Genomic DNA, 109,229 nt, shown 5'->3' on the forward strand with positions numbered 1-109,229 from the left:
CGGATGCCGATCAGCCGGAAGGCCCCGGCGGCGCCCGGCGGCGCGGGCCGCGCAAGCCGGGCTGAGGACAGCGGGTGCGGATCATCGCCGGCCGGCATCGGGGCCGCCGCCTGGAGGCGCCGCCCGGCGCCGCCACCCGCCCCACGGCCGACCGGGTGCGGCAGGCGCTGTTCGACATGCTCTGGCACGCGCCCTGGGCCGGGCGCGGCGCCATCGAGGAGGCCGTCGTGCTGGATGCCTTCGCCGGCACCGGGGCGCTGGGGCTGGAGGCGCTCTCGCGCGGCGCGGCGGCGGCGCATTTCATCGAGCGGGACCGTGTGGCGCTGGGCGTGCTGCGGGCGAACATCACCGCCTGCCGCGAGGCGGAGCGGGCCCGCATCCTGCCCGGCGACGCCACCCGCCCGCCGCGCGCGCCCTGCGCCTGCGGCCTGGTCTTCCTCGACCCGCCCTATGGCCAGGCGCTGGTGCCGCGCGCCCTGGCGGCGCTGGGCGCGGCCGGCTGGATCGCACCCGGGGCGCTGGTCGTCGCCGAGACCGGGCGGGAGGAGGCGCCGGAGCCGCCCGGCTTCACGGTGCTGGCGGAGCGGGAGCACGGCGCGGCGCGGCTGCTGTGCCTGCGGGCGGCGTAGCCGCGACGGCCGGGCACGGAGCAGGCGGGTGATGGACGCCCTGGCCGGGATCCTCGTCGGCACAAGCCCACTTGAACCGTTATAACGTTTCATGCACAAGGCTGCGTCATGACAGCCGCTCCGCTTTCCCGCCGTTCCCTCGGCCTGCTCACCGCAGCGGGCCTGCCGCTGCTGGCGCGCCCGCTCCGCGCCCAGCCCGCCGCCGATCTCTTCCCGGTCGTCACCTCGAACGAGATCAACGGGCTGGAGCCGGCACGCTCCGGCTATGTCTTCCAGCGCATGCAGGTGGTGGAGACGCTGGTCGGCGCCGACGACGGCGGCCTGCCGGTGCCGGGCCTGGCGCGGGGCTGGGATCTGTCGCAGGACCGGCTCATCTGGCGCTTCCGGCTGCGGCCGGGCGCCCGCTTCCATGACGGCACGCCGGTGGACGCCGCCGCGGTGGCCGCCGCCCTGCGCCGCGCCCGGGAGCAGGGCGGGCTGCTGGGCAATCTGCCGATCGCGGCGATCGAGCCGGGCGAGCCGGGCGAGGTGGTCCTCCGCACCACCCGGCCCTTCTCCCCGCTGCTCGCCTTCCTGGCGCATTACAGCGCCGGCATCCTGGCCCCCGCCGCCTTCGAGGGCGGCGCGGTGCGCGCCGTGATCGGCAGCGGCCCCTACCAGGTGACGCGCCTGCTGCTGCCGCAACGCCTGGAGGCCGGGCGCTCGGCGCACTGGGACGGAGCGGCGCCGGCCATCGCGCGGGTCTCCTACCTGGCGGCGGGTCGGGGCGAGACCAGGGCGGCCATGGCCGAGGGCGGGCAGGCCGAGCTGGTGGCGCAGCTCGCCCCCGAGACGGTGGAGCGGCTGCGCCGCAACCCGCGGCTCGCCATCGACAGCCGCGCCATTCCGCGCACCCGGCTGATCAAGCTCAACTGCGGCCTGCCGCTGTTTCGCGACGTCCGCGCCCGCCGCGCCCTCTCCCTGGCGCTGGACCGCCAGGGGATGGCGGCGGCGCTGCTGCGCTCGCCCGCCTCGATGGCGACCCAGCTCTTTCCCCCGGCCCTGGCGGAGTGGCATGTGCCCGGCCTGCCGCCGCTGCGGCGGGACCTGCCGGAGGCGCGGCGGCTGCTGGCGGAGCTGGGCTGGCAGCCCGGCGCTGAGGGGCTGCTGGTGCGGGAGGGTAAGCCCTTCTCCTTCACGCTCCGCACCTTCTCGGATCGGCCGGAGCTGCCGGGGCTCGCCACCGCCATGCAGGCGCAGCTGCGGGAGATCGGCGTCGAGATGAAGGTCGCCATCGTCAACAGCGGCGAGATCCCGGCCGGGCACCGGGACGGCACGCTGGAGGCGGCGCTGATGGCGCGCAACTTCTCGCTGGTGCCGGACCCGCTAGGCACCATGCTGCAGGATTACGGGCCGCGGGGCGGCGACTGGGGCGCCATGGGCTGGTCCAGCGAGGCGCTGAACGGCGTGCTGGAGCGGCTCGGCGAGACGGCCGACCCGGCCGAGCGCACCGCGCTGCGCGGCCGCGCCTCGGCCATCCTGCAGGAGGAGATGCCGGTCATCCCGGTCAGCTGGTTCGACCTGGCCACCGCCGTCTCGCGGCAGGTGCGCGGCCTCTCGATCGACCCCCTGGAGCTGTCCTACCGCGTGGCGGGCGCGACATGGGCGCGCTGATCCGGCTGCTCGCCGGGCGCGCCGCCCAGGCCGTGCTGGTGGCGCTGCTGGTCGGCACCGCCTGCTTCCTGATGGTGCGGCTGCTGCCGGGCGACATGGCCTACCGCATCGCCGCCAGCCGCTACGGCTACGACCTGGTGGACAGCGCCGCGGCCGAGGCGGTGCGGCGGGAGCTGGGGCTGGAGCGGCCCTGGATCGCGCAGCTCGGCGCCTGGTTCACCGATCTGGCGCGCCTCGACCTCGGGACCTCGCTGGCCTCGGGCGAGGCGGTGACGGACGCGCTCGCCGTCCAGCTTGGCCATACCCTGCTGCTCTCGGTCGCGGCGCTGCTGCTCTCGCTGCTGATCGGGCCGCCGCTCGGCGCGCTGGCCGGGCTGCGTGCCGGCGGCGGGTGGGATGGCGCGCTGCTGGCCGCCTCGGCGGCGCTGCGCGCCCTGCCGGCCTTTGTCATCGGCATCGGGCTGATGCTCTGGCTGGGCGTGTCCTGGGATTGGCTGCCGGTGGCGGGCGTGGGCGGCTGGCGCGAGGTGGTGCTGCCGGCCCTGACCCTGGCGCTCGGCCTGGCCGCCGCCTCGTCCCGTGTGACGCGGGACGCGGTGGCGGGGGTGGTGGCCTCGCCCTTCTTCGGCTTCGCGCGGATGAAGGGCCTGTCCGACGCCGCCGCCTTCCGCCGGCACGGCGCGCGCAACGCCGCCATTCCGGTGGTGGCCTATCTCGGATTGCAGCTGGTGGTGCTGATCGAAGGGGTGGTGGTGGTGGAGTCTCTCTTTGCCTGGCCCGGCATCGGCCATGCGCTGGTGCATGCCGTGCTGGGGCGCGACATCCCGATGGTGCAGGGCACGGCGCTGGCCATGGGGCTGCTCTTCGTGACGCTGAACGCGCTGACCGACCTCGCCTGCTGGGCGCTGGACCCGCGGCGGCGCCACGCATGAGGCTCTCCCGCAAGAGGCTGGCGGGCGGGCTGATGCTCGCGGCCGTCGCCGCCTTCGCCCTGCTCGGTCCGCTGCACGGCGCCGATCCGCTGCGCCAGAACCTCTCCGACGCGCTGCTGCCGCCCGGGGGCGCCCATCCCCTCGGCACCGATCATCTGGGGCGGGATCTGCTGGCGCGGCTGGCCGCCGGGGCGCGGCTCTCCTTCGGCTTCGCGCTGCTGGCGGCGCTGGCCGCCGCCGTGCCGGGCACGCTGCTCGGCCTGCTGGCGGCGCTCAGCGGCGGCTGGACGGAGCGGCTGCTCCTGGGCCTCGCCGACGCCGTGCAGGCCTTGCCGGCGCTGCTGCTGGTGGTGCTGGTCACGGCCTTCGCCCCCGGCGCGTTCCTGCCGCTCTATCTCGGCCTCGCGCTCGCCCTCTGGGTGGAGTTCTTCCGCATCAGCCGCAACACGGCGGCGGGCGTGCTGGCGCGGCCGCAGGTGGAGGCGGCGCGGCTGCTCGGCTTCGGCCGCTGGCACATCCTGCGCCGGCATCTCTGGCCCGAGGTGGCGCCGCTGGCCGCCACGCTCTTCGCCTTCGCCGCCGGCACCGCCGTCACCACCATCGCCGCGCTGGCCTTCATCGGCGTCGCCGCCCGGCCGCCGGTGCCGGAATGGGGCAGCATGATGACCGAGCTGCTGCCCTACCATGCCGAGGCGCCGCTCGCCCTGCTGCTGCCGGGGATGCTGATCTTCCTGACGGTGCTCGGCCTGCACCTGCTGGCCGGGCGCGAACGGGCATGACCGCGCCGATGGGACTGATCGTCGAGGACCTCCGGATCACCGGCCCCGAGGGGGTGCTGATGCGCGGGGCCGGCTTCACGCTGCGCCCGGGTGAGCCGCTGGTGCTGCTGGGCGAGACCGGCTCGGGCAAGTCGCTGCTGGCCCAGGCGGTGATGGGCGCGCTGCCGCCCGGCCTCCGCGCGGAGGGGCGGATCGTGCTGGCGGGGCGGGACCTCCTGCCGCTGCCGCCGCGCGAGCGCCGGGCGCTCTGGGGGCGGTGCATCGCCATGCTGCCGCAGGAGCCCTGGGCGGCGCTCGATCCCGCCATGCGCGCCGCGCCGCAGGTCGAGGAGGTGGACCGGCTGGTGCATGGCCGCCCCGCCGCCGAGGCCCGGCGACGGACCGCCGCGCGCTTCCGCCATCTCGGGCTGGAGGGGGCCGGCGGGCGCTACCCCTTCCAGCTCTCGGGCGGCATGAACCAGCGCGTGGCGCTGGCGGCGACCGAGGCGGCCGGGGCCGATCTGCTGATCGCCGACGAGCCGACCAAGGGGCTGGACGCCGACCTGCGCGACACCGCCGGGCGCCTGCTGCGGGGCGAGGCGGAGGCCGGGCGGATGCTGCTGGTCATCACGCATGACGTGGCGCTGGCCCGCCTGCTGGGGGGGCGGGCGATGGTGATGCTGGCGGGCGAGGTCATCGAGGAGGGCCCCCTGCCGGACCTGCTGGAGGCGCCGCGCCACGACTACACCCGGCGGCTGGTCGGCGCCGAGCCGTCGCGCTGGGCGCCCTGGCCGCGCCGCGCCGCGGGACGGATGGTGGTGGAGGCGCGCGGTCTCGGCAAGCGGCTGGGCGGCCGGGAGCTGTTCGGCGGGCTGGACCTGACGGTGGGCGAGGGCGAGGTGGTGGCCATCGCCGGGCGCAGCGGCTGCGGCAAGACCACGCTGGGCAACCTGCTGCTCGGCCTGGCGCGGCCCGATGCCGGGATGGTGCGGCAGGGCGGCCAGGTGGGGCCGCTCGGTCTGCAGAAGCTCTACCAGGACCCGCTGGCGGCCTTCGCGCCAAGCCAGCCGCTGGGCCAGGGCCTGGCGGAGCTGTGCCGCCGGCATGGGCTGGCGGCGGGCGGGGTGGCGGCGCTGCTGCCCCGGCTGCGGCTGGCGCCCGCGCTGCTGGCGCGGCGCCCTTCGGAGGTCTCGGGCGGCGAGTTGCAGCGCTTCGGCCTGTTGCGGGCGCTGCTGCTGGAGCCCGCCCTGCTCTTCGCCGACGAGGCCACCTCGCGCCTCGACCCGCTGATGCAGCAGGAGGTGATGGCGCTGCTCGGCGAGGCCGCGGCCGAGCGCGGCACCGCCCTGCTGGTGGTGACGCATGAGGCGGCCCTGGCGGAGAAGGTGGCGGGGCGGGTGGTGCGCCTGGGGGCCGGAGGGGAGGCGGGAGCGGAGGGGGCGCGGCCCGCTCCGGAGCTCGCCGGCCAGGGGATCTAGATCCGCGGGAAGCGGCCGGCGCGGCTCACTCCGCCGCCACGGCCTCCGCCTCGGCCTCCGGTGCCCGGACCGGCGGCGCGGGAGGCCGGTCGAGCTTCACCCCCATCCGCGCATAGACCTCGGCCAGGCGCCGCTCATAGGCCTCGTTGCTGAACACCGCCGCGCGCCTCGGCCCGGCCTGCTCCAGCCAGCCGCGCAGGTCGGCGTCGCGGTCCAGCGCGCGGATCGCCTCGACCATGGCCCGCACGTCATAGGGATCGACGGTGATCGCCGCCTCGCCCACCACTTCGGGGAGCGAGGAGGTGTTGGAGGTCATCACCGGCGTGCCGAGCTTCATCGCCTCCAGCGCCGGCAGGCCGAAGCCCTCGTAGAGCGAGGGGAACAGCGCCGCCTTGGCGCCGCGCACCAGCGAGACCAGCAGGCGGAAGGGCGCGTAGTCGAGCAGCACGATCTTGCGCTTCGTGCGCAGGATGCTGCCCTCCTGCACCTGGTAGCGGATGTGGTCGTCGAACAGGAGGCGCAGCTCCTCCTCGCTCTTCCAGGCCTGCTTGCCGACGATGACCAGCGGCAGGTCGGTGTCGGCGGCGAGGAAGGCCTCGATCATCCGGCCCACATTCTTCTTCGGCTCGATGGCGCCGAAGAACAGGAAGTAGTTCTTCCACTCCAGTCCGAAGCTGCCGCGGATCTCGTCCTGCGCCTCGGACAGCGGCTTCTCGGCGAACTTGCGGGGGATCTCGACCGACTGGTAGGTGTTGGTCACCTTCTCCGGCCTGGCGCCCAGCAGGGTGATGATGTCGCGCCGGCTGGCCTCGCTGACGGTGATGATATGGTCGGCCTTCTTCACCAGCAGGCGGTTCAGCCGGAAGTAGCGGCGCTTGTTGTCCAGCGTGGTGAAGGGCAGGCGCAGCGGCACCAGGTCGTGCAGGGTGTAGATGTTGCGGGCGCCCGGGATCCGCATCGGGATCGGGTAGGTCCAGTGCATCACCTGCGGGCTGCGCGGCATCCAGACCTTGAGCCGGCGCTTGTACCACTTGTAGTAGTTGGCGGCCATGGTGAAGCCGTTCTCGACATTCCACAGCCGGTCGAAATGCGGCATCCGCGCCTCGAAGGTGTTGGATACCACCCGGCCGGTGATCGGCACGCGGGTGGCCACCTCGCCGAAGGGGCCCATCAGGGTGCGGCGGGTGGCGCGGACCCAGCGCAGCCAGCGCTCGGTGTCCCCGACCCGGTCATCGAAGAAGGCGATCTCGCGGATCAGCTCGTTGCGGCTCGGGCTGGCGCGGGTGCCATAGAGCACGTCCACCTCGGCGCCCAGCGCGCCCAGGCGAAAGCTGAGGTTTCGCGCATAGGTCGCGACACCCGTGCCCTTATCGAGAGCGAGGTTGTATCCATCGATGGCGATGCGAGCGGTCATAGCAAAACCCTAACGGTTTATTGCTCATAGGCGAAGAGTTATGCTGCATCGCAAGCGCGTTTTCATGAGGGCAGCATGATCCAGGATCCGGCGGAGGCTTTGCGGCGCGAGGCGGACGGTCTGCGCGACCGCCGCGACTGGCTGCGCGCCGCCGCGGCCTATGCCGCCTTCCTGGAGCTGCGCCCGGAGGATGCCGGCATGCGGGTGCAGCAGGCGCATTGCCTGAAGGAGGCCGGGCGCGTCGGGGAGGCCCTGGCGTTCTACCGCGCGGCGGCGGCGCAGCGCCCCGGCGAGGCCGACATCGCGCTGCAGATCGGCCATGCCGAGAAGCTGCGCGGCGAGGCCGCCGCCGCGCTGGAGGCCTACGGCCGGGCCGTGCTGCTGGATCCCGCCGCCGCCGCGCCCTGGGCGGAGTGGCGGGCCCTGGCGGAGACGGCGCGGCGCCCGGCGCCCGCGGCCGGCGGCGTGGTGCTGGACCTGACCGACCTGGTCGCCTGGGTCCGCGGCGGGCGGCGCGCCCCGAGCGGCATCCAGCGCGTGCAGCTCGGCATCGCCGATGCCGCCCTGGCCCATCCCGCCTTGGCCGCAGCCGCCTCGGCGGGCGCCGCGCCGCCCCGCCTCTGTGCCATGCCGGCCGAGGGCGGCGGCTGGCGCGACCTGCCGGCGCCGTTGTTCCGCCGGCTCGACCACCTCATGACCCAGGGGGCAGGGATGGAGGCGCCGGACTGGCACGAGGCCGTGGCGGTGCTGAACCAGCGGATGCAGGCGCCGCCGCTGCGCTTCGCCCGCGACGAGGCGGGCGAGGCCGCCGTGCTGGTCACGCTTGGCGGCACCTGGGGGGTGGAGGACTACCTCGACCAGCTGCGCCTGGCCCGCCAGCGCGACGGGCTGCGCCATGTGCCGCTGCTGCACGATTGCGTGCCGCTGCTGCTGCCCGAGCACTGCACCGAGGGCACGGTGCGCGGCTATGCCCACTGGTTCTCCAACCTGGCGCTGCATGCCGATGGCGTGCTCGCCGTCTCCCGCTCCACCGCCGCGGACCTCGGGCGCCTGCACGCGGCGCTGCTGCCGGAGATCCCGGCGCCGCCGGTCGCGGTGGTGCCGCTCGACGCGGCGCCGCGGCCGGTGGCGGGGGCGGCGCCGGACCATCCGCTGCTGCGCGGCGGCCGGCCTTTCGTCCTCTTCGTCTCGACCATCGAGGGGCGCAAGAACCACCTGATGGTCTTCCAGGCCTGGCTGACCCTGGCGCGCCGCCTGGGCGCGGCGGCGGTGCCGCAGCTGGTCTGCGTCGGCCGGCCGGGCTGGCGGGCCGAGGCGGCGCTCGACCTGCTGGCCCATGCGCCGGAGCTGCGCGACAAGGTCCGCATCCTGTCCGATGTGCCGGACCCGCTGCTGGCGGCGCTGTACCGGGCCTGCCTCTTCACCCTCTACAACAGCCATCACGAGGGCTGGGGCCTGCCGGTGACGGAGAGCCTCGCCGCCGGCAAGGTCGCGCTGGTGCCGGCCCATTCCGGGCTGCTGGAGGCCGGGGAGGGCGGCGCCGTCTTCTTCGCGCCGGGCCACGAGTCGGACCTGCTCGACAAGCTGACCCGGCTGATCACCGATCCGGCCTGCCGCGCCGCGGCCGAGGCCGCCATCGCCGCCGCCCCGCCCCGGCGCGGCTGGGCGGCGCTGGCCGGGCAGCTCCTGGCCGAGGCGCGGCGGCTGGCGGCGGAAGCGGAGGAGCGGGTGCCGCTGGCGCTGCTGCCGCTGGAGACGGGGCGGCGCCATCCGCTGCGGAACGGCGCCCCCCGGCCCGGGCTGGAGGCTGCGGTGGCCGAGGCGGTGCGCGACGGCGGGGGCTGGCGTGGGCTCGAGCCGTGGGGCGCCTGGACGCGGCCCGGTACCGCCGGCTTGACCCTTCCGCTGGCGCCGGAGGTGGGCGGCGCGGCGCTGCGGCTGGAGCTGGATCTGCGCGCGCCGGGGGAGGCCCCGCGCGAGGTGGAGATTCTGGCCTGGCGCGGTGCGCGGGCCGCCGCCCCCGTGCGGCTGAGCCTGGCCGCCGGCGCCGAGGCGGTGGTCGCGCTGCGCCTGCCGTCCGGCGAGGGGGCCGAGGAGGCGGCACTGCGCGTCGAGATCACCGCGGCGGGGCCGGCGATCGAGGGCGCGCGGCCGATCGGCATCGGCGTCACCGGCTTCGCCCTGGCGCGCGAGGATGATCCGGCCGGGCGGCTGGCGCTGCTGGAGGGCCGCCGCTTCCGCCGGGCGCTGCCCATCCCGGCCTGATGCCGCCGCCTGAGTTCGGCGCGGCGTTCCGCGAGTCGTTGCGCGCGCTGTTCCTGTGGCGCCGCGACGTGCGGCGCTTCCGGCCCGACCCGGTGCCGGAGGCGCGCATCGCCGCGCTGCTGGAGCTGGCCGGCACGGCCCCCTCGGTCGGGCTCAGCCAGCCCTGGCGCTTCGTGCGCGTCGAATCGCCGGGGCGGCGGGCGGCGATCCGCGCCCTCTTCGCCCGCAGCAATGCCGAGGCCCTGGCCGGGCAGGCGCCGGAGCGCGCCGCGCTCTATGCCCGGCTGAAGCTGGAGGGGCTGGACCGCGCGCCCTGCCAGCTGGCGCTGTTCTGCCTGCCCGACCCGGAGCAGGGCCACGGCCTCGGCCGCCGCACCATGCCGGAGACCCTGGCCTATTCGGCGGTGATGGCGCTGCACACGCTCTGGCTCGCGGCGCGGGCCGAGGGGCTGGGCCTCGGCTGGGTCTCCATCCTGGAGCCGGAGGCGGTGACGGCGGCGCTCGACGTGCCGGCGGCCTGGCGCTTCATCGGCTATGCCTGCCTGGGCTGGCCGGAGGCGGAGAGCGATCGGCCGGAGCTGGAGGCGGAAGGCTGGGAGAGGCGCCAGGCGGTGGTCTGCCTGCGGCGCTGAGGGCCGGAAAGAGAAAACCCCCGCCGGCGGGGCGGGGGTTTCGCAGCCGGGGCTCGCGGGGCCGGTTTCCCGGTCCCGCCGCGTCAGCGCCCCGCCCTCAGTTGAACACCCGCACCGACAGCGCCGACTGGTAGATCAGCTGCAGCAGGTCGCGGGCGATCTGGAAGCTCTTGGCGCCGAGCTGCGGCAGGATGATCAGCTCATCCCCCGGGCGCGGCCCCTCGCGCGGGTCGAGGATGATCTGCCCGCTGGCGCGGCGGATCATCACCCCGCCGCTGTCGCCGCGCTGGGTGTAGCCGCCGGCGGCCTTGATGTAGTCGTCGATGGTCATGTCCGGCCGCCACAGGATGGCCTGCGGCGTCGTCACCTCGCCGGCCACCAGCACCGTGTCGGAGCGCTCGGGAATGACGATGGTGTCGCCGTCCTCGAGCCGCACCGCCGAGCAGCGGCCGCCATTGTCCATCACCACGAGGCGCCCCTCGGGCTGCAGCCGCCGGCCGCGCTGGATGTAGTTGGAGACGAGCTGCGCCTCCTGGCTGCGGATCTCGGCGACGCCCGTGGTGGCGGAGGTGGCGGTGAAGAGCTGCCGCTCCAGCCGGTCCAGCGCCTCGTTGATGGCGCGGCGCTGCTGCGCGGCGATGCGCGGCCGCAGCAGGAAGACCGACCGGGTGTCGGCCAGCGCCGCGTCCACCGCGACATGGTCGAGCAGCTGGCAGAGGTTCATGTCGCGGTCGGCGACCAGCACCGAGGGACCGATGCGGCTGCCCTCGACGAAGACGCGCACGGTGGGCGCCGGGGCGTCGGTGATGAAGGTGACGACGTCCTGGTCGAGCAGGGTCTGCTGCCGCAGCGCCGCCATGTCCACGTAGCGCGACCAGGGCTGGCCGCGCCGCGTGCCGCGGATCACCGCGTTGGTCACCGCCGGCAGGGCGCCGGCGAGGTCGAGCAGCTCGCTGCCCGCCATGCCGCCGCCGGCCACCTCGAAGAGGTAGTTGTTGCGCACCGCGCCATCGGCCGAGACGGTGGAGCCCTGCTTGGCGACGACGATGGTGTCGCCGTCCTGCAGCGTCAGGCGCGGCAGCTTGCCCTGCAGCAGGAAGGGGTAGAGGTCGATCCGCACCAGCGGCCGGCCGCCACGGTTGATGGTGATGTCGCGGTAGGAGCCGCGCACCGGATCGACGCCGCCGGCGCGCATCAGGAAGTCCAGCACGGTCTCGGAGCCCGAGCCGAGGTGCCGGCCCGGCAGCTTGACGAAGCCGGTGACGTAGACGCCGATCTGGCTGGCCGAGAGCAGCACGGCATAGACCTGCACCTGCTGGGTATAGATCCGCCGCACCTCCGCCTCGACGGTGCGCTGCAGGTCGCCGGCGCGGGTGCCGGCCAGGCGCAGCGGGCCGATCGAGGGCAGGAAGAGGTTGCCGTCCGGGTCGATGGCGCCCATCACCTCCGATTCCACCGGCCCCCAGACGCGGACGCTGATCCGGTCCCCGGCGGAGAGGCGGTAGTTCGGGTTCGAGGTCTCGGAGGGCGTGGGCGCGCCGCGCGCGAAGAGGGCGGCGCCGAAGACGGTGCGGCTCGGCCCGGGCGGGCGATAGGGCTCGGCGAGCGGCCCCTCGGCGGTGGCGCTGGCCTCCGCCTCGGTGGTGCTGCCGGCGCGGTTGATCATCGTCTCCTCGGGCAGCAGCTGCGGCACCGCCTGCGGCTGAGAGGCGCCGCCGCGCGACATCAGCCCCGGGCTCGGCGCGTTCAGCAGCGGGTTCTGCTGCGCCAGGACAGGGGCGGCACCGGCCAGGAGGGCGAGGAGGGCGGCCAGGAGCGCGCGGCTAGAAGGCATGTTCTCGGATTCCTGCGAGCATCATCCAGCCGATGCCGTAGAGCACCGAGAGGACGATGAAGATGCTGAGCAGCGTGACGGCGGCGCGGGGGTAGAGGGGGTAGTCGGCCAGGTTGGGCTCCACCACGCGGGCGAGGAAGATCTGCTGGCGCTGCGCGTCGAGCCGCGCCGTCTCCAGCGACAGCGTGGCGGAGGCGAGCTGCTTGTTGGCGAACTCCCGCTCCAGCGCCAGCCGCTCATAGGTCGCGAGCTGGCCGGGCAGGGCGCCGTCATGGGTCATGCGGCGCCGCTGCTCGGCGATCTCGCGCTGCAGCGAGGCGATGCGGTTGCGGATGGTCACGATCTGCGGGTTGTCCGGCCGCATGAAGCTCGACTTCTCCTGCAACTCGGCGCGGGCGCCGGTCAGCGCGCCCTCCAGCGCGCCGAGGCCCTCCATGCCGATCTGCGCGTTGCCGGTGGGATCGACCGACTGCTCGCGCAGCCGCCACTCGGTGATCGCGGCCTGGGAGGCCAGCACGCGCTGTTCGGCCCGCTCCAGCTCGTCGCGCGCGCTGCGCAGCGACTCCTCCCGCGAGCGCGCGGAGAGATGGTTGACGAAGAGCTCCGCCAGGCGGAGCTGCTCCTCGGCGATGCGCTGCGCGTCCTCCGGCCGGAAGGCGCGGGCGCGCAGCGTGGTGATGCCGGAGGTGGAATCGTTCACCACGGTGTTCATCATGCCGTGGTACATCTTCAGGATCTCGTCCGGCGGGTCGGCGAACCACAGCCGGCCCAGCAGGTCCGCCTCCGGCCGCCGGTAGAGCCCGACGATGTCGATGCCCTCCTTCAGCGCGTGCAGCGCGTCGTGCGATTGCAGGTAGTCGCGCACGCTGAGCGATTCCTCGCTGACCTGCTTGAAGCCGGCGGCGCCCATCATCTCGGTGAGCGAGCTGGCGCCGCGGCTGTCCTGCCGTCCGCGCACCAGGTAGCGCGCCTCCGAGACATACTGGCCGGCGGCGAAGCCGTAGAAGTAGATGCCGGCGATCAGCGTCGGCAGCACGACCAGCAGCAGGTAGAAGCGCTTGCGCCAGAGGCTGCGCAGCAGCGGCGAGGGGCGGCGAGGAGCGGCGTGGCTCTGCGCCGCGCCGGAGATGGCGGGGTCAGAGACCCTGGTAGGCGGCGATAGCTTCATCGACATCCTCATAGAATTCCAGCATGCCGTTCCGCAGGATCGCCGCTGTCTTGCAGTACTTCTTCACATGCAGGGCGTTGTGCGAGACGATGATCATCGCGGCGTGGGCACGGCGGGTGTCGAGCACCTCGCGGCACTTGTTGGCGAAGCGCGCATCGCCGGTGGAGAGCGCCTCGTCCACCAGGTAGCAGTCGAAGTTGACGGCGAAGGAGAGCGCCATCAGCAGGCGCGAGGACATGCCGGAGGAATAGGTCCGCACCGGCTCGCGGAAATAGGGTCCGAGCTCGGCGAAGTCCTCGACGAACTCCTCAGTGCGCTTCAGCGGCGTGCCATAGAGGCGGGCGATGAAGCGGGCGTTGGCGGCGCCGGTCAGGCTCGACTGGATGCCGTAATTGCCGCCGATCGGCCAGGACATCGACAGGTCGCGCCGCACCCGGCCGCGCGTCGGCCGCTCGACCCCGGCCAGGATGCGCAGCAGCGTGGACTTGCCGGCGCCGTTGCGGCCCAGGATGCCGACATGATCGCCCGGCGTGATGCGGGCATTGACGCCGCGCAGCACGTGGCGGCGCGCCGTGCCCTGCCGCACCTCGAAGCTCTTCCAGACGTTCTCCAGCTCGATCGCGCCCGCCATGCTCACTCGCCCATGATGGAGAGGCGGGATCGGGCGGCGCGCAGCCCGGCCAGGCCCAGGATGTTCAGCGCCAGGATCCAGGTCAGGACATAGGGGATGTCGTAATGCGGCACGGTGCGGTCGCCGAACTGCGCCCATCGGTTCAGCTCGTGCACATGCACCAGCGGGTTCCAGAGCAGGAACTCGCGCGTTTCGCTCGGCATCATGTCGACCATGTAGAAGGTCGCCGAGATCGGCATCAGGATATAGGTGAACGGGTGCACGATCCGCTCGACCGGCTCGTAGAAGACCTGCAGCGCCGCCAGCAGCATGCCGAAGCCGTGCCCGAGCAGGGCGCTCATCAGCAGGCCAGCGATGAAGACGGCGGGCTGATGCGGATACTCCCCGAAGAAGACCATCGCCACCGTGATGAAGATCGTGATGACGGCGGCGCAGATCATCATCTCCAGCACACTGCGCGCCACCATCACGTCGGTCAGCGAGATGCTGCGGTGGAAGAGTAGGGAGATGTTGGCCTGGATGCCGTTCGCGCTGCGGTTGACGATGGTGCGAAACATCATGAAGGGCAAATAGCTCAGGGCGTAGAACAGAAAGGTGGGCAGCCCGTTCGGCAGCGATTCGCGGCGCGCCCAGTGGATTGAGGAAATCATGAGAGCGAGCAGCATGGGCTCGCCGAACAGCCAGATATAACCGGCACGTCCACTGCCGAACCGGGTCAGCATCTCGCGCGTGAACAGCGCGCCGATGACCCGGATCTGCGCCGAGAGCGCGCTGCTCGGGAGGCGGCGCGGGATGTCCTCGATCACGGCCGCGCCACGGCGCCGCCGCGCAGCAGCGGCCGCGCCGCGGCCCAGCCGGAGGAGGCGTCCTCGCAATAGAGCGCCGCCCGGCCGCCGCCCATCGCCAACTCACGGCAGTTGCGGCCGCTGCCGGCGAAGTAGCTGCGCGCCACCCGCACCAGCGCCGGCGGCGCGCCGGGGGCGGGGGGGAGCATCGCCTGCTGGCCCTCCCGCGCGGTGGCGGCGAAGGCGGCGAGAGGGTCCTCGGGCCGCGGCGGCGGCAGGGTGGCCTGGGCGGGAGGAACGGGCTCCCGGGCCGTCCCGAGTCCCGGCAGGCTGCCGCATCCCCCCAGGGCGGCCGCGATCAGGAGCAGAGGAAACAACCTGGAGATGCTGACGGGAATGGTCTTCAGCACGTTGATATCCTTGACTCCGGTGGCATACACGCCTGATTGCATGATAAAAACTTACCGCAGTGCAGTGCGCATGGCAAAACCTACCTATGGTTTTAACATTAATATCCGATTCATCTCAGATTGTGCGAGGGCGGCGCTGAACCACCTGAAGTCCGGTATCGCCTTTCCGGATCTGGCCCCGGCCGAAGCCCGGCATCTCGCCGCCTTCTGGCCGGAGCACGATCTCCGCCCAGCCAGCGAGGCCGGCCTCTGGGCCGTGCCGGCCGACAGGGCCGTGCCCTGCCCGCCGCGCGGAACCGGGCTGCTGCGCTATGCCACCGGCCTGCTGCCCTCTCCCCGCTTCGCCGGGCGCGGCCGTGCGGTCGCCCTCCTGCCGGTGGAGGGCGCCGCGGCCTGCCTGCTCGCCACTCCCCTGGCCGCGCCGCCGGAACTGGCGCCGGAGGCCGCGGCCCGCGCGGCCGCGGCGGCGGCGCTGATGGCGGAGGCGCGGATCGGCGGCGCGGCGGGCCTGCCCGACCCCGGCGCCGCGGCGCTGCGCCTGCCGCCCCGCGCCGCCCTGCTGGTGCTCGACCCCTGCCGGCCGGAGCGCGCCGCCGCCGCCCGCGCCGACCTGGCGCAGGCCCAGGCGCGGTCCCAGGGGCGGGGGGGCGGGCGGCCGCTGATCCTGGCGCGCGACCCCGCCGCGCCGCCGGGCGCCCGTCCGGTCCTGGCGCCGCCGGCCGGCGCGCACTGGCTGGACCGGCCGCTGGCGCCCTGGACCCTGCTCGACCTCGCGGAGGATCTCTATGGCGCCGATGCCGGCATGGCGCTGCTGGCGGCCATTGCCGGCGTCGCGGTGGCCGGGTACCGCCTGGCGCCGCTGCCGCGGCTGGCCGCGCTGATCGCCGCCACGCGCTGCGCCGACCCCTTCCTCTCCCGCCCCTGGCGCTTCGAGCAGGCCTTGGCGCAACTGGCCGAGTGGCGGGCGCGGCAGGAGGAGAACCGGCGCGTCGCCGTCTGCCTCGGCATGGCCTTCTGGAAGCGGCGGCGCATCGCCGCGCTCTTCGCCCATGCCAGCGGCGGGCCGGGCTTCGCCGCCACCCCGGCGGGCGCCCTGCGGCGGGCGAAGCGGCAGGGCGGGGCCGTCGCCGCCTGGGCCGCCGCCATCCCGCCCGGCTTCCGCGAGGCCTGCGCCGCCCAGGGCGTGGCGCTGCTCGCGGTGGAGGACGGCTTCGTCCGCTCGCGCGGGCTCGGCGCGCGCTTCCTGCCCGGCGCCGCCTATGCGGTGGATGCGCGCGGCATCTATTACGACCCCGCGCGCCCGAGCCAGCTGGAGGTCCTGCTGGCCGAGGCCGACTTCCCGCCGGCCCTGCTGGCCCGCGCCGCGGCGCTGCGCCGGGCGATCGTGGCGCGCGGCGTCACCAAGTACAATCTGGGCGGCGCCACGCCGGCGATCGCCGCGCCGCCCGGCCGGCAGCGCCTTCTGGTGCCGGGGCAGGTGGAGGGGGATGCCTCGGTGCGACTCGGCGGCGGGCCGATCCAAGGCAACCTGGCCCTGCTGCGCGCCGTCCGCGCCGCGCATCCGGAGGCCTTCCTGATCTACAAGCCGCACCCCGATCTGGAAGCGGGCTTCCGCCGCGGGCGGCTGGAGGCCGGGGAACTCGCCGCCCTGGCCGACCAGGTGGTGACCGGCGCGCCGCTCGCGGCACTTTTCCCGCAGATCGACGCGCTGCACACGCTGACCTCCCTCTCCGGCTTCGAGGCCCTGTTGCGCGGCCTGCCCGTCACCACCTGGGGGCAGCCCTTCTATGCCGGCTGGGGCCTGACGGAGGACCGCAACCCGCCGCCCCGGCGCGGGCGCCCCCTCAGCCTCGATGCCCTTGTCGCCGGCGCGCTGATCCTCTTTCCTCGCCAGGTGGACCCCGTGACCGAACTGCCCTGCCCGCCCGAGACCGTGCTGGAGCGCCTGGACGACCCCGGCGCCTGGACCCTCTCCCCCTGGACGCTGCACCGCGGGCTGGAGGGCCGCATCCGCGCCGCGCTGGCCCGGATCGGGCGGCTGCGGTGAGGTTCCGCCACGTCGTCATCACCGGCGCCTCGCGCGGGCTGGGCGCGGCCCTGGCGCGGCGCTTCGCCGCGCCGGGCGTGCGGCTCGGCCTGATCGCCCGGGACGAGGCGGCCCTGGCCGGGGTGGCCGCCGACTGCGCCGCCCGTGGCGCCCTGCCGCAGGTGGCGCGCTGCGATGTGCGCGAGGCGGAGGCGCTGGCGCGGATCGTCGCCGGCTGGGAGGCCGAGGCGCCGGTGGACCTGGCCATCGCCAATGCCGGGATCAGCGCCGGCACGCGGCCGGATGGCCGCGCCGAGGGGCTGGCCGCGCTGCGGGCGCAGATCGAGGTGAACCTGCTGGGCGCCGTGCATCTGGTGGAGGCGGTGCTGCCGGGGATGCAGGCGCGGCGCCAGGGCAGCCTCGGGCTGGTCGCCTCGCTCGCCGCGTTCCGGGGCCTGCCGGACAGTCCCGGCTATTGCGCCAGCAAGGCCGGGCTCTGGGCCTATGGCGAGGCGCTGCGGGCCGGGCTCGGGCCGCGCGGCCTGCGCGTCACGCTGATCGCACCCGGCTTCTTCGAGAGCGCCATGGGGGAGCGCTGGGTCGGCCCGCGCCCGCTCTCCCTCACCGCCGGGGCGGCCGCCGACCGCATCGCCCGCGCCCTGCAGCAGGGCGACGCGCAGCTCGCCTTCCCCTGGCCCCTGGCCTGGGCGCTGCGCCTCGCGCCGCTGCTGCCGGCGGCGGCGGTGGACGCCCTGGTGCGGCGCATGGCCTTCCAGGTGCGGGAGGGGTGAGCGGCGGGGCCGGGGCGACCGCCACCCGGCCTCAGGCCTCCCGCGGCCGCAGCAGCCAGCAGGCCAGCCCGCAGCCCGCCAGCTGCGCCGCCACCAGCAGGAAGGCCAGGTCGTAACGGCCGGTCCAGCCCACCAGCAGGGTGAAGGCGAGCGGCCCGCCGATCGAGCCGAGGAAGCCGAAGAGGCTGGCGGCGGAGGTGACGTCGCTGACCAGGGCGGCGGGCGCGACCCGGGCCAGCTCGGCGATATGCACGCCGTTCCAGCCGATGGCGGTGAAGCCCACCAGCATGGCGCAGCCCTGCAGCAGCCAGCCGCCCTGTCCGCCCAGCGTGACGAGCAGGCCCACCGCCAGGGCCGAGACGGCGGCTTGCAGCACCAGGTGGCGCATCGCCTGGCCCATGCGGTCGGCCAGCCAGCCCATGGCGATGCGCCCCAGCATGCTGGCGCCCTGCATCGCCGCCATGGTCCGCCCCGCCTCGGCCAGCGAGGCGCCGTGGCGGGTGACGAGATAGGTGGCGGTGAAGGCCATCAGGCAGGCCTGCATCACCGAGAAGGAGGCGCCCAGCGCCGTCAGCAGCGGCAGGGTGGGGTGGCTGCGCAGGATGCTGGCGGAGCGGAGCAGCGCCGCGGGGGAGAGGAAGGCGCGGGCCCAGCCCGGCCGGGCCTCGCCGCGCTCGCCGTCCAGGCGGCGCCGGAAGGGCTGCACCACCAGGATGGTGAGGAGGCTGACGGCGATCAGCATCCAGAGCGCGGCGGAAAGCCCCTGGCCGGCCACCAGCGGCGCCACGATCAGGCCGGCCAGCGCGCCGCCCAGCGGCACGCCCGCCTGCTTGATCGAGAAGATCAGCGTGCGGTGCCGGCGCGGCGCGGCGCGCATCAGGATCTGGCTGCCCGCCGGGGTGTTCGGCGCGGCGCCGAAGCCGATGGCCAGCGCGCCGAGCAGGGCCGGGAGCCCGAGCGGCTGCGACAGGACGAACAGGCCGAGGGCGGTGCAGGCCAGGCCGATCTGCAGGGTCCGCACCGGCCCGTGATGGCCGAGCATCGGCCCGCCGCAGGCCAGGCACCAGCAGATGCCGGCCGAGGTCATGGCGGAGACGAGGCCGATCCCCTCCGGCGGCAGGCCGGCGCGGGCCATCAGCGGCGGCCCGAGCAGCGGGATGGCGATGGTGGCGAAGGAGCTGATGGTCTGGACGATCAGGGTCGCGACAAGGGCGCTGGCCCATAGAGGCAGTGTCAATTCCGGCTTCCACCCTTCCCGTCGCCCGGTCCTGCGGGCCGGGTCTTGCGGACAGTGTGCCGGAAGGGGGGAGGCGCGCCAAGGGACGCCCCCCCGCCGGGCGCCTCAGTCGAGCAGGGTCTTCAGCACCGCGTGGAGGGCGTTCTTGCGCTCGAAGCCGATGCCCGGGCTGTCGTGCAGGTGGATGCGGCTGTCCCGCACCGGCGTGTCGTCGGCGAAGCCGCCGAAGGGGGCGAAGACCTCCGGATAGCTCTCGTTGCCGCCAAGGCCGAGGCCCACCGCGATGTTGAGCGCGAACTGGTGGCCGCCATGCGGCACGCAGCGGCGCGGGCTCCAGCCGTGCTGCGCCAGCATCTCCAGCGTGCGGAGGTATTCCACCAGGCCATAGGACAGGGCCGGGTCGAACTGCAGGATGTCGCGGTCCGGCCGCAGGCCGCCATGGCGGATCAGGTTGCGGGCATCCTGCATGGAGAAGAGGTTCTCGCCGGTGGCCAGCGGGCCGCCGTACTGCTCGGCCAGGGCGGCGTGGTTGCTGTAGTCCAGCGGGTCCAGGGGCTCCTCGTACCAGCGCAGCCGGTAGGGGGCGAGGGCGGCGCCGTAGGCCAGGGCGGCATGCAGGCCGAAGCGGCCGTTGACGTCGACGCAGAGCCGCGAGCCGTCGCCGCCGAGCAGCGCCAGCACCGCCTCGATGCGCTTCACGTCCTCGGGCAGCGCCTCCTTGATCGGCACGCCGGGGGCGCCGCCGATCTTCATCTTCACCACCGAATAGCCCATGCCGAGGTAGCGCCGCATCTCCTCGACCAGCGCGGAGACGTCCTTGCCGGGGTAGTAGTAGCCGCCGGCGGCGTAGATCCAGGCGGTCTCGTCCGCCTGGCCCTGGCGGAAGCGCTCGGCCAGCAGCTTCCAGAGCGGCACCCCCTCCAGCTTGGCCGCCGCGTCCCACAGCGCCATGTCGAGCACGCCGACGGCGACCGAGCGCTCGCCATGGCCGCCCGGCTTCTCGTTGCGCATCATGGCGGACCAGGCGCCGGCGGGATCGAGCCCGCCCTCCGGCGTCGCCAGCAGCGCCTCCGGCGCCTCCTGGAGGCGGGGGATGAAGCGCTCGGCCAGCAGGCCCGGCTGGGCGTAGCGGCCGTTGGAGTTGAAGCCGAAGCCGGTGGCGCTGCGGCCCTGCCCGTCCTCCACTGTCACGGCGACGATGCTCGCCGTCATCTTCGAGAAGTCGATATAGGCGTTGGCGATCTCGCTGCTGATGGGCGCGACGCCCTGGCGGATGGCGGTGATGCGCATGGGCCTGCGGTTCCTCCGGTTGCGCGCGCAGAGTAGCGCGGGCGCACCGGAAGCCCAGTCCCGGCCCTGCCGATGGGCCCCGCCGGCCCGGTCCTCAGCCCAGGGGGTTGTCGGACAGCCGGGCGAAGGGGCCGTAGAGGTCGCAGAGATCGGTCTTCGCGCTCAGCCGGCGGTAGCGCAGCTTGCCGTGCGGCTCCTGCGGCTGCACCGCCAGCATCTGCTGGCCCAGCCGGTCGAGGTAGAGCGCATGGCGGTAGCTCTCGCCGCGATAGATCACGTAGACCTCGCGGCTCTCGGCCACCTGGTCGTTCAGGTCGTCGAGCGCCCAGCGGCGCCAGGCGACCGACCAGCCCTCCCGCGTGCGGCTGAGGGCGCGGGGGTCCATCTCGGCATGCAGGGTGAAGAAGGCGCGGTGCCTCTCGACCAGCTCGCCCAGCTCATCCCGCAGCCGGCCGATCACCGGGTTGACCGGGCCGGCGGGCGGCTTGGCGGTCTGGTGGACATCCTCCCCGCCATAGCCGGTGAAGCGGGCCTTGTTGTAGTCGGCCAGGGGCGAGGGGCTGCGCCGTTCCCCCTGCAGGGGCCCCGGCAGGCTCGGTTGTTTCGGATTCTTCCAAAGGTCGCTCATCCCGCGCTCTCCGCTGAGGTGCGCGAGTTCTGCCACGGCAGGATGAACGAAAGGTGGATGCGGCGGAACCTCAGAGGGCCTCGTAGCCTTCCGCCGCGATCAGCGCGGCGACCCGCGCGCGCGGCAGGCGGGTGCGCGCGGTGACCTGGCCGGCCTCCAGCGACACCGCGACCTCGGCCGCCGGGTCCTCCGCGCGGATCGCCTCGGTCACGGCGCGGACGCAATGGGCGCAGCTCATGCCGCGCACGGCCAGGGTGATGGTCTCGCTCATGGGGTCTTCTCCAGCTCGTCCAGGATGGGGCAGTCGGGGCGGCCGTCGCCATGGCAGTGCGCGGCCAGGTGGCGCAGGCTCCGCGCCATGGCCTGCATCGCCTCGGCCTTGGCCTCCAGCGCCGCGACATGGTCCAGCGCGATGCGCCGCACATCGGCGCTGGCGCGGTTGCGGTCGCGCCAGAGCGCCAGCAGGCGGCGCACATCCTCAAGCGGGAAGGCGAGCGCGCGGGCATGGCGGATGAAGCGCAGCACGGCGACATCGGCGGGGGTGTAGTCGCGGTAGCCATTGGCCAGCCGGGCCGGGACCAGCAGCCCCTCGGCCTCGTAGTGGCGGATCATCCGGGCGCTCAGCCCGGCGCGCCCGGCGGCCTCGCCGATGTTCATCGTCCGGGCCTCCAGCGCGAGAGCAGCAGCGCGTTGGACAGCACCGCGACCGAGGAGAAGGCCATGGCCGCCCCGGCCAGCGCCGGGGAGAGCAGGCCGAGCGCCGCCAGCGGGATGCCGAGCGCGTTGAAGCCGAAGGCCCAGGCCAGGTTCTGCCGGATCCTGGCCAGGGTGGCGCGGGTGACGGCCAGCGTCGCCGGCACCAGGGCGGGATCGGGGCGCAGCAGGGTGACATGGGCGGCCGCGATGGCGGCGTCGGTGCCGCTGCCCATGGCGATGCCGAGATCGGCGGTGGCCAGCGCGGCGGCGTCGTTCACCCCGTCCCCCACCATGGCGACGCGCCGCCCCTCCTTCCGCCAGGCGGCGATCCGCGCCGCCTTCTGCTCCGGCAGCACCTCGGCCGCGACCTCGCGGAGGCCGAGCTGCCGCGCCACGGCCTGGGCGGCGGCGGCGCCGTCGCCGCTCAGCATGGCCACCGCCACGCCCTGCTCCCGCAGCGCCCGCACCGCCTCCGCGGCGCCCGCGCGCGGCGTGTCGGCGAAGGCGAAGAGGGCGAGGACGCGGGGCGGCCCGGCTTCGATCGATCCGACCTCGATCAGCCAGGACAGACTCGCGCCCTTGCCGGCCTCGGTGGCAGCGGCGCCTTCCAGCGGGCCGGGCGCGGCGCCGCTCTCGGCCAGCAGGCGCGGGCTGCCGAGGCGCAGGCGGCGGCCATCGACCACCCCCTCGACGCCACGGCCGGGCAGGGCGCGGAAGGCCTCCGCCACCACTCCGCCGCCGCTGCCCTCCGCCTCGGCCTCGGCCAGCACGGCGCGGGCCAGGGGGTGCTCGCTGCCGGCCTGCAGCCGGGCGGCGGCGGCCAGCACCTCCGCCCGCGTCACGCCGGGCGCCGTGTGCAGGGCGGCCAGGTGCGGCCGGCCCTCGGTCAGCGTGCCGGTCTTGTCGAAGGCGACCAGGGTGATGTGCCCGGCGCGCTCCAGCGCCTCGGCGTCGCGGATCAGGATGCCGGCGCGGGCGGCGGCGCCGGTGCCGGCCATGATGGCGGCCGGGGTGGCGAGGCCGAGGGCGCAGGGGCAGGCGATGACCAGCACCGCGACGGCATGCAGGATGGCCGCCGGCAGCCCGGCGCCGGCCAGCAGCCAGCCGAGCAGGGTCAGCGCCGCCACGCCCAGCACCACCGGCACGAAGACGGCGCTGACGCGATCCACCAGCTTCTGCACCGGGGCGCGGCTGGCCTGGGCCGCCTGCACCAGCGCCGCCACCCGGGCCAGCCGGGTCTCGCCGCCGACGGCGGTGGCGCGGACCACCAGCCGCCCGTCCAGCGCCACGGTGCCGGTGGCGGCGGTGTCGCCGGGATGCTTCTCCACGGCGCGGCTCTCGCCGGTCAGCGCGCTCTCATCCACGCCCGAGGCGCCTTCCTCCACCAGCCCGTCGGCCGGGATGCGCTCGCCGGGGCGGATCACGACGCGGTCGCCGACCCGGAGCGTGGCGGCGGGCACCTCCTCCTCCCGCCCGGCCTCGTCCAGACGGCGGGCGGTGCGCGGGCGCAGCGCCAGCAGGGCGGCGATGGCGGCGCCGGTGGCGCGCCGCGCGCGGCCCTCCAGGAAGCGGCCCAGCAGCACGAAGGCGATGATGATGGCCGAGGCCTCGAAGTAGAGATGCGCCTCGCCCCGCGCCAGCAGGACCACGGAGAGGCCGAAGGCCGCCGAGGTGCCGAGGGCGACCAGCAGGTCCATGTTGCCGGTGCCGGCGCGCAGCGCGCGCCAGCCGGCGCGGTAGAAGCGCCAGCCCAGGCCGAACTGCAGCGGCGCGGCGAGGGCGAGCTGGAGCCAGCCCGGCGGCATCCAGTGCCGGCCGAGGGCCATGCCGAGCATGCCGGCCAGGAAGGGGGCGGCCAGGAGGAAGGCCAGCGCCAGCTCGGCCCTGTCGCGCCAGGGGCCGCGCCAGGGGCCGCGCCCGCCTTCCGCCTCCGCCGTGGTGGTCCCGGCCGTGGTGACGCGATAGCCCGCCCCGGCCACCGCCGCCGCCAGCGCGGCCTCGTCCAGCCCCGCCAGCAGGCGCAGATGCACCCGCTCGGTGGCCAGGTTGACCGAGGCCTCCAGCACGCCGGGGACGGCCTTCAGCGCCCGCTCCACGCGCCCCGCGCAGCTGGCGCAGGTCATGCCGCCGATGCCGAGGTCGCGTTCCTCGATTGCGAGCCCGTAGCCGGCCTGGCCGACCGCTTCGGAGAGCGCCCGCAGCTCGGCCGTGCCGCGCACCTCGGCGGTCTCGCCGGCCAGGTTGACCCGCGCCTCCGCCACGCCCGGCACCCGCCGCAGCGCGCGCTCGACCCGTCCGGCGCAGCTGGCGCAGGTCATGCCGGTGATGGGCAGGGTGATCCGTTCGGAGGGGGGGCTGGCGTCGGGCATGGGAAGGAGATGGGGCTTTCCATTGTGGGAAGGTCAAGAGCGCCATTGACCGGCGCCGCGGGGCAGGGTTGATCCCCGCGCATCATGCGCCTCCTCCCCCTTCTCCGCTCCCTCGCCGGCCTCGCGGCCCTCCTCGCCGCTTCCGGCCCCGCCGCCGCGCAGGCCCCCGACGCCGCGCAAGCCCCCGACGCCGCTCCGGGCGGGAGCCACCGCATCCAGCTCGCGAACCGCACCGGCCAGGTGGCGACCGGCTTCTACGCCCTGCGCGAGGGGCGGGCGGCGCAGGGCGGAGCGGAGGGCTGGGGGCGCAACACGCTGCCCGCGCCGATGCCCAGCGGCAAGCTGTTCACCCTGGCGACGCGGCCCGAGGCCGGCTGCCGCTTCGACCTGCGGCTGGTGGTGCAGGACGGCCGCGAGGCCATCCTGCGCGGCCGCGACATCTGCGCCGAGCCCCGCATCGCCGTCACCGAGGCCGATCTTCGCCCCGCGTCCAGCCAGCCGGCGCCCGGCGCGCCCAATCCGCGCGCCCGCGTCTCCTCCGGCAGCGGCTTCGTGGTGGCCACCGACCGCGTGATGACCAACCAGCATGTCGTCGCCGGCTGCGACCGCATCTTCATCCGCACCGCCGATGGCCGCCTGCTGCCCGCCGTGCCGCCGGCCCGCGTCGATGCCGGGCTGGACCTCGCCCTGCTGGCCGTGCCGGGCAACCCCGGCGAGCCGCTGGCCTTCCGCGCGGCGCCGCCGGTGCGGCGCGGCGAGGGGGTCATCGCCTATGGCTTCCCGCTGCCGGGCCTGCTCTCCTCCGACCCCAAGCTGACGCGCGGCGAGGTGAACGGGCTGAACGGGCTCGGCAACAACCCGGCGCACTACCAGATCAGCGCCGCGGTGCAGCCGGGCAATTCCGGCGGGCCGCTGCTCGACCTGCAGGGCAACCTGGTCGGCGTGGTGGTGAGCAAGCTGCACGCGCAGAACATCGCGAAGCAGACGGGCGACATCCCGCAGAACGTCAATTTCGCGGTGAAGGGCGAGGCCGCCCTGGCCTTCGCCCGCCGCGCCGGGCTGGCGCCCGCGACCGCCTCCAGCACCGGCGCGGAGAAGAGCGCGGCGGATGTGGGTGAGATCGCCAATCGCGGCGCCGTCTTCATCCGCTGCGAGCGGTAGAGCAGGTCCCGACCTGGGGGAATCGCCTGATCGGGCGAAGATGCTCCTGAAAACGATAGGCCAGAGCGGTTGCCGTGAGCCGGTGCGAACGGCAACCGCTCTGGCCCGGGCTCAGCCCTCCCGCGCCAGCCGCGCCTCCGCCTCAGCCAGCTCCTCCGGCGTGTTGGCGTTGAAGAAGGGGTCCGCCGGCCCGCCCGGCCATTCCGCCTCGGCGCAGCCATGGCGCGCCGTCCAACGGGCGACCTTCCGCTCATCGGCCAGGAGCGCCCGCCGCAGGGCGTCGCGCAGGGCCACCGGCCAGAGGCCGACCGCCGGATGCAGCCGGCCGCCGGAGCGGGCGCAGGCCAGGGGCGTGCCGGCCGCCACGCGGGCCGCGCGCAGCCGGGCGGCCAGGTCGGCGGGAATGAAGGGCGTGTCGCCCGGCACGGAGAGCAGCCAGCCGGCCCCGTCCCGCCGCTCCGCCAGCCAGTCGAGCCCGGCGAGGATGCCGGCCAGGGGCCCCGGCTGCCCGGGCAGGGGGTCGGGCAGCACGGGAATCGCCGGCCCCGCCCAGGGCGCGAAGCGGGCGGGATCCCCGTTGGCGCTGAGCAGCAGCCCCGCCACCTGCGGGCGCAGCCGGGCGATGACATGGGCCAGCATGGGACGGCCGCCGAGCGGCAGCAGCGGCTTGTCGCCGCCCCCCATGCGGCGCGCTTGGCCGCCGGCCAGGATCAGGCCGAAGACCGGTTCGCTCACCGGAGGAAGCGCTGTCGGAACCAGTCGTCCAGCATCGCCTTCTCGAACCACAGGCGGTCCCCCGCCCGCGCCATGCGGGCGCGCGCCAGATAGGCCATGTCGCTCACGCTCTCCTCCGCCACCGCCGGCGCCTCGCCTGGATGATGCCCTGGATGATCCGTTGGATAACCCCCTGGGCGGACCAGCGCATAGCGCAGGCGGATGCGCGGCCAGGTGGCCTGCGTCATCACGCGGAGGTCGGGGTTGTCGATGCGCCAGGGCTCGCGCCGCCCGGCCAGGTCGATGTCCAGCACGGTGACGCGAAGCGCGGTGCCGGGCGGCAGGCGGGCGCCGAGCGCTTCCAGGTGCCGCCTGATGGCCAGGAGCTCCGGCGCGTCCGGCCGGGCGCCGCCGCCGCCATCGAGCCGGGCATCGGTGAAGCGGGCGGGATCGGCGAAGTCCACGCTCACCCCGGCGAGGGCGGGGGCGGAGGGCAGCAGCAGGCCGGCGGCCGCGAGCGGCGCCATGCGACGGAGGAGACGGACGGCCATGCTGCCCTCCCTGAACGGCCAGCCCTGAACGACCGGCGGGCAGATGGGCATGGCGCGCGAGGCCGGCAAGGAGGGCGCCGGCCGGGAGGGCACGGGCCAGGAGGGCACGGGCAGGGGTGCCCGGCGGGAGGAGGCCCGCCGGGCGGCCGGGTTCAGGCGGCGCGCTCGGCCACGCATTCGCGCAGCGACTCGCCCAGGATGTCCATCCCCTCGTTGATCAGCGCGTCGGAGGCGGTGAGCGGCACCAGGAAGCGGACGACATTGCCGCGCACGCCGCAGGCCAGGATGATCAGGCCCTTCTGCGCCGCCCGGGCGATCAGCGCCTTGGTCAGGTCGGGGTCGGGCCGGTCGGGGTTGTTCCCCGAGACCAGCTCCATCGCCACCATGGCGCCGAGGCCGCGGATATCGCCGATCACGCCCTCCAGGCTGTTGGAGGACTGCATCTCCTTCAGCCGGCCGGTGAGCAGCTCGCCGATCTGCTCGGCCCGGGCGCAGAGCCCTTCCTCCTCGATCACGTCGAGCACGGCATTGCCGGCGGCGCAGGCCAGCGGGTTGCCGCCATAGGTGCCGCCGAGGCCGCCGGCGCCGGGGCTGTCCATGATCTCGGCCTTGCCGGTGACGGCGGAGAGCGGGAAGCCGCCGGCCAGCGACTTGGCCATGGTCATCAGGTCGGGCTGCACGCCGGAATGCTCGATGGCGAACATCTTGCCGGTGCGGGCGAAACCGGTCTGCACCTCGTCCACGATCATGACGATGCCGTGCTCGTCGCAGATCTTCCGCAGGCCGGCGAGCAGCTCGCCCTGGGCGACATAGAAGCCGCCCTCGCCCTGGACGGGCTCGATGATCATGGCGGCGATCCGCTTCGGATCGACATCGGCGCGGAACATCACCTCCAGCGCCTCCAGCGTCTGCGCCACCTCCTTGCCGTGATAGGTCACGGGGAAGGGCAGGTGATAGATCTCGCCCGGCATCGAGCCGAAGCCCGCCTTGTAGGGCACCACCTTGCCGGTCAGCGCCATGCCGAGCAGGGTGCGGCCGTGGAAGGCGCCGGAGAAGGCGATGACGCCGTTCCGCCCGGTGTGGTGGCGGGCGATCTTGACCGCGTTCTCGATCGCCTCGGCGCCGGTGGTGAGGAACACCGTCTTGCGCGGGCCGCGCGTCGGCACCTTCTCGTTCAGCCGCTCGGCCAGGCGGATATAGCCCTCGTAGGGCATCACCTGGATGCAGGTATGGCTGAAGCTGTCGAGCTGCTTCTGCACCGCCGCCTTGACCTTGGGGTGCAGGTGGCCGGTGTTCAGCACCGCGATGCCGGCGGCGAAGTCGATGTAGCGCTTGCCCTCGATATCGGTGATCTCGGCATTCTCGGCCTTGGCCGCGAAGACCGGCAGCTGGATGCCCAGACCGCGCGGCACCGCCGCCTCGCGCCTCGCCTGCAGAGCCGCGTTGCTCCCGGTTGCCGTCACGCTCATCGCCCGTCACTCCCAATGGCCATGGATGGCGCGGACCATGCGCCCCTCGCCGTGTCCGGGCAAGGGCGGAGGCGGGCGAATCGCCGCGTGGCCTGAAAATATCGCTGTGCGATCAAAGGCCTGGGTGATCAAGGGCCTGGCGATCCGGGGCGGGCGGTCAGGCCCGCCGGGCGGGGCCGAAGGCATCCTCGGTGGTGGCGCGAACGACGCTGGCGAAGAGGCGCAGCGCCTCCGGCCCGCCCTGGTCGATCAGGGCGCCCTCCTCCATCTCGCTGGCCAGGGTCTCGGCCTGGCCGGCCAGGAGTTGCGCGGCACGGCGCAGCGCCTCCTGCGACAGGGCGAGCTGCTGCTGTTCGGTGAAGTCATGCCAGGTGGCGAGGGCCATGGTTGCTCAGTCCAAGGTTGCGCCATCCTGGCCGGGGTTCCCGCCTCGGGGGGCGGCCGGCGCAGCCTGCCCGCCGGAGGCTTGACGAAAGCTGAAGGCGCGGTGGCCTCAGCCCTCGCGCGCCAGCTCGTAGAGCGCCACGGCGGCGGCGACCGAGACGTTCAGGCTCTCCACCGCGCCGGAGATCGGCAGCCGCACCAGCTCGTCGCAGGTCTCGCGCTGCAGCCGCCGCAGGCCGCTGTCCTCGGCGCCGAGCACCAGCGCCACCGGCCGGTCCCGCGGCCTGGCGCGGGCCAGCTCCTCGCGCGCCTCCCCGGCCAGGCCCATCACCCAGTAGCCGGCCTTCTGCAGGGTCTGGATGGTGCGCGCCAGATTGACCTCGCGCGCCACCGGCACGCTGTCGAGCGCGCCGACGGCCGCGCGCGCCATGGCGCTGGTCTCGGGTGGCGCGTTGCGGTCCTGCATGACCACCGCGGCGGCGCCGAAGGCGGCGGCGGAGCGCAGGATGGCGCCGACATTGCGCGGATCGGTCACCTGGTCGAGCAGCAGGACGGTGCCGCGCGAACGGGCCAGCACCTCGTCCAGCGGCACCGGAGGCAGCGGCTCGGCCAGCAGGGCGGCGCCCTGGTGCACCGCGTCCTCCGGCAGGAAGGTCTGGAAGCGGCCCCGCTCGGCCCGCTCGGCCTGCAGCGGCCAGGGCCTGGGAAGGCGCGCGGCCAGGGCCTGCTCGGCCTCGGCGGTCAGCAGCAGGCGGCGGTTGCGGCGGCGCGGATTGGCCAGGGCGGCGGCGACGGTGTGCAGGCCATAGAGCCAGAGCGTGCCGCCCTCGGCGCGGTCGCGGTCGCGCGCCGGCGCGGCCTCGCCGGCGGCGTCGGGGCGGCCGCGCGCGGCCTCGCGGCGGTCCTGCGGCCGCTGCTCCGGCGCCGGCGTGGCCGGGGCGGAGGCGGCGCGGAATGGGGTACGGGCGGGGCGGCGCGGGCCTTCCGGCCGGCGAGGGGGGCGGGACATGGCGGCATCCTGCGGATCGGCGGGGACAAAGCAAGCGAATGACGGGGCCGGCGGGCGGCGGCGGGCGAAGCGAGCGGATTCTTCGCCCCCTTCGCGCGGGGTGCGTTGACAGGCGGTGCCGAAACCGGATAGTGCGCGGCGCTCCCGCCGGCCGGGGAAAGCGCGGAGGGGTGCCCGAGTGGCTAAAGGGGACGGACTGTAAATCCGTTGGCTTGCGCCTACGTTGGTTCGAATCCAACCCCCTCCATATCCGGCCTGTCGCCGCGAGGCATCGCGGCACCGGCCGGGCGGCAATCCTCCCCGGTTGGACGGCGCCACGGCGCGGTGGCCCGCAAGGGCCCCGCGCGGTGCGGGTGTAGCTCAATGGTAGAGCCCCAGCCTTCCAAGCTGGTTGTGCGGGTTCGATTCCCGTCACCCGCTCCATCTCTCTGCCGAGGGGCTGGAGCCGGGTGCGGGGCAGAGGGCCGGATGTCGCGCCGGTATCGGCGCTGGACCGACAGGGTGACGATAGATGGCGAAAGCTAAGTTTGAGCGGACGAAGCCGCACTGCAACATTGGCACGATCGGGCATGTGGATCATGGCAAGACGTCGCTGACGGCGGCGATCACCAAGGTTCTGGCGAAGTCGGGCGGTGCGTCGTTCACGGCGTATGACCAGATCGACAAGGCGCCGGAGGAGCGGGCTCGCGGCATCACGATCTCGACGGCGCATGTCGAGTACGAGACGGCGAACCGTCACTACGCGCATGTGGATTGCCCGGGCCACGCCGACTACGTGAAGAACATGATCACGGGCGCGGCGCAGATGGACGGCGCGATCCTGGTCGTGTCGGCGGCCGACGGCCCGATGCCGCAGACGCGGGAGCACATCCTGCTGGCGCGCCAGGTTGGCGTTCCGGCGCTGGTGGTGTTCCTGAACAAGTGCGACATGGCGGACCCCGACCTGCTGGAGCTGGTGGAGATGGAGGTGCGCGAGCTGCTGTCCTCCTACCAGTTCCCGGGCGACGACATTCCGGTGATCCAGGGCTCGGCGCTGATGGCGCTGGAGGACAAGAACCCGGAGCTGGGCGAGCAGGCGGTGCTGAAGCTGATGGAGGCGGTGGACGCCTACATTCCGCAGCCGGAGCGTCCGAAGGACCGTCCGTTCCTGATGCCGATCGAGGACGTGTTCTCGATCTCGGGCCGCGGCACGGTGGTGACGGGCCGCGTGGAGCGCGGCATCATCAAGGTCGGCGAGGAAGTCGAGATCGTCGGTCTGAAGGACACGACGAAGACGACGGTGACGGGCGTCGAGATGTTCCGCAAGCTGCTGGACAGCGGCGAGGCGGGCGACAACATCGGCGCGCTGCTGCGCGGCACGAAGCGCGAGGACGTGGAGCGCGGCCAGGTTCTGGCGGCGCCGGGCTCGATCAAGCCGCACTCGAAGTTCAAGGCGGAGGCCTATGTGCTGACGAAGGAGGAGGGTGGCCGTCACACGCCGTTCTTCACCAACTATCGTCCGCAGTTCTACTTCCGCACGACGGACGTGACGGGCGTGGTGACGCTGCCGGAAGGCGTCGAGATGGTGATGCCGGGCGACAACGTGTCGATGGACGTCGAGCTGATCGCGCCGATCGCCATGGACGAGGGCCTGCGCTTCGCCATCCGCGAGGGCGGCCGCACCGTCGGCGCCGGCGTCGTCGCCAAGATCAGCAACTGATCCGCCTCCCGCGCCGGCCTGGCCGGCGCGTGGGGAAAGGGAGCGGGCGGTCCCCCGGGGGCCGCCCGCTCTTTCTTTGCGCGGGCTTTTGTGCCGGGCGGGTGGCGGGCGGCGGAATCCTCTACAGTTCCGCCCGGACCGCAGAAGGACAGCACGGCCGATGCCCAGCAGACTGGACCCCCTGCCGCCCGGCTGGGCCGGCAGCCGCTACGCCAGCTTCGGCCGCCGCCTCGGGGCGCAGCTGATCGACTTCCTCTGCCTGCTGCCGGTGGGATTCCTGCTCGGCCTGGTGCAGGCGATGTCGATCTCCCTGCAGGGCGGCGATCCCGCCGAGCAGGACCCCGGCCTGCTGTCGGAGCTGATGGTGCAGCTCATCCTGGCGCTGATCATCCTGCTCTTCTGGGTGCTGCGGCAGGCCACGCCGGGCAAGCTCGCGCTGGGGCTTCGCATCGTCGATGCCGAGACCGGCGCGCCCGCCTCCTTCCCGCGGCTCCTGGCGCGGTACTGCAGCTACATCCTCTCCGCCCTGCCGCTCTGCCTTGGCTACTTCTGGATGCTCTGGGATCCGCGCCGGCAGTGCTGGCACGACAAGCTGGGGCGCACCGTGGTGCTGCATGTCGGCGGCCCCTCGACAGGGGTTGCCGGCTGACTTATAGACCCAGCCTCGCGCAGCGATGGCGCCGCGCAGGGGCGTAGCTCAATTGGCTAGAGCGCCGGTCTCCAAAACCGGAGGTTGGGGGTTCGAGACCCTCCGCCCCTGCCAGTGTCCAGGCTTTGATGCCGGTGCGGCCCCCGAAGGAGTCCGGGGCCCGGCCCGGCCCGCCGCGCGAGGCCGGGTCTTGCGGGGTGGCTCCGGTCCGGAGACCGCCCGCGCTGTGTTTCCCAGAGAGTCGTTTCCCAGGAACCAGGTAAGGTTGGCAGTTTTGGCGAAGCTCGATCCCGCGGGGTTCATCCGCGATGTGCGGCAGGAGGTGTCCCGCGTCACCTGGCCGACGCGCAAGGAGACGCTGATCACCACCGGCCTGGTCCTGGCGCTCTCGGCCCTGGCGGCGGTGTTTTTCCTGGCGACCGACAAGCTCATCCAGCTCGCGATGAGCCTGCTGTTCGGCTTCGGTGTTTGAGGGCGGGAGCGGTTCCATGGCCGACATGAAGTGGTACGTCGTTCACGTCTATTCGGGCTTCGAGAAGAAGATCGCGAGCCAGATCAAGGAGCAGGCGGCCCAGAAGGGGCTGGCTGACAAGATCGGCGACATCCTCGTCCCCTCCGAGGAGGTGACGGAGGTGCGGCGCGGCCAGAAGGTCAATTCCGAGCGCAAGTTCTTCCCCGGCTACGTGCTGGTGAAGATGCAGATGACCGACGAGGCCTGGCACCTGGTCAAGGACACGCCCAAGGTCACCGGCTTCCTCGGCGCCCGCAACCGCCCGAGCCCGATCAGCGAGGCCGAGGCGCTGCGCATCGTGCAGCAGGTCCAGGAGGGCGCCGACAAGCCCAAGCGGCCCGCCATCGTCTTCGAGGTGGGCGAGCAGGTGCGCGTCGCCGACGGTCCCTTCACCAGCTTCATGGGCTCGGTGGAGGAGGTGGACGAGGAGAAGGGCCGCGTGAAGGTCTCCGTCTCCATCTTCGGCCGCGCCACCCCGGTCGAGCTCGAATACGCCCAGGTCGAGAAGGTCTGAGGCCCTTGCCTTGCTCCGCGGCCTGATCCAGGGGCTGCGGGGCCGCTGGGAGAGCCTCATGGCCTCCCCGGGCGGCGCTGCGCATGTGGCGCGGGGCGTCGCCGCCGGAGCTGCCGCCGCCATGCTGCCGGCCTTCGGCCTGCATCTCGCCGTCGCCGCCCTTCTCGCCCTGATCCTGCGCGGCAGCCTGCCGGTGGCCGGGGGCACCTGCCTTGCTCTCGGCAATCCCCTGACCCATGCCATCCTGTTGCCGGCCGAGTACGCGATCGGCCGCCTCCTGCTGCCGCCCCGGGTGGAATTCCTGCCCGCGCACGGGCCGGCCTGGCTGATGGCGGTGCTGCCGGCGGCGGAGGAGACAGTGGTGGGCGGGCTGGTCCTGGCGCTGCTCGCCGGCCTGCTGGCGGGCGGGGCGGCGTGGCGCGCGCTCGGCGGCGGGCCGCGCGGATAGCACTCCGCTCCGGGCCGCCGCCCTGACCTGGAGCATTTTCCGTTCGCCCTGGCTCACGGCACACGCTCTGGCCATTTGTTTTTGCGAGCATCTTCACCCGATCAGGTGCTTCCACCTGATCGGGATCCGCTCTAGGGCCGCAGCAGGGACGGCGCGACGCCGTCCGGCATGATGACCACCGTGGCGGTCCGGCCGGGAATCAGCCGCACCGTCTCCGGCACCGGGTCGAGGCGGATCCGCACCGGCACGCGCTGCGCCAGCCGCACCCAGGAGAATGTCGGGTTGACGTTGGCGACCAGCCCGCTGCCCTGCTCCCGGTCGGCGATGCCGCCGGCGATGCTCTCCACATGGCCGGTGAGCGGCGTGCCCGGCAGGCCCATGAGCGTGACCCGGGCCGGATCGCCGGGATGGATGCGGCCGAGCTTCGTCTCCTCGAAATAGCCCTGCACATGCAGGCTGTCGGCATCGACCAGGGCCAGCACCGCGGTGCCGGCCGCGACATAGGCACCGGGGCGCAGGGTGAGGTTGGTGACGGTGCCGTCGGTCGGGGCGCGGATCTCGCTGCGCTCCAGGTTCAGCCGGGCGAGGTCGCGCTGCGCCTGGGCCTCCTCCCAGGCGCCCTGGGCGGCGGCGGCGTCGGAATGCGCCTGGTCCTGCCGCTGGACGGAGACGATGCCCTCGTTCAGCCGGTCGTAGCGGCGCTCGTCGCGGCGTGCCCGCTCCAGGGTGGCGGCGCGGCTCTCCACCACTGCCTCGGCCTGGCGCAGCGCCAGCTCGAAGCGGGCCCGGTCGAGGCGGAACAGCGGCTGGCCCCGGGCGACGGTGGCGTTGTCGGCCACCAGAACCTCGGAGACGAAGCCGGAGACATCGGGGGCGATGCCGATGATGTCGGCGCGCACCCGGCCGTCCCGCGTCCAGGGTGCCTCCATGTAGTAGCGCCAGAGCTGCCAGCCCACCAATCCGGCGGCGCAGACCAGCGCCAGGGTGAGCAGGAGACGCGCCACGGAGGCGAGGCGCCCGCGGGCAAGCAGCGGCGTCATGGCAGGATGATCTCCGAGAGGGCGACCAGGCCGCCCAGGGTGATGAGGAACAGGGCGAAGTCGAAGAGCGGCGCGTGCCAGACCCAGCGGTAGACGCCGAGCGCCCGCAGCAGCCGGCGCAGCAGCACCGAGGCCGGCAGGGCCAGCAGCGCCCAGACCAGCAGGGCCGGCAGGAAGATGCCGTAGAGGTCGATCTCCGCGATCATGCGGCGAGGCTCCGCTCGGGCCCGGCCTGGGGCGGGCCGGCTTCTGGGAAGAGGGCGAGGCGGATGCCGGAGAGGGCGAGGGCGGCGCGGCGGGCACCGCGTGCCGTCTCTGCGGCGCAGGTCAGCAGGGCGTCGTCCAGCGGCGCCAGCAGCGCCTCGCGCGGCAGCCGGCCGCGCGCCTCGGCCGCCAGGGCCTGCAGCGCCGCCTCGGCGCGGGCGCGGGAGGCGGGCGGCAGCCCGGCCATCAGCTCGCGCAGGCGCAGCACGTTGAGCGCGGCCCGCAGGTCGGCCAGCTCGGTCAGGCGCACGGTCTGCGCGTCGGCGGCCGAGAGGCGGGCGGCCAGGGCCTCGAAGCGGTCCAGCATGACGCCGAGGATGCGGCGCAGGTCGGCGGGCGCATGGCCCTCGGCGAGCCGGGCGAGGTCGCGCCGGTCGGCCGCCACCAGCCGGCCGACGCGCCAGGACACGCCGAAGGAGCGGACCAGCCGGGTGATCGCCAGCGCCAGGACCAGGCCGCCCAGCGTGGCGAGGCCGCCATCGACGTAGCCGGCGAAGTCGGCGCTGTAGGTCTCCTGCAGGGTCATGACCGCCGGCACGGTGGCGGCCACCGAGAGGGCCATGGCGGTCATCGCCGGCTGGGCGATCAGCGCGCCGGCGATCAGGTAGGTCGGCGTCAGGACCAGCAGCAGCAGCGGGAAGCCGTCGATCCGCGGCAGCACGGCGAAGAGGTAGAAGCCGGCGATCAGCACGGCGAGGGCGGCGCCGAGGATGAACTTGCGCAGCGCCGGCGCCGGGTCGTCGAGCTGCGCGAAGATGCACAGGGCGACGGCGCTCATCATCGCCAGGCTGGAGCCGTGCGCCCAGCCGCTGACGATCCAGACGGCGCAGCCCGCCAGGGTGGCGAGGCCGGCGGCCAGGCCCGAGAGGGCGACCAGCAGCGGGTCGAGATGCCCCGGCACCGGCTCCGGCTCGTCCGGGGCCGTCTCCTGCGGCCGCTCGGCCAGGATGCGCTCGGTCAGCAGGCGGCACTCCCGCCAGGCGTCGATCAGCTCGCGCAGCCGCTCCAGGAGGCCCTGGCGCACCAGCGCGGCCCAGGGGGAGAGACCGGGCGGGGGCGGCGCCTCCTGCATCGCCCGCAGCCGCTCCTCCAGCCGCCGGGCGCCGAGCGTGCGGGCCGGGCCGGCCGGCGCGTCGATGCTCTGCGCCATCCAGTCGGAGATCGCCTGTAGCAGCGGGCGCAGCGCCTCGGCCGCGGCGGGGTCGAGCGCCGCCAGGGTGCGGACGCGCTCGCCGATGGCGGTCAGCAGGGTGGGCAGGGCCCGGGCGCGTTCGTGCAGCCGGGGCAGCCAGAGCAGCTGGGCGCGGCGGTCCGGCGCCTCGTAGCGGGCCTGCAGGAAGAGCAGACGCAGGGCGGCGCCATCCCGGGCGATGCGGCGCCGCTCCGCGGAGAAGCGATCCGGGTCGTGCTCGCCCGCCAGGCTGTCGGCGCCATAGCGGGCGAGGTCGGCGAGCCAGGCGCGGGTGCCGTCGAGCAGCCTGGGCGTGCCCTGCTTCGGGAAGAGCACGCCGTGCATCAGATAGGCGCAGAGGATGCCGAGGCTGATCTCGATCATGCGCGAGACCGCGGTGTCGAAGACGGTGCCGGGGCTGTCCACGATGGGGAAGCAGATCAGCGCCGCGGTGTAGCCCGAGAGCATGAAGGCGTAGCTGCGCGGGGTCGGGTCGACCATCGAGGCGGCCAGGCAGCCGCCGATCCAGCAGGCCATGACCAGGGCGAAGAGCGCCGGCGCGTCGACCAGGTTGGGCAGCGCCAGGATCGCGAAGACGCCGCCGCCGAGGGTGCCGGCCAGCCGCCAGACCGCCTTGGCGCGCACCGCCCCGGCGAAGGGCTGCGAGACGATGTAGACCGTGGCCATCGCCCAGTAGGGGCGCGGCAGGTCGAGCGAGAAGGCGATGAACAGGGCCAGCGCCGCCGCGGCGAAGCTGCGGGCCGAGAAGAGCCAGTCGGACAGGGAGGGGGCGGTGGGCATCAGTCGCGGCCTTCCGGCGCCGACCCGGGCCCGGCCGAAGCGGCCATGCCGCCGAGCGCCACCCGCATGCCGTCCAGCACGCGGAGGGCCGCGGCCAGGTCCTGCGGCGCGGCGCCGCCCAGCAGCCGCAGGCGCAGGGCGCCGAGGCGGCGATCCGCCTCGCCGGCGGCGGCGACGCCGGCGGGGGTCAGGTGCATCAGCCGGGCGCGGCGGTCGGCGGGGTCGGCCAGGCGCTCGACGAGGCCGGCCTCGCCGAGCTGGTCCAGCAGCCGCACCAGCGAGGGCTGCTCGATCCCCAGCGCCTGGGCCAGCTCGTGCTGGCGGCAGGGCGCGCCGACACGGGCGCGGAGCAGCAGCAGCGGGGCCGCGGTGGCCTGGGTGAGCCCGAGCGGCGCCAGGCAGAGGTCGGCCTCCCGGCGCCAGGCGCGGCCGATGAGCTGGAAATGGCCGCCGAAGCGGCGGAGGGCCTCCAGCGACGGCAGGGGGGGCGGGGCGGGCATGGCGGGCAGATAGAAACCTCATCATTAGGATGCAAAGGAATTTGCCATCATCGCCGCCGATGCCGGCTATCGGCGTCCGGGATAACCCCGGGGGAAGGCGGAAGCGGCGGCCGCGGCGGGCGCAGGCGAGCCATGCGCGGCGCGGGGCGAGGACTCCGCTGGACTCTCCCCGCCCGGCCCGGTATAGGCGCGCCTCCGCCGCATCCCGCCCGTGGCGCGCGCCGTTGCGCGCCCGGATTGTTGCGGCGTTTTTCTCAGGGACGCGGGAGGCCCGGCCCCAGCCTATCGGGGACAGCCGTCAGCACCGCGCGCCTCTGAACGCACAGAGGAACGAGTCATGGCGAAGAAGATCGTCGGCTATATCAAGCTGCAGATCCCCGCCGGCAAGGCGAACCCCTCGCCGCCGGTCGGCCCCGCGCTGGGTCAGCGCGGCCTGAACATCATGCAGTTCGTCAAGGAGTTCAACGCGGCGACGCAGCAGATGGAGCCCGGCACGCCGACGCCGGTCGTCATCACCGCGTATTCCGACCGCACCTTCTCCTTCGTCACCAAGACGCCCCCGAACACCTATTTCCTGCTGAAGGCGGCCAAGCTCGAGAAGGGCAGCCAGACCCCGGGCAAGGGTGGCGTGATCGGCCGCGTGACCAAGTCGCAGCTGCGCGAGATCGCCGCGACCAAGATGAAGGACATGAACGCCAACGACGTCGAGGCCGCCGTGCGCATGCTGGCCGGCTCCGCCCGCTCGATGGGCATGTCCGTGGTGGAGGGCTGATCCATGGCCAAGCAGGGTAAGCGCCTGAAGGCGATCTATGCCGGTCTGGACCGCGACAAGCTGTTCGCGCTGCCGGAGGCGATCGCGACGGTGAAGTCGAGCGCCAAGGCGAAGTTCGACGAGACGGTCGAGATCTCGATGAACCTCGGCATCGACCCGCGCCACGCCGACCAGATGGTCCGCTCCATGGTCTCCCTGCCGCACGGCACGGGCAAGACCGTGCGCGTCGGCGTCTTCGCCCGCGGCCCGAAGGCCGAGGAGGCGAAGGCCGCCGGGGCCGACGTGGTCGGCGCCGAGGATCTGCTGGAGCTGGTCCAGGGCGGCACCATCGAGTTCGACCGCTGCATCGCGACGCCGGACATGATGGGCATCGTCGGCCGCCTCGGTAAGATCCTGGGCCCGCGCGGCCTGATGCCGAACCCGCGCCTCGGCACGGTGACGATGGACGTCAAGGGCGCCGTCGCCGCCGCCAAGGCCGGCCAGGTGGAGTTCCGCGCCGAGAAGGCCGGTATCGTCCACGCCGGCATCGGCAAGGTCTCCTTCTCCGAGGAGCAGCTGGTCGAGAACGCGCGCGCCTTCATCGAGGCGATCCAGCGCGCCAAGCCGACCGGCGCCAAGGGCACCTATGTGAAGAAGGTGGCGGTGTCCTCCTCCATGGGTCCCGGCCTCAAGGTCGACGTCGCCTCCCTGGCGGCCTCGGCCTGATCCGGCGCGGCGGGCTCCCCTGGGGAGCGCGCCGGCCGCAGCGAGATACGCGCGCCGCTCCGGTGGCGCGCGGGCAGGGGGCCGGTCGAGGCCGGCCCCTGACAACCTGTCCGAGAGCGCATGTGGCCCGCGATGGCGGGCCTTAAGGGGGCGGCCGCCCCGCAGGCGTGAGATGGGGATGCCAGGAGATCTGACCGGCGACGCCTCGCGCTGCCGGCGTGATGGACTTGGTCTTCCGCAGACTCAGACAGGCGAACCGGGGCGAGCCGCCAATCCGGCGGCGAGCCCCCGTGTGAACCGGCCGGGGCCCTTCCAGAAGGCACCGGTCACCGTGTGGAGACGGGAGTTGGATCGTACGGAGAAGCGTGCGTTCGTGGCCTCCCTCGCGGATGTGTTCGCGGATACGTCGTTCGTGCTCGTGGCCCAGAACAAGGGTCTCACGGTCGCGGATGTCAGTGATCTGCGGCGCAGGATGCGGGCGGCGGGCGCGACGTATAAGGTCGCGAAGAACCGGCTGGCCACCCTCGCCCTCGACGGCACCCGCTTCCAGGGCATCTCGCCGCTGCTGAAGGGTCCGACCGCGCTCGCGTGGTCGACGGATCCGGTGGCCGTGGCGAAGACCGCCGTGGAGTTCGCCAAGGGTAACGAGAAGTTCGTGATCCTGGGCGGGGCGATCGGTGATCAGACCCTGAACGTCGATGGCGTGAAGGCTCTGGCCACCCTTCCCTCGCTCGAAACCCTGCGTGCGCAGCTGTTGGGGCTCATCCAGACCCCCGCGACGCGCATCGCCGGCGTGCTTCAGGCACCCGGCGGGCAGGTGGCCCGGGTGCTGGCGGCTTACGCCAAGAAGGACGAGGCGGCCTAAGCGGCGCCTTTCGCGGAAGACACCCGGGTGGGGAGGGGGCCGGTCCGGCCCCGCCGCCCGGGGATTGCATTCATCATGCCAAGCGACTATTTGGAAGGATACAAGACATGGCCGATCTCGCGAAGCTGGTTGACGAGCTCTCCAGCCTGACCGTTCTGGAAGCCGCCGAGCTGTCCAAGCTGCTGGAAGAGAAGTGGGGCGTCTCCGCCGCCGCTCCTGTTGCCGTGGCCGCTGCTCCGGCTGCCGGCGGTGGCGCCGCCGCCGCTCCGGCCGAGGAGCAGACCGAGTTCACGGTCGTCCTCGCCGCCTCGGGTGACAAGAAGATCAACGTCATCAAGGAAATCCGCACCATCACCGGTCTGGGCCTGAAGGAGGCCAAGGATCTGGTCGAGGGCGCGCCGAAGACCGTCAAGGAAGGCGTTTCCAAGGACGAGGCCGAGAAGATCAAGAAGGTGCTGGAAGAGAACGGCGCCAAGGTCGAGGTCAAGTGAGTTTTACCGGCCCCTTGCCTTGGCGAGGGGCCGGGCCAGCTTGAGCAAGGTTCGGGCGGGGGCCTCCGGGTTCCTGCCCGCGACTGCGTTTCGCGGGGCCGATCCCGCGTGGCGTGAGGTGGGGTAACCCGCCGGCCGGGGCGATTGGGCCGGAGCGAAGGGAAGCAGGACGGGCATGAACGCAATCACGAAGTCGTTCACCGGGCGGAAGCGCATCCGGAAGTCGTTCGGGCGTCTGCCCGAAGTGGCACCGATGCCGAACCTGATCGACGTGCAGCGGGCCTCCTATGAGACCTTCCTGCAGATGGGGGTCGATCCGGACGCGCGCACGAACACCGGGTTGCAGGAGGTCTTCAAGTCGGTCTTCCCGATCGACGATTTCGCCGGCCGTGGTCGCCTGGAATTCGTCCAGTACGAGCTGGAGGAGCCCAAGTACGACGTCGAGGAATGCATCCAGCGGGGGCTGACCTTCGCCGCCCCGCTCAAGGTGCGCCTGCGCCTCATCGTCTGGGACCTGGACGAGGACACCGGCAGCCGCTCCATCCGCGACATCAAGGAGCAGGATGTCTACATGGGCGACATGCCGCTCATGACGGACAACGGCACCTTCATCATCAACGGCACCGAGCGCGTCATCGTCTCGCAGATGCACCGCTCCCCGGGCGTGTTCTTCGACCACGACAAGGGCAAGACGCACTCCTCGGGCAAGTACCTGTTCGCCGCCCGCGTCATCCCCTATCGCGGCTCCTGGCTCGACTTCGAGTTCGACGCCAAGGACATCTGCTACGTCCGTGTCGACCGGAAGCGCAAGCTGCCCGCCACGACGCTGCTCTATGCCCTGGAATCCGAGCGCACCGAGGCCCTGCGCGCCGAGCGCGGCGAGGCGCTGGAGGCGGGCGAGATCCGCGGCATGGACGCCGAGGAGATCCTCAACACCTTCTATGACCAGGTCGTCTTCAGCCGTGGCGCCAAGGGCTGGAGCCAGCCCTTCGTGCCGGACTCCTTCCGCGGCGTGAAGCTGATCGAGAACCTGGTCGATGCCGAGAGCGGCGAGGTGGTCGCCGAGCGCGACACCAAGCTGACGCCGCGTCTGGCCCGCAAGATCGCCGAGGCCGGCACCAAGGAGGTGCTGGTCAGCCGCGCCGAGCTGCTCGGCCGCTTCGTCGCCGAGGACCTGGTGGACCTCACCACCGGCGAGATCTGGGCCGAGGCCGGCGACGAGCTGACCGAGCCGAAGCTGGCCGCCATCGAGCAGGCCGGGCTCGACGCGCTGCCGACGCTGGCGATCGGCCAGAATGTCGGCCCCTGGCTGCGCAACACGCTGGCGGTGGACAAGAACGCCTCGCGCGACGAGGCGCTGATGGACATCTACCGGGTGATGCGCCCGGGTGAGCCGCCGACGCCGGAGACCGCCGAGACCCTGTTCCGCGGCCTGTTCTTCGATGCCGAGCGCTACGACCTCTCCACGGTCGGCCGCGTCAAGATGAACATGCGCCTGGGCTTCAGCCTGGATGACGTGCCGGACACGGTGCGTACCCTGCGCAAGCAGGACATCATCGCGACCGTCCGCACCCTGCTGGAGCTGAAGGACGGCAAGGGCCAGATCGACGACATCGACAACCTCGGCAACCGCCGGGTGCGCTCGGTCGGCGAGCTGATGGAGAACCAGTACCGCGTCGGCCTGCTGCGCATGGAGCGCGCGATCAAGGAGCGCATGGGGTCGGTCGATATCGACACCGTCATGCCGCATGACCTGATCAACGCGAAGCCCGCCGCCGCCGCCGTGCGCGAGTTCTTCGGCTCCTCGCAGCTGTCGCAGTTCATGGACCAGACCAACCCGCTCTCCGAGGTGACGCACAAGCGCCGCCTCTCGGCGCTGGGTCCGGGTGGCCTGACGCGCGAGCGCGCCGGCTTCGAGGTGCGCGACGTGCACCCGACGCATTACGGCCGCATCTGCCCGATCGAGACGCCGGAAGGCCCGAACATCGGCCTGATCAACAGCCTCGCCACCTTCGCCAAGGTGAACAAGTACGGCTTCATCGAGACGCCGTACCGCCTGGTGAAGGACGGCAAGATCACCGGCTCCCCCCGCTACCTCTCCGCCATGGAGGAGGAGAAGCTGGTGGTCGCCCAGGCCGATGCCGAGGTGGATGCCGAGACGGGCGAGTTCCGCTCCGACCTCGTCTCCGTCCGCCAGGGCGGCGACTTCCGGCTGGTGAAGCCGGAAGAGGTGACGGCGATCGACGTCTCGCCGAAGCAGCTCGTCTCCGTCGCCGCGGCGCTGATCCCGTTCCTGGAGAACGACGACGCCAACCGCGCGCTGATGGGCTCCAACATGATGCGGCAGGCCGTGCCGCTGGTGCGCTCCGACGCGCCGCTGGTCGGCACCGGCATGGAGGCCGCGGTCGCGCGCGACTCCGGCGCCACCATCGTGGCGCGCCGTGGCGGCGTGGTGGACAGCATCGACGGCGCCCGCATCGTGGTGCGGGCCACGAATGACGAGGATGGCACCACCCGGGGCGTCGATATCTACCGCCTGCGGAAGTTCCAGCGCTCCAACCAGTCGACCTGCATCAACCAGCGCCCGCTGGTGAAGGTGGGCGACCAGGTGGCGGGGGGCGACATCATCGCCGACGGCCCCTCCACGGAGCTGGGCGAGCTGGCGCTGGGGCGGAACGTGCTCGTCGCCTTCATGCCGTGGAACGGCTACAACTTCGAGGACTCCATCCTGATCAGCGAGCGCATCGCCAAGGATGACGTCTTCACCTCGATCCATATCGAGGAGTTCGAGGTGATGGCCCGCGACACCAAGCTGGGCCAGGAGGAGATCACGCGCGACATCCCGAATGTCGGCGAGGAGGCGCTGCGCAACCTCGATGAGGCGGGCATCGTCTATGTCGGCGCCGAGGTGAACCCGGGCGACATCCTGGTCGGCAAGGTGACGCCGAAGGGCGAGAGCCCGATGACGCCGGAGGAGAAGCTGCTCCGCGCCATCTTCGGCGAGAAGGCCTCCGACGTGCGCGACACCTCGCTGCGCCTGCCGCCCGGCACGACCGGCACGGTGGTCGATGTGCGCGTGTTCAACCGCCGCGGCGTCGACAAGGACGAGCGCGCCATGGCGATCGATCGCGCCGAGATCGAGCGCCTGGCGCAGGACCGCGACGACGAGAAGGCGATCCAGGAGCGGAGCTTCCACTCCCGCCTGCGCGAGCGGCTGCTGAACCAGAAGGCCAGCGGCGGCTTCAAGGGCGTGAAGTCGGGCACTGTCATCACCGACGAGGTGCTGGACCAGTTCGCCAAGGCCACCTGGCGCCAGATCGGCGTGCAGGACGACGCCATCATGGTCGAGATCGAGGCGCTGAAGCGCGAGTTCGACGCGGCGGTCGAGAAGCTGCAGAAGCGGTTCGACAGCAAGGTCGAGAAGCTGCAGCGCGGCGATGAGCTGCCGCCCGGCGTGATGAAGATGGTCAAGGTCTTCATCGCGGTGAAGCGGAAGCTTCAGCCGGGCGACAAGATGGCCGGCCGGCACGGCAACAAGGGCGTCGTCTCCCGCGTGGTCCCGGTGGAGGACATGCCCTTCCTGCCGGACGGCACCTCGGTGGATCTGGTGCTGAACCCGCTGGGCGTGCCCTCGCGCATGAACATCGGTCAGATCCTGGAGACGCATCTGGGCTGGGCCTGCGCCAATGTCGGCCGCCAGATCGGCGAGCTGGTGGAGGATTACCGCCGGGTCGGCGCCGCGCGCGACGACCTCCTGGCCAAGCTCCGCGATGTCTATGGCGAAGAGATCTTCGGCCGCGACATCGAGGACATGACCGAGGAGCAGCTGATCGAGCTGGGCGAGAACCTGAAGAAGGGCGTGCCGATCGCGACGCCCGTCTTCGACGGCGCCCGCATCTCCGACATCGAGACGATGCTGGAGAAGGCGGGGATGGACGCCTCCGGCCAGACCACGCTGATCGACGGCCGCTCCGGCGAGCCCTTCGAGCGCAAGGTGACGGTCGGCTACATCTACATGCTGAAGCTGCACCACCTGGTGGACGACAAGATCCACGCCCGCTCCATCGGCCCCTACAGCCTCGTCACCCAGCAGCCGCTGGGCGGCAAGGCGCAGTTCGGCGGCCAGCGCTTCGGCGAGATGGAGGTCTGGGCGCTGGAGGCCTATGGCGCCGCCTATACGCTGCAGGAGATGCTGACGGTGAAGTCGGACGACGTGTCCGGCCGCACCAAGGTCTACGAGGCGATCGTGCGCGATCAGGACAACTTCGAGGCGGGCATTCCGGAATCCTTCAACGTTCTGGTGAAGGAGCTGAAGTCGCTCGGCTTGAACGTCGATCTGGAAAACCGCCCGGCGTGATGCTGCCGCGCGATCAACACCCTTTGCTCAGCCGCGCCGGGGTCACCCCGGCGCGGCGGCCTCACCTTGAGAGGACGGCCGCATGAACGAGCTGATGAAGATCCTGGGCCAGACCGGCCAGGCGATGACGTTCGATCAGATCAAGATCACCATCGCCAGCCCGGAGCAGATCCGCTCCTGGTCCTATGGTGAGATCAAGAAGCCCGAGACGATCAACTACCGCACCTTCAAGCCGGAGCGGGACGGGCTGTTCTGCGCGCGCATCTTCGGTCCGATCAAGGACTATGAGTGCCTGTGCGGCAAGTACAAGCGGATGAAGTTCCGCGGCATCATCTGCGAGAAGTGTGGCGTCGAGGTCACGCTGGCCAAGGTGCGCCGCGAGCGGATGGGCCATATCGAGCTGGCCTCGCCGGTCGCGCATATCTGGTTCATGAAGTCGCTGCCCTCGCGCGTCGGCCTGATGGTCGACATGTCGCTGAAGGAGCTGGAGAAGGTCCTGTACTTCGAATCCTATGTGGTTCTGGAGCCGGGCCTGACCGACCTCAAGCTGCACCAGCTGCTGACCGAGGAGCAGTACCAGTCCAAGCAGGACGAGTTCGGCGAGGATGCCTTCTCCGTCGGCATCGGGGCCGAGGCGGTGAAGCAGATGCTGGCCGCCATCGACCTGGACCGCGAGAGCACGCAGCTGCGCGCCGACCTCAAGGAGACCACCTCCGAGGCCAAGCGCAAGAAGCTGGTCAAGCGGCTGAAGATGATCGAGAGCTTCGCCGAGGGCGGTGCCCGCCCGGAGTGGATGATCCTCGACGTCGTGCCGGTGATCCCGCCCGAGCTGCGCCCGCTGGTGCCGCTGGACGGCGGCCGCTTCGCGACCTCCGACCTGAACGACCTGTACCGCCGCGTCATCAACCGCAACAACCGCCTGAAGCGGCTGATCGAGCTGCGGGCGCCGGACATCATCGTGCGCAACGAGAAGCGCATGCTGCAGGAATCGGTCGACGCGCTGTTCGACAACGGCCGCCGCGGCCGCGCCATCACGGGCGCCAACAAGCGCCCGCTGAAGTCGCTGTCCGACATGCTGAAGGGCAAGCAGGGCCGGTTCCGGCAGAACCTGCTGGGCAAGCGCGTCGACTATTCGGGCCGTTCGGTCATCGTCGTCGGGCCGGAGATGAAGCTGCACCAGTGCGGCCTGCCGAAGAAGATGGCGCTGGAGCTGTTCAAGCCCTTCATCTACTCGAAGCTCGAGAAGTACGGCCACGCCACCACCATCAAGGCCGCCAAGCGGATGGTGGAGAAGGAGCGTCCCGAGGTGTGGGACATCCTCGAGGAGGTCATCCGCGAGCATCCGGTGATGCTGAACCGGGCGCCGACGCTGCACCGGCTGGGCATCCAGGCCTTCGAGCCGGTGCTGGTCGAGGGCAAGGCGATCCAGCTGCACCCGCTGGTCTGCACCGCCTTCAACGCCGACTTCGACGGCGACCAGATGGCCGTGCACGTCCCGCTGTCGCTTGAGGCGCAGCTGGAAGCGCGCGTGCTGATGATGTCGACCAACAACATCCTCAGCCCGGCCAACGGCAAGCCGATCATCGTGCCGAGCCAGGACATCGTCCTCGGGCTCTACTACCTGTCGCTGGAGACGCCGGAGTACCGCGTCGCCGACGAGCAGAAGGCGCCGGCCTTCGCCGATATGGGCGAGATCGAGCAGGCGCTGGCCGCCGGCGTGGTGACGCTGCACACCAAGATCCGCGCCCGCCGTCAGGGCGTGGACGCGGAAGGCCAGCGGATCACGGAGCGGGTGGTGACCACCCCGGGCCGGATGATGATCGGTGCGCTGCTGCCGCATGACGCGGCGCTGCCCTATGCGCTGGTCAACCGCCAGCTGACCAAGAAGACCATCTCGGACGTGATGGACGCGGTCTACCGCCATTGCGGCCAGAAGGAGTCGGTGATCTTCGCCGACCGCCTGATGTCGCTGGGCTTCCGCCAGGCGGCCAAGGCGGGCATCTCCTTCGGCAAGGATGACATGATGATCCCCGCCGAGAAGGAGGGGCTCATCGCGCGCACCAAGGCCGAGGTGAAGGAGTTCGAGCAGCAGTACCTGGACGGCCTGATCACGGCCGGCGAGCGGTACAACAAGGTGGTCGACGCCTGGTCGCGCTGCACGGACGAGGTGGCCGGCGCCATGATGAAGGAGATCTCCCGCCAGGAGGTCGGCCGCGTCACCAACAGCGTCTGGATGATGTCGCATTCCGGTGCCCGTGGCTCGCCGGCGCAGATGCGCCAGCTGGCCGGCATGCGCGGCCTGATGGCCAAGCCCTCGGGCGAGATCATCGAGCAGCCGATCATCGCGAACTTCAAGGAGGGTCTGTCCGTCCTTGAGTACTTCAACTCCACCCACGGCGCCCGCAAGGGCCTGGCGGACACGGCGCTGAAGACCGCGAACTCCGGCTACCTGACCCGCCGACTGGTCGATGTGGCGCAGGACTGCATCATCGTCGAGAACGACTGCGGCACCGAGCGCGGCATCACCGTGCGCGCGGTGATGGATGGCGGCGAGGTGGTCTCCTCGCTGTCCGAGCGGATCCTCGGCCGGACGGTGCAGCGCGAGATCCTCGACCCGGCGACGGGCGAGGTGCTGCTGCCGCGCAACGCGCTGATCGAGGAAGCCGATGCCGAGCGCATCGAGAAGGCCGGGGTGGAGGAGGTCTATATCCGCTCCGTGCTGACCTGCGATGCGCGGTCGGGCGTCTGCGGCCATTGCTATGGCCGTGACCTGGCGCGTGGCACGACGGTCAATATCGGCGAGGCGGTCGGCGTCATCGCGGCGCAGTCGATCGGCGAGCCGGGCACGCAGCTCACCATGCGCACCTTCCATATCGGCGGCGCGGCGACCCGTGGCGCCGAGCAGTCGGCGGTCGAGGCGACGAGCGACGGCACGGTCTCGGTGCTGAACCGCAACGTGGTGGCCAATTCGGCCGGCGTTCCCATCGTGATGTCGCGCAACTGCGAGATCGTGCTGACGGATGCCAATGGCCGCGAGCGTGCCCGCTACCGCGTGCCCTACGGCGCGCGCCTGCTGGTGCTGGAGGACGGTGCCGAGGTCACGCGCGGCCAGAAGCTGGCGGAGTGGGACCCCTTCACCCTGCCGATCATCACCGAGAAGGCGGGTATCGTCGAATATGCCGACCTGATCGAGGGCGTGACCCTGGTCGAGCGGCAGGACGAGGTGACCGGCCTCTCCTCCAAGGTGGTGGTGGACTACAAGCAGGCGGCCAAGGGTGCCGACCTGCGGCCGCGCATCATCCTGAAGGACGAGAAGGGCCATATCGTCAAGCTGCCGAACGGCGCCGAGGCCCGCTACTTCCTGTCGCCGGATTCGATCCTCTCGGTCGAGAACGGCGCCCAGGTGCAGGCCGGCGACGTGGTGGCCCGCCTGCCGCGAGAATCCTCCAAGACCCGCGACATCACCGGTGGTCTGCCGCGTGTGGCCGAGCTCTTCGAGGCGCGCCGGCCGAAGGACCACGCGATCATCAGCGAGGTCGACGGGCGCGTCGAGTTCGGCAAGGACTACAAGGCGAAGCGTCGCGTCCTGGTGGTGCCGGAGCAGGTGGGTGACGAGCCCCCCGTGCCGCGCGAGTACCTGGTGCCGAAGGGCAAGCACGTCTCGGTGCAGGAAGGCGACTACGTGAAGGCCGGCGACCCGCTGGTCGACGGCCCCCGCGTGCCGCACGACATCCTGCGCGTGCTGGGCGTCGAGGCGCTGGCCAATTACCTGGTGAACGAGATCCAGGACGTCTATCGACTGCAGGGCGTGAAGATCAACGATAAGCATATCGAGGTGATCGTCCGCCAGATGCTGCAGAAGGTGGAGATCCTGGAGCCGGGCGACACCACCTTCCTGGTGGGCGAGACGGTGGAGCGCATCGAGTTCGAGATCGAGAACGAGAAGCGCATCGCCGCCAAGGAGCGTCCGGCGCGGGCCGAGCCGGTGCTGCAGGGCATCACCAAGGCCTCGCTGCAGACGACCAGCTTCATCTCAGCCGCCTCCTTCCAGGAGACGACCCGGGTGCTGACCGAGGCGGCGGTGGCCGGCAAGGTCGACCACCTGGCGGGGCTGAAGGAGAACGTGATCGTCGGGCGCCTGATCCCGGCCGGCACGGGCTCGGTGATGAACCGTCTGCGCGCGCTGGCCGCCCAGCGTGACGGGCAGCGGCTGCCCTCGGGCCAGGGCGCTCTGCCCAAGCCCGGCAGCCAGGCCGCGGAGTAGGACAGGCCCGGCGGGGGGAGTTCTCCCTCCGCCGGCCAGGCTTGAGGTGGCCGGCGCGGTCTGCGCTGGCCGCATGGGAGCCGGGCCCCATCGGGGCCCGGATTCATGTGTTCAGGGGCGCGGCGTGCTTGACTCATTGGGGGTCGGCGCGTAGGTTCCGCGCCCTCGACGGGGTCTTGTCCGCCATAGGGACATGGCCTGCGGAGTTCTGGACGACAGGTTCTGAGCAGCCGGCGCCGCCCTTTTCGGGCTGAGGCCGGAGGCGGGACAAGCCCGAAGGGTGGCGCGAAAGCGCTGCTTCCTCGGGCGATCTTGCTTGGCAAGGGGCCTGGGCGTTCGAAGAAGGTCACGAAGGGGCGTCATGCCGACGATCAATCAGCTCATCGCCACGGGGCGTGAGCCCAAGCCGAGCCGCAACAAGGTTCCGGCGCTGCAGGGCTGCCCGCAGAAGCGTGGCGTTTGCACCCGCGTTTACACGACCACGCCGAAGAAGCCGAACTCGGCTCTCCGTAAGGTGGCGAAGGTCCGCCTGGTGAACGGCCACGAGGTCGTCTCCTATATCCCGGGCGAGGGGCACAACCTGCAGGAGCACTCCGTGGTGCTGATCCGCGGCGGTCGCGTGAAGGACCTTCCGGGCGTGCGCTACCACATCCTGCGCGGCGTTCTGGACACGCAGGGCATCGCCAAGCGGCGCAAGCGGCGCTCGCTCTACGGCGCGAAGCGGCCGAAGTAAGGGATCAAGAGCGATGTCGCGTCGCCACAGCGCCGAGAAGCGCGAAGTTCTCCCCGATCCGAAGTTCGGTGACCTCGTGCTCAGCCGTTTCATGAACGTGCTGATGTACGACGGCAAGAAGAGCACCGCCGAGCGGATCGTCTATGCCGCCATGGACACGCTGAAGAAGCGGGGCGGTCCCAACAGCGATCCGCTGCGCCTGTTCCATGAGGCGATGGACAATGTGAAGCCGGCCGTCGAGGTGCGTTCGCGCCGCGTCGGTGGCGCCACCTATCAGGTGCCGGTCGAGGTCCGCCCGGAGCGGCGCCAGGCCCTGGCGATCCGCTGGTTGATCGAATCCGCGCGCAAGCGTGGCGAGCACACCATGGAAGAGCGGCTTTCCTCCGAGCTGATGGACGCGGCCAACAACCGCGGCACCGCCGTGAAGAAGCGCGAAGACACGCACCGGATGGCAGAGGCCAACAAGGCCTTCAGCCACTACCGCTGGTAACAGACCCGATCGGGAACGAAGACAATGGCGAAAGCTAAGTTTGAGCGGACGAAGCCGCACTGCAACATTGGCACGATCGGGCATGTGGATCATGGCAAGACGTCGCTGACGGCGGCGATCACCAAGGTTCTGGCGAAGTCGGGCGGTGCGTCGTTCACGGCGTATGACCAGATCGACAAGGCGCCGGAGGAGCGGGCTCGCGGCATCACGATCTCGACGGCGCATGTCGAGTACGAGACGGCGAACCGTCACTACGCGCATGTGGATTGCCCGGGCCACGCCGACTACGTGAAGAACATGATCACGGGCGCGGCGCAGATGGACGGCGCGATCCTGGTGGTGTCGGCGGCCGACGGCCCGATGCCGCAGACGCGGGAGCACATTCTGCTGGCGCGCCAGGTTGGCGTTCCGGCGCTGGTGGTGTTCCTGAACAAGTGCGACATGGCGGACCCCGACCTGCTGGAGTTGGTGGAGATGGAGGTGCGCGAGCTGCTGTCCTCCTACCAGTTCCCGGGCGACGACATTCCGGTGATCCAGGGCTCGGCGCTGATGGCGCTGGAGGACAAGAACCCGGAGCTGGGCGAGCAGGCGGTGCTGAAGCTGATGGAGGCGGTGGACGCCTACATTCCGCAGCCGGAGCGTCCGAAGGACCGTCCGTTCCTGATGCCGATCGAGGACGTGTTCTCGATCTCGGGCCGCGGCACGGTGGTGACGGGCCGCGTGGAGCGCGGCATCATCAAGGTCGGCGAGGAAGTCGAGATCGTCGGTCTGAAGGACACGACGAAGACGACGGTGACGGGCGTCGAGATGTTCCGCAAGCTGCTGGACAGCGGCGAGGCGGGCGACAACATCGGCGCGCTGCTGCGCGGCACGAAGCGCGAGGACGTGGAGCGCGGCCAGGTTCTGGCGGCGCCGGGCTCGATCAAGCCGCACTCGAAGTTCAAGGCGGAGGCCTATGTGCTGACGAAGGAGGAGGGTGGCCGTCACACGCCGTTCTTCACCAACTATCGTCCGCAGTTCTACTTCCGCACGACGGACGTGACGGGCGTGGTGACGCTGCCGGAAGGCGTCGAGATGGTGATGCCGGGCGACAACGTGTCGATGGACGTCGAGCTGATCGCGCCGATCGCCATGGACGAGGGCCTGCGCTTCGCCATCCGCGAGGGCGGCCGCACCGTCGGCGCCGGCGTCGTCGCCAAGATCAGCGCGTAACGGACGCGGGCAGAGATAGGCGCCAGACGATGGACAGCCAGAACATCCGCATCCGCCTCAAGGCGTTCGATCACCGCGTGCTGGATGGCAGCACGCGGGAGATCGTCAACACCGCGAAGCGGACCGGCGCGCGCGTGCGCGGGCCGATTCCGTTGCCGACAGAGATCGAGCGGTTCACCGTGAACCGCTCCCCGCATGTCGACAAGAAGAGCCGTGAGCAGTTCGAGATCCGGACTCATCGGCGTCTGCTTGATATCGTCGACCCCACCCCGCAGACCGTGGACGCGCTGATGAAGCTCGACCTCGCTGCCGGCGTGGATGTCGAGATCAAGCTCTAAGGCCCGGGGGAGCAATCTGCCATGGCCGCGAAGAATGGCCGTACCGGCCTGATCGCGAAGAAGCTGGGCATGACCCGGCTGTTCAACGACGACGGCTCCACCGTGCCCGTCACCGTGCTGCACCTGGACCAGGTGCGCGTGGTGGCCACCCGCACGGCGGAGAAGGACGGGTACGATGCGGTGCAGCTGGGCTTCGGCCTGGCCAAGCCGAAGAACGTCTCGAAGCCCAACAAGGGTCACTTCGCCAAGGCGGGTGTCGAGGCTCCGAAGAAGGTTGTGGAGTTCCGTGTGGCGGCTGACGCCCTGCTGGACCCCGGCGCCGCGCTCTCCGCGAATCATTTCGTGAAGGGCCAGATCGTCGACGTGACGGGCACCTCGAAGGGCAAGGGGTTTGCCGGCGCCATGAAGCGCTGGAACTTCGCCGGCCTCGAGGCGACGCACGGCGTCTCGATCTCGCACCGTAGCCACGGTTCGACGGGCAACCGTCAGGACCCGGGCAAGACCTTCAAGAACAAGAAGATGGCTGGCCATCTGGGTGTTGAGCGCGTGACCACGCAGAACCTCGAGGTCGCTGGTTTCGACCTCGACAAGGGCCTGCTGCTGGTCAAGGGCGCGGTGCCTGGCGCGAAGGGCGGTTATGTGCTGGTGCGGGATGCGGTGAAGACCGCGCGCCACGCTGACGCGCCGTTCCCCGCGGCCGTGGCCTGAGGGTAAGGACGATGCAGGTTCCTGTCATCACGCTGGACAATGCCACGGCGGGCGAGATCGAGCTCCCCGAGGCGCTGTTCGCGGCTTCTCCCCGCGCCGACATCATGGCGCGCGTGGTGCATTGGCAGCTCGCCAAGCGCCGTGCCGGCACCCACAAGGTGAAGGGCATGGGCGAGGTCTCCGGCACCACCAAGAAGCCCTACCGTCAGAAGGGCACGGGCAACGCCCGCCAGGGCTCGCTGCGTGCGCCGCAGTTCCGCACCGGTGGTGTGGTGCACGGGCCTGTGGTCCGCGACCATGGCTATGCGCTGAACAAGAAGGTCCGTCGTCTGGGCCTGATCAGCGCGCTGAGCCAGAAGGCCGCCGAGGGCAAGCTGATCGTGCTCGACGCCGCGTCGCTGGGCGATGCGGCGAAGACCTCCGCCATGGCCGCCAAGGTCAAGGCGCTGGGCTGGAAGAGCGCGTTGGTGGTGGATGCGGCGGTCGAGGACGGCTTCGGCCGCGCGGTCCGCAACCTTCCGCATGTGAACGTCCTGCCCTCCATGGGCGCGAACGTCTACGACATCCTCAATCACGACGTTCTGGCGGTGACCCGCCAGGCCGTCGAGGCTCTGAAGGAGCGGCTGGCATGAGCGAGACCGCGACCAAGAAGCCCGTGATCTCGCGCGAGAAGATGTACCTGACCATCCTCGCGCCGGTCGTGACGGAGAAGGCCACCGGCCTCGCGGAGCAGCATCAGGTCACCTTCAAGGTGCCGCTGTCCGCGACCAAGCCGGAGATCAAGGCCTCTGTCGAGGGTCTGTTCGGCGTGACGGTTCTGTCCGTCAACACGATCCTGACCAAGGGCAAGACCAAGCGGGTGCGTGGCCGCGAGGGCCAGCGCTCCGACTGGAAGAAGGCGATCGTGCGCCTGGCCGAGGGCCAGAGCATCGATCTCACCACGGGGCTCGCTTAAAGCCATGGCGCTGAAGCACTTTAACCCGGTCACCCCGAGCTCGCGCGGGACGGTTCTCATCAACCGTTCCGAGCTGTTCAAGGGCAAGCCGGTCAAGCAGCTGACGGAGGGGAAGAACCACTCCGGCGGCCGCAACAATCACGGCCGCATCACGGTCCGGTTCCGCGGGGGTGGGCACAAGCAGACCTACCGCGTGATCGACTTCAAGCGGCGCAAGTTCGACGTGCCCGCGACGGTCGAGCGGCTGGAGTACGATCCCAACCGCACGGCCTTCATCGCGCTGGTGAAGTACGAGGATGGCGAGCTCGCCTATATCCTCGCGCCGCAGCGCCTGAAGGTCGGCGACACGGTCGTGGCCGGCGAGCGCGTGGACATCAAGCCGGGCAATGCGATGCCGCTGGGCTCGATTCCGGTGGGCACCATCATCCACAACATCGAGATGAAGCCCGGTGCCGGTGGCAAGATCGCGCGTTCGGCGGGCACCTATGCCCAGCTGGTCGGCAAGGATGCCGGCTATGCGCAGATCAAGCTGATGTCCGGCGAGCTGCGCCTGGTGCGCGGCGAGTGCATCGCCTCGATCGGCGCGGTGTCCAACCCGGACAACCAGAACCAGCATCTGGGCAAGGCCGGCCGCTCCCGCTGGCTGGGCCGTAAGCCGCACAACCGCGGTGTCGTCATGAACCCGGTCGACCACCCGCATGGTGGTGGTGAGGGCCGGACCTCGGGCGGCCGCCACCCGGTCACGCCGTGGGGCAAGCCGACCAAGGGTTACAAGACCCGCACCAACAAGCGTACGGACAAGCTGATCGTCCGTCGCCGCAACGTGACGAAGGGCTGACCGCGATGTCGCGCAGTGTCTGGAAGGGGCCGTTTGTCGACGGCTACCTGCTGAACAAGGCGGAAGCGGCCCGTGCCTCCACGCGCAACGAGGTCATCAAGATCTGGTCGCGCCGGAGCACGATCCTGCCGCAGTTCGTCGGTCTGACCTTCGGTGTCTACAACGGCAAGAAGTTCATTCCGGTTCAGGTTTCGGAGAACATGGTGGGCCACAAGTTCGGCGAGTTCTCGCCGACGCGGACCTTCACCGGGCATTCTTCGGACAAGAAGGCGAAGAGGGGCTAAGGCGATGAGCAAGCCGAAGCATCCCCGCCTGCTGGCCGAGACCGAGGCGAAGGCCGTGACCCGCAATATCCGGGTCTCGCCCTACAAGCTGAACCTGGTGGCCGGGCTGATCCGCGGTCGCAAGGCCCAGGACGCCGTGGCGACCCTGACCTTCTCCAAGCGCCGCATCGCCCAGACGGTGAAGGTGACGCTGGAGAGCGCGATCGCCAACGCGGAGAACAACCACCAGCTCGATGTCGACCGTCTGGTCGTCTCGAAGGTGGAGGTGGGCCGCGCGGTGGTCATGAAGCGCTTCCATGCGCGTGGCCGCGGCAAGGCGGCGCGGGTCGAGAAGTGGTTCAGCCATCTCTCGATCGTGGTTGCCGAGAAGCAGCCGGACGCCGCGCCGGCGCAGCAGGAGGCCGCGTAACATGGGTCACAAAGTCAATCCGATCGGGCTGCGGCTCGGCATCAACCGGACCTGGGATTCCCGCTGGTTCGCCGATGCCGACTACTCGCGCCTGCTGCATGACGACCTGAAGCTCCGCAACACGCTGAAGGCCCGCCTGAAGGGCGCCGGCGTGTCCAAGGTGGTCATCGAGCGCCCGGCGAAGAAGCCCCGCGTGACGATCCACGCCGCCCGCCCGGGCGTCGTGATCGGCAAGAAGGGCGCCGACATCGAGGTGCTGCGCAAGGATCTGGCGAAGCTCGCCGGGGCCGAGGTGGCGCTGAACATCGTCGAGATCCGCAAGCCCGAGATCGAGGCCCAGCTCGTCGCCGAGAGCATCGCGCAGCAGCTGGAGCGCCGCGTGGCCTTCCGCCGCGCGATGAAGCGCGCCGTGCAGTCCGCGATGCGCCTCGGCGCCGGCGGCATCCGCATCAACTGCGGCGGCCGTCTAGGTGGGGCGGAGATCGCGCGCATGGAGTGGTATCGCGAGGGCCGCGTGCCCCTGCACACGCTCCGCGCCGATATCGACTACGGCACGGCGACCGCGAAGACGACCTATGGCACCTGCGGTGTGAAGGTCTGGATCTTCAAGGGCGAGATCATGGCGCATGACCCGCTGGCGCAGGATAAGCGCGCGGCGGAGCAGGCTCCGCAGCGCTGAGGATAAGAGACAATGCTTTCCCCGAAGCGCACGAAGTTCCGTAAGGCGCACAAGGGCCGCATCAAGGGCGTGGCGAAGGGCGGGTTCACCCTGTCCTTCGGCGGCTTTGGCCTGAAGGCGCTGGAGCCGGAGCGGGTGACCGCCCGGCAGATCGAGGCGGCGCGCCGCGCGATCACCCGCGCCATGAAGCGTCAGGGCCGGGTGTGGATCCGCATTTTCCCGGACGTTCCCGTCTCCACGAAGCCGGCGGAAGTCCGCATGGGTTCGGGCAAGGGCGCGCCGGAGTACTGGGCGGCCCGTGTCAAGCCCGGCCGCATCATGTTCGAGATCGACGGCGTCTCCGTGGAGACGGCGCGCGAGGCACTGACCCTCGGCGCGGCGAAGTTGCCGATCAAGACCAAGCTCGTGACCCGCCTGGGCGCGGCGGAGGCCTGAGTCGATGACGAAGATCGTGGATGTCCGGACCAAGACCCCGGACGAGCTGAAGGCGATGCTGCTGGATCTGCGGAAGGAACAGTTCAACCTCCGCTTCCAGCGCGCGACTGGCCAGCTTGAGGCGGTTTCCCGCATCAAGGTGGTGCGTCGCGATATCGCCCGTGTTAAGACCGTCCTGGCCGAGCAGTCCCGCTCGGCCGCAAAGGCCTGACGAGGAGACCCCGGCTATGCCGAAGCGCGTCCTCACCGGGCGGGTGGTCAGCGACAAGATGGACAAGACCGTGACGGTCTTGGTCGAGCGTCGCGTGATGCATCCGCTCTACAAGAAGTTCATCCGGCGCTCGAAGAAGTACGCCGCGCATGACGATGCCAACCTGTGCAAGGAAGGCGACGTCGTGGCGATCGAGGAGTGCCGGCCGATCAGCAAGCGGAAGACCTGGCTGGTGATCGAGCGCAATGGCGCCGCGGTCGAGACGCCGGGCTTCGCCGCGGGCACGGCCCCGGCTGCGCCGCAGGCCTGAGGACGGTACCTGACCAATGATTATTGTCGAGTCCAACCTCGAGGTCGCCGATAATTCCGGTGCGCGCCGCGTGCAGTGCATCAAGGTGCTGGGCGGCTCCAAGCGCCGCACCGCCTCGGTCGGCGACATCATCGTGGTGTCCGTGAAGGAAGCGATTCCGCGCGGCAAGGTGAAGAAGGGTGACGTGCAGCGCGCCGTGATCGTGCGCACCGCCTATCCGGTGCGCCGGCAGGACGGCACCGCCATCCGCTTCGACCGCAACGCCGCCGTTCTGATCAACAAGCAGAACGAGCCGATCGGCACCCGTATCTTTGGCCCGGTGGTCCGTGAGCTGCGCGCGCGCAAGTTCATGAAGATCATCTCGCTGGCGCCGGAGGTTCTGTAACCATGGCCGCGAAGATCAAGAAGGGCGATCGCGTCCAGGTCCTCACGGGCAAGGACAAGGGCAAGCGCGGCGAGGTGCTGCGCGTGCTGACCGCCGAGGGTCGTGCCGTCGTGCAGGGCCTGAACATCGTGAAGCGCCATACCAAGCCGAAGGGCATGGGGCAGCAGGGCGGCATTGTCGAGAAGGAGGCGTCGATCGACCTCTCCAACATCGCCCTGATCGACCCGAAGTCCGACAAGCCGACCCGCGTCGGCTTCAAGGTGCTTGAGGACGGCAAGAAGGTCCGTGTGGCCAAGGCCTCCGGCGAGGTGATCGACGCATGAGCGAGGCGAAGGAACTGCCGCGCATGCAGCAGCGCTATGCTGAGCTGCTGCGCAAGCAACTGGTCGAGGAGTTCGGCTACGGGAACCCGATGGAGGTCCCGAAGCTCTCCAAGATCGTCATCAACATGGGCGTGGGCGAGGCCGCGGGCGACCAGAAGAAGTTGGACGCCGCGCTGGCCGATCTGACCGTCATCGCCGGCCAGAAGCCGGTCAAGACCAAGGCCAGGAAGGCGATCGCGGGCTTCAAGATCCGCGAGGGCCAGGCCATTGGCTGCAAGGTGACGCTGCGCCGCGCCCGGATGTACGAGTTCCTGGACCGCCTGGTCACCGTCGCGCTGCCGCGCATGCGTGACTTCCGCGGCCTGCCGGGCAATAAGGGCTTCGACGGCCGGGGGAATTTCTCCCTGGGCCTGAAGGAGCAGATCGTGTTCCCCGAGATCAGCTATGACAAGGTGGATGCGGTTCGCGGCATGGACATCGTGTTCGTCACGACGGCGAAGACGGATAAGGAAGCCAAGGCCCTGCTGAAGGGCTTCGACCTTCCCTTCGCCAACTGAGTTTGGAAAACCGCCCTGCGCCCCGGCGGGGGCCGGGCAGGTTCCGGAGGATTAGACCGCATGGCCAAGACATCGGCTGTCGAGAAGAACAATCGCCGCGCGCGACTCTCGAAGCTGCACACCGCCAAGCGCGCCGCGCTGAAGGCCACGATCATGGATCGTGCGCTGCCGGTCGAGGAGCGTTTCGAAGCGACGCTGAAGCTCGCCGAGCTGCCGCGCAACGGCGCCAAGGTTCGCGTGCGCCTGCGCTGCGAGCTGACCGGCCGCCCGCGTGGCAATTACCGCAAGTTCAAGCTGAGCCGTAACGCGCTCCGTGACCTGGCCTCGAACGGCCAGATCCCGGGTCTCGTCAAGGCGAGCTGGTAAGGGGGCCGCATGTCGCTGTCCGATCCGCTGGGCGATATGCTGACCCGCATCCGCAACGGGCACCGTGCCCGTCAGGCGCGTGTCACCTCGCCCGCTAGCCGCCTCCGCGCCGATGTGCTCGAGGTTCTGAAGCGTGAAGGCTTCATCCGCGCCTATCGCTCCGAGCAGGTCCGCCCGGGCGTGAGCGTGCTCGACATCGAGCTGAAGTATTCCGAGGGCGAGCCCGCCATCAAGGAGATCATGCGTGTCTCCAAGCCTGGCCGGCGCGTCTACTCCAAGATCAAGGAGCTGCCGAAGTTCTACAACGGGCTCGGCATTTCCATCCTCTCCACGCCGCGTGGCGTGATGAGCGACAACGAGGCCCGCGCTGCCAATGTTGGCGGCGAGGTCCTCTGCCGCGTGTTCTGAGGGAGGGGTCCGCATGTCTCGCGTTGGCAAGTACCCCGTCTCCGTTCCCGCCGGCGTCACCGTCGCGCTGAAGGATGGCGTCCTCTCGGCCAAGGGCAAGCTCGGCGAGCTGTCCCTGCCGCTGGTGACGGATGCCGTCGAGGTGAACGTGGAGGACAACCAGGTTTCGGTGAAGCCGCTCGGCTCCGACCGTCGCTCGCGCACGCTGTGGGGCACCACCCGCAGCTTGATCAACGGCATGGTCACCGGCGTTTCCACCGGCTTCTCCAAGTCCATGGAGATCACCGGCACGGGTTACCGCGCCGCGGTCCAGGGCAAGGAGCTGGTGCTGAACCTCGGCTACAGCCACGAGATCCGCTACGCGATCCCGGACGGCATCAAGATCACCACCGAGCGTCCGACCGCCATCAAGGTCGAGGGCGTGAACAAGCAGGTGGTGGGCCAGGTGGCGGCCGAGATCCGCGCCTTCCGCGGCCCCGAGCCCTATAAGGGCAAGGGCGTGCGGTACACGGACGAGGTGATCCTCCGGAAGGAGGGGAAGAAGAAGTAAGATGTCGAACAAGCTCTCTCTTCAGGAGCGGCGTCGCGCCCGTCTGCGCTTCCAGCTCCGGCTCAAGAGCGGCGGTCGGCCTCGGCTTTCCGTCTTCCGCTCTGGCAAGCACATCTACGCCCAGGTCATCGACGACAAGGAGGGGCGCACTCTCGCCGCCGCCTCCTCGCTGGAGAAGACGCAGCGCGAGAGCCTGCGGACCGGCGCGGATCGCGACGCGGCCTCGGCCATCGGCAAGCTGCTGGCCGAGCGCGCCATCGCGGCGGGGGTGACCGAGGTCGTCTTCGATCGCGGGCCCTACCTGTATCACGGCCGGGTGAAAGCCCTGGCGGACGGCGCCCGCGAGGGCGGGCTGTCGTTCTAAGGAGCACTGAATATGGCACGTGAACCGAGGAGCGGCGGCGGCGGTGATCGCGATCGCGGCCGCGGCAGGGGTCCGGAGCGCAACACCGAGCGTGAGCCCGGCGATGAGCTGAAGGACAAGCTGGTCACGATCAACCGCGTGGCCAAGGTGGTGAAGGGTGGCCGTCGCTTCTCCTTCGCCGCCCTGGTCGTGGTCGGTGACGAAAAGGGCCGGGTTGGCTGGGGCGCCGGCAAGGCGCGCGAGGTTCCGGAGGCGATCCGCAAGGCGACCGAGCGCGCCAAGCGGACCATGGTCCGGGTGCCGATGCGCGAGGGCCGCACCCTGCATCACGACGTGATCGGCGAGTTCGGTGCCGGCCGCGTGATCCTGCGTGCGGCGCCGGCCGGCACCGGCATCATCGCCGGCGGTCCGATGCGCGCGGTGTTCGAGACGCTGGGCATGGGCGATGTCGTCGCCAAGTGCACCGGCACGACGAATCCGCACAACATGGTCAAGGCGACCTTCGCCGCCCTGACGCGCTGCACCAGCCCCCGGGCTGTGGCCTCGCGCCGTGGCAAGAAGGTCTCCGACCTGCTGGGCCCGCGCAAGGACGCGGAGCCGGCGCAGGAGGCTGCCAGTGTCTGAGACCAAGAAGACCGTTCGGGTGACGCAGATCGCGTCCCCCATCGGCCGCAAGCCCGGCCAGCGCGAGACGCTGATCGGGCTCGGGCTCAACAAGATCCGCCGCACGCGGGAGCTGGAGGATACTCCGGCCGTGCGCGGCATGATCCGCAAGGTCGCGCACCTGATCCAGGTGGGCGAGACCACGGAGAAGTGAGATGAAGCTGAACGAACTGCGCGACAATGACGGCGCGCGCAACAAGTTCAAGCGCGTCGGCCGCGGCATCGGCTCCGGCAAGGGCAAGACCTCGGGCCGTGGCGTCAAGGGTCAGAAGGCCCGCACCGGCGTGTCGCTGAACGGCTTCGAGGGCGGTCAGCTCCCGATTTACCGGCGCCTGCCGAAGCGGGGCTTCGTCAATCCGTTCCGCAAGGAATACGCGCCGATCAACATCGGCACCATCGACGCCGCCATCGAGTCCGGCCGCCTGCCGGCCGGTCAGGCGATCGATGAGGCGGCGCTGGAGGCGGCGGGCCTGGTCCGTACCGGCGCCAAGATCGCCGGCGTGCGCCTGCTGGCGCGCGGCGAGATCAAGCGCGCCGTGACGATCGCCGTGGCCGGCGCCTCCGCGGCGGCCATCGCGGCGGTCGAGGCGGCGGGCGGTTCCGTGACGGTGCTGGCTCCGGCCAAGGAAGAAGCGCCCGCGGCGTAACGCCTGTTGCGCCCCCCGCCTCGGGGGGGCTAGGTGATGCATCGACAGGGCTGGCAGCGGCGCCGCGGGATGAGCCCCCGGCGCCGCAGTCATGTGGCCCTTGGGACAATGAAGGGCGAAGCCATGGCGTCCGCCGCCGAACAGCTCGCGGCCAATCTCAATCTCGGCGTGCTGTCCAAGGCCACCGAGCTCAAGAAGCGCATCTGGTTCACGCTGGCCGCGCTGATCGTCTACCGCATCGGCACCTATGTGCCCGTGCCCGGCGTCGATGCCGGGGTGATGGCGGAGATCCTGCGCCAGCATGGCGGCGGCATCCTGGGCATGTTCGACATGTTCACGGGTGGCGCGCTGGGCCGCATGACGGTCTTCGCGCTCAACATCATGCCGTATATCTCGGCCAGCATCATCATCCAGCTGATGTCCGCGGCCGTGCCGACGCTGGAGGCCCTCAAGAAGGAGGGTGAATCCGGCCGCAAGAAGCTGAACCAGTACACCCGCTACCTGACGGTCTTCATCGCCATCTTCCAGGCCTATGGCATCGCCGTCGGCCTCGAATCGATGCAGGGACCGACCGGGCCGGCGGTCTACGAGAACGGCGCCTTCTTCCGCCTCTCCTGCTTGGTCACGCTGGTCGGCGGGACCATGTTCCTGATGTGGCTGGGCGAGCAGATCACCGCCCGTGGCGTCGGCAACGGCATCAGCCTGATCATCTTCGCCGGCATCGTCGCCAACCTGCCGCATGCCCTGGTGGCGACGCTGGAGCTGGGCCGCACCGGCGCGCTCTCGACCGTCTTCATCATGGCCTTCCTGGTCATCGCGCTGGCGGTCATCGCCTTCGTGGTCTTCATGGAGCGGGCGCAGCGGCGCATCCCGATCCAGTATCCGAAGCGCCAGGTCGGCAACCGCATGTTCGGCGGCGAGAACACCCACCTGCCGCTGAAGCTGAACACGGCCGGCGTGATCCCGCCGATCTTCGCCTCCTCCCTGCTGCTGCTGCCCGCGACCTTCGCCGGCTTCTCCGGCGACCAGACCGGCGAGGGCGTCCTGGCGCGGATCGGCGCCGCCCTGGCGCATGGCCAGCCGCTCTACATGGGCCTCTATGTCGCCCTGATCATCTTCTTCGCCTTCTTCTACACGGCGGTGGTCTTCAACCCGACGGAGACGGCCGACAACCTGAAGAAGCATGGCGGCTTCGTGCCGGGAATCCGGCCCGGCCAGGCCACGGCGGACTATTTCGACCGGGTGCTGTCCCGCCTGACCGCGGTGGGCGCCATCTACCTCTGCGTCGTCTGCCTGCTGCCCGAGATCCTGATCAGCCAGTACGGCGTGCCCTTCTATTTCGGCGGCACTTCCCTTCTGATCATCGTTTCGGTCACCATGGACACCGTCGCCCAGGTCCAGTCGCATCTTTTCGCCCATCAGTATGAGGGGCTGATCAAGAAGGCGCGAATGGGAGGCGGCCGCGGCGGCATGCCGCGCCTGCGGTAAAGGGGTGCCCCCCGGGAGACTTTCTCCGGGGAGTGGTCAATGGAGTGGATGTTGCGCGTCATGGCGGGGATGGAGCGTTCATGAACCTGATTCTGCTGGGGCCCCCGGGGGCCGGTAAGGGCACCCAGGCGAAGCGGCTCGAGGAGCGGCACGGCATGGCCCAGATCTCGACCGGCGACATGCTGCGGGCCGAGGTGAAGAGCGGCAGCGAGATCGGCCGCCAGGCCAAGGCCATCATGGAGAGCGGCGGGCTGGTGCCGGACGCCATCATCACCGCCATGCTGGCCAACCGGGTTTCCCAGCCGGACGCCGCCCAGGGCTTCATCCTGGACGGTTTTCCCCGCACCACCCCGCAGGCCGAGGCGCTCGACCTGATGCTGCGGGAGAAGGGCATGCAGCTCGACCACGTCATCGAGCTGAAGGTGGATGACGGCGCCCTGGTCGAGCGGATCGCCGGGCGCTTCACCTGCGCGAGCTGCGGCACGGGTTACCACGACAGTTTCAAGCCCACTGCCCAGCCGGGCGTCTGCGATGCCTGCGGCGGCACGGAGTTCGTGCGCCGGGCCGACGACAAGGCCGAGACGGTGGCCGCCCGCCTGGAGGCCTATCACCGCCAGACGGCGCCGCTGCTGCCTTATTATGCGGCGCAGGGGAAGCTGCGGAGCGTGGACGGCATGGCCTCGATGGACGAGGTGTCCCGGCAGGTCGAGGCGATCCTCGCCCGCTAGGCTCTCGCCGGCCGGAGGCAAGCTCCGGCCGGGCCCCGCGCGGCGCGGCAGCCGGCTTCCGCCTTGACTCTCAGCCTCGAACCCCGTTAAACCCGCGCCTCTCGCGGTCGGGGCCTCCTCGGCCGCGACGATGGTTGCATGCGGTCCATTACGTGACCGCAGCGCGCCGATCACCTTCGCCGGCGCTTCCGCCGGTCATCGGACAGGGGCCACGTGCTCCGGGAGCAGGACTCAATGGCACGCATCGCAGGCGTGAACATTCCAACCAACAAGCGCGTTCTCATTTCCCTTCGCTACATCTACGGCATCGGTCCGGCGAATGCGAAGGTGATCTGCGAGCAGCTCGGCATCCCCGAGGATCGCCGCGTCAACCAGCTGACGGATGAGGAGATCCTCAAGATCCGCGAGCTGATCGACCGCGAGTACCGGGTCGAGGGCGACCTGCGTCGCGAGAACGCGATGAACATCAAGCGCCTGATGGACATGGCCTGCTACCGCGGCCTGCGTCATCGCAAGGGCCTGCCTGTCCGTGGCCAGCGCACGCACACCAACGCCCGCACCCGCAAGGGCAAGGCCGTGGCGATCGCCGGCAAGAAGAAGGTGACGAAGTAAGATGGCCCGTCAGCCCACCGGTCGTCCGCGCAAGAAGGAACGGAAGAATATCGCTTCCGGCGTCGCGCACGTCCTCGCCTCGTTCAACAACACCATCGTCACCATCACCGACAGCCAGGGCAATGCCATCGCCTGGTCCTCGGCCGGCAGCCAGGGCTTCAAGGGCAGCCGCAAGTCTACGCCCTATGCCGCGCAGGTCGCCGCCGAGGATGCCGGCCGCAAGGCCCGCGAGCATGGCATGGAGACGCTGGAGATCATGGTCTCGGGTCCCGGCTCGGGGCGCGAGTCGGCGCTCCGCGCGCTGCAGGCCGTCGGCTTCTATGTCACCGCCATCAAGGACGTGACCCCCATCCCGCACAACGGCTGCCGTCCGCGCAAGCGGCGTCGGGTCTGAGGCGAGGCTGCAGGAGAAACCGAACGTGCTCGAGCGCAACTGGCGTTCCCTGATTCGCCCCGAGAAGCTCGAAGTCGAGTCCGGGGCCGACCCTTCGCGCACGGCGACGGTGGTGGCGGAGCCGCTCGAGCGCGGCTTCGGCATGACCCTCGGCAATGCGCTGCGGCGCGTGCTGCTCTCCTCGCTCCAGGGTGCGGCGGTCACCGCCATCCGCATCGATGGCGCGCTGCATGAGTTCAGCAGCCTGCAGGGCGTCCGCGAGGATGTCACGGACATCGTCCTCAACATCAAGCGCCTGGCGATCCGGATGCAGGGCGAGGGGCCGAAGCGCCTCCAGCTCACCGCGACCGGCCCGGGCGAGGTGACGGCGGGCCAGATCCAGACCATCGGCGACATCGAGATCGCCAATCCGGAGCTGGTCATCTGCACCCTCGACGACGGCGCCAAGCTGTCGATGGAGCTGACGGTCGATATCGGCAAGGGCTATGTGCCCGCCTCCGAGAACCGGCCCGAGGACGCCCCGATCGGCCTGATCCCGGTCGATGCCATCTATTCCCCGGTCCGCCGCGTGGCGTATCAGGTGCAGCCGACCCGCGTCGGCCAGCGCACCGACTACGACAAGCTGGTGCTGACGGTGGAGACGGACGGCACGATCGCGCCGGACGATGCCGTGGCCCTGGCGGCCCGCATCCTGCAGGACCAGCTGCAGCTCTTCATCAACTTCGATGAGCCGCGCCAGCGCGTCGTGGAGGAGGTGCAGGACGACCTGCCCTTCAACCGCAACCTGCTGCGCAAGGTGGATGAGCTGGAGCTGTCGGTCCGCAGCGCGAACTGCCTGAAGAACGACAACATCGTCTACATCGGCGACCTGGTGCAGAAGACGGAGCAGGAGATGCTCCGCACTCCGAACTTCGGCCGCAAGTCGCTGAACGAAATCAAGGAAGTCCTCGCCTCCATGGGGCTGAGCCTGGGCATGACCGTGCCGGGCTGGCCGCCGGAGAACATCGAGGACCTCGCCAAGAAGATCGAAGAGCCGTTCTGATTTCGGCCGCGTGAAGGAATAGAACCATGCGTCACGGGGTTGCCGGCCGGAAGCTCGGCGTCACCTCCACCCACCGTATTGCGATGCTCCGCAATATGGCGACCAGCCTGCTCAAGCACGAGCAGATCACCACGACCCTGCCCAAGGCCAAGGAGCTGCGCCCGTATGTCGAGCGCATCATCACCCTGGGCAAGCGTGGCGACCTGCATGCGCGCCGCCAGGCCTATGCGCAGATCATGGACCCGAAGGTGGTGGACAAGCTCTTCACCACCATCGCCGAGCGCTACAAGGGCCGCCAGGGTGGCTACACCCGCGTCCTGAAGGCCGGCATGCGCTATGGCGACGCCGCCGACATGGCGGTGATCGAGCTGGTCGAGCGCGACGTCGCCGCCAAGGGTCAGGACAGCGGTCCGAAGCCCGTCGCGGCCGAGGCCGAGGGCCAGCAGGACGCGGCGTAAGCCGTCTCCTCCGGCCGGGATGAACGAAGGGGCGGATGGGCAACCATCCGCCCCTTTCGCGTGGCGCCCCGCGCCGGGCAACGCCGCGCCCCGGCCCGGCGTTGTCGCTCTGCCCAGCCCAGGAGCCCGCCATGCCCGGCCATCGAGCGACCCGGACCGACCCCGCCTTATGGGAGAAGGTCAAGGCGGAGGTGCAGCAGGGCGACAAGGGTGGCGAGCCGGGGCAATGGTCGGCCCGCAAGGCGCAGCTGGCGGTGCGGGCGTACAAGAAGGCGGGCGGCGGCTATTCCGGCGCCAGGAGCAGCGCCAATCACCTGACGGCCTGGACGCGGGAGGACTGGGGCACCCGGTCCGGCCGCTCCTCGCGCGAGACCGGTGAGCGCTACCTGCCGCGCCAGGCACGGGAGGGGTTGAGCGAGGCCGAATACCGCGAGACCTCGGCCCGCAAGCGGCGGGACAGCGCGGCGGGACGGCAATTCTCCCCGCAGCCGGCGGCGATCGCGCGCAAGACGGCGCGCCTCCGCCGGTCCTGAGCGCCGGCCCTGAGCGTGGGCGCGCGTCCTGCCGGCCTTGCGGGACAGGGCCGGAAGGCGCTTTGATGCCTCCCCCTCCGACCCCGAGCCGGCAAGGAAGCCCCGCATGCGTGTTTCGGTCGTGCAGATGAATCCCGGCCACGACAAGGCCGCCAATATCGCCCAGGCGCGGGGCCTGATGGAGGCCGCGATCGAGGCGGACCGGCCGCAGATGCTGGTCCTGCCCGAGATGTGGACCTGCCTGGGCGGCGACCGCCCGACCAAGCTGGCCGCCGCCGAGGCCCTGCCGCCCGCCGGTTCCCACGCGCCGGGCGGCGAGGCCTACGAGTTCCTGCGCGACACGGCCCGCCGGCACGGCGTCCATGTGCATGGCGGCAGCATTGGCGAGGCGGCGGGCGAGAAGCTCTACAACACCAGCCTTGCCTTCGGCCCCGAGGGGCAGGAGCTGGCCCGCTACCGCAAGGTCCATCTCTTCGACATCACCACGCCCGACGGCACCGGCTACCGCGAGAGCGCCACCTATGGCGGCGGCGAGGCGGTGGTGACCTACCAGGCCGGCGAGATCCGGGTGGGCTGCGCCATCTGCTACGATGTCCGCTTCCCCGAGCTCTTCCTGGCCCTGCGCCGGGCGGGGGCGGAGCTGATCATGCTGCCCGCCGCCTTCACCCTGCAGACCGGCAAGGACCATTGGGAGGTGCTGATCCGCGCCAGGGCCATCGAGACGCAATGCTGGTTCGCCGCCCCCGCCACCTGGGGCCAGCACCAGGAGAAGGCCGGGCCGCGCCTGACCTACGGGCATTCGCTGATCGCCGATCCCTGGGGCCATGTCGTCGCCCGCGCGAGCGACGGGAAGGGCTGGGCGACGGCCCGCATCGACCCGACGCTGACCGCCCGCGTCCGGCGGGACATGCCGGTGCTGGAGCATCGCGCCGCCGCCCGCGCGCAGTACTGACGCCGGCGCCATGACCGCGGCTTTGCTGGGCCATGGCTCCAGTTTCGGCGAGGCGCCGGAGCTGCCGGCCGACCTGCGCGGGCACATCGCCTTCCTGGCCGCCGCCACCGATGTCGCCGAGACGGCGCGGGACCGTTTCATCGCCCTCTATGGCGATGCCGCGCCGGACGCGGCCGCGGTGGTGGTGGCGCTGGGCGGCGATGGCTTCATGCTGGAGACCCAGCACCGCTTCCTCGGGCGCAACCTGCCGGTCTATGGCATGAACTGCGGCAGCGTCGGCTTCCTGATGAACGCCTTCCATGAGGACGACCTGCTGCCGCGCCTCGCCGCCGCCCAGGCGGCCATCCTGCACCCGTTGCGGATGCGGGCGCTGGATGCCACCGGGGGGCTGCGCGAGGCGCTGGCGATCAACGAGGTCTCGCTGCTGCGCGAGACGCGGCAGGCGGCGAAGATCCGCATCCTGGTCGACGGCAAGGAGCGGCTGCCGGAGCTGATCTGCGACGGCATCCTGGTGGCGACGCCGGCCGGCAGCACCGCCTACAACCTCTCGGCCTATGGCCCGATCGTGCCGCTGGGCGCGAACCTGTTGCCGCTGACGCCGATCTCGGCCTTCCGCCCGCGGCGCTGGCGTGGCGCGCTGCTGCCCTCGGAGGCGTTGGTGATGTTCCAGATCCTGGAGCCCGGCAAGCGCCCCGTCGCGGCCGTGGCCGACAATGTCGAGGTGCGCGACATCCGCTCGGTCGAGGTGCGGGAGGACCGCTCGGTGCGGATGACCCTGCTCTTCGACCCCGATCACGGCCTGTCGGAACGGATCATCGCCGAGCAGTTCACCGTCTGAAGGGCGGCCGGCTGAAGGGCGGCCGGGAGCTTCCCCCGGCCGCCCGCCGCGTCACTTCTCCCGGCGCACCCCCATGGCCGTGGTGCGCTCGTCCATGCGCGGGACATAGGTCAGCCCCTTCCGCAGGGCCCAGGTGTTGACCAGCTGGAACAGCGGCAGGATGGCCTGCTCGTCCATGGCGTATCGCACCGCCTCCTGCAGCAGCTTCTCCCGCTTCGCGTCGTCGATCGTGGAGGCGGCGCGGCTGGTCATCGCGTCCAGCTCCGGGTTGGAGTAGCGGCCGCTGTTGCTGGCGCCGGTGCGCTTGTCGCGGTCGAAGGTGCCGATGATGTTGACCAGGAGGTAGGAGGCCTCGCCGGTCGTGCTGCCCCAGCCGGAGAGGCGCATGCCGAACTCCTGCCGGTTCGACCGGACGGAGAAGCTGGCCCAGGGCAGCGCCTCGACCTGGGTCTGCACGCCGATGCGGGTCCACATCTGGGCGATCGCCTGGGCGGTCTTGGCGTCGTTCGGGTAGCGGTCGTTCGGCGTGTGCAGGGTTATCCGCAGGCCCCGCGGGAAGCCGGCCTCGGCCAGCAGCGCCTTGGCGCCGTTCGGGTCGTAGGCCAGCGGCTTGACCGCCGGGTTGTAGCCGAAGGTGCCGGGGGGCAGCCACTGGCCGGTGGGCTTGGCGGTGCCTTCCATCACCCGGTCCGCCAGCGCCTCGCGCTGGATCGCCATGGAGAGGGCGCGCCGCACCCGGACATCCTGGAACGGATTGCGGGCCAGGGGCTTGCCCTCATGGTCGGCGACGAAGGGAACCTCGCCGGTGCGGGAATAGTCCGGCATCAGGTAGATCAGCCGCACGCCCTCGATCTCGGCCAGGGTGATCCCCGCGTCGCGCTTCAGCCGCGGCAGGTCGCTGGCCGGCACCTGGTCGATGATGTCGACATCGCCCGAGAGGATGGCGGCGCTGCGCGCGCCATCATTGTTGATGAAGCGCAGATTGACCTTCTCCCAGGGCTCCTTCTCGCCCCAGTAGGCATCGTTGCGCACCAGCTCGGCCCGGTCGCCGGGGCGGTAGGCCTGCATGCGGTAGGGTCCGGTGCCGATCGCCGCCTTGCCGGAATTGTAGTCCTCGGTCGAGGCATTCTCGCCCGCGTGGCGGGAGATCACCGAGATCGCGCCAAGCTCCACCGGCAGCAGCGGATGCGGCTGGGCGGTGTGGAAGCGCACCGTCAGCGGATCGACCAGCTCCACGCGCGTGATGGCGCGCACGAAGCCGCCCATGCCGCCGGGGCTGTTCGGCACGTTGGGCGCGCGGGCGATGGTGAAGGCCACGTCCTCGGCGGTGAAGTCGCGGCCGTCATGCCATTTGACGCCGGGGCGCAGCTTGAACTCCCAGACCGTCGGCTCCACCGTGCGCCAGCTCTCGGCGAGCTGCGGATGGGGCTGCGCCGTGGCGTCCCGGCCGACCAGATAGTCATAGACGTGCATGGCCAGGGTGTGGTTCGGAGCGGCGTTGTAGAAGTGCGGGTCGGCCGAGGTGACGGCGCCGCCGATGCCGATGTTCAGGGTCTGGGCCTGCGCCGGAGCCAGGGCAAAAGAAGCCAGGGCAAGAGGGGCGATCAGCGGCGCGGCGAGCAGGGCGGTCCGCAGACCTTTGGAAAAGGGCATAATCTCGTTCTCTCCCGACACAAAACGGCCATAACCTAGCGAGGGCGATCCCAGGCTGCTACACTGCGAGGTAAAGAAGCTGTAATCTTTCAAGCCATTCTCCATATCCTGGGGGCGTAGAATGATCCGCAGAGCTCGGGCGGCCACCGTGGCTGCCGTTTTGGCGCTGACCCCAGGCCTGGCCGGCGCGGCCTGGGCGCAGAACCTGACCATGGCGGTGGGGGCGCAGGTCACCTCCCTCGACCCGCACTACCACGCCCTGTCGCCCAACTTCGCCGTGGCGACCATGCTGTTCGACACGTTGACCCGCCTCGACGAGAACGCCCGGCTGCAGCCCGGCCTGGCGGAGAGCTGGAAGCCGGTCGAGCCGACGATCTGGGAATTCAAGCTGCGACCGGGGGTGAAGTTCCACAACGGCAACGACTTCGCCGCCGAGGACGTGGCCTTCACCGTCGACCGTGTGCCAAACGTGCCGAACAGCCCTTCCTCCTACGGCATCTACACGCGCGCCATCGAGCGGGTGGAGCTGGTCGATCCGCTGACAGTGCGCTTCCACACGCGCGCGCCCTATCCGCTGCTGCCGACCGACCTGGCCCAGGTCGCGATGCTGGATCGCCAGACCCATGAGAACGCGACGACCGAGGGGTTCAACGCCGGCACCCTGGCGATCGGCACCGGCCCCTTCCGCTACGTCTCCTTCCGCTCGGGCGACCGGCTGGAGCTGCAGCGCAACGACGACTACTGGGGCGAGAAGCCGCACTGGGAGAAGGTGAGCTACCGCATCCTGGCCAATGACGCCTCGCGCACCGCGGCGCTGCTGGCCGGCGATGTGGACTTCATCGACCAGGTGCCGACGAGCGACCTCAACAATCTGCGCCGCAGCGACCGCGTCCACCTCGCCGAGCGGGACGGGCTGCGCATCATCTTCCTGGCGCTCGATCACCAGCACCCGGAGGGTTCGCCGCTCATCACCGACGCGCAGGGCCGCAAGCTCAGCGTCAACCCGCTGCGCGACATGCGGGTCCGCCGCGCGCTGTCGCTCGCCATCGACCGTCCGGCCATCGCCGCGCGCGTCATGGAAGGCACGGCCAAGCCGAGCGGGCAGTTCCTGCCGACCTCCGCCTTCGGCGCCATCCCGGACCTCGAGGCGCCGGCGACCGACGCGGAGGCGGCGAAGAAGCTGCTGGCCGAGGCCGGCTATCCCGACGGCTTCCGCATCACGCTGAGCGGCCCGAACGACCGCTACATCAACGATTCCCGGATCATCCAGGCGATCGGCCAGATGTGGACCCGCATCGGCGTGCGCACCACCGTGGACGCGCAGCCCTGGACCACCTTCGTCGCCCGCGCCGGCCGCTTCGAGCTGAGCGCCTTCCTGGTCGGCTGGAGCAGCTCCTCGGGCGAGGCCTCGAACCCGCTTCGCTCGCTGGTCGCCACCTACGACCGGGACAAGGGCTTCGGCACCTCGAACCGCGGCCGCTATTCCAACCCGGCGATGGACGCCAAGCTCGAGGAGGCGCTGCGCGAGCTGGATGACGGCCGGCGCGAGGCGCTGCTGCGCGACGCGACCCGCATGGCCATGGAGGATGTCGGCATCATCCCGATCCACCTTCAGAAGAACGTCTGGGCGATGCGCCCGACCCTGACCCACAATTCCCGCACGGATGAGTTGACGCGGGCGCAGGATGTGCGCCCGGCGGCCTCCAACTGACGGCACCCTGATCCATGAGTGTTTACCTGTTGCGGCGGCTGTTGCAGTCCGCCCTCGTGATGCTGGCGATGTCGGTCATCGTCTTCGTCGGCGTCTATGCCATCGGCGATCCGGTCGAGATCCTGATCAGCCCCGACGCCGATCAGATGGAGCGCGAGCGCGCCATCCAGGCGCTCGGCCTCGACCTGCCGCTGTGGCAGCAGTACCTGTCCTTCCTGGCCAATGCGCTGCGCGGCGATCTCGGCCGCAGCTTCGTCTTCAACGAGCCGGCGCTGCAGCTGATCCTGCAGCGCATGCCGGCGACGCTGGAGCTCGCCTTCGGCGCCATGTTCCTGGCGCTGCTGGTCGGCCTGCCGCTCGGCCTCTACGCCGGGCTGAAGCCGAATTCGACCGGCTCCAAGGTGATCATGGCCGGCTCCATCCTCGGCTTCTCGCTGCCCACCTTCTGGGTCGGCCTGATGCTGATCATGGTCTTCGCCGTGCAGCTCGGCTGGCTGCCCTCCACCGGGCGCGGCCCGACCGTCGAGGTGCTCGGCCTGCGCTGGTCCTTCCTGACCTGGGACGGCCTCAGGCACCTCGCCATGCCGGCGCTGAACCTCGCTCTGTTCAAGATCAGCCTGGTCATCCGCCTGACCCGCGCCGGCGTGCGCGAGACCATGCTGATGGACTACGTGAAGTTCGCACGCGCCAAGGGGCTGACCAACAACCGCGTCACCTATGTGCACGTGTTCAAGAACATCCTGATCCCGGTCGTCACCGTGGTCGGGCTCGAGCTCGGCTCCACCATCGCCTTCTCGGTGGTGACGGAAAGCGTCTTCGCCTGGCCGGGCATGGGCAAGCTGATCATCGACAGCATCAACGTGCTCGACCGCCCGGTGATCGTCGCCTACCTGATGATCATCGTGCTGATGTTCATCACCATCAATCTCGTGGTCGACCTCGCCTATTCGGCGCTCGATCCGCGGGTGCGGCTGGAGAACAAGTGAGATGAGCACGACCACCGCCGCCCCCGACACGCCCGCGGCCGCGCCCAAGGCCGAGACGCCCTGGCGCCGCTTCGCCGCCGAATTCGCCGAGAGCAAGCTGGCGCTCCTCGGCCTGGGCGTCTTCGTCCTCATCGCCCTGATCGCCATCTTCGCGCCCTGGCTGGCGCCGCAGAACCCCTACGACCTGGCGCAGCTCGACATCATGGACGGGCGGCTGGAGCCGGGCACGCGCAACGGGATGGACACCTTCACCTACTGGCTCGGCACCGATGACCAGGGGCGCGACATGCTCTCCGGCATCATGTACGGGCTGCGCATCTCGCTGCTGGTGGGCGCCGGCTCGGCCATCATCGCCTGCGCCGTCGGGGCCTCGCTCGGCCTGCTCGCCGCCTATGCCGGCGGGCGGACCGACACCGTCATCATGCGCCTGGTCGACCTGCAGCTCTCCTTCCCGACCATCCTGGCGGCGCTCATGATCCTCGCCTTCCTCGGCAAGGGCGTGTTCAACGTCGTCATCGCGCTGGTCATCGTGGAATGGGCCTACTACGCCCGCACGGTGCGCGGCACGGCGCTGGTCGAGCGGCGGCGCGAGTATATCGAGGCGGCGCAGTGCCTGGCCCTGCCGACCCGGCGCGTCATCTTCCGCCACCTGCTGCCGAACTGCATGCCGCCGCTGATCGTCGTCGGCACCATGCAGATCGCCCGCGCCATCGCGCTCGAGGCGACGCTCTCCTTCCTCGGCCTCGGCGTGCCGATCACCGAGCCCTCGCTCGGCCTGCTGATCTCCAACGGCTACGAGTACATGCTCTCCGGCCGCTACTGGATCAGCTTCTATCCGGGCATCGCGCTGCTCGTGACCATCGTGTCGATCAACCTGGTCGGCGATCAGCTGCGCGACGTGCTCAACCCGCGGCTCAAGAAGTAAAGGACCGGGCATGGCTGTCACCCCTGCTGCCGCCACCCAACCGGCCCCCGTCGCGGCCCCGACCCTTGAGGTCCGCAACCTCAGGACCCACTTCTTCACCCGCGCGGGCGTGGTGAAGGCGGTGGACGACGTCTCCTTCACCGTCGGCCGCGGCAAGGTCCTCGGGCTGGTGGGGGAATCCGGCTCCGGCAAGACCGTCACCGGATTCTCCATTCTCGGCCTGGTCGACCCGCCGGGCCGCATCACCGGCGGCGAGATCCTGTTCCACGGGCAGAACCTGGCGAAGCTCTCGGAGGAGGAGATGCGGAGGCTGCGCGGCAACCGCATCGCCATGATCTTCCAGGACCCGATGATGACGCTGAACCCGGTGCTCCGGGTCGACACGCAGATGATCGAGACCGTCCTGGCGCACGAGAAGGTCAGCAAGGAGGAGGCCCGCCAGCGCTCGCGTGATGCGCTGGGCATGGTCGGCATCCCCTCGCCGGACGAGCGGCTGAAGAGCTATCCTCACCAGTTCTCGGGCGGCATGCGCCAGCGCGTGGCCATCGCCATCGCCCTGCTGCACCGTCCCGAGCTGATCGTGGCCGACGAGCCGACCACCGCGCTCGACGTCACCATCCAGGCGCAGATCCTGGCCGAGGTGCAGAAGCTCTGCGCCGAGACCGGCACGGCGATGATCTGGATCACCCATGACCTCTCCGTCGTCGCCGGCCTCGCCGACGACATCGCGGTGATGTATGCCGGCCGCGTGGTGGAGAAGGGCGCGGTGGGCCCGGTGCTGGACGCGCCGCTGCACCCCTATACCGAGGGGCTGATCGGCAGCGTGCCGTCGCGCAACAAGCGTGGCGAGCCGCTGCGCCAGATCCCCGGCATGACGCCCTCCCTGCTCAGCCTGCCGCCGGGCTGCGCCTTCCGGGGCCGCTGCCCCAAGGCGCAGGACAAGTGCCGCGAGGAGCCGCCCTTCGGCGAGGTGCTGCCGGGCCGCGAGGCGCGCTGCTTCTTCCCCAACCTCACCCCCGCCGAGGCCGCCGCATGAGCACGCCGATCATCGAGTTGAAGGGCGTCTCCAAGCGCTTCTCGAAGAAGCAGGACTTCGCCGGCAAGCTGATCGGCAGGCTGACCGGCGGCGTGAAGGACGAGACGGTGCATGCCGTGGACGGCGTCGACCTGACCGTCAACAAGGGCGAGGTGGTCGGGCTGGTGGGCGAATCCGGCTGTGGCAAGTCCACCCTGGGGCGCATGGTGGCCGGCATCATGCCGGCCTCGGGCGGCGAGATCCTCTGGCACGGCCAGCCGGTCGCCAGCCTCAGCGGCGCCGAGGCCCGCCGCGCCAAGCTGCAGACGCAGATGATCTTCCAGGACCCCTACGCCAGCCTGAACCCGCGCATGCGGGTCTCGGAGATCGTCGGCGAGGCGCCGAAGGTGCATGGGCTGGTCCCGCGCGGCACCTATGATTCCTACGTGGACAACCAGCTGCGCCGGGCCGGGCTCGATCCCTCGCTGAAGCGGCGCTATCCGCACCAGTTCTCCGGCGGCCAGCGGCAGCGCATCGGCATCGCCCGCGCGCTGGCGGTGCAGCCGGAGTTCATCGTCTGCGACGAGGCGGTGGCGGCGCTCGACGTCTCGATCCAGGCGCAGATCCTGAACCTGTTCATGGAGCTGCGGCGCGATCTCGACCTGACCTACCTGTTCATCAGCCACGATCTCGGCGTCGTCGAGCACCTCTCCGACCGCGTCGTCATCATGTATCTGGGCCGGGTGGTGGAGGAGGCCAGGGCGGAGGAGATCTTCGCCCGCGCCAACCACCCCTATACCCAGGCGCTGCTGGACGAGGTGCCGCGCATCGAGGCCCGGAAGAAGCACTTCGCCGGCATCAAGGGCGAGATCCCCTCGCCGCTGGACCCGCCGCCGGGCTGCCACTTCCACCCGCGCTGCCCGCATGCCTTCGACCGCTGCCGCGTCGAGCGGCCGGCGCTGCGCGAGGTGGCGCCGGGGCACCGCTCCGCCTGCCACCTGAACGACAAGGCCGCCTGAGAAAAGGGCCAGGCCCGGGCTTGCCTTGCCTCCGGTCGAGGCGGCAAGCTCGGGCCATGTCGATCACCCTCTACCACAACCCCGCCTGCGGCACCTCGCGCCGGGTGCTGGAGATGCTCCGGCAGGCCGGTCACGCGCCCCGGATCGTCGAGTATCTGAAGAACCCGCCGGACCGCCCGACGCTGGAGCGGCTCTTCGCCGCGCTCGGCCCCGCCATGCTGCGGCGCAAGGGCACGCCCTATGACGCGCTGGGGCTGGACGATGCGGCGCTCCCGCCCGCGGCGCTGCTCGACGCGGTGCAGGCCCATCCCATCCTGATCGAGCGCCCGATCGTGGAAACCCCCCTCGGCATCCGCCTCGGCCGGCCGCCCGAGGCGGTGCAGGAGATCCTTCCCGCTTGACCGGGCGGCTGCTGCCCGTCCTCTCCCTGCTGCTGGCCGGCTGCGCCCTGTCGGAGGCCCGCATGGTGGCCGAGGCGCGGCGGGACATGGTGGGGCTGCGGCGCGCCGATCTCTATGTCTGCGCCGGCTTCCCGAGCCGGACGGAGCGGATCGACGTGCTGCGGGAGATCTACAGCTACGAGCTGCAGGGCCATCAGGAAGGCGGGCTGAACCTGAACCTGCCCGTGGTCGGCGGCCTGAACCTGATGGGCGACGCCGGCTATTGCCGGGCCAATTTCGAGCTGATCGACGGCATGGTGACGCGGGTGGGCTTCAGCGGCGACAATGATTCCCCCGGCGCGCCGGAAGCCCGCTGCGCGCCGATCATCAAGAGCTGCCTCGGCATGGAACGCTCGGCCCCGCCCAAGGCGCCGGGCTGACCGCCCCGGACTGATCGCCCCGGACTGATCGCCCTGGGGCTATTCCTCCGTCGCCTCGGCCACGGGCAGGATGGCGGTTTCCTTGGCGGAGGTGATGGCCAGGATGGCCTCGGTCCGCTCCACCCCCGGCTGGCCGCGCACCTGCTCGGCGACGAAGCGTTCCAGCGTGGCGAGATCGGGCAGGCGCAGCTTCAGGAGGAAGGTCCAGGCGCCGGTGACATGATGGCATTCCAGCACCGGCTCGGCCGCCCGCATGGCGATGCGGAAGGCATTCTCCTCCCGCCCCGGCCGCAGCGAGACGAAGACGAAGGCGAGGAGGGGGCAGCCGATGGCGCCGGGGTCGAGATCGGCGCGCCAGCCGCGGATGGTGCCGCGTTCCTCCAGCCGCTTGACCCGCTCGGCCGTGGCCGAGACCGAGAGGCCGGCGACCTTGGCCAGCTCGGCGAGTCCCGCCGCGCCATTGTCCTGCAGGGCGACGAGAATGTTCCGGTCGATGGCATCCATGGCGCGACTTTATCCGGCGCTTCGCGATCGCGAAACGTGAAAATGGCGCATGGATGCGGGATAAGGCGGGAAGGGGATGGCCCTTCCCGCCCGGCCGTCAGATGTAGTGCTCGGCCAGCGGCTTGAAGCCGTTGAAGCCCTGGCTGGCATAGGTGGTGACATAGGCGCCGGTCGAGAGCAGCTCGATCCGGTCGCCGCAGTCGAGCGCCAGCGGCAGGCGGTAGTTGGACTTCTCGTACAGCGTGTCGGTGCTGTCGCAGGTCGGGCCGGCGATGGTCACGGGGCCTTCCGCGCCGCCGTCATGCGGGGTGCGGAAGGCGTACTTGATCGCCTCGCCCTCGGTCTCGGCCAGCCCGCCGAAGCGGCCGATGTCGAGATAGACCCAGCGCACCGGGTCGTCCTTCTCCTTGCGCGAGACCAGCACCACCTCGGTCGAGACGACGCCGGCATCGCCGACGATGAAGCGGCCCGGCTCGATCAGGATCTCCGGCAGGGCATTGCCGAAATGCTCGACCATGGCGCCCATGATGGCGGCGCCGAAATCGTCGATCTCCGGCACCTCCTGGCGGTAGCGCACCGGATAGCCGCCGCCGAGATTGGCCATCCGCAGCCGGATGCCGGCGTCCTTCAGGTCGGTGAAGAGCAGGGCGACGCGGGCGATGGCCGCCTCATAGGCGGCGGTGCGGGTCTGCTGGCTGCCGACGTGGAAGGAGATGCCATAGGGATCGAGGCCGAGGTCGCGGGCCAGGATCATCAGCTCGCGCGCCATCTCGACCTCGCAGCCGAACTTCTTCGACAGCGGCCATTCGGCGCCGAGATTGCCCACCAGGATGCGGCAATAGACCCGCGCGCCGGGGGCGGAGCGGGCGAGCTTGCGCAGCTCCGGCTCCGAGTCGAAGGCGAACATGCGCACGCCATGGGCATAGGCGGCCTTGATCGCGCTTTCCTTCTTCACGGTGTTGCCGAAGGAGATCGCCTCGGGCCGGGCGCCGGCGGCCAGGCAGGCCTCGACCTCCTCCAGCGAGGCGGCGTCGAAGCAGGAGTCGAGCCCGACCAGGCGGTCCAGGATCGGAGCCGCCGGATTGGCCTTCACGGCGTAGTAGATGCGGGCGAGCGGCATGGCCGCGCGCAGCCGGCCGTAATTCTCGGCGACGCGATCGACGTCGACGACGAGGCACGGCGTCGCCGGAGCGGCGTCACGCAGGAAGCGGGAGACCTTCGGGGTCATCGCACACCCTCCATCCAATAGGGAGGACCGCCCCTGTTCGGAGGCACGGCCCCAAGTTGACGAAACGGTCGAACGAACCAGCGACCAAGAGAGGCCGGCTGAGGCTCGCGCCTTTCGCCGGGGTTGCCAGAACGCTTGACGTCGTTGCGTAAACCTTTGGCCGATCAGGGTCGGCCGGGGGCCAGAGGCACGTGCGTACTGCGTCTGCGGCGCCATATAGAGATCCCGCCGGCGGACGCAAAGGGTTTTCCGGGGGCGTGGCCGGGTTTTTTCCGCATATCTCCCCCGCAAGGCCGGAAACTCCCCGGAAAGCGGGCTTGGCGGCGGGAAGCCTCCAGCGCCGCGATCCCGCTTCAGGCGAATCCGTCCGTTTCCGCCCTGGCCGTCCCCCTGCCCCCCTCGTCGCCATGCAGCCGGACGATGGCCCGCGCCGCCTGGCGGGCCAGCAGCGCCACCTCCTCCTCCCCGGCCGGGCCGGACAGGCCGAGCGTCGCGCGCAGGAACAGGTCCCCGCGCAGCAGCGACAGGAACTGCTCGGCGGCGAGGGCGGGAGAGGCGGCGGCGTGCAGCTGGCCGCGCCGCTGCTCCTCGGCCAGCCAGCCGGCCAGCCAGAGGCACATGCCGCGCGGCCCCTCGGCGTAGAAGCTGCGCGCCAGCTCGGGGAAGCGCGGCGCCTCGGCGATGACCATGCGGTGCAGGGCGCGAACCCGCGGCTGTAGCAGGAAGCGCAGCCATTGCGTGCCCAGCTCGGTCAGCGCCTCCTCCAGCCCCAGCTCGTGGCTGGAGAACAGGACCTCCAGCACGCCGCGCATCCGGGCGCAGTTGCCGGCGACGATCTCGGCGAAGAGGGCGTCCTTCCCGGCGAAATGGGCGTAGAGCGTGGCCTTCGAGACCTGCGCGGCGCGGGCGATGCCGTCCATCGAGACGGCGCCGAAGCCTTCGGCGAGGAACAGCCCGGCCGCGGCCTCCAGGATGGCGCGGCGCTTGGGGGAGATGTCGGTCGCGGCGGCGCTGGCGGGCAGGGTGTCGGACATGACACCGGAGTAAGGCCGCGCCTGGCCCGGATCAACATTAAACTGAACGGTCCAGTTCAGTCTTGACTCGCGGCCGCCCTGCCGTCACCTGCGGGGAAAGCCGAACTGAACCGTTCAGTTCCGAGGTGCCCCGATGAACGCTCCCGTCTCTCCCGCCGCTGCGGCCGAGGCCAGCCGGCTGACGCAGCCGGCCCCGCCGCCGCGCCGCCGCCGGCGCTGGCTGCTCCGCCTGCTGCCGGTCGTGCTGCTGCTCGCCCTGGGGCTGGGCGGAAGCTGGTACTGGACGGTGGGGCGTTTCCTGGCCGAGACCGATGACGCCTATGTGCAGGGCGACATCAGCGTGCTGAGCGCGCGCCTCGAGGCCGATGTCCTGGCCATTCCCGTCGGCGACAACCAGCCGGTCCGTGCGGGGGAGCTGCTGATGCGCCTCGACGACCGCGACGCACGGCTGCAGGTCCGGCAGGCGGAGGCCAGCCTGGACGAGGCGGTGGCGGCGGAGGCCACGGCGCGCGAGACCCTGGAGCAGCTGCGCGCCCAGATCGGCGCCGCCCGCGCGCAGGTGGCGCAGGCGGAGGCCGAGCAGGTGCGCGCCGCCGCCGATGCCGGCCGCACCCGCGCGCTGGTCGGCGGCGGCTGGTCCTCGCGCCAGTCGAACGACCAGGCGGTGGCCGACCAGCGCAAGGCGGAGGCGGGACGCCAGGCGGCCGAGGCGGAGCTGGCGGTGCGGCAGCGCGCGGTCGCCGTGCAGCAGGCGCAGCTGGACCAGGCCGCGGCGCGGCGCGAGCAGGCCGCCGCGGCCCTCGACCTGGCGCACCGCAACGCCTCCTATGCCGAGATCCGCGCGCCCTTCGACGGCATCGCCGGCAACCGCGCGGCGCAGCTCGGCCAGCTGGTCCGCCCCGGGCAGCGGCTGCTGGCGGTCGCGCCGCCGCCGGAGCAGCTCTATGTGGTCGCCAACTTCAAGGAGACGCAGCTGGCCGGCATGCGGCCGGGGCAGCCGGTGGAGATCACCGTCGATGCCATTCCGGGCGTCGTCTTCCATGGCCGGGTGGACAGCTTCGCCCCCGGCACCGGCAGCCAGTTCAGCCTGCTGCCGCCGGAGAACGCCACCGGCAACTTCACCAAGATCGTGCAGCGCGTGCCGGTGAAGCTGGTGCTGGAGCCGGGGCAGGACCCGGCGGCGCTCGCCCTGCTGCGCCCCGGCCTCTCGGTGGTGGCCGAGGTCGATACCCGCGCCGATCCGGGCGCGCCGCGCGGGGTGCTGGCCGCCGCCGCCGGCACGCTCGGCCTGCGCTGAGCGCGCCGTGAGCGCCAGCCTCGCCGCCGGTGGCGCGCCCGCCGCGGCCGGCCTGCCCCTGAAGGCCCGCATCGGCTTCATGGCGATGGTCTTCGGCATGTTCATGGCGATCCTGGACATCCAGATCGTCGCCGCCTCGATCTCGGAGATCCAGGCCGGCCTCGCCGCCAGCCCGGACGAGGCGAGCTGGGTGCAGACCAGCTACCTGATCGCCGAGATCGTCATGATCCCGCTCTCGGGCTTCCTCTCGCGCCTGCTCTCCACACGGGTGCTGTTCACCGCCTCGGCCACCGGCTTCACCGTCTTCTCGCTCGCCTGCGCGCTGTCCTCCAGCCTGGGCACCATGGTGGTGTTCCGCGCCGCCCAGGGCTTCATCGGCGGCGCCATGATCCCGACGGTCTTCGCCGCCAGCTTCATGCTCTTCCCGCCCAGCCGGCGCGCCTCGGCGACCGTGCTGATCGGCCTGACCGCGACGCTGGCGCCGACCATCGGCCCGACCCTCGGCGGCTGGCTCACCCAGAGCTTCTCCTGGCACTGGCTGTTCCTGATCAACGTGCCGGTCGGCCTGGCCATCGCGCTCACGGTCTGGAACACGGTGGACATCGACCGCCCGGACCCCGCGCTGCTGGCGAGGTTCGACTGGTGGGGGCTGCTCGCCATGGCCGCCTTCCTCGGCAGCCTGGAATACGTGATGGAGGAGGGGCCGCGCTGGGACTGGCTGCAGGACGGCACGGTGCGGGTCTTCGCCCTGGTCTGCCTGGGCGGCGGCGCCGCCTTCTTCTGGCGGGCGCTGACCCGGGCAGAGCCGATCGTCGACCTGCGCGCCTTCCGCAACCGCAACTTCGCCATCGGCTGCCTGTTCAGCTTCATCCTGGGCACCGGCCTCTATGGCTCGGTCTACCTGATCCCGCTCTTCCTGGGCCGGGTGCGCGGCTACAACTCCATGCAGATCGGCGAGGTGATGTTCATCACCGGCCTCTGCATGTTCTGCGTGGCGCCGGTCGTGGGCCGGCTGCTGGCGCGCTTCGACCCGCGGCCGATCCTGGCCGTCGGGCTGCTGCTCTTCTTCATCGCCATGTGGGAGACGGCGCGGCTGACCACCGAGAGCGCCTTCGCCGAGATGGCCTTCCCCCTCGGCCTGCGCGGCGTCGCCATGATGATGTGCATGGCGCCGATCAACCAGATCGCGCTCGGCACCATGGCGCCGGCGCAGCTCAAGGGAGCGGCGGGGCTCTACAACCTGATGCGCAACCTGGGCGGCGCGGTCGGCCTCGCGGTCATCAACACCCTCGTCACCGACCGCTCCTACCTGCACCGGCTGCATCTGACGGAGGCGCTGAACTGGGCGCGGGAGGGGGTGGGGGAATACCAGTCCACCCTGAGCGGCGCGCTGGAGGGCGGGCTGGGCGGCGCGGCCGATCTGGCGGCGCTGGCCCGGATCAAGGGCATGGTGACGCAGCAGGCGCTGGTGCTGGCCTATAACGACGTGCTGATGGTGATGGCCGGCAGCTTCCTGCTCGCCCTGCCGCTGGTGCTGCTGCTGCGCCGCCCGCGGGCGGGCGGCGGCGGGCACTGAGGCCGGACGCCGCGCACCGCCGCCAGCCCTACCGGATCAGCCCGGAGAGCGGGCTGGAGGCATCGGCCGCGTAGTTGCGCGGCATGCGGCCCGCCAGATGGGCGTCGCGCCCGGCCTCGACGGCCGCCTTCATGGCGCGGGCCATGCGCACCGGATCCTTCGCATGGGCGATGGCCGAGTTCAGCAGCACCGCGTCGCAGCCCAGCTCCATCGCCGCCGCCGCCTCGCTCGCGGTGCCGATGCCGGCATCGACCAGCACCGGCACCCGGGCCTGCTGGATGATGGAATGCAGCATGAAGGGGTTGGTCAGGCCGAGGCCCGAGCCGATCGGCGCGCCGAGCGGCATGACGGCGACGCAGCCCATCTCCTCCAGCCGCTTCGCCGCCAGCGGGTCGTCGGCGCAGTAGACCATGACCTCGAAGCCGTCCTTGATCAGCGCCTCGGCGGCCTCGAAGGTGGCCGGCATGTCGGGGTAGAGGAAGGGCGGCGGGCCCAGCACCTCGAGCTTCACCAGGTTCCAGCCTCCCGCCTCGCGCGCCAGGCGCAGCGTGCGGACCGCGTCCTGCGCGGTGTGGCAGCCGGCGGTGTTGGGCAGGTAGGTGTAGCGCTCGGGGCTGACGAAATCCTGCAGCATCGGCGCGTTGCGGTCCGACAGGTTCACCCGCCGCACCGCGACCGTGACCATCTCGGCGCCGCTGGCCTCGATGGCGGCGGCGGTCTCCTCCAGCGACTTGTAGCGCCCGGTGCCGACCACCAGGCGCGAGCGGAAGCGGCGGCCCGCGACCTCCCAGGCCTCGTCGTCGCGACTCGTATGACCGTCCATGGCTTCAGCCCCCGCCAATGAAATGCACGATTTCGAGCGTATCCCCGGCCGTCAGCGCGGTGGCGGCATAGGCCGAGCGCGGCACGATCTCCAGATTGCGCTCCACAGCCACTTTCCGGGTGTCGAGGCTGAGCGTCGCCAGCAGATCCGCGACGGTGGCCTGCTGCTGGATGAGCCGGGGCTCTCCGTTGATGGTGATCTGGATGCTGTCCGCCATGGCCTGGAATGTGGCGCGGGGCGCGTCCCGCTGAAAGGGGGGGTGGACATCCGGCCTGCCCTGCGCGCGGCGGGCCGGGGGCGGGGGGTCAGCCGGCCGGCTGCGGCGCGGCGTCGGAGGCGGCCTCGCCACCCGCCGGGGCCGCCGGCATGGGAGCCGGGGCGGCGGGAGCGGGGGAGACGGCGGGGGGGAGGATGGCTCCCGCGGGAAGACCCGTGGCGGATGCGCCCGGTGCCGCCGGCGCGGCCGCGGGCGCCTCGGCGGGCGGGGGCGGTCCGACGGCCGGGGGCGGGTTGAGCGGCGTGGCCTGCACCCGGGCCGGGTCCACGATCTCGTGCGGCTTCGGCGCCGGGGCGGGGGGCGTCTCGTTGGGCACGGTGTAGTCGGCGACGATGCGCGCCTGCTGCCCGGCGATGACCAGCACGCGCTGCCCGATGGCGAGGGGCGTCTCGTCCCGCTGCACCACCGAGACCATCTCGCCATTGGGCTTGCGGACGATGTACTCGTAGCCCGGCGAGGAGCCGACCGCCTTCTCCACGCCGGTGCCGATCAGCCCGCCGATCAGCCCGCCGCCGATGCCGGCGAAGGCCGAGGTGATGTCGCCACCGCCCGCCCGCGTGCCGGCCACGCCGCCCGCCGCGGCGCCCGTCACCGCGCCGGTGGTCCCATCGGCCGAGATCTCGACCGGCCGCCGCCCGGCCACCACTCCGGCCTCGACCTTGTTGGCCTGCTGCACCGCGCGGCTGGCATAGGTGTCGGGCGAGTAGCTGGGGCTGCAGGCGGCCAGCGCCAGGGCCAGCAGCCCGACTCCGGCGGCGCGGTTCACGCCGGCCCGGATCGCGGCGGGACGGATCATCGCGGCGTCCTTCCTTCATCGGTCATCGCGGGCGCAACCTAGGCAGGCGACGCGGTGGTGTCATCCCGCGCCGGGGCTCGTGCCGGATGCGGAACATCTCCTGGCCTCCTCCCCGGGCCTCCTCCCCGGGCCTCCTCCCGGTCCTCCTCCCCGGGCCTCCGCGCCGGATCAGGGCGGCGAACCGGAGCGGGGCTTTTTTTGGGGGAACTCTTGACCCGCGCCGGCCTTGTTGCCTGCACTGGGAATATCCGCCGCGCGCAGACAGGAGGCCGCCATGACCAATCCCGCCCTCCCTTCCTCCGGCCCCGCCCGGCCCGCCGCGCCGCCGCCGAGCCGGGTGGTGCTGGTCGTCTCCGCCGGCCTGGCCCTGCTCTTCGTCCTGTTCGGAGCACTGGCGCCGGAGGCGGCGGGCCGGACCTTCGCCGCCCTGCAGGGCTGGATCACGCGCGAGCTCGGCTGGTTCTACCTGATGGCGGTGGCCGGCTTCCTGATCTTCGTCATCGGCCTCGCCATCAGCGGCCATGGCCGGGTGCGTCTCGGCCCCAACCATTCGGAGCCGGCCTACAGCTACCCTGGCTGGTTCGCCATGCTGTTCAGCGCCGGGATGGGGATCGGGCTGGTCTTCTTCGGTGTGGCCGAGCCGGTGACGCACTTCATCCTGCCACCCGAGGCGCCGCCGGCCAGCATCGCCGCGGCGCGCGAGGCGCTGCGCATCAGCTATTTCCACTGGGGCCTGCACGCCTGGGCGATCTATGCCGTGATCGGGCTCAGCCTGGCCTATTTCAGCTACCGCCACGGCCTGCCGCTGACCATCCGCTCGGCGCTCTACCCGCTGGTGGGCGAGCGCATCCACGGGCCGATCGGCCATGCGGTGGATATCTTCGCCGTGCTCGGGACCATGTTCGGCGTCGCCACCTCGCTCGGCCTCGGCGTGCTGCAGGTCAATGCCGGCCTCAACCATGTGCTGGGAGTGCCAAGCAACTTCACCGTGCAGATCGTGCTGATCGCCATCATCACGGCGCTGGCCACGCTCTCCGTCGCCTCCGGCCTCGACCGTGGCATCCGCCTGCTCTCCAGTTTCAACATGGCGACCGCCGGCCTGCTGATGGTCTTCGTCTTCGTGGTCGGCCCGACCACCTTCCTGCTGCAGACCTTCGTGCAGAACCTCGGCGGCTATATCGACAGCTTTGCCGAGCGCACCTTCAACATGTATGCCTACGACCCGAAGGAGTGGCTGGGCAGCTGGACCCTGTTCTACTGGGGCTGGTGGATCGCCTGGTCGCCCTTTGTCGGCATGTTCATCGCCCGCATCTCGCGCGGGCGCACCATCCGCGAATTCGTCATGGGCGTGCTGCTGGTCCCGGCCGGCTTCACCTTCGCCTGGATGACGGTGTTCGGCGACACGGCGATCTGGCTGCACCTGACCGGCGCCACCACCGCCGTCACCGAGACGGTGCAGCGCGACGTCAGCCTGGCGCTCTTCGCGCTGCTGGAGCAGTTCCCCCTGGCGCGGGTCGTCTCCTGGTTCGCCATGGCGCTGATCGTCACCTTCTTCATCACCTCGGCCGACAGCGCGGCGCTGGTCATGGGCACCATCGCCGATGGCGGCCGGGCCGACCCGCCACTCTGGCAACGCGTCTTCTGGGCGGTCTCCTCCGGCGTGGTGGCCTCGGTGCTGCTGGCCTCGGGCGGGTTGCAGGCCCTGCAGACCGCCTCCATCGCCGGGGCGCTGCCCTTCACCGTGGTGATGATCCTGATGTGCTACGGCCTGCTGCGCGCCCTGCAACGCGAGGGGCTGCGGCAGGACGCGCTGGCGCAGAACCTGCCGCCGCGCCAGCCCGCCTCCTGGCAGCGGCAGCTGCATGGCATCCTGTCGCATCCGCGCCGCGAGGAGGTGACGGCCTTCCTGGAGCGCACCGCCGGGCCGGCACTGGAGGCGGTGGCGGCGGAGCTGCGGCGCCGCGGCCTCTCGGCCGAGGTACGGAAGCGGGAGGGCCGGCTGCGCCTCGTCTCGATGCCGGAGGCGCCGGAGGAGTTCCACTACGGCATCCGCCAGCGGGAATACACCATGCCCCGCTTCAGCTACTTCGAGGCGGCCCCCGAGAAGGAGAAGCGCGACCACTACTACCGCGCCGAGGTCTTCCTGGAGGATGGCAGCCAGGATTACGACGTCATGGGCTTCAGCGAGGAGGAGCTGATCCGCGACGTGCTGGCCCAGTACGACCGCCACTTCCAGTACCTGCACGCCATCCGCTCGGTCTGACGGCCTCCCCCGGCCGCCGGCAGCGATCGATCCCGGCGCGAGGCGCGGCGGCAACCCCGGGCCGCCCCGCCGGTTCCGTCCGCAGTGAGGGAGAACAGCGATGCGTCATCTGCCGGAGGAGATGCGGGCCTGCATCGAGGCCTGCCTGAAGTGCTATGCCACCTGCCTCTCCATGGCCTCGGGCCATTGCCTGGAGGTGGGCGGGAAGCATGCCGAGCCGGCGCATGTCCGGCTGATGCTGGCCTGCGCCGAACTCTGCCGCACCTCGGCCCACATGATGCTGCTCGGTACGCCGCAGCATCGGCGGACCTGCCGGGAATGCGCCGCGCTCTGCCGCGACTGCGCCGCCGATTGCGAGAGGCTGGGCGGGATGGAGGACTGCGTCGCCGCCTGCCGCGCCTGCGCGGAGCAATGCGAGGCGATGGCCGGCTGAACCGGGGAGCCCTGGCTTTCCAGACACTTGAAACCCTGGCGGTGGGGCGCGCCGCGGCCCGCGGGGGCGGCGGCGCTTGCGGTGTGGAAACCCCCCGTGCTACCGCGCCCGACCGGACCCGGACGGAACCCCGACAGTGAACCCGCCGCTGATCTTCATCCTGAATGGCCCCAACCTGAACCTGCTGGGCACGCGCCAGCCGGACATCTACGGGTCCGAGACGCTGGACGACGTCGAGGCGCTCTGCGCCGAGACCGCCGACTCCCTCGGCCTGGCGATCGATTTCCGTCAGAGCAATGTCGAGGGCGAGCTGATCTCCTGGGTGCAGGAGGCGCGCAGCCTGGCCGCCGGCATCATCATCAACCCGGCCGGCTATTCCCACACCTCGATCGCGCTGATGGACGCCCTGCTGGCCTCCGACCTGCCGGTGGTCGAGGTGCATCTGAGCAATATCCATCGCCGGGAATCCTTCCGGCATCTGTCCTATGTCTCGCGCGCGGCGCAGGGCGTGATCTGCGGGCTGGGGCCCCACGGCTATGCCCTGGCCCTGCGGGGCATCGCCGGCATCCTGGCCCAGTCGGACCAGGACTGACCGACCGGGCCGGACCGGCGCCCCCTGACCGGCGCGTAGCAAAGAGGTTGCCAAAGGCATCATGAGCGGCATTTCCTTCGGCCCGGACGCGATCCGCGCCCTGGCCCAGATCCTGCGGGAGACAGATCTCACCGAGATCGAGCTGGCGGACGGGGAAAGCCGCCTCCGCGTCACGCGCAACATCGCCATGGCCGCGGCACCGGCCGCCCCGGTGGCGGTGCCGGCCGTGGCCGCCGCCCCGGCGCCCGCGGCGGCGCCGGCTGCCACCAGGCCCGCCGCCGGGCCCGCCGCCGTCAGCGCCGCGACGCCCGGCGCCGTGACCTCGCCGATGGTCGGCGTCGCCTATCTGGCGCCGGAGCCGGGGGCGGCGCCCTTCATCTCCCCGGGCGCCCAGGTCGCGGCGGGGCAGACGCTGCTGCTGATCGAGGCGATGAAGACCTTCAACCAGATCAAGGCGCCGAAGGCCGGCACGGTCACGCGCATCCTGGTCGAGAGCGGCACGCCGGTCGAATACGGCGAACCGCTGGTGGTGATCGAGTAGGCCCCATGTTCAGGAAGGTGCTGATCGCCAATCGCGGCGAGATCGCGCTGCGCGTCCATCGCGCCTGCCAGGAGATGGGCATCCGCACCGTGGCGGTGCATTCCACCGCCGACGCCACCGCCATGCATGTGCGGCTGGCCGATGAGAGCGTCTGCATCGGCCCGCCCGCCGCGCGCGACAGCTATCTCAACGTCGCCGCCATCCTCTCCGCCGCCTCGATCACCGGGGCGGAGGCGATCCATCCGGGCTATGGCTTCCTCTCCGAGAATGCCGGCTTCGCCGAGATGGTGGAGGCGCACGGCTTCGCCTTCATCGGCCCCTCGCCGGACCATATCCGCATGATGGGCGACAAGATCGCCGCCAAGCAGGCGATGCGCTCGCTCGGCGTGCCGCTGGTGCCGGGATCGGATGGCGAGCTGGCCAGCCTGGAGGAGGCGCGCGAGGTCGCCGAGCGGATCAGGTATCCGGTGCTGATCAAGGCGGCCGCCGGCGGCGGCGGGCGCGGCATGAAGGTCGCCCATTCGGCCGAGGAGCTGGAGGAGGCCTGGCGCGTCGCCCGCACCGAGGCCAAGGCCGCCTTCGGCAACGACGCGGTCTACATGGAGAAGTACCTCGACCGGCCGCGGCATATCGAGCTGCAGGTGCTGGCCGACGCGCATGGCCATGTGGTGCATTTCGGCGAGCGGGACTGCTCGCTGCAGCGCCGCCACCAGAAGCTCGTGGAGGAGGCCGGCTCCCCCGCCCTGACCGCCGCCGAGCGCGACGCGCTGGGCGCGCAGGTGACGGCCGGCCTGGCCAAGCTCGGCTACCGCAACGCCGGCACGCTGGAGTTTCTCTGGCAGGACGGGCAGTTCGCCTTCATCGAGATGAACACCCGGCTGCAGGTCGAGCACCCCGTCACCGAGATGGTCTGCGGCATCGACCTGGTGAAGGAGCAGCTGCGCGTCGCCGCCGGCGAGGCGCTGGGCTATGGCCAGTCCGACATCACCTTCAGCGGCCATGCCATCGAATGCCGCATCACCGCCGAGGACCCCGAGAGCTTCGCGCCCAGCCCGGGCCGGGTGAACACCTATCACGCGCCGGGCGGGCTCGGGGTGCGGGTCGATAGCGCGCTCTATTCCGGCTATTCCGTGCCGCCGCACTACGACAGCCTGGTGGCCAAGCTGGTGGTGCACGGCAAGACCCGCGCCGAGGCCATCGCCCGCATGCGCCGGGCGCTGGGGGAGATGGTGGTGGACGGCATCCGCACCACCCTGCCGCTGCACCAGCGCATCATGGCCGATCCGGAATTCCAGTCGGGCGACTACACCATCCACTGGCTCGAGCGTTTCGTCGGCCTGAAGACCTGAGCGCCGTTCCGGCCCCCCCCCGGGACCGCCCCCGGGACGGCCCCCGGGACGGCCACAGGGTCGCCATCCTTTCGCGCTCCTGTCTCCCGCGCGCCTTTTCTGCGCGCGGCCGGGCAGCCGACAGGCCGTCCCGCCGTTTGCCTCTGCGGCCCTCCTTCTCCGCCGCCTGGCCGGTGGGGGAGGCGCGTTGATCGGGAAGAGTGATGAACGGGTTCACGGCCGCCCCTCCGGCGGCGAGCGAAAGCGGGACGGAGGGCGGCGACGGCCTCGACGCCGGCACGCGGCGGGCACGGCGCTGGGCCCTGCTGCGGCCCTGGCTGGTGCTGGCCGGCTCGGTGGCGATGGCCGGGCTCGGCCTGCTGGCGCTGCACGCGCTGTCGCGGGAGCTCGACTACAACGCCATCACCGCCGCCCTGGCGGCGCAGCGGCCGGCGGTGCTGCTGGCGGCGGTGGCCGCCACGGCGTTGAGCTATGCCGCCATGACCGGCTACGACATCTCGGCGCTGCGCCATGTCGCGCCGGGGCGGGTGCCGCCGCGCATCGCCGCCCTGGCCGCCTTCTGCGGCTTCGCCCTGAGCAACACGGTCGGCGTCGGCACCTTCACCGGCGGCGCGGTGCGCTGGCGGATCTATGCCGCGGCGGGGCTGGAGCCGCCGCGCATCACCCGCGCCATCCTGTTCGTCACGGCGAGCTTCGTCCTCGGGCTCTTCGCGGTGGCCGGCCTCGGCCTGCTGCTGGAGGCCGACCGCATGGCCGAATGGTTCGGCCTGCCCGCGCCCCTGCTGCGGGGCCTGGCGCTGGTGGGACTGCTGGCCCTGGCCGGGGCGGCGGTGGCGGGGCGGATCTGGCGCGGGCGGCGTCTCGGGCGCTTCGTGCTGCGTGCCCCGCCACTGCGGCTGGTTGCCTTCCAGGGCCTGGTCTCGCTGGTCGATATCGGCGCCGCCGCCGCCGTGCTCTGGCTGCTGCTGCCGCCGGGGGCGGTCGACCTGCCGGCCTTCATGGCGCTCTACGCGGTGGCGATCGCCATCGGCGCCGCCAGCCACCTGCCGGGCGGCATCGGCGTCTTCGAGGCGGTGGTGCTGCTGGCCTTCCGCAACACCGCGGTGCCGCTGGATCAGGTGGCGGCCGCGCTGGTGCTCTACCGCGCCATCTACTTCGCCCTGCCGCTGGCCCTCGCCCTGCTGCTGCTGGCCGGCTTCGAGGCCAGCCGGCGGGCGCATCTGCTGGCCGGCGGCACGCGGGCGGTGCGCGCCGCCACCCGGCTGATGCCGCGCTTCCTGGGCGCCACCGCCTTCGCCGCCGGCGCGGCGCTGCTGCTGGGGGGCGTCACGCCGCCGCTGGGCGACTCGCCGGGTCTGCTGGCGCCCGCCCTGCCGCTGCCGGTCTTCGAACTGTCGCATCTGCTGGCCAGCGTCGGCGGGCTGGCGCTGATCTTCGTGGCGCACGGGCTGGTGCACCGGCTCGACGGCGCCTGGTGGCTGGCCCTCGCCCTGGCGGGCGGCGGGCTGCTGCTCTCGCTGGCCCGCGGCGGCGGCATGGTGGAGATCGGCCTCCTGGTGCTCCTGGGCCTCGCCCTGCTGGTCTCGCGCCAGCGCTTCGACCGCCGCGCCCGCCTGCTGGCGCCGAGCCTGACGCCCGGCTGGTGGCTGGCGGTGGCGGCGGTGGTGGCGGCGGCGGCCTGGCTGCTCTTCTTCGCGCATCGCGATGTCGACTATTCGCGCCAGCTCTGGTGGCAGTTCGAGCTGGATGCCAGCACGCCGCGCGGCATGCGCGCCACGCTCGGCAGCGTGCTGGCGCTGTTCGCCGCCGGCCTCTGGGCGCTGCTGCGCCCGGCCCGCAGCGCCATCCACCCGCCGACGCCGGAGGAGATGGCGCGCGCCGTCGCCATCGTCGAGGCGCAGGACCGGGCGGATGCCAATCTCGTCCGCATGGGCGACAAGGGGCTGCTGTTCTCCGAGGCGGGGGATGCCTTCATCATGTACGGCCGGCGTGGCCGCTCCTGGGTGGCGCTGTTCGATCCGGTGGGGCCGAAGCAGCGGGGGCTGGACCTGGTCTGGCGCTTCGTCGAGATGGCCGACGCGCAGCGCGGCCGCGCCGCCTTCTACCAGGTGCGGCCGGAGAACCTGCCGCTCTACATCGACGCCGGGCTGCAGCCGCTGAAGCTGGGCGAGGCGGCGCGGGTGCGGCTCGCCGCCTTCGACCTGAAGGGCCGCGCCCGGCAGTCGCTGCGCAGCGCGCTGAACCGGGCGGAGCGCGAGGGGCTGCGCTTCGAGGTGGTGGAGGCGGCCGGCGTGCCGCCGCTGCTGCCCGAGCTGGCGGAGGTTTCCCGCCTCTGGCTCGATCAGCACAAGGCGCGCGAGAAGGCCTTCTCGCTCGGCGCCTTCGATCCGACCTATGTCGCCGCCCAGGGGGTCGCGCTGGTGCGCGGGCCGGAGGGCCGGCTGATCGCCTTCGCCACCCTGCTGGAGACGCCGGGTCCGCGCCACGAGATGTCGATCGACCTGATGCGCCACCGCCCGGACGTGCCGCCCGGCACCATGGACTTCCTCTTCCTGCGGCTGATCCTGCGCGCGCGGGAGCAGGGCTATGCCTGGTTCGACCTCGGCATGGCGCCGCTCTCGGGTCTGGCGGCGCACCGGCTGGCGCCGGTCTGGTACCGGCTGGGCGGGCTGGTCTTCCGCCGCGGCGAGCGCTTCTACAACTTCCGCGGCCTGAGGGCCTTCAAGGAAAAGTTCGAGCCGGAATGGGAGCCGCGCTACCTTTGCACGCCGGGCGGGCTGGACCCCTGGGTGGTGCTGGCGGATGTCGCGGCGCTGCAATCGGGCGGGCTGCGGGGAGTGATCGGCAAATGAGCCGGGGAAGCGAATGAGCCGGGGAAGCGAATGAGCCTGGGAAGCACGGGGCGGCGGGGACTGATCCTGGGTGGCGCGGCGGCGGCCCTGGCGCCGCTGCCGGCGCGCCCCGCCCTGGCGCAGCGCGACACCTCGAAATGGCTGATCGAGCTGCCGGCCCGGCCGATGCGGGGGGAGACCTTCGCCATCATTCTCTCGGGCGACGGCGGCTGGCGCGACCTCGACCGCACCGCCGGCCGCTACCTGCGCGACGCCGGCGTCCCGGTGCTCGGCTTCGACTGCCTGAACTGGTTCTGGACCCCGCGTTCGCCGGCGGAGGTGGCGGCCGAGCTGGACCGTGTCATCGCACTCTATGCCGAGGCATGGAAGGCGCCGAAGGTGGCGCTGATCGGCTATTCTTTCGGCGCCGACGTGCTGCCCTTCGCCTGGAACCGCATGACGGAGGCGAGCCGCGCGAGGACGGTGCTGATCTCGCTCCTCGCCCTCGGCAAGAGCGCCGCCTTCGAGATCCGGCTAGGCGATTTCATCGGCCTCTCGCGGCCGGGGGAGCTGCCGACGGCGCCCGAGCTGCCCGGCCTGCCACCCGCCCTGGTGCAGTGCACCTACGGCGCGGAGGAGGAGGAGGACACCGCCTGCAAGGCTTTCCAGGGCACGCCGGCACAGATCATCCGCACCAGCGGCGGCCATCATTTCGACGAGGATTACAAGGCCCTGGCGCGACGCATCCTGGCGCGGCTGCCCGGCCGCGAGGGCGGCTGAGCGATGTCTGGCGCGGCCCTCCTCTCCGCGCCATGATACGCGCCATGTCCCGCCGTCCGGTGGAAATCACGACAGAGCTGCTGCTCCGCGCCTATCGCGCCGGGCTTTTCCCCATGGCGGAGTCGCGCGCCGGCGACCGGCTCTACTGGCTGGACCCTGAGTTGCGGGGCATCCTGCCGTTGCACCGCTTCCACCTGCCGCGCCGGCTGCGCCGCACCGCCCTCAACGGGCCCTACACCGTCACCGCCGACACCGCCTTCCCCGCGGTGATCGCCGCCTGCGCCGCGCCGGCGCCGGGGCGCGAGGACAGCTGGATCAACCCGGAGATCGAGCGGCTGTTCAACGCCCTGCACGCCAGCGGGGAGGGGCATTCGGTGGAGGTCTGGCAGGAGGGCGCGCTGGTCGGCGGGCTCTATGGCGTGGCGCTCGGCGGCGCCTTCTTCGGCGAGAGCATGTTCAGCCGGGCGCGGGACGCCTCCAAGGTGGCGCTGGTGCATCTGGTGGCGCGGCTGCGGCTCTGCGGCTTCACCCTGCTCGACACGCAGTTCACCACCGGCCATCTGACGCAGTTCGGCACGATCGAGATCCCCCGCGCCGACTACAAGGCGCGGCTGGCCGAGGCGCTGGTCCGGCCGGACGCCTGGCGGCCCGATCCGCCCGGCGTGGCGGAGGAGATCCGCCGGATGGGCGAGGCCCCGGCCTGACGGCGCCTCGCCCCGGTTCTCCCCTCAGTTCCGCGTCGGCGCCGGGCTGAAGGTTTCCGCTTCCGGCAGGGACAGCTCCTCCAGCTCCGCCAGGAAGCTCTCGGCCCAGCTGGTGGCGGTCTGCTCCTCCAGCCCGCGCATCATGCTCTCCCAGCGCTCCTTCCTCTCGGCCAGCGGCATCCGCAGCGCCTGGTCGAGCTTCTCCGCGATCGCCTCGGCGTCCAGCGGATTGACCAGCAGGGCCGTCTCCATGGTCTCGGCCGCGCCGGCGAAGCTCGACAGGACCAGCACGCCCGGATCCTCCGGATCCTGCGCCGCGACATACTCCTTGGCCACCAGGTTCATGCCGTCCCGCAGCGGCGTCACCAACCCCACGCGCGCGGCGCGGTAGAAGCCCGCCAGCGTCTCGCGCGCCACGGCGCGGGCGACATAGCGCACCGGGGTCCAGTCGAACTCGGCATAGTCGCCGTTGATGCGGCCGGCCAGGGTATCCAGCTCGCGGCGCAGGTTGCGGTAGGTGGCCACCTCGTTGCGGCTGCGCGCCGCGACCTGCAGGTAGGTGACCTTGTTCAGGTGCTCGGGGTAGTTGGCCAGCAGCGCCGCGAAGCCGCGCATGCGGTGCGGCAGGCCCTTGGTATAGTCGAGCCGCTCGGCGCCGACGATCAGCGCCCGCCCGCCCATGCTGGCGGCGAGGCGCTGGGTGTCCGGCCCGAAGGCCGCCTTGCGCGCCAGGGTGGCGAAGCCGCGCGTGTCGATGCCGATGGGATGGGCGGAGAGCCGGGCGCGGCGCGGCGTCCCGTGCAGCTCGCCACGCACGCTGCCGGTCGCGTCGGGGGTCAGGCCCAGCCCCTCCTGGAAACAGTTGATCAGCCCGCCAAGGTCGCGGCGGGTCTGCACGCCGACGAGGTCATAGGCCAGCAGATCGCGCAGCAGCCGCTCGGCGTCCGGCAGGGCCGAGAGCACGGCGAAGGGCGGGAAGGGGATGTGCAGGAAGAAGCCGATGCGCTGGCGGGCGCCAAGCGCGCGCAGCTCGGCCGCCATCGGGATCAGCTGGTAGTCGTGGATCCAGATGGTGTCGTCGGGGTGCAGCAGGGGCAGCAGCGCCTGGGCGAAGTCGCGGTTCACCTTGCGGTAGGATTCCGCTTCCTGGCGGTTGTACTCCATCAGGCCGAGCCGGAAGTGGAAGAGCGGCCAGAGGGTGTTGTTGGAATAGCCGGCGTAGAAGCCCTTATGGTCGGCTTCCGTGAGGTCGATGGTCGCGTAGTCGATGCCGGCCGAGCGAACGCGGCGCGGCTCCAGCCCGGCATCCTTGCGGGTCTCGCCGCTCCAGCCGAACCAGAGCCCGCCGCTCGCCTTCAGCATGTCCTTGAGCGCGACGGCGAGGCCGCCCGCCGCCGGTTCGCCGCGGCGCGGCACCGCGACGCGATTGGAGAGGACGACTAGCCGCCCCACAGACCGTGCTCCCACGAACGGCTCAGACGCATCGCCGAGAGGATCAGGCCAACATGGGAATAGGTCTGCGGAAAGTTCCCCCAGAGCCGGTTCCGCCTCGGATCGAGGTCTTCCGCCAACAGCCCCAGGTGATTCCGGCACGACAGGATCCTCCCAAACATGGCGCGCGCCTCCTCCATCCGTCCGGCGGCGGCGAGGGCGTCGACGTACCAGAAGGAACAAACGAGGAAGGCCGTTTCGGGTTTCCCGAAATCATCGGCCATGTCGTAGCGGTGGAGCAGCCCGTCATGCACCAGCCGCCGCCCGATCAGATCGAGCGTGCCCAGGAAGCGCGGGTCGGTCGCCGGCAGGAAGCCGATCTCGGGCAGCAGCAGCAGGGCGGCGTCCATGCCGTCGCCCTCGAAGCTCTCGACGAAGCTGCCGAGCTCCGGGCGCCAGGCCTTCTCGCAGATCACCGCATGCAGCTCGCGCGCCGACTTCGCCCAGCGCTCCGCCCGGTCCGGCAGGCCGAGATAGCGGGCGATGCCGGCCAGCCGGGCCATGCCGGCCCAGCACATGGCGGCGGAGAAGGTGTGGATGCGCTCCCGGCCGCGATATTCCCAGATGCCCGCATCCGGCGTCAGCGCCCGTGCCTCGGCCTGCTCGCCCAGCCGCTCCAGCAGGCGGAACAGCGGCTCGCCGGCCGGGCGCGGCAGCCGCTGGTCGAAGAACATCTGCGCCGCCGCCATGATGACGGAGCCGTAGACGTCGTTCTGCACCTGCTCCGCCGCCTGGTTGCCGACGCGCACCGGCCCCATGCCGAGGAAGCCCGGAAGCTGCTCCTCGATCCGTTCCGGCATGGGCAGGGAGGGCACCAGCGGGTAGCAGGGCCGCAACACGCCGCCCTGCGAGATCGCCACCACGTTGGTGACGTAGCGGATGTACTCCTCCATGGTCCGCGTGGTGCCGAGGCGGTTCAGCGCCTGCACGGTGAAGAGCGCGTCGCGCAGCCAGCAGTAGCGGTAGTCCCAGTTGCGCTCCGTGCCCGGCGCCTCGGGGATCGAGGTGGTCAGCGCCGCGACCACGGCGCCGGTTTCCTCGAAGGTGCAGAGCTTGAGGGTGATGGCGGCGCGGATCACCTCCTCCTGCCACTCGAAGGGCAGGTGCAGGCCGCGCGTCCAGTTCAGCCAGTAGGTCTCCGTCTCGCGCAGCATCTCCTGGCCGACCGAATCGACATTGTCGGAGATGGTCGAATCCGGGCCGATCAGCAGCGTCACCGGCTGGTCGAGCAGGAAGGGCGCCTCCTCCGACAGCAGGGCCAGCGGCACGTCGGTCGTCACCCGCAGCACCTGGTCCTCGGTGATGTAGCGGAGGTGGTTGGAGCCGGCGCGGCGGGCGGGCCGGTCGCGGCCCCAGTGCGAGCGCGGCCGGATGCGCAGGCGGATCAGCGGCGCGCCGGAGAGCGGCTCGATGCGCCGCACCAGCATCGCCGGGCGGTAGCTGCGGCCGTGCAGCGGGAAGCGGGGCGCCGCGTCGGTGATCCGCAGCCGGTTGCCCTGCTCGTCCTCCAGCTCGGTCTCCAGGATGGCGGTGTTGCGGCGGTACTGCTGGCGCGAGGGGGTGCCGCCGCCCAGCAGCTCGCAATCCATGAAGCCGTCCTGCGGCTCCTCGCCGCCGAGCAGGGCGCAGAAGATCGGGTCGCCGTCGAAGCGCGGCCAGCACAGCCAGGAGCAGCGGCCCTGCCGGTCGAACAGGCCGGCGATGATGCCGTTCCCGACCGGCGCGAGATCCAGCGGCTGGCTCACGCGGGAAGCTCCGCGGCCAGGCGCCCGAGCCAGGCATGCACCGCCGCCGGTCCGGGGAAGGACAGGGGGATGCGGTATCCGGTGCCGCCGAGGGCGCGGCAGGCCTCGATGCCGTACTCGTCGGTCACGTCATCGCCGATGAAGACCGGGACGCGGCCGGCGAAGGGGGGGTGGCGCATCAGCCAGGTGACGGCGGTGCCCTTGTCGGCGCTCCGCGGGCGCAGCTCGGCGGCGGCATGGGCCGGCAGCACCTGGAAGGCACCGGCCGCCTCGGGTCGCGCCACAAGCTCCTGGAGGAAGCCGGTGGCGGCCTCGCCCAGCGCCGGGGCGGCGCGGAAATGCAGCACGAAGCCGTGCGCCTTCTCCTCCAGCAACAGGCCGGGCCGCGCCGCCGCCCAGGCGGCCGCCTCGGCACGCCAGGCGGGCGGGGGCGAGGGCGGCGGCGGCATCGGCGGGATCGTGGCGCCGGGCCAGCGGGTGGCGAGGGCCGAGGCATCGATGATGGTGCCGTGCTCGGCCGCGAAGGCGATGGGCGGGACCGGGCCGGTGGCGGCAAGGCCCCCAGCGGCGAGCGCCCGCGCCACATCGAGCCCGCGCCCGGTGACGATGGCCACCGCCCCCTCCAGCCCCGCCGAGAGGCGGGCCAGGAGATCCGGCAGGTGCGGCGGCACCACGACGGCGTCCGGACGCGGCGCGATCTCGATCAGCGTGCCGTCGAGATCGAGGAACAGGGCGGCCCGCGGCCCCGGGCTGGGGGGGCAGGGCGTCCCGTCGGAGGGGCTCCCGGAGGGAACGGTCTGCTGCATGCCTGTTCCTATGGCCGCAGTGGCGCCGATGGAAAACCCTCGGCGAGCGCTTTCCGGCTGCGGAACCGCACGGCGCGGTTGGCTTTACCCCGCGGTCACGGGATCGTGTAGCCGCCGCCGGCTCAGCGGCAGGACAGCACCCGGAGGTCGTAGACGGGATGCTCCAGCATGGCGATGCCGGGCGCGTTGGCGAACATCCAGCCCTGGAAGACCGGCGTGCCGCCACTGTCGTTGCGCGTGTCCTCCACCTGCAGCCAGGCGGCGGCGTCGGGCACCTCCTCCGGGGGACGGGCGTTGCAGGCCCGGACGATGACGCGCAGCGTGCCGAAGCTCACCGGCTGGTTCACCGGCGCGTCCACGATGGTGATGCGTGCCGTGACCTTGTCCAGCGCCTGCAGCGAGGCGGTCCGCTTGGGCACCCAGCCGGCATCCTGCTGGGCGGCGGCGGGGAGAGGGAGCGCCAGCGGGGCGGCGAGGGCGGCGCCCAGGGCCAGGCGCATCAGAACCGCACGCATCAGTCAGGCGCGCCCCCGCCACGGCGCGGGCTGGGCAGGGCATTGACCAGATCCGTCAGGATGCGGCGCATGGCCGCCTCGTCCACGCCCATCAGCACGGCGTCCTCCAGCATCTCGCCGAGCAGGGTGGCCGCCTCGGCATGGTTCTCGGCCAGCACCTTCAGCTTCTCGCGGCAGGCGACCGGCTGGCCGTCGGCGCCGGGCCAGCGCGCCGGCGGGACCGGAGCGCCGCTCATGGCCGGGCCGGCGGCGCCGCAGGGGCCGGGGAATTGGCCGGGGGATTGGCTGGGGCATTCTCCTCCGGGTTCCGCTGGTTGTTCGCGTTCAGCTCGGTGACCGAGAAGATGAAGCGGCCGAGCAGGGATTCCAGGCTCACCGCCGACTGGGTGATCTTGATCTCGCCGCCATCGGCCAGGTTCCTGTCCGAGCCGCCCGGCACCAGCGCCACGTACTTGCCGCCCAGCAGGCCATCCGAGGTGATCTCGGCCGAGCTGTCGTCGGGGACGTGGATGTCGCCCTGGATCTGCATGCGCAGCACGGCCAGGAAGGTCTGCGGGTCGATGCGCTGCTCGACCACGCTGCCGATCTTGACGCCGCCGATGCGGACGTCGGCGCCGGGGGTCAGGCCGTCGATCCGGTCGAAGCGGGCGGTCAGGGTCATGCCGCCGGCCCCCAGGCCGAGGCTGCGCCCGGACTGGCCAAGCGCATAGACCAGGAACAGCGCGGCCACCGCGAGGACGATCGCGCCGGTCAGCACCTCCGCCCAGCTGCGCCGCTGCATGACACGTTCAGCCATGGGGGGTCCAGGCGTCATAGTCGCCGGCCGAGACGGGGCGGCGGCCACCGGCAAAGTCGTGGCCCGAGGGGCGGTAGGCGCGCGGCGTGCCGGTCAGGTTCGGCTGGTGCTCCTGCTGCCACGGGAAGCGCTTCTGCTCCGGCAGGGGCGCGTCGGTCACGTGGTGCAGCCAGCAATGCCACTCGGGTGGCACGGTGGTCGGGTCGGGGGCGCCGGAATAGAGGACGAAGCGGCGCTTGCGGCCGTAGCCCAGCCAGGACTTGCGGCTCTCGTAATAGGCGTTGCCGAAGCGGTCGGTGCCGATCTTGCTGGCGGAGAGGCCAGTGGTCAGCCGCTGCAGGAAGGACATGTCTCGGTCGGTTCCATAGTCTGGCACGGCAGGGGCCGCGCGCGGGGGGGAGGACACGCTTGCCGGGCCTCCTTCGCATAGGACGGGGGCGAGGGGAAGCGGCGCGGTCCGGCGGCGGCATCCCGGCCGCCGGCCACGCCTATAATGCGCGGGGCGGGGCGGATTTGCCACCGGAGCCGACTTTCGTCCGGCGCGGCCACCGCATAGCATGCATGCATGGCACGGATCGCAGGCACATCCTGGGAAGGCATCGCGCTGCGGCGCGTCCGCGCGGCGGCGGACCCGGACGCGCCGCAGCGTCCGGTGGCGGTGCCCGCCGGCTGGGACGACGCGGCGGCCGAGGCGCTGGCGGCGCTGGCGCCGGGGCAGGGCGCCGTGACCCTGCCGGGGCTGGCCGAGGCCTGGATCGACCGCCTGCTGGAACGCGGCCGCGAGCCCGTGGCGCTGCCCGGCGGGGGGGAGCTGCCGCTGCTCGACCCTGCGGAAGCCCCGCGACTCGCCGCTGCCCTGCGCCGCCTGCTGCTGGCGCGCCGCGCCGCGCCTGGAGCCTCCACCTGGGCGGGGGCCTCCACCTGGGCGAGCGCCCCGGCCGGGAAGGGCGAGGCCCGGGCGGAGCCGCGCTTCGTGCTCAACCTGCCCGCCTTCCTCGACGAGGCGGGCGGCTTCGACATTCCCGGCTATCAGGCGGCCGTGGCCACCGGCCTGCAGGCGCTGGAGGTGCTGACGGGCGGCCGCGCGCTGCGCCTTCGCCTCGGTTTCGCCGACCTCGCCGGTCTGCTGGCGGCGCTGGGACTGGACTACGACTCGGCCGCGGCGCGGGATGTCGCCGCCGCCCTGGCCGCGCTGACCCGCGGCGCGGCCGAATCCGCCAGCGCCCAGCTGGCCGAGCGCCTGGGCACGCGCGAGCCGCCCGCCCTGCTCTGGCCGGCGGCGCCCTCGCGCTGCGCCGTCCCCGGCCTCGCCGCTGCCGCCCGCCGCGCCCTGGAGGCGGCCGGGGCCACGCGCGGCCTGCGCCACCAGGGCTGCTTCATGCTGACACCGGCCGATGCCGCCGAGGCGCTGCTCGGCGCCGAGACCGGCGGCCTGGCCCCGGCGCCCGGCGCCACCCGGCTGGTGCGGGAGGCCGGCGGTGACGTCGCCGAGCGGCCCACCCTGGCCGCGCGCCGCGCCGCCGCCCTGCAGGGCGAGGCCCGCGCCCTCGCCCTGCTGGCGCCGCAGCCCGATTCCGCGCGGGTGGCGATGGACGCCGCCATCCGCCCCTATCTGCATGCCGCCGCGCCGGCGCCGCTGGCCCGGCCGGAGCCGGCCCGGCCCTTGCCGCCGCCGCGCCCGGCGGTGGCGCGCAGTCATCTCTGGAAGGTGGTCGTGGGCGGCCAGCGGGTGACGCTGCGCGGCAGCGAGGCCGCCGATGGCAGCCTGTCCGACATCGCCCTGTCCGTCGGCCGCGACGGTGCCGGCGGGCGCGGCCTGCTGGAAGGCCTGCTGCAGGCGGTGAACATCGGCCTGGCGCGGGGCGTGCCGCTCTCCGACTACGTGTCGAGCTTCGCCTACAGCCGCGACTGCGTCACCCGCTCCGGCCCGGCCGGGCCGGTGGAGGGCGACCCCGAGATCCTCAGCGCCACCTCGGTGCTGGACTGGGCCTTCCGCCGGCTGGCCATCGCCCAGCTCGGCGCCGCCGAGGCGCTGCGCCTGTGGCCGGACCCGGTGCCCGAGGACGGCGTGGAGGCCGGGTTGCCGCCCTCCGACCGCGGGCCGCTGCTGCCGCTCGACCTGCCGGCGCAGCCCTCGCCGGCGGCGCGGCGGCGCACCTTCCGCCTCGTCGGCTGATCCCGCTTCCCGATTCCCCCCTGCTTCCCGCTGAGCCAGAGAAGGAGCTGTCCCCATGGCCGGACGTATCGCGGCGCGCCTCGCCGAACTCGGCATCGCCCTGCCCACCCCGGCGGCGCCGGTCGCCAACTACGTGCCCTTCACCGTGACCCTGGAGGGGCGGCTGGTCGTCGTCTCCGGCCAGGTGCCGACGCGCAACGGCGTGGTGGCGCATACCGGCAAGCTCGGCGCCACGGTCAGCCTGGAGACCGGGCAGGAGGCGGCGCAGCTCTGCCTGATCAACGTGCTGGCGCAGTTGCAGGCGGCGGTGGGCGATCTCGACCGCGTCACGCGCGTGGCGCGGCTGGGCGGCTTCATCGCCTGCGTGCCGGAGTTCACCCAGCACGCGCAGGTCATGAACGGCGCCTCCGATCTCGCCGTCGCGGTCTTCGGCGAGGCCGGGCGGCATGCCCGCAGCACCATCGGCGTGCCCAGCCTGCCGATGGACGCCGCCGTCGAGGTCGAGGGGATGTTCGAGATCGCCCCATGAGCGGCCCTCCCGCCATCGAGGTGACCGATGCCGAGGGCGCCGATGGCGGCGTGGTGCTGCGCGGCATCCTCGACTTCAACGAGGCGGCGGTGGGGCCCTCCGGCCGCCGCCCGCTCTCGGTCCTGGTGCGCGACCCGGAGACCGGCGCGGTGCTGGGCGGTCTGACCGGGCGCACCGACAAGGGCTGGCTGTTCATCGAGCTGTTCCATCTGCCCGAGGCGCTGCGCGGCGGCGGCCTCGGCGCGGCACTGCTGGCGCGGGCCGAGGCGGAGGCGAGGGCGCGCGGCTGCGTCGGCGCCTGGCTCGACAGCTACAGCTTCCAGGCGCCGGCGTTCTACCGCAGGCAGGGCTATACCGAGTTCGGCCATGTGCCGGACAATCCGCCGGGCCATACGCGGCACTTCTTCCGCAAGGTCTTCGCACCCGGCTGAGGCCCGCGCCGCGGCGCGGGTCTGGCCGCGGCGCCATGCGCTCCCCACATGGGCAGGGCCAGGAGCGGGACGGGAGGCAGATGGCGGCGGGGATCGAGCAGATCGGGCATGGGCTGACCCGGATCACCACGGAGGCGGAGCGCCTCCTCAACGAGACCACGCTGCGCCTGGCCATCACCGGCCTCAGCCGCTCCGGCAAGACGGTCTTCATCACCTCGCTGATCGCCAATCTCCTGGCCCTCGGCCGCGGCCGCGACACGCTGCCGGCGCTGACCCGCCACATGGCGGAGCAGGGCCGGCGCATCGAGGCGGTGCGGCTGGAGCCGGCCGGCACCCAGGCGCTCGACTGGTTCGATGCCGCCGACAAGCTGCGCGATCTCGCCGGCGCCAGCCCGCACTGGCCGCCCCGCACCAGCGATCTCGCCAGCACCGCGCTGACGCTGACGGTGGAGCGCGGCGGCACCTGGCGCGGCCTGCTGCCCTCCCGCCGCATCCGGCTGGAACTGCTCGACTATCCCGGCGAGTGGCTGCTCGACCTGCCGCTGCTGGACCAGGACTTCTCCCAGTGGTCCGCCGCCACCCTGGCACTGCTGCGCCGCCCGCCGCGCAGCGCCGTGGCGGGGGAATTCATGGCCTTCCTGGCCAGCCTGCCGCCGGAGGCGCCGGCGGAGGAGGCGGTGGCCCGGCGCGGCTACCTCCTCTACCGCGCCCTGCTGACCGAGGCGCGCGACCGGCTCGGCCTGCGCTGGCTGCAGCCGGGCCGCTTCCTGGTGCCAGGCCCCAAGGGCGAGAGCCCGCTCATGTGGTTCTTCCCCTGTCCGGGCGAGGGCGCGCCGGCGCCGGGCAGCCTGCGCGACCTGCTGGCCCGGCGCTTCGAGGCCTATCGCGACGACATGCGGCAGAGCTACTTCGACCCCTGGTTCGCCCGCTTCGACCGGCAGGTGGTGCTGGTCGACGCGCTGGGCGCGCTCTGCGCCGGGGAGGGCGCCTTCGAGGACACGCGCGAGGCGGTGGCGCAGATCGCCCGCGCCTATGACGCGCGCTCCCGCTCGCGCTGGCTCGGCCTGCCCCTGCTCCGGCGCGTCGCCTTCGTCGCCAGCAAGGTGGACCATGTGCCCGCCGCGCAGCGGCCGGCCTTCGAGAGCCTGTTCCGCGGCATGGTCGCCGTGCCGGACGGGCGGATGGTCACGCATCGCGCCGTCTCGGCGCTGCGCTGCACGGAGGAGGCGCCGCCGGCCGCGCCCGGCGGGGCGCCGGTGGTGCAGGGCGTGCCGCTGGGCGAGAACCGGCGCCGCCCCTTCCGCCCCGGTCATATCCCCGCCGCCCCGCCGCCGCCGGGGGACGCCTTCTGGCAACGGCCCTATTTCGAACTGCCGGTGTTCCGCCCGCCGCTGATCGATCCGGACGGGCGGGAGGGTCTGCCGCATATCGGCATGGATGAGCTGATCACCTGGCTGCTGGAGGATGCGCTGTGAGCCTGCCGCCCCGGGCCGCCGGTCCCGAGTCCACCGGTCCCACGCCAGCGCACCCTCGGCCCGGCTCCGCCCCGGGCTGGGCCGACGAGCCGCGCGCGCCGCAGCCCCTGGATCCGTCCCTGGCTCCGTCCCTGGAGGCCGCCCTGCCGCCGCCCGGCCTCGGCCCCGCCTGGCTGGACCCCGGCGACGGCCCCCGGAAGGGCGGGGAGGGGCCGATCCGCCATGGCGAGCCGCTGGTGCTGAGCCTGCCGGAGGCCGCGCCCGGCGCCGGCTGGCTGGCCTCGCTCGGCACGCTGGGTGGCGCGGCGGCGCTGCTGGTGCTGGGGAGCTTCGGCCTCGGCCTGGGGCTGATGCTGGACGATCTCTTCGCCGCCTCCCCGGTGCTGGGCTGGCTCGGCGCGGCGCTCGGCCTGGGCGCGGGGGGGCTGGCGCTCTGGGGGCTGGGGCGGGAGTGGCGCGCGCTGCGCCGGCTCGACGCGCTGGACGGGCTGGCCCGCGCGTTGCGGGAGACGCCGGACGCCGCCCGGCCGCCACCCGCCCTGCTGCGCTGGGCCGATGCGCTGGCGCTGCGCCTGCCGGAGGCCGAGGCGGCGGTGGCCGAACTGCGCAAGGCGGCGAGCATGGGCGAGGCGCGCGGCCTGCTCCGTGCCGCGCTGATGCCGGTGCTGGACGCGCGGGTGCGGGCGCTGGGCGGGCAGGCGGCGCGGCAGGTCTTCCTGGCCACCGCCGTGATCCCCTCGCCGGCGCTGGATGCCGCGGCCATGGCCTGGATCGGCCTGCGGCTGATGCGGCAGGTGGCGGTGCTGCATGGGGTGCGGCCGGGGATCGGCGTGCTGTGGCGCCTGCTGCGGCGGCTGGCCTTCTCGACGGGGCTGACGGTGGGCACCGAGATGGTGGTGGAGGCCGGGGTGGAGCAGCTGGTCGAGGGCCACGCGGCGAAGCTGGCCGGCGGCGCGGCCGGGGCGGCGGTGGCGGCGCGGCGGATGCTCCGCCTGGCGGCGGCGACGGGGGAGGCCTGCCGGCCGGTGCCGCGCTGACCCGGAGCGCCCGCCGCCGGCCGCGGCCCTTGCGATCGGGCGCGCCGGCCGCACATGCTGCCCATCATGCCTGATGCCCCGCCACAGGAGCTGACCCTCCGCCTGCACCCCGCCATCGCGGAAATCTCCGCGACGGAATGGGATGCCTGCGCGGGGGATGAGAATCCCTTCGTCAGCCACGCCTTCCTGGCGGCGCTGGAGGAGAGCGGCTCGGCCGGGCCGCGGAGCGGCTGGCTGCCGCAGCATCTCGCCCTGCGCGACGCCGCCGGCCGGCTGGTCGCCGTCGCGCCGGCCTATGCCAAGAGCCATTCCTACGGCGAGTATGTCTTCGACCATGCCTGGGCGGAGGCGTTGGAGCGGGCGGGGGGGCAGTACTACCCCAAGCTCCAGGTGGCGGTGCCCTTCAGCCCGGTCCCCGGCGCGCGCCTGCTGTGCCGGCCCGGCAGCGGCGTCGGGCCGGAGGCGGTGGCGCAGGCGCTGGCCCAGGTGACGGAGGCGCTGGGCCTCTCCTCGGCCCATGTCACCTTCTGCACGGACGCGGAATGGCGGGTTCTGGGCGAGGCCGGCTGGCTGCGGCGCCTCGGCACCCAGTTCCACTGGAGCAACGCGGGCTACGGCGATTTCGAGGATTTCCTCGGCGCCCTGTCCAGCCGCAAGCGCAAGCAGCTGCGGCGCGAGCGGCGCGAGGCCCGGGCGGCCGGCCTCACCTTCCGCACGCTGCGCGGCGCCGAGATCACGTCGCGCCACTGGCAGGCCTTCCACCGCTTCTACCGCGGCACCGTGGACCGCAAATGGGGCAGCGCCTATCTCACCGCCCGCTTCTGGCCGCTGCTCGCCGAGCGGCTGGGCGAGCGCGTGGTGCTGATGGTGGCCGAGCGCGCGGGCGAGCCGGTGGCCGGCGCGCTGAACCTGATGGGACGGGACACGCTCTATGGCCGCAACTGGGGCGCGGCCGAGGAGACGCCCTTCCTGCATTTCGAGCTCTGCTACTACCAGGCCATCGACTTCGCCATCGCCCAGGGGCTGCGGCGGGTGGAGGCGGGCGCCCAGGGGCAGCACAAGATCCAGCGCGGCTACCTGCCGGTGCCGACCTATTCGGCGCATCTCATCCGGCATGGCGGGCTGCGCCGGGCCGTGGCCGCCTTCCTGGAGCGCGAACGCCCGGCCATGGAAGCCGAGATGGCGGAACTCGCCGCCGCCTCGCCCTTCCGCGCGGCGGGCGAGGCATAGCCTCGGGATGTAACCCCGGAGCACTTTCCCGGGCGCCCGCCCTGTGGCAAGGACGGGCCGGATGCGGACGTGGCGAAACAGGTAGACGCAGCAGACTTCCATTGGAGTGCCCGCGGGGAAACCCGCGGTGCAGAACCGCTCAAAGTCGGGGAAAGCTAACGGGCCCGCCGGCCCCACGCCAATCCCGAGCCAAGCCTCCGGCGGAGACGGCGGAGGAAGGTGTAGAGACTGGACGGGCGGCGCCTAAAGCCCCGGCGGCGTGCGGTGCCGGCCCGGCGGCCAGGGTGAAGGGACAGTCCAGACCACGAACGCCGCGAGGCGGCGGCGAAAGCCGTGGTGGTACGAAAATCTGCCTCCCCTCGGGGATTGCGGGTTCGAGCCCCGCCGTCCGCACCATGCCACCGCCGCCGGCCGGTCGCGGCAGGCGCCTGAGGAAGACGCGGGACAGGCACGTCTAACTCCGTCGGGACCGCTCCGCGCGGGGCGGCGCGCGATGCGGTCGGAACGTCCGGAGACGCATGCCTAATGTCGGACGCATGCCTGGCCTTGCCGGAGCAAGGCCCGGGGCAGGCGTGGCGGCGTCAGTCGGCCGCGCGCAGGTGCGGCAGGCCCTGCGGCCAGTCCCGCTCCATCAGCGAACGGGCATAAAGTCCGCCTCCAACGAGGGCGGCAACGACAGTCACGAAGAGAATAGCGGACATGGGTAGGCCCCTTGATCCTTTGGTCCCGCCGCTGGATTGCGCCGGTAAGGTGAATATAGGGAGCCACTCCTTGCCAAAGCCTTGCGCATTTCGCGGGTGCAGCAATCGCGGGTGCATAGCTTCTCAGTCATGCTTTTCATGCATGGCAGCTCGAACATCTATCTTATACAAGAATGGCTCGCGCCAGAGCCGCGCACCCTGACCTGCGCCGTGGCGGACCTAGAGCGTTTTCCGTTCGCCCTGGCTCACGGCACACGCTCTGGCCATTTGTTTTTGCGAGCATCTTCACCCGATCAGGTGGTTCCACCTGATCGGGATCCGCTCTAGCGCAGCAGGCGGCGCGCCAGCCGCAGGGCGCGCTCCCCGCGGGGCGGATCGAGCAGGCGGGAGAGGGACAGCGGCCCGTGCCGCACCCGCGCCTGCCAGTCGCTGAAGGCCTCGAAGCCGGCGCGGCCATGATAGCGCCCGAAGCCGGAGCCGCCGCTGCCGCCGAAGGGCAGGCCAGGAAAGGCGGCGAACTCGACGCAGCGCTCCTCGACGATCGCACCGGCCCGGCAGCCTGCGGCGACGGCGGCCGCCTCCGCCCGGCCGGCCCCGAAGAGATAGAGCGCCAGCGGCGCCGGCCGGGCCGACACCCAGGCCAGGGCGGCGGGCAGGTCGGGCAGCGCCCGCACCGCCAGGCTGGGGCCGAAGATCTCGCCCGCCGCCGCCTCCCCCTCGTCACCGATCAGGACGATGCCGCCCGGCAGCGCCTCGCCGCCGCTGGCGAGCCGCGCCTGCCGGGCCCGCTGGGCGGGCAGGACGGCGCTTTCCAGCCGCACCGGGCTGGCCCGGCAGGCGGCGGCGAAATCGGCGGCGGCATGGCCGACCAGCAGGACGGTGTCGGGAGCGACGCAGGTCTGCCCGGCATTGATCGCCTTGCCCGCCAGGATGGCCCCGGCGGCGCGGCGCAGGTCGGCGCCCGGCAACACCAGGGCGGGACACTTGCCGCCCAGCTCGAGGGTCAGGGGCGTCAGCCGCTCCGCCGCGCCGCGCATCACCGCCCGGCCGGTCTCGCCGCCGCCGGTGAAGACCAGGTGATCCCAGGGCTGGGCGGCGAAATCGGCCGAGACCGCCGCATCGCCCTGCACCACCCGCACGACATCGGGGCCGGGCGCGGCGGCCAGCAGCTCGGCCAGCAGGGCGGCGGTGCGCGGCGCCTGCTCGCTCGGCTTCAGCACCACGCGGTTGCCGGCGGCGAGCGCCTCGGCCAGGGGCCAGAGGCTGAGCTGCACCGGGTAGTTCCACGGCGCCATGACGCCGACCACGCCCTTCGGCACCGGCCGCGTCCAGGCCAGGGCGGGCTGGAAGACCAGCGGCACCGGCACCCAGCGTGGCCGCGCCCACCAGCGTAGCCAGCGCCGCGCCCGCCGTGCCGCCTGCGCCGCCACCAGGACATCGGCGATCAGGGTCTCGACCGTGGCGCGTCCGCCGAAATCGGCATCGGCGGCGGCGGCCAGGGCCTCGGCGCGGCGGATGGTCTCGCGCGCCAGGGCGGCGAGATGCGCCCGACGCTCCGCCAGGGTCAGGCGCGGCCGGCCGCGCAGCGCCGCCAGGGCGCCCGCCGCCTCGCTCACGCCGCCCCCATCCTGCGGCCCCCCATCCTGCGGCCCCCCATCCTGCGGCCCCCCATCCTGCGGCCCCCCGTCACGCGGCCAGCGCCCAGCGGCCGGCCCGCTGGCCGGAGCGGACGGCGGCCTCGATGGTGGCCGGCAGCACCGGCTCCATCCAGTCCCCGGCCAGCATGAGGTTCTCCGCCGGATGCGGCGGCGGCGGCGGGGGCTGGTCCGGCTCGTGCAACGGCGTCGCGCGGTGTTCCTTCACGATGCGCCAGGGCGGCGGCGCTTCCGGCCAGGGGCCGGGGAGGCCGGCGGCCAGCGCGGCCTCGCGCAGCTCCCACCAGATCGCCGGCGCCTTGGCCTCGGCGTCGCGCAGCAGGGCGGCGGTGGCGGCGCTGACCGTCACCGCCACGCCGCCGGGCCGCACCAGAACCCATTGCGAGAGCCCGCCGAGCAGGCCGAGGAAGCGCGGCCCGGCGCCGCTGGCATGCTGGAAATGGAGGTTCAGGATCGGGGCGTGCCGCTCCGGCACGCGCAGGCCGGGCAGCAGCCGCACCGCCTCCCAGGGCGGCACCGCCAGCACCACGCGCTGCTCCGGCGCGATCGGCATCCGCGCCGCGCCGAAGCGCAGATGGGTGAGGCGGTGACCCTCGCGCTCCAGCCCGCGCAGGCGGTGCCCCGGGCGGATCTCGACGCCGCGCCGGCGCAGCAGGGCCAGGGCGGGCTCCACCAGGTCCGGCCCCAGCCCGCGGCGCGCCACGTAGAGGCGGCAGGCCTCGGGCCGCCACAGGCGCCGCAGCACCGCGCCGAGGCGCCGCAGCCCGGCCTCCTCGACCGGGGTGTTGAGGGCGGCCAGGGTCAGCGGCTCGACGAAGCCGCGCAGCAGCTCGGGGTGGCGGTCGAAGGCCTGGGCCACGGTGACATGGCGGCCGGGCAGGGCGGCCCGCAGCAGGGCGAGGAAGGCGGCCGCGCCGAGGCCCGGGGGCCGCCGGTCCGGGCGGCGCCAGAGCCGTGGCGCCAGCGCCACGTGATGCAGCCGCGCGGCGACGAGGTCATAGACCGGCAGCGCCTCCGGCTCGGGCTCGATCCAGTCGGTGCGGGCGCCGATCTCGTCCAGCAGGGCGAGCGCGGCGGGATTGGCGCCGATCAGCGCATGGGTGCCGTTGTCGCCGCCATCCGGCAGGGCGCGGGCGCGGCCCCCGGCGCCGGGGCTGGCCTCGTGCAGCACCACGGCGCGGCCGGCCCGGCTCAGCGTCAGCGCGGCGGCGAGGCCGGCCAGCCCGGCCCCCACGACATGCACCGGCAGCCCGCGGGCGCGCATCATGCCATGCCCGCCGGCGCGCCGCCGGGAGGATCGCCCGAGGTGCCGCCCGGGGAGGCGCCGTAGCGCCGTCCCTTCCAGGTCGGCGCGCGCCCCAGCAGCGGGGCGGACAGGGCGTACCACTGGATCGCCAGCGCCGTGGCGACGGTGGCGGGGTGCAGCGGCACCGTCCACCAGGGCTCGCGCATGCGCCAGGTGATGGCCGCGCGCAGGCCGAGGGAGAGCAGCACGGCCAGCAGGGCGCGGGGGTCCGGCAGCAGCGCCCAGGGCAGCAGGTGCGCGCCGCCGAGCACCAGGGTCCAGACCGGCAGGCCCATCGGCGTCGCCATGCCCTCCCGCGCGTTCTTGGCGAAGCCGCCCCAGGCGTCGCGCAGCCCGTGATACATGCGGCATCGCGCCAGGCGACTGCCATCCACCACCTCGGTGCGCAGCCCGGCGGTGCGCAGCCGGCGGGCGAGGGCCAGGGCGTCGTGCAGGATGCCGGGCGCCGCCGCATGGCCGCCGGCGGCGCGATAGGCGCGCGCCTCGACCAGCACCAGCTGGCCGCAGGCGGCGGCCAGGGCCGGGCTCGCGGTGAAGGCGCGGCCGCCGCCGGGCAGGTAGCCCAGCATCAGCAGGTTGATGGCCGGCACGGTCAGGCCCTCGCCCAGGCTTCCCATCTCCTGGCGCGGCACGCCACTGACCAAGGCGAGGTCCCGCTCCTCCGCCCGGGACGCCAGGGCGGCGGCGGCGGTGGGGCCGAGGCGCACGTCGGCGTCGATGAAGAGCAGGTGCGTGCCGCGCGCCGCCTCGGCCAGCCGGGCGCAGGCATGCACCTTGCCCGTCCAGCCGGCGGGAAGCGGTGGCGCCGCCAGCAGGCGCAGGCGCGGCTCGCCCGCCAGCATCCCGCGCACGATGGCGGCGGTGCCGTCGCGGCTGCCATCGTCCAGCACCACCACCTCGATCGCCGTGCCGGTGCTGGCCAGGGCGGCGGTGACGCAGCGGGCGATGCGCGGCGCCTCGTCCCGCGCCGGGATCAGGATGGAGACCAGGGTGCCGGGCGGCGGCGTGCCGCGGGCGCGCGGCAGGCCGCGCAGGTTCCCCGCCGCCATGACGGCCGGCAGGGCGGCGAGGCCGAGCGACAGCCAGCCGGCCAGGGCGCTCAAGGGCCGGACCCGGCGCCGGGTCCGCCGCCAGGCTGGTGGTGAGGAGGCTCGTGGGGGCGGGACTCATGTCGCGGATCGAAGCGGCGGCCGGCCGTCCAGGCCCGCGCGCGCCGCCAGAGGTCGTAGATCCCGCCCATGCCTTCCCCCCCCTGCTGCACCAGTACGAAGCGGGCCGGGTCGCGGCTGACGGCGTGCTCCGCC

116 protein-coding genes and 3 tRNA genes (1 of these 119 running past the window's edge) are annotated in these 109,229 nt (G+C 72.0%); 80 read left to right on the top strand and 39 right to left on the bottom strand.

Translation table 11 applies throughout. The annotated features are described in order from the left end of the window. Window positions 1-74 precede the first annotated feature (74 nt). From rsmD to D9598_RS04270, 5 genes are all read left to right on the top strand, one after another. Window positions 75-629, top strand: a complete 555-nt coding sequence (gene rsmD, locus D9598_RS04250) for a 16S rRNA (guanine(966)-N(2))-methyltransferase RsmD (RefSeq protein ID WP_198365169.1) — start codon at window positions 75-77, stop codon at window positions 627-629. 108 nt (window positions 630-737) lie between these two features. Continuing rightward, entirely contained in the window at window positions 738-2,282 is a 1,545-nt protein-coding gene (locus D9598_RS04255; RefSeq protein ID WP_198365170.1) for an ABC transporter substrate-binding protein, read from the top strand. Continuing rightward, complete coding sequence (locus D9598_RS04260) at window positions 2,270-3,214, top strand: ABC transporter permease (RefSeq protein WP_198365171.1); 945 nt, start codon at window positions 2,270-2,272, stop codon at window positions 3,212-3,214. Before D9598_RS04255 ends, D9598_RS04260 begins: the two co-directional genes overlap by 13 nt. After that, window positions 3,211-3,993: an ABC transporter permease gene (locus D9598_RS04265; RefSeq protein WP_198365172.1), complete on the top strand. Its 783-nt coding sequence runs from the start codon at window positions 3,211-3,213 to the stop codon at window positions 3,991-3,993. The genes D9598_RS04260 and D9598_RS04265 overlap by 4 nt, the downstream gene beginning before the upstream one ends. Beyond that, window positions 3,990-5,450, top strand: a complete 1,461-nt coding sequence (locus tag D9598_RS04270; RefSeq protein WP_232476900.1) for an ABC transporter ATP-binding protein — start codon at window positions 3,990-3,992, stop codon at window positions 5,448-5,450. The genes D9598_RS04265 and D9598_RS04270 overlap by 4 nt, the downstream gene beginning before the upstream one ends. 25 nt (window positions 5,451-5,475) lie before the next feature. On the opposite strand, the gene D9598_RS04275 is transcribed toward D9598_RS04270, so the two are convergent. Further along, window positions 5,476-6,864: a glycosyltransferase family 1 protein gene (locus D9598_RS04275; protein WP_198365173.1), complete on the bottom strand. Its 1,389-nt coding sequence runs from the start codon at window positions 6,862-6,864 to the stop codon at window positions 5,476-5,478. 75 nt (window positions 6,865-6,939) lie between these two features. Between D9598_RS04275 and D9598_RS04280 the strand changes: the two genes are divergently transcribed. Together D9598_RS04280 and bluB are read left to right on the top strand one after the other, a co-directional pair. Continuing rightward, window positions 6,940-9,129: a glycosyltransferase family 1 protein gene (locus D9598_RS04280; protein ID WP_198365174.1), complete on the top strand. Its 2,190-nt coding sequence runs from the start codon at window positions 6,940-6,942 to the stop codon at window positions 9,127-9,129. Further along, window positions 9,129-9,761, top strand: coding sequence for a 5,6-dimethylbenzimidazole synthase (bluB, locus tag D9598_RS04285; RefSeq protein ID WP_198365175.1), 633 nt, complete (start codon window positions 9,129-9,131; stop codon window positions 9,759-9,761). The genes D9598_RS04280 and bluB overlap by 1 nt, the downstream gene beginning before the upstream one ends. Window positions 9,762-9,858: 97 nt before the next feature. Here bluB and D9598_RS04290 read toward each other — a convergent pair whose 3' ends face one another. Genes D9598_RS04290 through D9598_RS04310 form a run of 5 tightly spaced genes read right to left on the bottom strand, consistent with a single transcriptional unit; the run spans window position 9,859 to window position 14,589 of the window. After that, complete coding sequence (locus D9598_RS04290; protein ID WP_198365176.1) at window positions 9,859-11,595, bottom strand: polysaccharide biosynthesis/export family protein; 1,737 nt, start codon at window positions 11,593-11,595, stop codon at window positions 9,859-9,861. Further along, complete coding sequence (locus tag D9598_RS04295) at window positions 11,585-12,769, bottom strand: capsule biosynthesis protein (RefSeq protein ID WP_232476901.1); 1,185 nt, start codon at window positions 12,767-12,769, stop codon at window positions 11,585-11,587. The genes D9598_RS04290 and D9598_RS04295 overlap by 11 nt, the downstream gene beginning before the upstream one ends. Further along, complete coding sequence (locus tag D9598_RS04300; RefSeq protein WP_198365177.1) at window positions 12,732-13,394, bottom strand: ABC transporter ATP-binding protein; 663 nt, start codon at window positions 13,392-13,394, stop codon at window positions 12,732-12,734. Before D9598_RS04300 ends, D9598_RS04295 begins: the two co-directional genes overlap by 38 nt. A 2-nt stretch (window positions 13,395-13,396) precedes the next feature. Continuing rightward, window positions 13,397-14,200 carry an ABC transporter permease gene (locus D9598_RS04305; RefSeq protein ID WP_198365178.1) on the bottom strand — a complete coding sequence of 268 codons (804 nt, stop codon included), beginning with the start codon at window positions 14,198-14,200 and terminating at the stop codon, window positions 13,397-13,399. Continuing rightward, the gene (locus D9598_RS04310) at window positions 14,197-14,589 is read right to left on the bottom strand and encodes a hypothetical protein (RefSeq protein WP_198365179.1); all 393 of its coding nucleotides are present in this window, start codon (window positions 14,587-14,589) and stop codon (window positions 14,197-14,199) included. Before D9598_RS04310 ends, D9598_RS04305 begins: the two co-directional genes overlap by 4 nt. Window positions 14,590-14,659: 70 nt before the next feature. Here D9598_RS04310 and D9598_RS04315 point away from each other — a divergent pair, with 70 nt between their 5' ends. After that, window positions 14,660-16,636, top strand: a complete 1,977-nt coding sequence (locus D9598_RS04315; protein WP_198365180.1) for a hypothetical protein — start codon at window positions 14,660-14,662, stop codon at window positions 16,634-16,636. Further along, window positions 16,633-17,406 carry an SDR family NAD(P)-dependent oxidoreductase gene (locus D9598_RS04320; RefSeq protein WP_198365181.1) on the top strand — a complete coding sequence of 258 codons (774 nt, stop codon included), beginning with the start codon at window positions 16,633-16,635 and terminating at the stop codon, window positions 17,404-17,406. Before D9598_RS04315 ends, D9598_RS04320 begins: the two co-directional genes overlap by 4 nt. Window positions 17,407-17,437: 31 nt before the next feature. Here the strand turns inward: D9598_RS04320 and D9598_RS04325 are convergent, their stop codons facing one another. The 6 genes from D9598_RS04325 to D9598_RS04350 all read right to left on the bottom strand — a co-directional run bounded on the left by D9598_RS04325 (window position 17,438) and on the right by D9598_RS04350 (window position 23,626). After that, window positions 17,438-18,643: an MFS transporter gene (locus D9598_RS04325; protein WP_198365182.1), complete on the bottom strand. Its 1,206-nt coding sequence runs from the start codon at window positions 18,641-18,643 to the stop codon at window positions 17,438-17,440. Window positions 18,644-18,748: 105 nt separating this feature from the next. Next, the gene (locus tag D9598_RS04330) at window positions 18,749-19,933 is read right to left on the bottom strand and encodes an enolase C-terminal domain-like protein (RefSeq protein WP_198365183.1); all 1,185 of its coding nucleotides are present in this window, start codon (window positions 19,931-19,933) and stop codon (window positions 18,749-18,751) included. 94 nt (window positions 19,934-20,027) lie between these two features. Then, window positions 20,028-20,561, bottom strand: coding sequence for a hypothetical protein (locus tag D9598_RS04335; protein ID WP_198365184.1), 534 nt, complete (start codon window positions 20,559-20,561; stop codon window positions 20,028-20,030). Window positions 20,562-20,631: 70 nt separating this feature from the next. Continuing rightward, window positions 20,632-20,832 (bottom strand): heavy-metal-associated domain-containing protein, encoded by a 201-nt coding sequence (locus D9598_RS04340; RefSeq protein WP_198365185.1) that lies wholly within the window; start codon window positions 20,830-20,832, stop codon window positions 20,632-20,634. Next, window positions 20,829-21,218 carry a Cu(I)-responsive transcriptional regulator gene (cueR, locus tag D9598_RS04345; RefSeq protein WP_198365186.1) on the bottom strand — a complete coding sequence of 130 codons (390 nt, stop codon included), beginning with the start codon at window positions 21,216-21,218 and terminating at the stop codon, window positions 20,829-20,831. The genes D9598_RS04340 and cueR overlap by 4 nt, the downstream gene beginning before the upstream one ends. Further along, window positions 21,215-23,626, bottom strand: a complete 2,412-nt coding sequence (locus D9598_RS04350) for a heavy metal translocating P-type ATPase (protein WP_198365187.1) — start codon at window positions 23,624-23,626, stop codon at window positions 21,215-21,217. The genes cueR and D9598_RS04350 overlap by 4 nt, the downstream gene beginning before the upstream one ends. Window positions 23,627-23,710: 84 nt before the next feature. Between D9598_RS04350 and D9598_RS04355 the strand changes: the two genes are divergently transcribed. Next, the gene (locus D9598_RS04355; protein WP_198365188.1) at window positions 23,711-24,787 is read left to right on the top strand and encodes a trypsin-like peptidase domain-containing protein; all 1,077 of its coding nucleotides are present in this window, start codon (window positions 23,711-23,713) and stop codon (window positions 24,785-24,787) included. Window positions 24,788-24,898: 111 nt separating this feature from the next. On the opposite strand, the gene mobA is transcribed toward D9598_RS04355, so the two are convergent. The 5 genes from mobA to rlmB form a co-directional block, all read right to left on the bottom strand. Beyond that, window positions 24,899-25,522 (bottom strand): molybdenum cofactor guanylyltransferase MobA, encoded by a 624-nt coding sequence (gene mobA / locus D9598_RS04360; RefSeq protein ID WP_370591931.1) that lies wholly within the window; start codon window positions 25,520-25,522, stop codon window positions 24,899-24,901. Beyond that, window positions 25,519-26,052, bottom strand: a complete 534-nt coding sequence (locus tag D9598_RS04365; RefSeq protein ID WP_198365189.1) for a DUF3016 domain-containing protein — start codon at window positions 26,050-26,052, stop codon at window positions 25,519-25,521. Before D9598_RS04365 ends, mobA begins: the two co-directional genes overlap by 4 nt. 152 nt (window positions 26,053-26,204) lie before the next feature. Beyond that, window positions 26,205-27,521: a 4-aminobutyrate--2-oxoglutarate transaminase gene (gene gabT, locus D9598_RS04370; RefSeq protein ID WP_198365190.1), complete on the bottom strand. Its 1,317-nt coding sequence runs from the start codon at window positions 27,519-27,521 to the stop codon at window positions 26,205-26,207. Window positions 27,522-27,678: 157 nt separating this feature from the next. Further along, the gene (locus D9598_RS04375; RefSeq protein WP_198365191.1) at window positions 27,679-27,906 is read right to left on the bottom strand and encodes a hypothetical protein; all 228 of its coding nucleotides are present in this window, start codon (window positions 27,904-27,906) and stop codon (window positions 27,679-27,681) included. A gap of 108 nt (window positions 27,907-28,014) precedes the next feature. Then, the gene (rlmB, locus tag D9598_RS04380; protein WP_198365192.1) at window positions 28,015-28,914 is read right to left on the bottom strand and encodes a 23S rRNA (guanosine(2251)-2'-O)-methyltransferase RlmB; all 900 of its coding nucleotides are present in this window, start codon (window positions 28,912-28,914) and stop codon (window positions 28,015-28,017) included. 164 nt (window positions 28,915-29,078) lie between these two features. On the opposite strand from rlmB, the gene D9598_RS04385 reads away from it, so the two are divergent. The 8 genes from D9598_RS04385 to D9598_RS04420 all read left to right on the top strand — a co-directional run bounded on the left by D9598_RS04385 (window position 29,079) and on the right by D9598_RS04420 (window position 32,735). Beyond that, a tRNA-Tyr gene (locus D9598_RS04385) sits at window positions 29,079-29,161 on the top strand. 102 nt (window positions 29,162-29,263) lie between these two features. Continuing rightward, window positions 29,264-29,337 (top strand) — tRNA-Gly (locus tag D9598_RS04390). An 88-nt stretch (window positions 29,338-29,425) separates the two neighbouring features. Further along, a complete protein-coding gene (tuf, locus tag D9598_RS04395) occupies window positions 29,426-30,613 on the top strand; it encodes an elongation factor Tu (RefSeq protein WP_198365193.1) in 1,188 nt (395 codons plus the stop codon). 160 nt (window positions 30,614-30,773) lie between these two features. Then, window positions 30,774-31,262 (top strand): RDD family protein, encoded by a 489-nt coding sequence (locus D9598_RS04400; protein ID WP_198365194.1) that lies wholly within the window; start codon window positions 30,774-30,776, stop codon window positions 31,260-31,262. Between the two features lie 37 nt (window positions 31,263-31,299). Then, a tRNA-Trp gene (locus D9598_RS04405) sits at window positions 31,300-31,376 on the top strand. A gap of 151 nt (window positions 31,377-31,527) precedes the next feature. Next, window positions 31,528-31,734 (top strand): preprotein translocase subunit SecE, encoded by a 207-nt coding sequence (gene secE / locus D9598_RS04410; RefSeq protein ID WP_198365195.1) that lies wholly within the window; start codon window positions 31,528-31,530, stop codon window positions 31,732-31,734. A gap of 16 nt (window positions 31,735-31,750) precedes the next feature. Further along, complete coding sequence (nusG, locus tag D9598_RS04415; RefSeq protein ID WP_198365196.1) at window positions 31,751-32,287, top strand: transcription termination/antitermination protein NusG; 537 nt, start codon at window positions 31,751-31,753, stop codon at window positions 32,285-32,287. A gap of 10 nt (window positions 32,288-32,297) precedes the next feature. After that, window positions 32,298-32,735, top strand: coding sequence for a DUF2062 domain-containing protein (locus D9598_RS04420; RefSeq protein ID WP_232476902.1), 438 nt, complete (start codon window positions 32,298-32,300; stop codon window positions 32,733-32,735). A gap of 131 nt (window positions 32,736-32,866) precedes the next feature. Here D9598_RS04420 and D9598_RS04425 read toward each other — a convergent pair whose 3' ends face one another. The 4 genes from D9598_RS04425 to D9598_RS04440 are packed head-to-tail and all read right to left on the bottom strand — an operon-like array spanning window position 32,867 to window position 36,511. Continuing rightward, window positions 32,867-33,775, bottom strand: a complete 909-nt coding sequence (locus D9598_RS04425) for an HlyD family secretion protein (RefSeq protein WP_198365197.1) — start codon at window positions 33,773-33,775, stop codon at window positions 32,867-32,869. After that, entirely contained in the window at window positions 33,772-33,981 is a 210-nt protein-coding gene (locus tag D9598_RS04430) for a DUF1656 domain-containing protein (RefSeq protein ID WP_198365198.1), read from the bottom strand. Before D9598_RS04430 ends, D9598_RS04425 begins: the two co-directional genes overlap by 4 nt. After that, a complete protein-coding gene (locus D9598_RS04435) occupies window positions 33,978-36,011 on the bottom strand; it encodes an FUSC family protein (RefSeq protein ID WP_198365199.1) in 2,034 nt (677 codons plus the stop codon). Before D9598_RS04435 ends, D9598_RS04430 begins: the two co-directional genes overlap by 4 nt. Further along, the gene (locus D9598_RS04440; RefSeq protein WP_198365200.1) at window positions 36,011-36,511 is read right to left on the bottom strand and encodes a MarR family winged helix-turn-helix transcriptional regulator; all 501 of its coding nucleotides are present in this window, start codon (window positions 36,509-36,511) and stop codon (window positions 36,011-36,013) included. The genes D9598_RS04435 and D9598_RS04440 overlap by 1 nt, the downstream gene beginning before the upstream one ends. Window positions 36,512-36,848: 337 nt before the next feature. Between D9598_RS04440 and rplK the strand changes: the two genes are divergently transcribed. From rplK to D9598_RS04635, 39 genes are all read left to right on the top strand, one after another. Next, window positions 36,849-37,283, top strand: coding sequence for a 50S ribosomal protein L11 (rplK, locus tag D9598_RS04445; protein WP_198365201.1), 435 nt, complete (start codon window positions 36,849-36,851; stop codon window positions 37,281-37,283). Between the two features lie 3 nt (window positions 37,284-37,286). Further along, window positions 37,287-37,988 carry a 50S ribosomal protein L1 gene (rplA, locus tag D9598_RS04450; RefSeq protein ID WP_198365202.1) on the top strand — a complete coding sequence of 234 codons (702 nt, stop codon included), beginning with the start codon at window positions 37,287-37,289 and terminating at the stop codon, window positions 37,986-37,988. Between the two features lie 346 nt (window positions 37,989-38,334). Then, entirely contained in the window at window positions 38,335-38,853 is a 519-nt protein-coding gene (gene rplJ / locus D9598_RS04455; protein WP_198365203.1) for a 50S ribosomal protein L10, read from the top strand. Window positions 38,854-38,960: 107 nt separating this feature from the next. After that, window positions 38,961-39,344 carry a 50S ribosomal protein L7/L12 gene (gene rplL / locus D9598_RS04460; protein ID WP_198365204.1) on the top strand — a complete coding sequence of 128 codons (384 nt, stop codon included), beginning with the start codon at window positions 38,961-38,963 and terminating at the stop codon, window positions 39,342-39,344. A 175-nt stretch (window positions 39,345-39,519) separates the two neighbouring features. Continuing rightward, the gene (gene rpoB / locus D9598_RS04465; RefSeq protein WP_198365205.1) at window positions 39,520-43,701 is read left to right on the top strand and encodes a DNA-directed RNA polymerase subunit beta; all 4,182 of its coding nucleotides are present in this window, start codon (window positions 39,520-39,522) and stop codon (window positions 43,699-43,701) included. Window positions 43,702-43,783: 82 nt separating this feature from the next. After that, complete coding sequence (gene rpoC, locus D9598_RS04470) at window positions 43,784-47,965, top strand: DNA-directed RNA polymerase subunit beta' (protein ID WP_198365206.1); 4,182 nt, start codon at window positions 43,784-43,786, stop codon at window positions 47,963-47,965. A 361-nt stretch (window positions 47,966-48,326) separates the two neighbouring features. Next, a complete protein-coding gene (rpsL, locus tag D9598_RS04475; RefSeq protein ID WP_099097356.1) occupies window positions 48,327-48,698 on the top strand; it encodes a 30S ribosomal protein S12 in 372 nt (123 codons plus the stop codon). Window positions 48,699-48,711: 13 nt separating this feature from the next. Then, window positions 48,712-49,188: a 30S ribosomal protein S7 gene (rpsG, locus tag D9598_RS04480; RefSeq protein WP_198365207.1), complete on the top strand. Its 477-nt coding sequence runs from the start codon at window positions 48,712-48,714 to the stop codon at window positions 49,186-49,188. A 24-nt stretch (window positions 49,189-49,212) separates the two neighbouring features. After that, complete coding sequence (gene tuf / locus D9598_RS04485; protein ID WP_198365208.1) at window positions 49,213-50,400, top strand: elongation factor Tu; 1,188 nt, start codon at window positions 49,213-49,215, stop codon at window positions 50,398-50,400. 29 nt (window positions 50,401-50,429) lie between these two features. Beyond that, window positions 50,430-50,738 carry a 30S ribosomal protein S10 gene (rpsJ, locus tag D9598_RS04490; protein ID WP_007004401.1) on the top strand — a complete coding sequence of 103 codons (309 nt, stop codon included), beginning with the start codon at window positions 50,430-50,432 and terminating at the stop codon, window positions 50,736-50,738. A 21-nt stretch (window positions 50,739-50,759) separates the two neighbouring features. Next, window positions 50,760-51,446 (top strand): 50S ribosomal protein L3, encoded by a 687-nt coding sequence (gene rplC / locus D9598_RS04495; protein ID WP_198365209.1) that lies wholly within the window; start codon window positions 50,760-50,762, stop codon window positions 51,444-51,446. Window positions 51,447-51,457: 11 nt separating this feature from the next. Next, window positions 51,458-52,078 carry a 50S ribosomal protein L4 gene (rplD, locus tag D9598_RS04500; RefSeq protein ID WP_198365210.1) on the top strand — a complete coding sequence of 207 codons (621 nt, stop codon included), beginning with the start codon at window positions 51,458-51,460 and terminating at the stop codon, window positions 52,076-52,078. Further along, on the top strand, window positions 52,075-52,401 hold the full coding sequence (locus D9598_RS04505) for a 50S ribosomal protein L23 (protein ID WP_198365211.1): 327 nt from the start codon (window positions 52,075-52,077) through the stop codon (window positions 52,399-52,401). Before rplD ends, D9598_RS04505 begins: the two co-directional genes overlap by 4 nt. A gap of 4 nt (window positions 52,402-52,405) precedes the next feature. Further along, complete coding sequence (gene rplB, locus D9598_RS04510; protein ID WP_198365212.1) at window positions 52,406-53,239, top strand: 50S ribosomal protein L2; 834 nt, start codon at window positions 52,406-52,408, stop codon at window positions 53,237-53,239. Window positions 53,240-53,244: 5 nt separating this feature from the next. Then, window positions 53,245-53,523 carry a 30S ribosomal protein S19 gene (gene rpsS, locus D9598_RS04515; protein WP_076958669.1) on the top strand — a complete coding sequence of 93 codons (279 nt, stop codon included), beginning with the start codon at window positions 53,245-53,247 and terminating at the stop codon, window positions 53,521-53,523. Window positions 53,524-53,527: 4 nt separating this feature from the next. Then, the gene (gene rplV, locus D9598_RS04520; RefSeq protein WP_198365213.1) at window positions 53,528-53,932 is read left to right on the top strand and encodes a 50S ribosomal protein L22; all 405 of its coding nucleotides are present in this window, start codon (window positions 53,528-53,530) and stop codon (window positions 53,930-53,932) included. A 1-nt stretch (window position 53,933) separates the two neighbouring features. Further along, entirely contained in the window at window positions 53,934-54,611 is a 678-nt protein-coding gene (gene rpsC, locus D9598_RS04525) for a 30S ribosomal protein S3 (protein ID WP_198365214.1), read from the top strand. A gap of 12 nt (window positions 54,612-54,623) precedes the next feature. Further along, a complete protein-coding gene (gene rplP, locus D9598_RS04530) occupies window positions 54,624-55,046 on the top strand; it encodes a 50S ribosomal protein L16 (protein WP_198365215.1) in 423 nt (140 codons plus the stop codon). 4 nt (window positions 55,047-55,050) lie between these two features. Continuing rightward, window positions 55,051-55,257 carry a 50S ribosomal protein L29 gene (gene rpmC, locus D9598_RS04535; protein ID WP_198365216.1) on the top strand — a complete coding sequence of 69 codons (207 nt, stop codon included), beginning with the start codon at window positions 55,051-55,053 and terminating at the stop codon, window positions 55,255-55,257. Between the two features lie 16 nt (window positions 55,258-55,273). Then, a complete protein-coding gene (gene rpsQ / locus D9598_RS04540) occupies window positions 55,274-55,567 on the top strand; it encodes a 30S ribosomal protein S17 (RefSeq protein ID WP_198365217.1) in 294 nt (97 codons plus the stop codon). A 16-nt stretch (window positions 55,568-55,583) separates the two neighbouring features. Next, on the top strand, window positions 55,584-55,952 hold the full coding sequence (gene rplN / locus D9598_RS04545; RefSeq protein ID WP_007004412.1) for a 50S ribosomal protein L14: 369 nt from the start codon (window positions 55,584-55,586) through the stop codon (window positions 55,950-55,952). Between the two features lie 2 nt (window positions 55,953-55,954). Further along, the gene (gene rplX / locus D9598_RS04550) at window positions 55,955-56,275 is read left to right on the top strand and encodes a 50S ribosomal protein L24 (protein WP_198365218.1); all 321 of its coding nucleotides are present in this window, start codon (window positions 55,955-55,957) and stop codon (window positions 56,273-56,275) included. Beyond that, complete coding sequence (gene rplE, locus D9598_RS04555; RefSeq protein WP_198365219.1) at window positions 56,272-56,832, top strand: 50S ribosomal protein L5; 561 nt, start codon at window positions 56,272-56,274, stop codon at window positions 56,830-56,832. The genes rplX and rplE overlap by 4 nt, the downstream gene beginning before the upstream one ends. Window positions 56,833-56,892: 60 nt before the next feature. Beyond that, window positions 56,893-57,198 (top strand): 30S ribosomal protein S14, encoded by a 306-nt coding sequence (rpsN, locus tag D9598_RS04560; protein ID WP_198365220.1) that lies wholly within the window; start codon window positions 56,893-56,895, stop codon window positions 57,196-57,198. Window positions 57,199-57,207: 9 nt separating this feature from the next. Then, window positions 57,208-57,606: a 30S ribosomal protein S8 gene (gene rpsH, locus D9598_RS04565; protein WP_198365221.1), complete on the top strand. Its 399-nt coding sequence runs from the start codon at window positions 57,208-57,210 to the stop codon at window positions 57,604-57,606. A 13-nt stretch (window positions 57,607-57,619) separates the two neighbouring features. After that, window positions 57,620-58,156, top strand: coding sequence for a 50S ribosomal protein L6 (gene rplF / locus D9598_RS04570; protein ID WP_198365222.1), 537 nt, complete (start codon window positions 57,620-57,622; stop codon window positions 58,154-58,156). 1 nt (window position 58,157) lies between these two features. Beyond that, entirely contained in the window at window positions 58,158-58,520 is a 363-nt protein-coding gene (gene rplR / locus D9598_RS04575) for a 50S ribosomal protein L18 (protein ID WP_198365223.1), read from the top strand. Between the two features lie 12 nt (window positions 58,521-58,532). Beyond that, window positions 58,533-59,144: a 30S ribosomal protein S5 gene (gene rpsE / locus D9598_RS04580; RefSeq protein ID WP_198365224.1), complete on the top strand. Its 612-nt coding sequence runs from the start codon at window positions 58,533-58,535 to the stop codon at window positions 59,142-59,144. Continuing rightward, complete coding sequence (rpmD, locus tag D9598_RS04585; RefSeq protein WP_198365225.1) at window positions 59,137-59,337, top strand: 50S ribosomal protein L30; 201 nt, start codon at window positions 59,137-59,139, stop codon at window positions 59,335-59,337. Before rpsE ends, rpmD begins: the two co-directional genes overlap by 8 nt. Before the next feature lies 1 nt (window position 59,338). After that, window positions 59,339-59,830, top strand: a complete 492-nt coding sequence (gene rplO, locus D9598_RS04590; RefSeq protein WP_198365226.1) for a 50S ribosomal protein L15 — start codon at window positions 59,339-59,341, stop codon at window positions 59,828-59,830. 123 nt (window positions 59,831-59,953) lie between these two features. Then, window positions 59,954-61,318 carry a preprotein translocase subunit SecY gene (secY, locus tag D9598_RS04595; RefSeq protein ID WP_198365227.1) on the top strand — a complete coding sequence of 455 codons (1,365 nt, stop codon included), beginning with the start codon at window positions 59,954-59,956 and terminating at the stop codon, window positions 61,316-61,318. Window positions 61,319-61,398: 80 nt separating this feature from the next. Next, window positions 61,399-62,046, top strand: coding sequence for an adenylate kinase (locus tag D9598_RS04600; RefSeq protein WP_198365228.1), 648 nt, complete (start codon window positions 61,399-61,401; stop codon window positions 62,044-62,046). A gap of 234 nt (window positions 62,047-62,280) precedes the next feature. After that, window positions 62,281-62,658, top strand: a complete 378-nt coding sequence (rpsM, locus tag D9598_RS04605) for a 30S ribosomal protein S13 (RefSeq protein ID WP_040613072.1) — start codon at window positions 62,281-62,283, stop codon at window positions 62,656-62,658. 1 nt (window position 62,659) lies between these two features. Then, window positions 62,660-63,052, top strand: coding sequence for a 30S ribosomal protein S11 (rpsK, locus tag D9598_RS04610; protein WP_099096438.1), 393 nt, complete (start codon window positions 62,660-62,662; stop codon window positions 63,050-63,052). Between the two features lie 25 nt (window positions 63,053-63,077). Further along, entirely contained in the window at window positions 63,078-64,094 is a 1,017-nt protein-coding gene (locus D9598_RS04615; RefSeq protein ID WP_198365229.1) for a DNA-directed RNA polymerase subunit alpha, read from the top strand. 26 nt (window positions 64,095-64,120) lie between these two features. Beyond that, window positions 64,121-64,552 (top strand): 50S ribosomal protein L17, encoded by a 432-nt coding sequence (gene rplQ, locus D9598_RS04620; RefSeq protein ID WP_198365230.1) that lies wholly within the window; start codon window positions 64,121-64,123, stop codon window positions 64,550-64,552. A gap of 131 nt (window positions 64,553-64,683) precedes the next feature. Then, the gene (locus D9598_RS04625; protein WP_198365231.1) at window positions 64,684-65,085 is read left to right on the top strand and encodes a hypothetical protein; all 402 of its coding nucleotides are present in this window, start codon (window positions 64,684-64,686) and stop codon (window positions 65,083-65,085) included. A 106-nt stretch (window positions 65,086-65,191) separates the two neighbouring features. Next, the gene (locus D9598_RS04630; RefSeq protein ID WP_198365232.1) at window positions 65,192-66,037 is read left to right on the top strand and encodes a carbon-nitrogen hydrolase family protein; all 846 of its coding nucleotides are present in this window, start codon (window positions 65,192-65,194) and stop codon (window positions 66,035-66,037) included. 10 nt (window positions 66,038-66,047) lie between these two features. Beyond that, window positions 66,048-66,875, top strand: coding sequence for an NAD kinase (locus D9598_RS04635; RefSeq protein ID WP_198365233.1), 828 nt, complete (start codon window positions 66,048-66,050; stop codon window positions 66,873-66,875). Between the two features lie 51 nt (window positions 66,876-66,926). On the opposite strand, the gene D9598_RS04640 is transcribed toward D9598_RS04635, so the two are convergent. After that, complete coding sequence (locus tag D9598_RS04640; RefSeq protein ID WP_198365234.1) at window positions 66,927-68,528, bottom strand: ABC transporter substrate-binding protein; 1,602 nt, start codon at window positions 68,526-68,528, stop codon at window positions 66,927-66,929. Window positions 68,529-68,649: 121 nt separating this feature from the next. Between D9598_RS04640 and D9598_RS04645 the strand changes: the two genes are divergently transcribed. The 7 genes from D9598_RS04645 to D9598_RS04675 are packed head-to-tail and all read left to right on the top strand — an operon-like array spanning window position 68,650 to window position 75,004. Beyond that, a complete protein-coding gene (locus D9598_RS04645; protein WP_198365235.1) occupies window positions 68,650-70,239 on the top strand; it encodes an ABC transporter substrate-binding protein in 1,590 nt (529 codons plus the stop codon). A 14-nt stretch (window positions 70,240-70,253) separates the two neighbouring features. Beyond that, window positions 70,254-71,225: an ABC transporter permease gene (locus D9598_RS04650; protein WP_198365236.1), complete on the top strand. Its 972-nt coding sequence runs from the start codon at window positions 70,254-70,256 to the stop codon at window positions 71,223-71,225. 1 nt (window position 71,226) lies between these two features. After that, window positions 71,227-72,150, top strand: coding sequence for an ABC transporter permease (locus D9598_RS04655; RefSeq protein ID WP_198365237.1), 924 nt, complete (start codon window positions 71,227-71,229; stop codon window positions 72,148-72,150). Window positions 72,151-72,160: 10 nt separating this feature from the next. Then, the gene (locus D9598_RS04660; protein WP_198365238.1) at window positions 72,161-73,186 is read left to right on the top strand and encodes an ABC transporter ATP-binding protein; all 1,026 of its coding nucleotides are present in this window, start codon (window positions 72,161-72,163) and stop codon (window positions 73,184-73,186) included. Then, complete coding sequence (locus D9598_RS04665; RefSeq protein ID WP_198365239.1) at window positions 73,183-74,184, top strand: ABC transporter ATP-binding protein; 1,002 nt, start codon at window positions 73,183-73,185, stop codon at window positions 74,182-74,184. The genes D9598_RS04660 and D9598_RS04665 overlap by 4 nt, the downstream gene beginning before the upstream one ends. Window positions 74,185-74,240: 56 nt before the next feature. After that, on the top strand, window positions 74,241-74,585 hold the full coding sequence (gene arsC / locus D9598_RS04670) for an arsenate reductase (glutaredoxin) (RefSeq protein ID WP_198365240.1): 345 nt from the start codon (window positions 74,241-74,243) through the stop codon (window positions 74,583-74,585). Then, window positions 74,582-75,004, top strand: a complete 423-nt coding sequence (locus D9598_RS04675; RefSeq protein ID WP_198365241.1) for a hypothetical protein — start codon at window positions 74,582-74,584, stop codon at window positions 75,002-75,004. The genes arsC and D9598_RS04675 overlap by 4 nt, the downstream gene beginning before the upstream one ends. 39 nt (window positions 75,005-75,043) lie before the next feature. On the opposite strand, the gene D9598_RS04680 is transcribed toward D9598_RS04675, so the two are convergent. The 3 genes from D9598_RS04680 to D9598_RS04690 form a co-directional block, all read right to left on the bottom strand. After that, entirely contained in the window at window positions 75,044-75,508 is a 465-nt protein-coding gene (locus tag D9598_RS04680; protein WP_198365242.1) for an Lrp/AsnC family transcriptional regulator, read from the bottom strand. Window positions 75,509-75,605: 97 nt separating this feature from the next. Further along, window positions 75,606-76,736, bottom strand: a complete 1,131-nt coding sequence (locus D9598_RS04685; protein WP_198365243.1) for a type III PLP-dependent enzyme — start codon at window positions 76,734-76,736, stop codon at window positions 75,606-75,608. A gap of 353 nt (window positions 76,737-77,089) precedes the next feature. Then, window positions 77,090-77,770, bottom strand: a complete 681-nt coding sequence (locus D9598_RS04690; protein WP_198365244.1) for a TetR/AcrR family transcriptional regulator — start codon at window positions 77,768-77,770, stop codon at window positions 77,090-77,092. A gap of 133 nt (window positions 77,771-77,903) precedes the next feature. Here D9598_RS04690 and D9598_RS04695 point away from each other — a divergent pair, with 133 nt between their 5' ends. Together D9598_RS04695 and D9598_RS04700 are read left to right on the top strand one after the other, a co-directional pair. Continuing rightward, on the top strand, window positions 77,904-79,067 hold the full coding sequence (locus tag D9598_RS04695; RefSeq protein WP_198365245.1) for an HlyD family secretion protein: 1,164 nt from the start codon (window positions 77,904-77,906) through the stop codon (window positions 79,065-79,067). Between the two features lie 7 nt (window positions 79,068-79,074). Next, on the top strand, window positions 79,075-80,643 hold the full coding sequence (locus D9598_RS04700) for a DHA2 family efflux MFS transporter permease subunit (protein ID WP_370591932.1): 1,569 nt from the start codon (window positions 79,075-79,077) through the stop codon (window positions 80,641-80,643). Window positions 80,644-80,671: 28 nt separating this feature from the next. Here the strand turns inward: D9598_RS04700 and D9598_RS04705 are convergent, their stop codons facing one another. The 3 genes from D9598_RS04705 to D9598_RS04715 all read right to left on the bottom strand — a co-directional run bounded on the left by D9598_RS04705 (window position 80,672) and on the right by D9598_RS04715 (window position 82,539). After that, window positions 80,672-81,466 (bottom strand): thiazole synthase, encoded by a 795-nt coding sequence (locus tag D9598_RS04705; protein WP_198365246.1) that lies wholly within the window; start codon window positions 81,464-81,466, stop codon window positions 80,672-80,674. 4 nt (window positions 81,467-81,470) lie between these two features. Beyond that, complete coding sequence (thiS, locus tag D9598_RS21585) at window positions 81,471-81,683, bottom strand: sulfur carrier protein ThiS (protein ID WP_198365247.1); 213 nt, start codon at window positions 81,681-81,683, stop codon at window positions 81,471-81,473. Between the two features lie 88 nt (window positions 81,684-81,771). After that, the gene (locus D9598_RS04715; RefSeq protein WP_232476903.1) at window positions 81,772-82,539 is read right to left on the bottom strand and encodes a hypothetical protein; all 768 of its coding nucleotides are present in this window, start codon (window positions 82,537-82,539) and stop codon (window positions 81,772-81,774) included. Between the two features lie 274 nt (window positions 82,540-82,813). On the opposite strand from D9598_RS04715, the gene D9598_RS04720 reads away from it, so the two are divergent. The 8 genes from D9598_RS04720 to aat all read left to right on the top strand — a co-directional run bounded on the left by D9598_RS04720 (window position 82,814) and on the right by aat (window position 92,032). Next, window positions 82,814-84,802, top strand: a complete 1,989-nt coding sequence (locus D9598_RS04720) for a BCCT family transporter (protein WP_198365248.1) — start codon at window positions 82,814-82,816, stop codon at window positions 84,800-84,802. 100 nt (window positions 84,803-84,902) lie between these two features. After that, entirely contained in the window at window positions 84,903-85,235 is a 333-nt protein-coding gene (locus D9598_RS04725) for a four-helix bundle copper-binding protein (protein WP_198365249.1), read from the top strand. A gap of 136 nt (window positions 85,236-85,371) precedes the next feature. Next, entirely contained in the window at window positions 85,372-85,827 is a 456-nt protein-coding gene (gene aroQ / locus D9598_RS04730) for a type II 3-dehydroquinate dehydratase (protein ID WP_198365250.1), read from the top strand. A 61-nt stretch (window positions 85,828-85,888) separates the two neighbouring features. Continuing rightward, window positions 85,889-86,368, top strand: a complete 480-nt coding sequence (accB, locus tag D9598_RS04735; protein ID WP_198365251.1) for an acetyl-CoA carboxylase biotin carboxyl carrier protein — start codon at window positions 85,889-85,891, stop codon at window positions 86,366-86,368. Between the two features lie 5 nt (window positions 86,369-86,373). Then, the gene (accC, locus tag D9598_RS04740; protein WP_198365252.1) at window positions 86,374-87,717 is read left to right on the top strand and encodes an acetyl-CoA carboxylase biotin carboxylase subunit; all 1,344 of its coding nucleotides are present in this window, start codon (window positions 86,374-86,376) and stop codon (window positions 87,715-87,717) included. 203 nt (window positions 87,718-87,920) lie between these two features. Next, window positions 87,921-90,569 (top strand): bifunctional lysylphosphatidylglycerol flippase/synthetase MprF, encoded by a 2,649-nt coding sequence (gene mprF, locus D9598_RS04745; protein WP_198365253.1) that lies wholly within the window; start codon window positions 87,921-87,923, stop codon window positions 90,567-90,569. A gap of 30 nt (window positions 90,570-90,599) precedes the next feature. Beyond that, on the top strand, window positions 90,600-91,328 hold the full coding sequence (locus tag D9598_RS04750; protein WP_198365254.1) for an AcvB/VirJ family lysyl-phosphatidylglycerol hydrolase: 729 nt from the start codon (window positions 90,600-90,602) through the stop codon (window positions 91,326-91,328). 44 nt (window positions 91,329-91,372) lie between these two features. After that, on the top strand, window positions 91,373-92,032 hold the full coding sequence (gene aat / locus D9598_RS04755) for a leucyl/phenylalanyl-tRNA--protein transferase (RefSeq protein WP_198365255.1): 660 nt from the start codon (window positions 91,373-91,375) through the stop codon (window positions 92,030-92,032). A 24-nt stretch (window positions 92,033-92,056) separates the two neighbouring features. On the opposite strand, the gene D9598_RS04760 is transcribed toward aat, so the two are convergent. The 7 genes from D9598_RS04760 to D9598_RS04790 form a co-directional block, all read right to left on the bottom strand. Further along, window positions 92,057-93,484 (bottom strand): trehalose-6-phosphate synthase, encoded by a 1,428-nt coding sequence (locus D9598_RS04760; RefSeq protein ID WP_198365256.1) that lies wholly within the window; start codon window positions 93,482-93,484, stop codon window positions 92,057-92,059. Next, complete coding sequence (locus D9598_RS04765) at window positions 93,472-95,268, bottom strand: glycoside hydrolase family 15 protein (RefSeq protein ID WP_198365257.1); 1,797 nt, start codon at window positions 95,266-95,268, stop codon at window positions 93,472-93,474. The genes D9598_RS04760 and D9598_RS04765 overlap by 13 nt, the downstream gene beginning before the upstream one ends. Continuing rightward, window positions 95,265-96,074, bottom strand: a complete 810-nt coding sequence (gene otsB / locus D9598_RS04770) for a trehalose-phosphatase (RefSeq protein ID WP_198365258.1) — start codon at window positions 96,072-96,074, stop codon at window positions 95,265-95,267. The genes D9598_RS04765 and otsB overlap by 4 nt, the downstream gene beginning before the upstream one ends. Window positions 96,075-96,196: 122 nt before the next feature. Beyond that, complete coding sequence (locus D9598_RS04775) at window positions 96,197-96,589, bottom strand: DUF2155 domain-containing protein (protein ID WP_232476904.1); 393 nt, start codon at window positions 96,587-96,589, stop codon at window positions 96,197-96,199. Next, window positions 96,589-96,825 (bottom strand): hypothetical protein, encoded by a 237-nt coding sequence (locus D9598_RS04780; RefSeq protein ID WP_198365259.1) that lies wholly within the window; start codon window positions 96,823-96,825, stop codon window positions 96,589-96,591. Before D9598_RS04780 ends, D9598_RS04775 begins: the two co-directional genes overlap by 1 nt. Beyond that, window positions 96,822-97,385 (bottom strand): outer membrane lipid asymmetry maintenance protein MlaD, encoded by a 564-nt coding sequence (gene mlaD, locus D9598_RS04785; protein ID WP_232476905.1) that lies wholly within the window; start codon window positions 97,383-97,385, stop codon window positions 96,822-96,824. The genes D9598_RS04780 and mlaD overlap by 4 nt, the downstream gene beginning before the upstream one ends. Further along, window positions 97,378-97,734 (bottom strand): NADH:ubiquinone oxidoreductase subunit NDUFA12, encoded by a 357-nt coding sequence (locus tag D9598_RS04790; protein WP_198365260.1) that lies wholly within the window; start codon window positions 97,732-97,734, stop codon window positions 97,378-97,380. Before D9598_RS04790 ends, mlaD begins: the two co-directional genes overlap by 8 nt. A 216-nt stretch (window positions 97,735-97,950) precedes the next feature. On the opposite strand from D9598_RS04790, the gene D9598_RS04795 reads away from it, so the two are divergent. The 6 genes from D9598_RS04795 (at window position 97,951) to D9598_RS04820 (ending at window position 104,263) form a co-directional block, all read left to right on the top strand. Continuing rightward, window positions 97,951-99,561, top strand: a complete 1,611-nt coding sequence (locus D9598_RS04795; RefSeq protein WP_198365261.1) for a hypothetical protein — start codon at window positions 97,951-97,953, stop codon at window positions 99,559-99,561. Between the two features lie 55 nt (window positions 99,562-99,616). Further along, window positions 99,617-100,090, top strand: coding sequence for a RidA family protein (locus D9598_RS04800; protein ID WP_198365262.1), 474 nt, complete (start codon window positions 99,617-99,619; stop codon window positions 100,088-100,090). Then, window positions 100,087-100,521 (top strand): GNAT family N-acetyltransferase, encoded by a 435-nt coding sequence (locus D9598_RS04805; RefSeq protein ID WP_198365263.1) that lies wholly within the window; start codon window positions 100,087-100,089, stop codon window positions 100,519-100,521. The genes D9598_RS04800 and D9598_RS04805 overlap by 4 nt, the downstream gene beginning before the upstream one ends. 35 nt (window positions 100,522-100,556) lie before the next feature. Continuing rightward, window positions 100,557-101,996, top strand: a complete 1,440-nt coding sequence (locus D9598_RS04810; RefSeq protein ID WP_232476906.1) for a YcjX family protein — start codon at window positions 100,557-100,559, stop codon at window positions 101,994-101,996. Beyond that, window positions 101,993-103,033, top strand: a complete 1,041-nt coding sequence (locus D9598_RS04815) for a DUF697 domain-containing protein (RefSeq protein ID WP_198365264.1) — start codon at window positions 101,993-101,995, stop codon at window positions 103,031-103,033. The genes D9598_RS04810 and D9598_RS04815 overlap by 4 nt, the downstream gene beginning before the upstream one ends. Window positions 103,034-103,099: 66 nt before the next feature. Beyond that, window positions 103,100-104,263: a GNAT family N-acetyltransferase gene (locus D9598_RS04820; RefSeq protein WP_198365265.1), complete on the top strand. Its 1,164-nt coding sequence runs from the start codon at window positions 103,100-103,102 to the stop codon at window positions 104,261-104,263. A 1,024-nt stretch (window positions 104,264-105,287) separates the two neighbouring features. Here D9598_RS04820 and D9598_RS04825 read toward each other — a convergent pair. The 4 genes from D9598_RS04825 to D9598_RS04840 all read right to left on the bottom strand — a co-directional run. Beyond that, window positions 105,288-106,580, bottom strand: coding sequence for an aldehyde dehydrogenase family protein (locus D9598_RS04825; protein ID WP_198365266.1), 1,293 nt, complete (start codon window positions 106,578-106,580; stop codon window positions 105,288-105,290). Window positions 106,581-106,650: 70 nt separating this feature from the next. Continuing rightward, the gene (locus D9598_RS04830) at window positions 106,651-107,886 is read right to left on the bottom strand and encodes an FAD-dependent oxidoreductase (protein WP_198365267.1); all 1,236 of its coding nucleotides are present in this window, start codon (window positions 107,884-107,886) and stop codon (window positions 106,651-106,653) included. Further along, window positions 107,883-109,028 (bottom strand): glycosyltransferase family A protein, encoded by a 1,146-nt coding sequence (locus D9598_RS04835; protein WP_232476907.1) that lies wholly within the window; start codon window positions 109,026-109,028, stop codon window positions 107,883-107,885. Before D9598_RS04835 ends, D9598_RS04830 begins: the two co-directional genes overlap by 4 nt. Then, window positions 109,025-109,229, bottom strand: partial view of a lysophospholipid acyltransferase family protein gene (locus tag D9598_RS04840; RefSeq protein WP_232476908.1) — the end only. The gene runs 653 nt beyond the window's last position; 205 of the gene's 858 nt are visible here — the last part of the coding sequence; its start codon lies beyond the right edge, outside the window; the stop codon is at window positions 109,025-109,027. Before D9598_RS04840 ends, D9598_RS04835 begins: the two co-directional genes overlap by 4 nt.

This window comes from Roseomonas sp. KE0001 (assembly GCF_016107285.1).
Taxonomy (GTDB): Bacteria; Pseudomonadota; Alphaproteobacteria; order Acetobacterales; family Acetobacteraceae; genus Pseudoroseomonas.

Bases quoted from the DNA above. Each gene is read 5' to 3' on its own strand.
- D9598_RS04665 (WP_198365239.1), top strand. From the start codon at position 73,183: ATGAGCACGCCGATCATCGAGTTGAAGGGCGTCTCCAAGCGCTTCTCG.
- mlaD (WP_232476905.1), bottom strand. From the start codon at position 97,385: ATGGCTGAACGTGTCATGCAGCGGCGCAGCTGGGCGGAGGTGCTGACC.
- rpsN (WP_198365220.1), top strand. From the start codon at position 56,893: ATGGCCAAGACATCGGCTGTCGAGAAGAACAATCGCCGCGCGCGACTC.
- mprF (WP_198365253.1), top strand. From the start codon at position 87,921: ATGAACGGGTTCACGGCCGCCCCTCCGGCGGCGAGCGAAAGCGGGACG.
- rlmB (WP_198365192.1), bottom strand. From the start codon at position 28,914: ATGTCCCGCCCCCCTCGCCGGCCGGAAGGCCCGCGCCGCCCCGCCCGT.
- rplX (WP_198365218.1), top strand. From the start codon at position 55,955: ATGGCCGCGAAGATCAAGAAGGGCGATCGCGTCCAGGTCCTCACGGGC.
- D9598_RS04685 (WP_198365243.1), bottom strand. From the start codon at position 76,736: ATGACCCCGAAGGTCTCCCGCTTCCTGCGTGACGCCGCTCCGGCGACG.
- D9598_RS04660 (WP_198365238.1), top strand. From the start codon at position 72,161: ATGGCTGTCACCCCTGCTGCCGCCACCCAACCGGCCCCCGTCGCGGCC.
- rplA (WP_198365202.1), top strand. From the start codon at position 37,287: ATGGCCAAGCAGGGTAAGCGCCTGAAGGCGATCTATGCCGGTCTGGAC.
- D9598_RS04295 (WP_232476901.1), bottom strand. From the start codon at position 12,769: ATGTCGATGAAGCTATCGCCGCCTACCAGGGTCTCTGACCCCGCCATC.
- rplD (WP_198365210.1), top strand. From the start codon at position 51,458: ATGCAGGTTCCTGTCATCACGCTGGACAATGCCACGGCGGGCGAGATC.
- D9598_RS04750 (WP_198365254.1), top strand. From the start codon at position 90,600: ATGAGCCTGGGAAGCACGGGGCGGCGGGGACTGATCCTGGGTGGCGCG.
- D9598_RS04425 (WP_198365197.1), bottom strand. From the start codon at position 33,775: ATGACGCCGCTGCTTGCCCGCGGGCGCCTCGCCTCCGTGGCGCGTCTC.
- rplK (WP_198365201.1), top strand. From the start codon at position 36,849: ATGGCGAAGAAGATCGTCGGCTATATCAAGCTGCAGATCCCCGCCGGC.
- D9598_RS04715 (WP_232476903.1), bottom strand. From the start codon at position 82,539: ATGATCCGTCCCGCCGCGATCCGGGCCGGCGTGAACCGCGCCGCCGGA.
- rpsC (WP_198365214.1), top strand. From the start codon at position 53,934: ATGGGTCACAAAGTCAATCCGATCGGGCTGCGGCTCGGCATCAACCGG.
- D9598_RS04830 (WP_198365267.1), bottom strand. From the start codon at position 107,886: ATGATGCGCGCCCGCGGGCTGCCGGTGCATGTCGTGGGGGCCGGGCTG.
- D9598_RS04720 (WP_198365248.1), top strand. From the start codon at position 82,814: ATGACCAATCCCGCCCTCCCTTCCTCCGGCCCCGCCCGGCCCGCCGCG.
- tuf (WP_198365208.1), top strand. From the start codon at position 49,213: ATGGCGAAAGCTAAGTTTGAGCGGACGAAGCCGCACTGCAACATTGGC.
- rplR (WP_198365223.1), top strand. From the start codon at position 58,158: ATGTCGAACAAGCTCTCTCTTCAGGAGCGGCGTCGCGCCCGTCTGCGC.
- nusG (WP_198365196.1), top strand. From the start codon at position 31,751: ATGGCCGACATGAAGTGGTACGTCGTTCACGTCTATTCGGGCTTCGAG.
- D9598_RS04505 (WP_198365211.1), top strand. From the start codon at position 52,075: ATGAGCGAGACCGCGACCAAGAAGCCCGTGATCTCGCGCGAGAAGATG.
- D9598_RS04795 (WP_198365261.1), top strand. From the start codon at position 97,951: ATGGCACGGATCGCAGGCACATCCTGGGAAGGCATCGCGCTGCGGCGC.
- D9598_RS04635 (WP_198365233.1), top strand. From the start codon at position 66,048: ATGACCGCGGCTTTGCTGGGCCATGGCTCCAGTTTCGGCGAGGCGCCG.
- rpsJ (WP_007004401.1), top strand. From the start codon at position 50,430: ATGGACAGCCAGAACATCCGCATCCGCCTCAAGGCGTTCGATCACCGC.
- rplF (WP_198365222.1), top strand. From the start codon at position 57,620: ATGTCTCGCGTTGGCAAGTACCCCGTCTCCGTTCCCGCCGGCGTCACC.
- D9598_RS04645 (WP_198365235.1), top strand. From the start codon at position 68,650: ATGATCCGCAGAGCTCGGGCGGCCACCGTGGCTGCCGTTTTGGCGCTG.
- rplP (WP_198365215.1), top strand. From the start codon at position 54,624: ATGCTTTCCCCGAAGCGCACGAAGTTCCGTAAGGCGCACAAGGGCCGC.
- rpsQ (WP_198365217.1), top strand. From the start codon at position 55,274: ATGCCGAAGCGCGTCCTCACCGGGCGGGTGGTCAGCGACAAGATGGAC.
- D9598_RS04400 (WP_198365194.1), top strand. From the start codon at position 30,774: ATGCCCAGCAGACTGGACCCCCTGCCGCCCGGCTGGGCCGGCAGCCGC.
- rplO (WP_198365226.1), top strand. From the start codon at position 59,339: ATGAAGCTGAACGAACTGCGCGACAATGACGGCGCGCGCAACAAGTTC.
- aat (WP_198365255.1), top strand. From the start codon at position 91,373: ATGTCCCGCCGTCCGGTGGAAATCACGACAGAGCTGCTGCTCCGCGCC.
- rplL (WP_198365204.1), top strand. From the start codon at position 38,961: ATGGCCGATCTCGCGAAGCTGGTTGACGAGCTCTCCAGCCTGACCGTT.
- accB (WP_198365251.1), top strand. From the start codon at position 85,889: ATGAGCGGCATTTCCTTCGGCCCGGACGCGATCCGCGCCCTGGCCCAG.
- rplV (WP_198365213.1), top strand. From the start codon at position 53,528: ATGAGCAAGCCGAAGCATCCCCGCCTGCTGGCCGAGACCGAGGCGAAG.
- D9598_RS04810 (WP_232476906.1), top strand. From the start codon at position 100,557: ATGCGCTCCCCACATGGGCAGGGCCAGGAGCGGGACGGGAGGCAGATG.
- D9598_RS04300 (WP_198365177.1), bottom strand. From the start codon at position 13,394: ATGGCGGGCGCGATCGAGCTGGAGAACGTCTGGAAGAGCTTCGAGGTG.
- D9598_RS04260 (WP_198365171.1), top strand. From the start codon at position 2,270: ATGGGCGCGCTGATCCGGCTGCTCGCCGGGCGCGCCGCCCAGGCCGTG.
- D9598_RS04805 (WP_198365263.1), top strand. From the start codon at position 100,087: ATGAGCGGCCCTCCCGCCATCGAGGTGACCGATGCCGAGGGCGCCGAT.
- D9598_RS04365 (WP_198365189.1), bottom strand. From the start codon at position 26,052: ATGGCCGTCCGTCTCCTCCGTCGCATGGCGCCGCTCGCGGCCGCCGGC.
- rpsG (WP_198365207.1), top strand. From the start codon at position 48,712: ATGTCGCGTCGCCACAGCGCCGAGAAGCGCGAAGTTCTCCCCGATCCG.
- D9598_RS04705 (WP_198365246.1), bottom strand. From the start codon at position 81,466: ATGGACGGTCATACGAGTCGCGACGACGAGGCCTGGGAGGTCGCGGGC.
- rpsH (WP_198365221.1), top strand. From the start codon at position 57,208: ATGTCGCTGTCCGATCCGCTGGGCGATATGCTGACCCGCATCCGCAAC.
- D9598_RS04280 (WP_198365174.1), top strand. From the start codon at position 6,940: ATGATCCAGGATCCGGCGGAGGCTTTGCGGCGCGAGGCGGACGGTCTG.
- D9598_RS04255 (WP_198365170.1), top strand. From the start codon at position 738: ATGACAGCCGCTCCGCTTTCCCGCCGTTCCCTCGGCCTGCTCACCGCA.
- D9598_RS04630 (WP_198365232.1), top strand. From the start codon at position 65,192: ATGCGTGTTTCGGTCGTGCAGATGAATCCCGGCCACGACAAGGCCGCC.
- D9598_RS04625 (WP_198365231.1), top strand. From the start codon at position 64,684: ATGCCCGGCCATCGAGCGACCCGGACCGACCCCGCCTTATGGGAGAAG.
- D9598_RS04375 (WP_198365191.1), bottom strand. From the start codon at position 27,906: ATGGCCCTCGCCACCTGGCATGACTTCACCGAACAGCAGCAGCTCGCC.
- D9598_RS04315 (WP_198365180.1), top strand. From the start codon at position 14,660: ATGGCAAAACCTACCTATGGTTTTAACATTAATATCCGATTCATCTCA.
- D9598_RS04640 (WP_198365234.1), bottom strand. From the start codon at position 68,528: ATGCCCTTTTCCAAAGGTCTGCGGACCGCCCTGCTCGCCGCGCCGCTG.
- tuf (WP_198365193.1), top strand. From the start codon at position 29,426: ATGGCGAAAGCTAAGTTTGAGCGGACGAAGCCGCACTGCAACATTGGC.
- secY (WP_198365227.1), top strand. From the start codon at position 59,954: ATGGCGTCCGCCGCCGAACAGCTCGCGGCCAATCTCAATCTCGGCGTG.
- rpsS (WP_076958669.1), top strand. From the start codon at position 53,245: ATGTCGCGCAGTGTCTGGAAGGGGCCGTTTGTCGACGGCTACCTGCTG.
- rplN (WP_007004412.1), top strand. From the start codon at position 55,584: ATGATTATTGTCGAGTCCAACCTCGAGGTCGCCGATAATTCCGGTGCG.
- rpoB (WP_198365205.1), top strand. From the start codon at position 39,520: ATGAACGCAATCACGAAGTCGTTCACCGGGCGGAAGCGCATCCGGAAG.
- rplQ (WP_198365230.1), top strand. From the start codon at position 64,121: ATGCGTCACGGGGTTGCCGGCCGGAAGCTCGGCGTCACCTCCACCCAC.
- accC (WP_198365252.1), top strand. From the start codon at position 86,374: ATGTTCAGGAAGGTGCTGATCGCCAATCGCGGCGAGATCGCGCTGCGC.
- D9598_RS04650 (WP_198365236.1), top strand. From the start codon at position 70,254: ATGAGTGTTTACCTGTTGCGGCGGCTGTTGCAGTCCGCCCTCGTGATG.
- D9598_RS04680 (WP_198365242.1), bottom strand. From the start codon at position 75,508: ATGGATGCCATCGACCGGAACATTCTCGTCGCCCTGCAGGACAATGGC.
- rpoC (WP_198365206.1), top strand. From the start codon at position 43,784: ATGAACGAGCTGATGAAGATCCTGGGCCAGACCGGCCAGGCGATGACG.
- arsC (WP_198365240.1), top strand. From the start codon at position 74,241: ATGTCGATCACCCTCTACCACAACCCCGCCTGCGGCACCTCGCGCCGG.
- rplC (WP_198365209.1), top strand. From the start codon at position 50,760: ATGGCCGCGAAGAATGGCCGTACCGGCCTGATCGCGAAGAAGCTGGGC.
- rpsL (WP_099097356.1), top strand. From the start codon at position 48,327: ATGCCGACGATCAATCAGCTCATCGCCACGGGGCGTGAGCCCAAGCCG.
- D9598_RS04435 (WP_198365199.1), bottom strand. From the start codon at position 36,011: ATGCCCACCGCCCCCTCCCTGTCCGACTGGCTCTTCTCGGCCCGCAGC.
- D9598_RS04600 (WP_198365228.1), top strand. From the start codon at position 61,399: ATGAACCTGATTCTGCTGGGGCCCCCGGGGGCCGGTAAGGGCACCCAG.
- D9598_RS04430 (WP_198365198.1), bottom strand. From the start codon at position 33,981: ATGATCGCGGAGATCGACCTCTACGGCATCTTCCTGCCGGCCCTGCTG.
- rplE (WP_198365219.1), top strand. From the start codon at position 56,272: ATGAGCGAGGCGAAGGAACTGCCGCGCATGCAGCAGCGCTATGCTGAG.
- D9598_RS04330 (WP_198365183.1), bottom strand. From the start codon at position 19,933: ATGCGCATCACCGCCATCCGCCAGGGCGTCGCGCCCATCAGCAGCGAG.
- D9598_RS04350 (WP_198365187.1), bottom strand. From the start codon at position 23,626: ATGCCCGACGCCAGCCCCCCCTCCGAACGGATCACCCTGCCCATCACC.
- D9598_RS04440 (WP_198365200.1), bottom strand. From the start codon at position 36,511: ATGCCCGCCCCGCCCCCCCTGCCGTCGCTGGAGGCCCTCCGCCGCTTC.
- D9598_RS04775 (WP_232476904.1), bottom strand. From the start codon at position 96,589: ATGCGTGCGGTTCTGATGCGCCTGGCCCTGGGCGCCGCCCTCGCCGCC.
- bluB (WP_198365175.1), top strand. From the start codon at position 9,129: ATGCCGCCGCCTGAGTTCGGCGCGGCGTTCCGCGAGTCGTTGCGCGCG.
- D9598_RS04695 (WP_198365245.1), top strand. From the start codon at position 77,904: ATGAACGCTCCCGTCTCTCCCGCCGCTGCGGCCGAGGCCAGCCGGCTG.
- D9598_RS04780 (WP_198365259.1), bottom strand. From the start codon at position 96,825: ATGAGCGGCGCTCCGGTCCCGCCGGCGCGCTGGCCCGGCGCCGACGGC.
- rplB (WP_198365212.1), top strand. From the start codon at position 52,406: ATGGCGCTGAAGCACTTTAACCCGGTCACCCCGAGCTCGCGCGGGACG.
- D9598_RS04270 (WP_232476900.1), top strand. From the start codon at position 3,990: ATGACCGCGCCGATGGGACTGATCGTCGAGGACCTCCGGATCACCGGC.
- D9598_RS04800 (WP_198365262.1), top strand. From the start codon at position 99,617: ATGGCCGGACGTATCGCGGCGCGCCTCGCCGAACTCGGCATCGCCCTG.
- gabT (WP_198365190.1), bottom strand. From the start codon at position 27,521: ATGAGCGTGACGGCAACCGGGAGCAACGCGGCTCTGCAGGCGAGGCGC.
- rpmC (WP_198365216.1), top strand. From the start codon at position 55,051: ATGACGAAGATCGTGGATGTCCGGACCAAGACCCCGGACGAGCTGAAG.
- D9598_RS04335 (WP_198365184.1), bottom strand. From the start codon at position 20,561: ATGAGCGACCTTTGGAAGAATCCGAAACAACCGAGCCTGCCGGGGCCC.
- D9598_RS04655 (WP_198365237.1), top strand. From the start codon at position 71,227: ATGAGCACGACCACCGCCGCCCCCGACACGCCCGCGGCCGCGCCCAAG.
- cueR (WP_198365186.1), bottom strand. From the start codon at position 21,218: ATGAACATCGGCGAGGCCGCCGGGCGCGCCGGGCTGAGCGCCCGGATG.
- D9598_RS04355 (WP_198365188.1), top strand. From the start codon at position 23,711: ATGCGCCTCCTCCCCCTTCTCCGCTCCCTCGCCGGCCTCGCGGCCCTC.
- D9598_RS04690 (WP_198365244.1), bottom strand. From the start codon at position 77,770: ATGTCCGACACCCTGCCCGCCAGCGCCGCCGCGACCGACATCTCCCCC.
- otsB (WP_198365258.1), bottom strand. From the start codon at position 96,074: ATGCAGCAGACCGTTCCCTCCGGGAGCCCCTCCGACGGGACGCCCTGC.
- D9598_RS04820 (WP_198365265.1), top strand. From the start codon at position 103,100: ATGCCTGATGCCCCGCCACAGGAGCTGACCCTCCGCCTGCACCCCGCC.
- thiS (WP_198365247.1), bottom strand. From the start codon at position 81,683: ATGGCGGACAGCATCCAGATCACCATCAACGGAGAGCCCCGGCTCATC.
- D9598_RS04340 (WP_198365185.1), bottom strand. From the start codon at position 20,832: ATGAGCGAGACCATCACCCTGGCCGTGCGCGGCATGAGCTGCGCCCAT.
- rpsK (WP_099096438.1), top strand. From the start codon at position 62,660: ATGGCCCGTCAGCCCACCGGTCGTCCGCGCAAGAAGGAACGGAAGAAT.
- rpsM (WP_040613072.1), top strand. From the start codon at position 62,281: ATGGCACGCATCGCAGGCGTGAACATTCCAACCAACAAGCGCGTTCTC.
- D9598_RS04725 (WP_198365249.1), top strand. From the start codon at position 84,903: ATGCGTCATCTGCCGGAGGAGATGCGGGCCTGCATCGAGGCCTGCCTG.
- D9598_RS04265 (WP_198365172.1), top strand. From the start codon at position 3,211: ATGAGGCTCTCCCGCAAGAGGCTGGCGGGCGGGCTGATGCTCGCGGCC.
- D9598_RS04275 (WP_198365173.1), bottom strand. From the start codon at position 6,864: ATGACCGCTCGCATCGCCATCGATGGATACAACCTCGCTCTCGATAAG.
- D9598_RS04790 (WP_198365260.1), bottom strand. From the start codon at position 97,734: ATGTCCTTCCTGCAGCGGCTGACCACTGGCCTCTCCGCCAGCAAGATC.
- rpsE (WP_198365224.1), top strand. From the start codon at position 58,533: ATGGCACGTGAACCGAGGAGCGGCGGCGGCGGTGATCGCGATCGCGGC.
- D9598_RS04290 (WP_198365176.1), bottom strand. From the start codon at position 11,595: ATGCCTTCTAGCCGCGCGCTCCTGGCCGCCCTCCTCGCCCTCCTGGCC.